Source organism: Neobacillus kokaensis (assembly GCF_014656545.1).
GTDB classification, from domain to species: Bacteria; Bacillota; Bacilli; order Bacillales; family Cytobacillaceae; genus Neobacillus; species Neobacillus kokaensis.
In genome coordinates this window covers 290-115,632 of the sequence record NZ_BNDS01000016.1, presented here as the reverse complement: position 1 = coordinate 115,632, position 115,343 = coordinate 290, and the positions used below count along the sequence as shown (strand labels likewise).

Here is a 115,343-nt window from a genome sequence, read left to right as displayed (position 1 = left end):
TTTGGTAACCCCTACATTCCAATCACGCGGGTAAGTTTCTTTATCTGAAAAAAGTCCACTATACCAGGTTCCAATAAAATGCATACCATAATTGCCTGACATAAATCCGTCCCATGAAAGCTTCTTAGAGGAGAATTCTAACCAGCTAGGTTGAATTTTGTGCTTATTTCCTAAATCACCGAAGAATTTCAATGCCTCTGCAAATTTCGGGTCATCATAGTTAGAAGTACCGTCAGCCTTATAACCGCTAACATCATATTGTCTTGCCAGCATGTATATATAGAAATCGTAGTCTAGCATATAGGAACCATAAATCCCTTTTTCTTTGTTAGTTAATTTTTTTGCTGTTTCAATATATTGATCCCAAGTCCAATCCCCTTTTGGGTAAGGTACACCAGCATCATCGAATATTTTCTTATTGTAAAAGACCGCCCATTTTCCTGCTTGATACGGAAGGACATAAGTCTTTTGGTCGGATGATACAGGCAGATAATCCCCAAATACCTTTTTTGCATCATAATTATCTTTTGCCATGAAGTCGTCTAGAGGCGCCAGCCAGCCATTGGAAGCATACTTCTGTATTAGAATTGGATTAGAAAGACGAATAATATCTGTTTTTTCACCCGCAATTAAATCGACATCGATTTTTTTGTAGATTTCAATCCCATCCCCCGGGACTATATTCCTCTGAACTTCAATACCTGTCTCAGCAGTGAAATCATCATACATTTTCTGTACACTCTTTTCTTCAGCTCGCTTTGCGTCGTCATAAATTGTCACTACTTTTTTACTGCCATCTTTATTAGCGCCTTTCCCATCATCTTTAGGTGTATCTGTTGTTGTATTACTACATGCTGCAGAAAACACTATGAAAACGCTTAAAATTGTAAACAAAAGAAGCTTGGTATTCTTTTTCATAAAATCCCCCTCTTTTTAATTTTATTTTATTTATAATTTATATATTAAAATAAATAGGGCCTTTAAAGAATGCATAATATTTTTTATATTTTATCTTTTTTTATTTTTTAAGACTTAACTCCGTACACTTTTTAATGAAACTAAAAATTATCGTTTTGAACAAAGAAACTGTAAAGCAAGAATATCTATGATTGATCCTTACTTTACAGTTTTGTTATAATCAACTATTCATTTATATTTACTATTTATGATCGATTGCATCGATTTCCTTTCCTTAATGGCGGCTATTGTTAATGACAACCTTTCCTATTTCATACCACCCAGCCTTTGTTTTGTCGTTTTTAATTGCAAGATTTATTTCTGGATTATTTTTATTTTCACTATTCACAATCGCAACAGCCAAATTATAAGTACCATTTTTAACCCCTTCTAAGTCAAGAGCTTCAATATAATCAAAGTTTTTCCCCTTAATCCAATTGGATGGTTCCGGGGAGTGAATAGATTGGTAAACAGGGACACCTGTCTTTTTGTTCAGCAGGGCAAAGGAAACCTTATATTTATGGTTCCAATTAGGAAGATCATTTGGCAGCTTACCTACTGCTGTATTTTTCCAAGAATAATAGATGTTATATTTCTTTCCTGAAGTCATTTTATTTGGATAAGAAACATCGTTTAGTACAAAACGATATCCACCATTGATGGCAAATTTCTGCACTAAATCATAATTATTAGTTACCCATTCTTGTACATCTTCCGGATGTCTTAAATCTAAAGTATTAGCATGTATTTCAATTGCGTCATTAACAACACGGGACAACATATCATGGATGGGTCTCGTATAACCATCACACGCATTTGGCCTGCTAACGAAATTTTGGTAACAGTTTTCGGCAAAGACAGGGACTTTTGGCCAATGTAGGTTGATTTTATCTTTGTCTGCTTGTGGAAACCATTGAATACTACCCAAACTGTCCCTACGAATCATATAACCTTTTGATTGGATAGCCCAGTCTTGTAGAGAATAGTTAAATTGATTACCACCGTACTGCAAACCTAACAAAACCTTTTGGAAATTTGAACTATACAAATTAGTAATCCACTCTAAAGTATCCTTCTGCTTTTCGTAGGTATTTAAATATCCCATATTATGCATTTCACCCCACCAACCAAGCCCTTGTCCATCAATATAATCGACAACTTGGGGATCATCGTATTGTTTACCAAACGCTTTTATAAAATTTTCAAATTTCTTTCGGAAGACCGGATCATTTACATATGGAGTTTTATAATCAGGGTTAGACTGGGCACCATAACCACCTGCCCCTCCATCAAAGACAAATTGTGGTGTAGCTTGCATATGAGAATCTTGGCTGTCAACAAACACTCTAAATGCCAGTTTTAAACCTCTATCAAGTGCCATTTGAATTAATTTTTGGTAGTTTTCATCTTCGTTCCATGCATAATGCCCCTCCGTAGGCTCTAGTCGCGACCAAGGCACTCTTATATATAATATGCTTGCTGGTTCAAGATAGGGGTCTACTTGATTCCAGAATGTTTTTGCGTCCGGAAAGGGGCTACCGAATTCTTCAAGATACACAACCCAGCCCATTGCGGGATTTTTTATGATACTTGTCTCATCCTCTTTTGGTACGACTTTCACATAATTGGATGGTGGAACCCCTGGAACCATAACATTTACTGGAGAAGTGACAGCTTTTGAATGATCACTTTCATTTAAAATTTCTAGTGTGATGGAAACGTTAGTATCCGATTGCTGTGGACGAATCGTACCATCGACTGCGATAACACTTTCATTGTCCGAGGAAAATATAGATACTGAGTAACCATCCGGCACTTTAGGAAGTGCTAAATTCGTTTGGGATCTGCTCGGTTGCTCAATAGTTGTGATAGAACTTGCCACATCTGCTGTAGTCAACAAAATCACACCCCAAACCTTTAATTCCAAAATTGCAAAGCCTGCCCATTTTAAATTAGCACCTTTTACATTTAAGCGAATCTTTTTCGCTTCTACAACAGGGAAAGTAATATCTATAGTTTCCGCCGTTTGCTCATTTTTTTTCCAATCAATGATTACGTCTTGTCTAGCAATCTTCCAAGAGATTCCGTCGAAATATTCAATATTTAATTTTGTAATACCTTGACCAGGTCCATAGTTGGAAAGTAAGGATATTTTGTCTGTTTTTACTGTTTTGAACCCAAAATCAAGTTCTATAAATTGGGGCAGCTGATGGTCAGAGCTTGCCCACCCAAATTGATCATTACCATCAATAATGTTACTAATATCATTTTGTCCTGTTGGTGCGGTTGTGCTTGCTATTGCCTGTAATGCAACATTATGACTAGCATTTATGTCATTACCTTCCTCAGATCCAAAAGCAACTCTTGAAATTGGCGAAATGATTGACACTAACAATACGAAAACGAATAAGAGTGAAATTTTCCTTTTAATAAAGATCCCTCCAGAAGTTCGATTTATGAATACGGTTACATAAAAAGCAGCCTGCTGATATGATTAAAAATATTTCATATTCTAGCCTTCCTCCCATCCATGTATTTGTGAAAGTTTTATATAGATATAGGTTATTAATTCTACATAGTATGGAAGTGACAATTTGTTACTGTAGATTAAAACCTATTTATTAATCTATATAAACTTTCAAGAAAAAATTTTTGTGCATAATCATAATATTAAAAATAGTAAAAATATTGAATGCATAATTTTTTTAGATTTTATCCTTTTTTTAGCTTTTAAGATTTTCTTCCATACACTTTTTAATGAAACTATGTTTTATCCCATTAAGAACAAAAAACTGTAAAACAAGGTATTTCATAATCATTCCTTGCTTTACAGTATTAAAATTATACTTATAATTGTGATTTATATAAAAGCGGTGACTGCCCAGAAACTTTCTTAAATACCCTGCTAAAGTAATGTTCGTTATCATAACCGACATTTCTTCCAACCTCATAGATTTTAAGATCAGTCGTTCGAAGAAGGATTTTCGCTTGATTAATTCTAATATTTGTCAAATATTCAATAAAGTTCTCCCCTGTTTCTTTTTTAAATAAATTGCTAAAGTAGGAAGGAGAAAGATTTAAATAATCTGCTATGCTTTCAAGTGTAAGATCATTTGAATAATTGGTTCGTATAAACCTTTGAGCAGTGATAATCAATCGGGAACATTTCGTTATCTTATTCCGTTCTTTGCTCCAATCTAATTCCAACTGTTCGAACCATGCTATAAAATCGGAATATTTTGTCAACTTATTCAACCGTAGTAATTGATTCTCCATCCAAGAAGGTAAGTTTTCTTCTATTCTGGAAGACAAATGATAGATAATCGTAGAACAATAGACCCTTAGCATATCATAGGATAGTAAGTTAGCATGTAGTATTGATTGTTTTAATTGTTGTAGAATTTTGGTAACGTCCTCATCCTCATATAATTTTATCGCTGTTTCAAGTTGTTTAAATTCTGATGTCAAATCAATTTTATTCGGTGGCTCATATAGTTTGTTAAGCATCTCAAAATGGACCGTTCTACCTTCGTGAAAGGCAGAGCATTGACTTACTATTTGGTTCACCTGTCTATAGGCCTGCTTAACTTCATCGAATCGCTGGACAGACTCACTAACACCTATCGTTATAGAAATATTTAAATATTGATTCAATGCCGTTCTAATTGTATTTGCTACCAGGTCTGCATGATTCATGGCTTCCTCTTTATCAACATTTCCAGCATAGTGAAGTATTACAAACTCCTTTGTCTGAGTAGATACAGCATATGAAAATTTGTATTCACTAATAATTTCATTTAGCATATTAAGGATAGAATGATTCAAAAGATGTGTCTCTTCATCTTTATACCTTTCATATATCTCTAATTCTTCTGTTAGAAACATAAGACACACAATCTGCCCCTCTGGAATCTCGATATTAAGGTCTTTGAGTCTTTGATTATATTCTTGGTGTGACCTAATCCAGCCAAATAATAAATCCCTAAAGAAAGTTTCTTTCAAGAGGGTTAATTCTTTACTCCCTGTTTTTTTTACGGACAAACTTTGCTTATTTAGGGGACGTTCTTGCTCAATTGTTAGAGTAACTTTTTTTAATAGATCCAACAAAAGCTTTGGTGTCAACTCTAATTTGATTAAATAATCGACAGCACCGTTTTTAAGAGCTTCTCTTACATATTCATAATCATCATAGGAACTAAGCACGACAAATTTGGTAGCAATATTTTGTTTACTCGTTTTACGAATCAATTCAATTCCATTCATGACTGGCATTTTAATATCCGTAATGACAATATCAACTTCATTGTCAAACATCCATTCATAAGCCTGTTTCCCATTTTCCATTTCACCTTCAATGACGAATCCATTCTCCTCCCACGGAATTAATGATTTAATCCCTACTCTAGCAAGCATTTCATCATCAACAATCAGTACTTTGTAAATAATACTCACCCCCAGCTAATTCGACTCATCGTTAATATCAATGATTACAGGATAAACGATTTCTATTTTGGTGAAAATATCCTTTTTGCTCTGTATAGTTAATCCATATTTCTCGCCATATGTTAGCTTTAATCTCTCAGCCACATTACCAAGTCCAATTCCACAGGTATTAGAAATATTATTCATTGCTCTGTCTATTTCTTCTTTCGTCATTCCAATCCCATTATCCCAAATTGAAAGGATTATTTGATCATGTTTACGGTGAGCAGATATGACGATTTCCCCATTTGTTTCCTTCGGTTGGATGCCGTGAAATATTGAATTTTCAACGATAGGCTGCAAGATAAATTTAATACAGGCTTCTGATAATACTTCATGCTCCAAATCATATCGAACAGAAAATTTATTATTATAGCGAAGTTTTTGAATATAAATATAATCCCTTAAATTTGAAATTTCTTCCTCAAGTGTAATAAATGGGGCCTCCGATTTAAATATGCCTTTTAAAAGTCTACCTAATACTTCAACAACCTCTTGGATTGAACTAGCCTTTTGGATGATAGCCATCCAACGTATAGTATTTAATGTGTTATATAAAAAGTGTGGATTGATTTGCGCCTGAAGTGCTCGATATTCTGCTATTTTTTTCTTTTCCTGCTCTTTCATATTCGAAATGAAAAGCTCTTGAATTTTATCAATCATGTTATTAAAATGTTGACTCATTAGTCCTATTTCATCTGAGCGTTTAATAGTAGCCCTAGCATGTAAATTACCGTTCTCAACCTTTTTCATTGTATCGGTCAATTGCTTAATAGGTTGTAAAATATTCAATGAGACAAAGTACCAAACACAAGTAGCAAAAAGGAAAGATACAAGAAAGACGACTAGGGTACTCCTGAAGATGTCTTTTTTCCCTTCCATTAGTGAATCATACGCAATCGTTTGTACCGTCCACCAGCCATATTTCTTAATGGGTGTATATGCCAATAAAATTTTCTCGCCATTTTCATTCTTCTCCACAATGTAATGCTCATTGGATTTAGCACGAATGTCGTCCATTTTATTATAAAGTTGGTTCGTTAACTCATTTTCAGAATCAAAGACAACTCGGTCGTTATTGTCAATTACATACAGACGGCTGCCTGCATGTAAGTTAACTTTACCAAGTAAATCAAAAAAATATTTAGGGCTAATCGCAAGATACAAAACTCCTAAATTCTGATAATTAGAATTGCCTTTGATAACCCTGGCTAATCCAATAACATCTTCATCTTGTACCCGATAATCTGCATAATTTTTATGGGAACCTAACCAAACAACTTGCTCATGTGAACTACCTAAACCTTGGAACCACGGTTGTTCTTTAATTTTATTTATTTTTAGAGTACTGACATTATCTCCATAGAGTATATTTCTACCTTTATTACCAAATATCACAAGTGATGATATATAGGCAAATATATTTGTATTAATAGAATAACTATCTAATTCTCGATAGACACGTTTCATATCTAAATGAAAATCGACGTCCCTTGCATAAGTCGTGCCTAGAACCTCTCTTATCACGGGATTAGCAACAAAATACTTTGAAATAAGCTCCCATTGACCAAGTTCTTTTTCAATATTAGTAGAGATAAAGGTTAAGTTTGTTATAAATGACTCACTAACCTTTTGCGCTAACATTTTGGATGAAATATAATAGTTTGTTACACTGATGGCTGTCGTGGGTAATATTAGTACAAGCAGGAAGGATAGAATAATTTTTGTAAGTATACTTTTCCTCACAGATGTCACCTATCTTCAATTATTGTTTGGGGATTCACATATGTTAGAAATATTATGTTTAATGTCCTTTTAAACCCGTTTATTTCACTATTATATTATTTAATTACAAAAATTTCCGCAAATTTAATTAATTTCTATCATTCACGATTCTAAAAAAACAATGCCCAACAAACAATTCGTTTCTCGAAGATGAAATTGTCTCAATTATGGTGAAATATTTTAAAATGTGTAAAAAAGTGGAGTTCAATCAGTATGAATGGATATAATTAAACATAATATTATGCTAATAATGCCTGTAAATAATAATCCGAAGGAGACCAATCCGCGTCTCTCCCGGAGAAGAATGATCACAATATATACTTTCAACCTATAAAAGAAACTCCGCCCCATCAATATAGATTTCGCTTTCAGTAATATGCTCGCATGCTTGGAAGCAAGGAATATTACCAAGTCTGTAACTTTTAAATTCAGTAATCTTAGTCGTGAGGATATCCAATTAGGTGTGAAGCTTTTAAAAAGTAAGCCCGTATTCAAACTACGCATATAAAACAGCAGCATCTCCTGGTACGATCAAGGTATGAATTTAAGCAGGTGCTTTTCATATGCCGCAACAAAAACTAAACATCCTCCCGTTACATTACATACCAAAGCGAAAAAATTCCCGTATCAAATCCAGCAGTGGTTTCCTCGAATCATACTTGCACAATCAAAGCCGGCAATACTGAAATTTCCTTCTTCAACGGCGTAAATGAGCACATCATCCAAACCGTTATGAGGGAGTTGAAAGATTGGTGAAATACGATTTTACAAGTATGAAAAATATTTATATCACAACCTGCCCGGAACATACACTAAGAAAGTTTCGACATAATAAAAGCCGATTGTTTCCTACGCTAAGGAAACACCGGCTTTATTTTATTGAACAAGAGTCATAAGTAAAACAATTTATCGTGTTTGCCCAGTCTTCTCGGACCAATAAAGACCCGTGCCTTGGCTACCTTCTATCCACTTAAACCTAATTTTTTCGCGATAATGACCTTCATGATTTCGTTCGTTCCGCCAAAAATCGGGGCAACGGCAATATCCCGGTAACGGCGGGCGATTTTATATTCTTCCATAAAACCATAACCACCATGAAGCTGAAGGCATTCAGCCGCATTTTTTCTTGCCATATCCGTGATCCAATATTTAGCCATAGATACCTCTGTAATCACATCTTGTCCCTGCATGTATTTGACAACGAGATCATCAATAAAGGTACGACCAATTTGAACTTGAGTGGCAATCTCCGCTAGCTTGAATTGAGTATTTTGGAATTCACTAATCTTCTTTCCAAATGCTTCACGCTCTTTTACATAATCTATAGTCAAACTGAGCATATCCTCAGCAGCTACTTGGGCACCAAGGGCAACCAGGAGTCTTTCCTGCTGAAGCTTGCTCATCAAATATGTGAATCCCTTTCCTTCCTCCCCAAGAAGATTAGAAGCAGGCACTCGTACATCCTCAAAAACCAATTCTGCAGTATCTTGTGCGTCCAACCCTATTTTGTCCAACTTCCGGCCGCGGGAAAATCCGGGCGTACCATCTTCTATAAGGAAGAGACTAACTCCTTTATGCGGTGGGTTAGCATTCGGATTGGTTTTGCAGGCTACCACCACCAAGTCCGATTGAATTCCATTGGAGATAAAGGTTTTTTGACCGTTAATGATATATTCATCTCCATCCTTTACAGCAGTAGTGCGAAGTCCAGCTAGATTTGAACCTGTTCCAGGCTCACTCATGGCAATAGCCGTGAGGATGTCTCCATTGATGCAGCCCGGCAAATATTTATGCTTCTGCTCTTCAGTACCGTATGAGGCAATGTAAGGCGCTACGATCGAGCTATGCAGGTGTCCGCCACCTAATCCATACCCGATTCGTATTGATTCTTCGGCTAGGATGATAGCAAAGCCGAAATCGAGCCCAAGCCCCCCGTAACGTTCATCAACCCACGAGCAAAGAAAACCTTGCTCACCCATCTTCTTCCAAAAAGATCGAGGCACGAGACGGTCTTTCTCCCACTGATCGAAATAAGGAACAGCTTCTTTTTCAAGGAATTTCCGCAATGAATCCCGAAACATCAAGTGTTCTTGAGTAAAAAAGGGACGAGATTTTTTTCGAAAATCCGAAATGGTACTTACTGACATTTTTATTCCCTCCAAATTTATCATTTATAATTTTCATTGTGTATCTAAAAAAGGTATTCCTAGTACTATTAACTTACTGTCTTACCTTCAAGTGGGTATACCAAGGTTCCCGCTTGCTTATCAGGCTTGCAGAACAGCAAGAATAGTGCGCCAAATAATACTAATAATGTGCCAACAAATAAAATCGCATGATCAAATCCAAGCCCAACATTAGATCCAGAGGATTCCACAATAGCTCCAGTCACTATAGGGCCGATAATTCCTGCCAATTGGGCAAATCCTGACCCAACTCCGAGTATTAAACCTCCCCTTTGAGGCAATAAACTAGTAGCAATCGGCGGCCACAGGACGAACATGGCAGACGTCATTGATTTACCGACACACATAACCACTAATACATATATAGGGTGATGAATAATCGTAATAGAATAGAAAAGAAAACCCGCCAGAATCACCCCACCTCCGCCAACAAATACACGGGATCTGCGAAGGTTTTGGCTTTTTTTATATAAACGATCGGAAAACCAAGCAATTAACAATGTTCCAGTTGCAGAAACTATCCCTAGGATTGATGCATAATTACCCATCTCCTTTGGCGACAAATGGATTGATTTGACAAAATATGCAGGGAGAAAGGTTTGAATCCAGGCCAAAAACCAATAAGATGCAAAAACAGCTAGACAAACCAAAATAAAACTTCGAGACAGTAAAACTCGATAAATTTCCGGTCCTTTTATTTTTGGAGCTGACTGCGTTTCGACACGCGCAAAGTTCTCATGCTCAGGTTTCTCCTTTCCTTTCCATATCCATAGAATGAACCAAATCACACCTAAGAGCCCCAAACTACCATAAGTCTCTCTCCAGCCGATTCCCTCAATACCTGCAACTAGTAAAGGAGCTATAACTAACGCGCCGACCGTACCGCCGGAGTTCATAATGGCGATGGCAAAACTACGGCGTTCCGGTGGGAACCACTTGGTTATATGGTTAGCAGCAGTTGCAAAATACGGTCCTTCGAAAGCACCCAACAGCACTCTCATCAAGATGAGCCCAGTTAACCCCTTAACGGCAAACGCTCCAGATTGTATAAACACCCAAGATAATACCAAAATGGCTAGTACCTTTTTTGTTCCGAACCGGTCGGATAATGCGGATCCAAACACACCAGAAACCGCGAAAAGCCAGAAAAAGCTGCTTCCAACCAATCCCCATTGAGTATAGGAAAGATTAAACTCGTTTATAATCGGGACTGCTGCATATCCGGCCACCGACTTATCTGCAAAGTTAAGCAACGTACCAAAAAACAAAAATACAAGTATCATCCAGCGCATAGGAACAATCACTCCTTTTGAATCGGTGTTATAAATAAGATAAATGTTTGGCTGTTCGCTTTCCTACGAGTAAACAATCAAGAGCCGTTACACCTTTTTTTGCAGCCTGTACCAAGACTGGATTTATATCCAATTCTTGCAGCCAATCTTGTTGATCCAGGCAAAATTCCGAAACCTTAACGAGTGTTTCAGCCAATGCTTGGATATCATAAGGCCCTTGACCGCGGATGCCTTTTAATACTGCATATCCTTTTAAAGATCGAATCATCTCCCAGGCATCTTCCATGGTTAACGGAGCTGGCCTGATAACCGTATCGTTTAACACTTCAACAAAGACGCCTCCTGAGCCTAACAGGATACAAGGTCCGAATAATGGATCTTGTATGGAACCAATCATCATCTCAAGTCCCTCTTTCATCATCTTCTCTACAACTACGCCTTCTATTTGAACTTGAGGGTTGTATTTTCCGGCATTGATTAGGATTTCTTCAAAAGAATTTCTCACCTCATCCTCTGACTTTAAATTGACTTTCACAACACCAGCATCGCTTTTATGAACGATTTGCCGGGACAAAACTTTTAAAACAATAGGGTATCCTATTTCTTCAGCAACTTTGACGGCGCTTTCGACATTTTTGACGATACTGCCTGCTGGCACAGAGATTCCATAGTTCTTCAAATGTTGTTTGCTCGTATATTCGTTTGTGATCCCTTCAAAAGCTTCCATTACAATCCGATTCGTTAATCTTTCTGTAACAGTAAAATCTTGTTTTGGCAACAGTCCCTTTCGTCGTTTATAATGCAGCAGATTTTTTAGAGCTCGAATGGAACGGCTTGGAGTAGGCAGCCAACAAACACCTCCGGCAAATAGCGCATCTTTCGTTTGTTCTGAAGCTCCAGCCCAGCAAACAACAAAAGTTTTATTCGTTTGTTGGGCGATTTCCGATAAACCAGGGATTATTTTGGGAGCCAGAAAATCCCCCAACTGGTTGTAAACCACAAGAGCTTCTACTCCATCATCTTCTAATGTCACCCTGATGCTCTCGAAGAGCTTTTCAAGATCCTGCATGATTTGCGCTGTCACATCAATTGGATTTTTCACGGATGCAAAAGCGGGTAAAAGTTCTTTTAGTTTCGAAGTGGTTTCAGGCATCAACTCAGCTAACTCAATTCCATACTGTTCACATTTATCAGCCATTACAATTCCTGCTCCACCCGAAATGGTGACCAAAGCAACGCCACCTCTTTGTGAACTCGTTTTTGCTTTATTAAACAAATTTACTGTATCAATTAATTCTTCTTCATCATCTACTTGAATGACATTCTTTTGTTTAAAAAAACCGGAGTAAATGGATGCATCCCCAGTCAGAGAAGCGGTGTGAGAAATCGCTGCTTCTGCTCCCTTTTCGGACTTTCCAACTTTCATTAATATTAGCGGCTTATCTTGATGTTGACACAGACGGATAGCTTCATTCATTTTTTCCAGATCCCTTGCCCCTTCAATATAACCGCCAATCACCTTGATATCTTCCTGCTTAGCAAAGTATTGAACATAATCAAAAAAATCAACGGTAGCCTCGTTTCCGGATGAAACAAAATACTGATAGCCAGTCCCCATGTCATTTAACATTTTGTAAGAAAGGGTTCCAAAAGCTCCGCTTTGTGTAATAAATGCTATGGGATCCATACGACTAGGTTCAAGTTGTAGAAATGAAGCAATGACGCTCTCTTTTAGATTAAAAAATCCTAAAGAATTAGGTCCGCAAACGGGAATACCCGTTTCTTCAACAAATTTATTTAAACGCTGTTGAAGTTCCTCTCCACTTTCTCCAGCTTCTGAAAAACCTGAGCTGAAAACTACTGCGCTTTTCACTGACCTCTTTGCCAATCTCTCTAAGGTCGGCAGCACCTCACTGGCTCTAATCGAAATAATGGCCAGATCAATATCCTTTGGCAATTCTTCAATTTCCTGAATGCAGGGGTATCCTTCTATTTCTGTGTATTTCGCATTAACAGGGTAAATAGTTCCTTGATACCCCAACTTTCGTAAAAGAAATAACGGTCTAGCGCTTATTTTTCCTACTCCTGCTGATGCACCGATGATAGTAATAGACTTGGGAGAAAACATAGGTTCTAAATTCAGTTTTTTCTTCATATTAATCACCTCTTTGATTATTTCTTCTTCCAAAATCACTACTCCTGCATTCACCATCTTCTTATCTACTTACGGATAAACTCATCAGCTCCCCCTTATTTGTCGTCTTAATAAGGAATAACAGGCAATGTTCCCTATAATTATCCTTTTGCAAGAATAATGCCAATATTAAGAACCATTTAAAAGCCAACATTCAGGGATTGATTTATCATTTCTCATTTCGACAGATTCAAAATTAAATCGTATAGTTCTGCTTCCCTTAGAATTAGTTGAATCATTCTTGAAACATTCAATTCATTATTGAATCGAATTAAACCTACAGGATAACTCGTGGAGGAAATTCACCTTTTTGAAAAAGCAGGGAATTCATGAAAAAAAAGCCTAACCGATTTAATCTTAGTAACAAGAAAATCGATTAGGCTTATCTTTTTAAACCCTAGTATTTAAATTTCTGACAAGGCGGAGGAAGACAAATCATATTTTTTGAGTCTTCTTACGATTGTTGCTTGGCTCGTACCCAGCCTTTCTGCCATTTCATATGTATTCTTGAATTTTTGAACTGCTTGGGATAATATCTCACGTTCAACTTTCTCAATCGCTTCCTTCAATGTTATTTCGTTAGTAACAGCCTTCTGCTCCATATATTCTTCAGGGAGATCCGCCGCCGTGATAAATTTATGAGGTACAGTCATGATTAGCCTTTCTACAAGGTTGGACAGTTCTCTTACATTTCCCGGCCACTTATAGCTGTAGAAAAAATTTTCTAAACTAGTATCGAATTCCTTAGTTATTCCGTATTTTTCATTTACTTTGTTAAGGATTGATTTAACCAGTGGTAATATATCCTCCCTTCTTTCCCGCAAAGGAGGGATAGAGATTGGAAGCACATTTAGGCGATAATACAAATCTTCCCTAAACTCTCCCTTTTCGACCATCTCTTTTAAATTTCGATTCGTTGCTGCTATTAACCTTACGTCAATGCTTTTTGGTCTGGTTCCGCCAATCCGCTGAACCTGTTTATCCTGCAAGACCCGAAGCAATTTAACCTGTAAAACCAAAGGCAGTTCACCCACTTCATCCAAAAACAAAACCCCTTGATCAGCGAGTTCAAACAACCCGGGTTTTCCTCTCCGGTCTGCCCCTGTAAAGGAGCCCGCCTCATAACCGAATAATTCTGATTCCAAAAGATCTTTCGGAATGGCTCCACAATTGATTTTGATGAACTCTCCCTTCGTCCCCCTGTGGCTGGCTTGATAAATATGCCGTGCCAATACATCTTTCCCCACTCCTGTTTCCCCAAGGACTAGTACGGTAGCATCGAAATTAGCAATTCGATTTGCCATCTCATAAACATCTATTAATAATTTGCTTTCCACTATGACATTCGGATCCCACCATGTATTGCTCTTTAATTTTTCTAACTCATCCTTATATCGTTTATTCATTTCCAATGCCTTTTTTAGCTCTTGATAAAGATGGTTTAATTCTGATAAATTCCGAATGTAGGTGACTACCTTCTTGATTTCTCCCAATTCATTTAAAATTGGAACAGCAGTTTTTATGAGTGTGTTGAACTGGTTGGTCGGCGTAGAATGAATCGTCTTTCCTTGGGCAAGCACCTTGGAAGTGATGGTCTCCTTCACAATTCCTTCTAGGAGTAACTGCTTCATATTCTTGCCAATAAGAGATTCCTTCTTCTGACAAAGCCCTCTCTCCACAGTGGCATTTACTTTTAGCGTCACACCATCACAGTCAGTAATGTAAATGCCCTCGGTAGAGTTCTCAAAAACAGCCTCTAGTTCTTTATTCTCAATCTCCAATTTATTTATTTTTTCTTGAAAATAAGTATCTTTAGAGACAATGTATAGCACCGATGTTTGTGTCTGATACTCTACATTATTATACTGTAGTAAATAGGCTTGATCCCCTTTTTTAGCCGAAATAAAAAGATCTCCCCGTGCTTCCCATTGATGAAATAACTCTTTTAAATTCGCTCCAATCGATACTTCGCCAAATAGTTTGAATAATAAAGAATTGTAATTTTCTATTTCATCTTGTTGATTTGTGATAATCATAGGAAAAGGAATAGATTCAAGCCAATTAGGAAAATCCTCCACAGTTCTGCCTCCCTCAATAAACGATTTATAAATGGTTTCACCCAATGAATTATTTTTGACCTTTGTATAGCGATGTATTGATTATTACGAAAAGTCAGATTTTTAAAATTATATCGTTTATTTACCTTTTTAGCAATAACTTGCAAGGTCCTTCTTGATCATCGTGTCGATCAACCAGGGAAAATTTAGAACCACATTTCCAAAAACTAAAAAACATAGGTAAGGGATTAAGGCTATACTAAATCAAAGAGGAAAATTTAGAAGATATCAAATCTATGTAGATAAGATGTGGTATGTGGGAAGTACATTGTCACCCCAGTCCCCCCTTAGCTATTAACCTCATTTTCTACCTTAATCACGATGATTTTCTAAAGGAAATCAATAGGTGAAAACAAAGATCAGAGGGTATCTAGTCTAGATACCCTTTCATCAACATCATTTATGATAAATTCATTAAGACTGATTTGTATCAACTCCCAAAATAATGAATTTTGAAACACATTAATATCTAGCTCTTCATAGATTTCCAGTAAATGGCCGCATAATTTATACCTTTCCTTCTTTTTACTTTCCGCTAATAGTTTCGCTAAAATTTCCGTAGCTTTTATCTGCATTTGAACACGGAAATCTATTGGGCTCATGATTCAACCCTCCTAATATTTAATCTCTCCGTTCTTGACCTTCAAATAGCAACATCTCCCCTTATCCAGGGAGATGTTGTTCCTTTTAGCTAGTTACTAATGCCTTTTTGAATTCTTTCGTCAACATAGGGACAACCTCAAATAAATCCCCGACTATCCCGTAATCAGCCACTTGAAAAATGGGGGCCTCCGGGTCTTTATTAATTGCAACAATAATTTTAGAACTAGACATGCCGGCCAAATGCTGAATGGCCCCCGAGATTCCGCAGGCGATATAGAGGTCAGGTGTGACTACTTTTCCCGTTTGCCCAATTTGTAGGGAGTAATCACAATATTCAGCGTCACAAGCTCCCCGTGAGGCCCCGACCGCTCCACCTAGAACTTCCGCCAGCTCCCTGAGCGGCTGAAATCCTTCTGCACTTTTCACCCCTCTACCTCCGGAAACAATGATTTTAGCCTCACTGAGATCGACCCCGCCTGCTGTTTTTTTCACGATTTCCTTTACAATCTTTCGCAAATCTTGTATTTCTGGTTGAAAGGAAACCAATTCCGTCTGTGCTGGTTTGATGACCTTCTCAAAATTATTTGGACGAAGGGTAGCAAATTCTTTCCCTTTACAGAATGTTTTCTTTTCAAATGCTTTACCCGCATAAATTGGACGAGTAAACACAAGATTGCCCTCATTTGTTTCGACACTCGTACAATCGGAAATCAACCCCATCCCCATTCGGGCGGCAACCCGCGGTGCCACTTCTTTCCCTATGGCTGTATTCCCCATTAGGATGATATCTGCCTGTACTTCTTGAATCAAGCTGGCCAATGCTTGGGTATACGCTTCCGCAGTATAAGTGGATAGAGCCTCGTGATCGGACACATACAGCCGGGCGGCCCCATATCGGCTAATTTCTTCCAAATAGGCGGCTGCACCAGATCCAAATAGGACTGCAGCCACTTCTCCACCATCCGCCACAGATTGAGCAATTGTCAATGCTTCAAATGATACATTTCTCAACTTTCCGTTTTTTGTCTCTGCTACTACAAGTACATTTTTGCTCATCTTTTCAGTCCTCTCCTTTTAAATGACTTTTGCCTTTGTACGAAGCAGCTGAACCAATTCGCTCACCTGGTGATCCATTTCTCCAGTTAGAATTTGTCCTGCCTGCTTTTTAGGGGGCAAATATTGGTCAAGAATTTCCGTTCGGACACTACGTTCCTCATTAGAGATTTCCAGTTCATCGGCTAATACTTTCTCAATCGGCTTTTTTTTTGCCTTCATAATCCCGGGAAGGGAAGGGTACCGTGGTTCATTTAACCCTTGTTGGGCAGTCGCTAGGAAGGGTAGCTCCACTTCGATTGTCTCTAAATCTCCTTCCACATCTCTTTCAGCGGTTGCGTTCCTTCCAACGATCGATAATTTGGTAATGGCGGCTATTTGGGGAATCCCCAGAATTTCGGCTACACGTATGGCTATTTGGCCAGCTCCTGAATCAACCGCCATATACCCGCCTAGAATAAGATCAAAGCCCTGATTCCTGATAGCGGCGGCAATGAGATTCGAAATCACATATTCATCCGCTTCAGACCCATTGTATTCAATCATTAAAGCCTTATCAGCCCCCATTGCTAAGGCTGTTCGAAGGGCGCTTTCCGTCCGGGACGGACCTACGGTAAGTATGGTTACTTCTGCCCCCAATTCCTCTTTTAACTTCATCGCTTCCTCCACAGCATACTCATCATACGGATTGATAATGAATTCGACCCCTTGTTCATTAATCTTGCCGTTCTGGAGGGAAATTTTCTCTTCTGTATCAAACGTCTGCTTTAACAACACCAGGATTTTCATGCTCTTGCCCCTTTCCTATAAAATATTTCACATACTAAACAAGTGCAATTTTCATGCCAAATTAAAATGCTGCAAACTACTTGATATACCTGATTTTAAAGTCTACACCCTGATTCAAAGGAGATTTATTCTTTCTAAGACACCGTTAACCATGGCGATTTACATCATCATTTATTTTTGAATCGAACAATTCAATAATGAATCTTCACTCTATCTCCATTTCCATCTAAAGCCTTCATTGTTAGATGAGATTAATGACTAAATGTTGTTTAGTGAAATAAGGATTTTTCTACGATTTCGGCAATATCCATGGTTTTTACTTGTTCTTCGACCTCTTTTGCCTTCGTCCCATCACTCATCATAGTTAGACAATAGGGACAATTACTGCCAATCATTGTTGGACTAAGTTGAAGCGCTTGCTCGACACGTTCTACATTAATCCGTTTCCCCTGGGTTTCCTCGATCCACATCATACCCCCGCCGGCGCCACAGCACATGGCATCTTCCTTGTTCCGTTCTATCTCCAGGATTTTTACGCCTGGAATAGATGTAAGAATTTTTCGGGGAATATCAAAAATGTTGTTATAGCGGCCTAAATAACAGGAATCATGATAAGCAATCGATTCCTTGACTTCCTTCTTCGGCCGAATGCGGCCTTCTTGTATCCACTTCCAAATCAGTTCCGTATGATGATACACCTCTGCTTCCAAACCAAACTCCGAATATTCATGTTTAAAGGTGTTGTAAGCATGGGGATCGATGGTTACAATTTTCTTCACACCAAGCGCCTGAAAATTCACAATATTCTCCTGACATAATTGTTGGAATAAAAATTCATTTCCCATCCTGCGTGCCGTGTCTCCAGAATTGCGTTCTTCGTTACCGAGTACGGCAAAGCGGATTCCAGCAGCGTTCATAATTTTCACAAAGGATTGCACAATCTTTTGGCTTCTTTTATCAAAGGAACCCATCGATCCTACCCAAAATAGATAGTCAAATTCTTCTACTTCATTTACCGTTGGAACCACAAGATCATCACATTCTTCACGCCATTTAATACGTTCCTTGCGATTAATCCCCCATGGATTGCTCTGCCTCTCAATGTTTTGAAAATAACGGGTTGCCTCGTGAGGCATACTTCCTTCGGTCATAACCAAATAACGCCTCAAATCAATGATTTTATCGACATGTTCGTTCCCTACCGGACATTGGTCTTCACAATTTCGGCAGGTCGTGCAGGCCCATAATTCTTCCTCGGTAATGACATCGCCAATCAAATTAGGCATTTCCAGTGTGGACGCAGTTTCTTGAGCTGCAGCTCCAGGAGATAAGGCAGAAGATCCAATAATAGGGCTAGGCATCCACGGACTACGGGATGTTATCGCCGCTCCTTTTTCTGTCAAATGATCTCTCATTTTAACGATCAATTGCATCGGAGATAACGTCTTACCTGTTACTGAAGCTGGGCACATATTCGTGCATCGTCCACATTCCGCACATGCATAAAAATCGATGAGCTGCCTTTGGGTAAAACTTTCAATTTTTCCGACGCCGTATTCCTCGACCTCCTCATCCTCAAAATCAATCTTTCTCAATTTTCCAACAGGACCGCTCTTTTTGAAAAAGATGTTAAACATAGCGAAAAGCTCATGCGCTTGCTTCGACTGCGGTACGAAAACCATGAATGAAAAGACGGTTATCATATGCACCCACCAAAATATATAGAACAACACAGTTCCTGCCGTTGATCCGATGCTGGAAAACAATAACGCAATAGCACCAGAGAATGGAGCATAGGCCAGGTTCGGTTCATGTTCTAACATAATCTTTTCGAATCCTAATGTAAGCAGGATTGATGAGGTTAGAATACCTAAAGCGATATAGACAAAAGCAGCCTTGCCATCACGCTTTAATTGCAATCTCTTTACCTTTTCCCCATAACGACGATAAAACCCATATACGACAGCTAACAGCATAAGGAATGTAGCCCACTCCTGCAGAAGACTAAAATATTTATGTTCATCCCCTAAAGGAAATTCAAATCCTTTAATAAATCCTTTTATGATAAGTTCAATAAGTCCTACTTGAATGATAAAAAAGGTATAAAATAATACTAAATGCATAAGACCGCTTTTCTTGTCCTTAAACAATTTTCGCTGGCCGAACACATTGATTAGAACTTCCTGAACACGTTTCCAAGTGTCTTCTTTTAAGTTAGATTTCTTTCCTAACTTAATAAATAAAATGCGACTGTATACCAGATTAGTAAATAAATAGACCGCATAGCCCATTACTGTCAGAAAGGCTATAAAATTAATAAATACCAGCATAAATGCCCATCCTTTCCTAACCAAATTTTTATTGATAGGTTCAAATTTAATAAGCAATAAGTTTATCAAGGAAACAAAATGCAGCCGTTCCCAAAAGAATCCTGGCTGCATTTGGCTTTATATTTAGTAAAACTTTAAAATTGCCTTACCTGATGTCAAAGTTTTGCCAGGTTCCCGCTCGACAGAAAGTTCTAAATCGAGAGTACGCTCGTTCTCATTCTTTTTCTTAACCTTTGCCCGACACGTAAGCACATCCCCGGGAAATACCATCCCTGAAAACCGAACCATCAACTGGCTAACAAATCCATTTTTCCCAACCAATTGACCGCAAAGTTGACCCAAAAATCCCATGCTTAGCATTCCATGTGCAATGACGCCAGGTAAACCGACACGTCTGGCTGTTTCATCATCGGTATGAATCAAATTAAAATCCCCCGATGCTCCGGCGTATTTCACTAATTGAACTTTTTCAATCGCTGGTTTAACGAGAGCTTCCAACTCCTGCCCGGTTTCCGCACGCGTCCAGTCTATCCCATTCATTTACTTTCCTCCTGTCAACGTATAATCAGTGTGCTTTTTGCACGATATACCAAGTTACCGGCCAAATCTTCACCGCGTATTTCCTGTACAAGAAATGTCATCTTGCCAGTGTTTCCTTCTTTTTCTAAAACATCAACAACGGTACTGAAACAGCGCAAGACATCTCCGGCAACAATTGATCTTTCATAAATGTATTCCTGCTGCCCATGTAAAACCCGACTTGGATCAAATTTGACCTTGGGATTTGCCACTCGGATCGTAGTTGGAAATGTCGGAGGAGCCACGATACTTCGATGTCCGCATTCCTTTGCGAATGCCTCATCTTTGTATAGGAGATTATCATCACCGATGGCTTCAGCGAAAGTACGGATGGCTCCTTTCTCAATCTCGAATATTTTCGATTCACTTGTGCTTCCGATGATACTTGGATCTATCAGCAACCCTTTTTCCCCCTTCCAGAACATCCTGGTTCTTTTTGGACTTTAACCGACTTCTTCAATTTTCACAGATTTAGCGAGCGCCCCCGTTGACATAAATAATCTGCCCATTCACATAACTAGCATCTTCACTGGCTAAAAAAGCAATGACGTTGGCAATATCCTCCGGTCTCCCTACTCTTCTAAGCGGATTCCCCTCAGCAACTTTTCTTTGCTGTTCCTCGAATTCTAAGCCCATCCGCTCTGAAGTCGCTTTTGTCATTTCCGTTACAATATATCCGGGAGCAACAGAATTAACGTTAATATTGAAAGGGCCCAGTTCCATCGCCAAGCTTCTTGTAAACCCTTGCAAACCCGCCTTTGCTGTAGAATAGTTGGCTTGTCCGCGGTTTCCTAAGGCTGATGTGCTGCTAATATTGATAATCTTTCCATAGCGTTTTTGAACCATAAATTTCTGTACAGCTTTTGCGCATAAAAAGCTACCCTTTAGATGCACATTCATGACCATGTCCCAGTCTTCTACCGACATTTTAAAAAGAAGATTATCACGAGTCACTCCGGCGTTATTCACCAAAATGTCAATCCCTCCAAAATGAGAAGCAACCTTTTCAACCGCTTCATTGACTTGCTCGTTGTCCGAAATGTCACAACTGATTCCAATTGCTTCTTTACCTGTGGACTGGATAGCTTGAACCGTTTCACGACAAAAATCAGAATTCAGATCAAATAGTGCCACCTTTGCCCCGTCCTGCGCCAATCTTTTGGCTGTTTCAGCACCAATCCCTCGGCCTGCACCAGTGACAATAGCAATCCTATCTCCTAAACGACTCATTAGACGACCTCCCTAGAATATTTCCATATGTCTAAAACAATCCGTGTTTTTCTAATGCATTTCCCATTACCTTTCAAGCATCAGAGCAATTCCTTGACCCCCACCGATACAAGCTGTTACGATCCCACGTTTCACACCTCGGCGCTTCATTTCATATGCCAGCTTCATTACCAGCATCCCTCCAGTGGCGGCAATGGGATGCCCATGAGCAATCGCTCCTCCATTGACATTGACCTTCTCCCAATCCAGATGAAGTTCACGTTCACACGCTAACACTTGGCAAGCAAAGGCTTCATTGATTTCAATCAAATCCACATCCTCTAAAGTCAATCTATTTTTATCCAACAGCTTGTTTATGGCTGGGACTGGACCTATCCCCATAATGTTCGGATCCACACCGGCGAGTGCCCAATCCGCAACCCTTGCAATCGGTTCCAACCCTCTTTTTTCTGCTTCCTTTTCTGACATCAAAAGCAGTGCTGAAGCTCCGTCAACGATACCTGATGCGTTACCCGCAGTCACTGATCCGTCTTTCTTAAATGATGGGCGAAGCTGGGCTAACCCTTCAAAGGTCGTTTCTGGTCTGGGGTGTTCATCTTCAGAGAATAGAGTAGTTTCCCCTTTTTTCCCTGTAATAGGTACAGGAACAATCTGTTCCTTATAAAACCCTTGTTCCACTGCTCGTTTCATGTTTTGCTGGCTTCTTAAGGCAAACGCATCCTGTTCCTCCCTGCTGATGTTATAGCGTTCAGCAAGATTTTCGGCGGTAATCCCCATCGGGGGATCTCCGAGATGTTCCGGTGATAACGGCCTCTTCGATATAAACTTAGGTGGAACCCGATCAAAAGCTTGATTCGGAGGTTCCATTAGATAAGGCGCCCTGGTCAAGCTTTCCGTTCCCCCGGCAACTAGAATTCTCCCACTTCCGGCACTGATAGCATCAGCAGCTAACGCTACACTATTAATCCCTGATCCACATTGCCGGTCAATCGTAATTCCTGGTAACGATATCGGTAATTCAGCCTGTAATAAAGATAATCGTGCGATATTCCCTCCACCCGCATTACAGTTTCCAAATATGACATCATCTACTTCCTCACCGGCAATTTGGGCTCGTTGAAGTACTTCCTTGATAACGAGTCCTCCATAAATAGATGGATGGATATCTTTTAACGCCCCGCGAAATTTTGCAAATGGGGTTCTTGCCACAGAGACGATAACCGCTTTGTTCATCCATTTTTCCCTCCTTAGAATTTTTCTTTGATATAAGATAATAGAAGCAATTTTCCTTTCATTCATCTTTTAATGCAAAAATTATGCCAAAAGTTTAATGAGGATCAAATACAGAGAAATACGGATTTATTCATTAGCCTTAAATTTTAAAGATTCAAAACTAAATCATTCATTTCTTTTTTCACTTGATTCAGTTGAATCATTTCTGAAATGGTCAATTCACTATTGAATTAAACTCTATTAAGAATTATCATTTTATATTTAAAGTTCTTTATCTCTCAAAATTGTGTTAATTTTATAAAAGACTATGAGTAAAATTTTCATCTAAATCACTCGGAAGAATGGTTAATCGAGCGTGCTTCCATTTATGGAGTTAAAGTGTATCCTGCCTTTATCTATTTCATAAAAAATCATTCTGCTGAGGCAATAATTAAACTTGGATTCAGTAATCTTAGTCGTGAGGATATCCAATTAGGTGTGAAGCTTTTAAAAAATGCCTAGACATAAAAAAACACCCCGTTGTCGTTAGTTAAGACTAACGATTGCGGGGTGTCCATTTGATTACGCTTTTGCTTCAATCTTTGAAAACTATGAGAATACTACAACTTTACGTGCGATAGATTCTGTTAAACGAGATGCTACTTTGGGAACAGCCCATTTAATAATTGGTGCTAACACCGCACCCGATAATCCGCCTGCAAGAACTTCCACTCTACAAGTCATTATTGTCTTCCCATTAGCACCTTCTGCAGTAAACTGACCGCTTCCTGTAAAATTATCTGATAAACCTTTTAGTTCAAACTTAATATTTGAAGGCTCATTCCATTCGGTAATATCAACCTGCGCTTGTATTGTTTTTTTAATCCCTTTTACATTACCTTCAAATGTCCAAATTGATTGCCTGTCATTAATAATTTTATGTTCTTTATAGGCTGGTACTGTCGTTGCCCATTTTTCAAGATCACTGACGTATTCCCATACTGCTTGTACATCTACTGGAATTTCTACTGTATGCGTTCCCGTTGCCATTATGATACCCACTTTCACTATGTATGAATTGTAAATTTATATTTCTCCACAAATATAATTATTACATAAAAGACATAAATTTACATCACTAATTATCCTAGCTATTTCGATGCCCTTCTGAAACTCATCTGCCTTATTCCCGATTGCGGAAGACTGTTCTAATTGAAAACCAATTAAATTTGTAAAAGTGAAGTATAACAATTTTTCCCCACAATACATGATAACGGCAGCATTTGTTTTATCAAAAGGGTGATTCTGCGGCAATTATTTTTCTATCCATGATATAATAGTTTGGTAGTTTTTTAGCTTTTTGGAGGTTTCATCATGAAAGTTAACAAAGGAATTTTATTTATACTATTAGGTGCTGGATGTTTTGGGTTTACCCCGATATTTGCCAAATTGGGGTTTAGCTTCGGCTACTCACTTGGCCAAATTAATATCGTTCAAATGATGATTTCCTCATTTTTATTATGGTCTTTTACACTAATTAAACGCTCGAGCTTTAAAGGGCTTAATCGGAAGAATGTTCCTCAAATTATGATAACCGGTTGTTTTATCGGATTAACAAGTATTTTTTATTATGGTGCAATGCAATATCTGCCTGCCTCATTGGCCATCATTTTAATGTTTCAATTCGTTTGGATTGGAATTATGTTAGAATGGATTTTCAGCAAAATAAAACCTGCGCCCGTAACCATATTGTCCATCATATTAATTTTGATCGGGGTCTTTTTTGCATCCAATATAGTAAATGGCAACATACAGGGACTGCCTTTTAAAGGTTTCCTATTTGGTATTCTCTCCGCATTCACTTATGCAGGATTTATTTTTTTCAGCGGAAAGGTCGCTGTAAATGTTGACCCATGGACTCGAACTTCTTTAATGTCAACTGGGTCAACCATCTTAGTTCTTGTCCTATTCATGCGTGACATTCCAACTGTGCTGCCATTGGAGCCAAACTTATTAACGGCTGCCGTTGGTGTTTCGCTATTTGGAGCAGTCCTTCCCCCGCTATTTTTCGCAGTGGGCGCACCATTAGTTTCAGGCGGCATTGCCAATATATTAACATCCATTGAATTACCAATCGCCATCCTATCAGCCAGCCTGATTTTGTCAGAAGCGGTAACGCCGCTTCAGTGGTTAGGCACGGCAATTATACTAGCAGCGATTGCGTTAAATGAACTCGGCAGTAGTCTTTTTAGAATTAGGAAGCATATTAACGGGTAGAGTTTTGGGATGCTTTTATTAAAATGATTTTGTATTAAAGTTTTACTTAAGTGAAAAAAACTAGCATTGGGAGAAAGACCCTAATGCTAGTTTTATACTTAAAAACCTCATTTACTATGGTACGGTTCACCGTGCTGCTTCGATTTTAGTATTGCTTAAGCGCTTCAATCATTAGCTTCCAAAAACCTTCGACATCCAGTTCTAAGCCAAACTTGGCATTAACTTTTCTGCCAGTGACCCCATGCAGGTCAACTAACGTGGTTCCTGCCGTAAATTCTCCTTTTGTTTCAACTGTAATATTTACCTCTTTCAGCTTAAACAATTCTGGAGCAACACAATATGCTACAGTTAACACATCGTGTACTGGGGCGCCATCAAAATCAAACATTTCTTTATAGGTTGATGCAAAAAACACTAATAATTCACCAACAATTTTAGCCACTTTGTTGTCAATTTTATTTACCTGATTGATCACTTCTTTTGTCGCCAGGGCTTGATGAGTAATATCTAGTCCCATAACTACTAAAGGAATGCCGCTATCAAATACTTTCTTTGCCGCTTCCGGGTCAGCCCAAATATTAAATTCAGCAGTTGGAGTCCAGTTGCCAATTGTTCCGCCGCCCATAAGGACAATCTCTTGAATGTTATCCTTTATTTCTGGTGCTTTTGTTAAAGCTAAAGCAATATTTGTTAAAGGTCCAGTTGGAAGAAGCGTAATAGGCTCATTTGATTCTTTTACAAGTCGAATAATGGTATCAGAACCGTGTTCCGCACTCCAGCTGCGGGATGGTTCCGGCAGCTCCGGACCATCCAAACCTGATTCTCCATGAATACCAGGTGCTGTTTCACGTAAGCGGATCAATGGCTCACTAGCACCTTTTGAAACTACCACTTCTTTTAATGAAACTAAGTCGCAAATCTTTAATGCATTCATCGTCGTTTTTTCAATTTCTGCATTTCCAGAAACCGTTGTTATTGCTAGAATTTCCAAATCCCGGCGTGCAGCAGCTAAAATAATGGCAATGGCGTCATCATGTCCTGGATCACAATCCATAATAATCTTTCTAGCAGTCATCATTTCCCACTCCTCTATTAAACTACATTACGATCCCTATAATTGTCCCTGAAATAACAGAAGCAAGTGTTGCACCTAACAAAAGCTTTAAAGCTACTTTTGAAACATAACCACCTTGTTTTTCACTGATGGATTTAATTGAACCTGAAACAATACCAACTGTACCAAAGTTCGCAAAACTAACTAAATAAACGGATACAATGGCAATTGTTTTATCAGAAAGATGATTTGCGACATCGCCAAAACTTAACATGGCAACAAATTCATTCGTAACAAGTTTTGTCGCCATAATACCACCAGCCCTTACAGCTTCTGCCCATGGAATACCCATTAAGAAAGCGATTGGCGCAAAAATATAACCGATAACTGTTTGGAAAGAAACATGGAATACACCTAAAAAAATGACATTAATCAATTCCATTAAGGAAATAAATCCTAATAGCATAGCAGCAACGATGATCGCAATTTTAAAACCATCCATTACGCTATCGCCAATCATTTGGAAGAAAGGAACTCTTTCATTCTTCTCAATCTGTATTAAATCCTCATTTTCGTCTAAATCATATGGATTAATAATATTAGCAACGATAAGTGCACTAAAAATATTCAATACAACAGCTGTTACAACAAATTTGGGCTCTAACATTTTCATATAAGATCCAACCATCGCCATACTGACGGCACTCATTGCTGAAGTACAGATGGTATATAATCTATTAGGAGATAAAAGCGGAATTTGTTTGATAATCGTTAAGAACACTTCTGGTTGTCCAAGTGCGGCTGTAGAAACAGCAAAATAACTTTCCAGTTTACCCATTCCTGTAATCTTACTTAATATTAGGCCTATATATTTGATTATGAATGGCAATACTTTTATATAATTTAAGATTCCTATTAACACAGACATAAAAACAAGAGGCATTAACACACCAAGGAAAAATGAAAATTCACCTTTATTCAACATTCCGCCAAATACAAATTGAATTCCTGAATCAGCTAGCTTCATTAATTTTTCAAAAAATACACCAACCTCTGTAATAGCAATTAAACCAAGACTAGTATTCATCATGAAGTAAACTAAAATAATTTGCACAGCAAGCATGATTAGAATACGTTTATATTTAATTTGTTTTCTATTATTACTAACTAAAACACCTATACCAAAAACAAATAAAACGCCTGTTATTAAGAAAATAAAATTCATATGCAGCCTCTCCCTTTATTTGGTGGCGCTTTCAAATATCTGAAAAAAACAACTTCTATAAAGTATGGTTGAATTGAAAATATCTACATAGTACCCTTTATAGAAGTTGAATTTGTCTTATCGCGAATCCAGTTTAGTATTATTTTGTTTTATTATTGAAGCTAACTGCCAGCTGGGTTCCTACTTTAGCATTGTGTTTTACTAATTCAATGTTGGCTTCAAGGCTTTTACCGCCAGTTAATTCTTTAATTTTTCCTAATAGGAATGGTGTACTGTCCTTACCAATAATGTGATTTTCCTCTGCTTCCTTGATTGCTTGGTCAATAATTCCATTAATATATTCTTCATCCATTGCGTGCTCTTCAGGAATCGGATTAGCGATTACTGCTCCACCCTTAAGGTTTAATTCCCATTTCGTTTTTAATGTTTCAGCAATTGTATCGATGGAATAAGTAGAGGTATTTAATTTATGTTCACTTTTTCTTGTATAAAATGCTGGCAAGACCTCAGTTTCATATCCAATCACAGGAACTCCTTTTGTTTCAAGGTATTCTAGTGTAAGAGCTAAATCTAGGATCGATTTTGCACCTGCACAAACTACTGCTACATCCGTTTGCGCCAATTCCTCTAGGTCAGCTGAAATATCCATTGTTGTTTCAGCGCCTTTATGAACGCCGCCAATACCACCGGTTACAAAGATTTTGATGTCTGCTAAATCAGCACAAATCATTGTGGATGCAACAGTCGTAGCCCCAAGTTTTTTCGTTGCAATAATGTGGGCCAAGTCACGTCTTGATACTTTTGCCACATCCGAACTTTTACCAAATAACTCTAATTCTTCATCTGTTAATCCAATTTTAATTTTTCCATCAATGATGGCTATTGTTGCTGGAACAGCACCGTTGTCACGAACAATTTGTTCTACTTCACGAGCCATTTGTACATTTTGCGGATAAGGCATCCCATGAGAGATAATTGTAGATTCTAATGCAACGATTGCTTTTCCTTCAGCTTTTGCTTGTTGGACCTCTGCAGATAACTCGATATATTGTTTCATTTTATAAATTCCTCCATATCAATCATAAATTGTTTTTGTGATAGTTCTTGTCTAACTGTATACTTTGACATAATGGTCTTATGCGCATTAACCAAACCAGATTTAATAATATAATCTATGTCTTTCTTTTGCAGCCAGGAATAAATAACACCTGAACAGAATGAATCTCCCGCACCTGTCACATCAGCAACCATTGGTGTTTCGATAGCTGGAAAATGTTGAATCTCGCCATTTTCAACACCTGACATTACACCTTTGGATCCATTCGTCACAATCACATTTTTTACTCCTAACTCTAACCATTTCTTAACCGAATTCTCCCAATCTTTCCTATCATTTATTTTCATATTCATAAAAGTTTCGGTTTCATCTTTATTTACGATAAGCCAGGTCACTGCACTCAAAGTTTTTGGAAGCCTGGTCATTTTCGGAGACGATACAGGGATAATGACTAATGGAATACTATATTTAGATGTAAAAGAACAAATATAATCAATCGTTTCACTTGGACAATTCAAATCTACTACTATACATTTAGCTCTTTTAAGTAAATTGCTTTTTTTTATCATTAATTCCGGAGTAATATTTTCATAAACATCCATATCTGCTAATGCCAGTGATAAATCTCCATTTTTATCCAAAACTGCTGTATAGGATCCTGTTGATGAATTCTCAAATTGTGTAACATGCTCTAAATTCATAAAAGGTGAAGATAAATTGTAAATCTCTTCCCAAGCGGAATCCTGACCGCTTGCTGAAATTAAAACAACTTCCTCGCCAAGTCTTCCTAAGTTTTCAGCAATATTTCTTGCAACCCCACCAACTGAGCTGGAAGAGATTACTGGATTTGAAGTTTCATTGGTTATTTCATATTTCGCATAATATTTTCTATCTACATTAGCTCCCCCTATGCAAATAATAGGGTTCGTTTCATTTAAGACATAAGCCTTGCCCATAACATACTCTTTCTTAATTAGTTCAGAAATAATATTGGCAATTGACGATTTTGAAATCCCTACAATTTCTGACAGCTCTTGTTGGGAAATAAATGGATTTTCCTTAATCTTGCTTAAGATTAATTCTTCATTTTCATTCATACCATTTGTCATGTATACACCTCACTTTCAACAAACGTTTGTTTATTAAATAAACGTTTGTTTAATTAATTTCAGTATACGCTTTCATATCGTATTGTCAATAGATATTAATAAAAAATATTCTTTTAATTAGTATTCTCAATTAATAGCAATCTATTTAGATACCGAAAATGCGCATAGCGAATGTTAAAAGACAGAGAACTGAGTAAGCCTCAACTAATGTGTTTTTTAATTTCACGAAACATATAAGATTTATTTTTTATTTTTTGTTTTGCTGCTCTATTTTTTCTCATCAATAAATTACCAGTTAATATTGTTGGTAGACTTATACCTAGGAGGATGATAACGATCCCAGCAATTTGTATCGTTGTAACAGTTTCACTTAGTAATATAACCGACACCATCACCGCAATCGGCAATTCAATAGCACTTAAAATGGATGTCATGCCTAATCCAACTTTAGGAACAGCAATAGTGAATAAAAACACAGGAATAATCATGCCAAATAACCCTAATGCCAAACCATACAACCAAAGTCCTTCGTTAAACAAAGTACCATTCCAAATAATTTCTGGAGATTGAAATAAAGCAGACATCATAAACGCAAAGAAAGAAACAAACACTAAACGGCCAGAGGTGTTCATACTTGCAGCTGCTCGACCATTTACGAATAAAAATAGTGAATAACAAAGGGCTGCCGCTAACCCCCATATCCACCCTTGTAGAGGTATTTTAGTTATATCAACGTCAATCAACCCAGCTGCTGGAATGGTTCCCAAAACCAAGAATAGTAAAGAAATGAATTCAATCCGAGTAGGAAGCTGGCGCTTTGATATACAGGAAATCAACATACCGATCCATGTAAATTGAAATAGAAGAACAACTGCCAAAGAGGCTGGTAAATAGTTCAAAGAATGACCATATACAATATTTGTAAACCCCGTTAAAACACCTGCAAAAATCAGCATTTTAACACCTTTAAAGCTTATTTTTGCTCTGTTTGTCAGGAAAAAAATACCGACAGCGATGCAAAAACCGATAAAAAATTGACTTGTAACAGCTTCCGAGGCTGAAAAACCCCTGCCCATTGCCAGTTTTATAATGGTTGAAACTACACCATAACTGCTCGCTGCTATAATCACCAAGAGAGGGTACAGATATTTCTTCATATTCTAGTTCCTCCAATTTATTTTTTTCTAAGGTAAAAAATCATAACCTGGAACATAAAACAAAGATTGACTTTTTTGCAATTTATATTTTGCGTTATAATGGATTGACTATATTATTTAGACAATCTATAAGATAACTTTTCAAAATTATAGTATATAATTAAACATATATCAAACATTTGTTTATATGGAAAACTTTTGTTCAAAAGAAATGGGGTTGTTTCATGGATAAAGAGAATCAAATTTTACATTACATAAAAATGAATCCTTTCATTTCGCAGCAAGAATTATCAAATAAAGTCGGACTTTCTCGTCCTGCGGTTGCTAATTATATTGCTAACTTGACGAAGCGCGGTCAAATTAAAGGGCGAGGCTATATTCTCCGAGAAAAGTCGGCCATCGTTTGTATAGGAGGAGCAAACGCAGACCGAAAAGCTCGAACAAACCAAAAAGTGGTCCTATATTCTTCCAATCCAGTAAATATTACTGAAGCCTGCGGGGGTGTAGCACGCAACTTTGCAGAAAACTTAAGCCAGTTAGGGCTTAGCACTTCTCTTATGACATGTGTCGGAGATGATAAAGAAGGACAATGGATATTGAAGGAAACGAAAAGCCAAGGCGTGGATGTCAGCCAAGTATGGGTTTTACCAACAGAAAGGACAGGAACCTTTACGACCTTGCTGGATATTACTGGTGAAAGCATTGTCTCAATGGCCGACATGAATATATACGAAAAATTAACCATTTCCATGTTCGAGGAAAAATGGTCCTATATTACTACTGCAACTGCTGTTTTTTTAGACACCAATATTCCTGAGGAATGTATCAGTTATATTATTAAACGCTGCAGCGATGAAAAAATCCCTATTTACATTGATCCTGTATCCTCAGTCAAGGCAGGAAAACTTCCTATTCGTCTTGACGGTGTAGAGCTGCTAGTTCCTAATCGGAAAGAAGCAGAGATACTTGCTGACACAGTAATCGACTCTATCCAGGATTGTCAATCAGCCTGTGAAAAAATTAGACAGCGGGGCGTTCAAAACGTTATTATTACGCTTGGGGATCAGGGGGCTTATTATTTTTCTTCTGAAGAATCAGGACATCTGCCACCATTCAAAACGGATGTTGTTGATGTCACAGGATCTGGTGAGGCTTTTGCTTCATGTGCGATATATGGAATCATGAACGGAGAATCACTGGTTAGTGCTTGTAAGCTAGGACTTGCTGGTGCCGCACTTACCCTTCAGACTGAGAAATCTATATCATCTTTTTTAAAACCTGAAAAACTTCATGAAATAGTAAAGGAATTTTCATGACAGATGCCTCTGCACCATGCGAAATGTATCAGAAATCGTCTGAACTTTATTATTAGCAACAAAAAAGCTAGCTCTGAGTAATATAACTCGGCTAGCTTTTATTATTGTTTATAATATCTTGAAGTTTGATTAAATTATTTCCTATCAAAAGATACTAATCATTTAATCCCTTTCCATCGAGAATTTGCTGCATGTATTTTTCAACCCTTGACACTCGCGTTTTGGATTGTTTAGGTTGAGAAAAATAAAGTATGTATGCTCTTTGCCGTCCCGGTGTCAACGCTTCAAAAGCAGTTTTCAAGGCAGGGTTCACATCTAATTTATGTTTAAATTCATCAGGAATTATGTATTCTGTATGCTTTTTAAAATTCACTTCCAAACCGGCTTTTTCCACTTCAATGGCTTCATGAATATAGGCCTTCAAGATGGTTTCCATTTCAGAAATTTCTTGAACAGTGGTGAACCGAATTTGGCGGGCCGCCTGTACATTCTCCGTTTGCTGGATTAGAATCCCGTGGGTATCCTTTAACAAGGCACCTTTTTGAAACAGAAGCGCACAATATTCTTTAAAACCATGAATTATAACGATGTTTTTATTCTCAAACGTGTAACAAGGATGCATCCATTTAAATTCTTCGGTTAGTTCCTCACAATCAAGAACGATATCTCTCAGTTTCTCAAATTCTTCTTTCCACTTTTTAGCTTTACCTAAAAATCCATCAACCTTAGGATTCAGTCTACCAGTTGTCATCAAAGACACCCCTCTTCAATTTTTTTGTTAAAGCTGCCGGTTAAGGATAATCATTCTCAAATTCTCCAATTGATTTATAATAAGATATTAATTGATGCCGCGTCCAGGAGACTAACGGAAATTAGTGCCTGACACCTTGTGTTCGTCCCATTTTAGCGTGGATCTGCAAGGATTCCTTTGTCATATAACTTTTCTTTTACCATATACCCCATATTACTCACTTCTTCCAACTAGAGGATATAAAGGGTATCTCTATTGATGTTTACATTCTTCTAACGCATAATATCTACGTTCCTCAAGGCTTTTAATTGATAATTGAATCATATAGGATGAACTGTAATGCAGCTTCTTTTTAAAGATATTTAGAAAAACTATTCAATACGGCACAGTTTTTCAATAAAGTCCCATTCAATCTCCCCGTCTAGTTCATAACTTAATTTCTCCATAAGAAGAAATTCCTGCTGCTCAATTCCAGCATCATAACCTGCTTTGGAAAAATACATATTTTTAAAATTAGCAAACCAATAGTACTCGCTATATAGTATATCTTCGTATGTAAATGAAGAGTTAGTGACAATATCTAGGGCATATTGTTGTAAAAACAAACAATATTTTAATATTGCTGATAAGCCTTCATCTTCTATAATGATTGAGTTAGATTCATCTAATTTTGAACGCATTATTTCAATTAATTTTTCAATTTCTTGCTGGTTGATAATATGCATAGCAGAATCTCCTTCCCATACTACAAGTTCAAATGATTAATGTTTTTGCCAACCTCTTTCAATATCAGATAACTCGGTCCATTCGGGCTGCAACCCATATTGATTCATAAAATCATCGAATCTCTTACAGTTTTCTTCATTAATTTCTTCGCCATCTAGCCAAATCGTGTCGCATTCATCGCAAATATAAATAATGCGACCTAGCGCTTTGATTTCAGCTTTACAAATAACTCCTTGGCCGTCGCAAAAAGGACAAAATATCATCTTAATACCTCTTTATTTTCGGTTATCCAGATTTCAATGATCTTTTTTAACTCAGTGGTTTCAATCATACATGATTCCTGCATTCCGTCTGTAATAAAGTTATTCGTTACTTTGGTAAAATCACTACTAATCATCAAGGCGCAAACATTCCCGCCGATGCATTCTCCGTTGCTTTCTCCACTTAATACCTTGTTAATGAAATCAATGAATATTGGCTCTCTGAAGGATTCCATGTCATAAATTAAAAGTTCAACTGCCGAAATCTCATCAGGTAATTTAATTCTTTTATATCCACTATTGGGAACTTCTACAACAGAATATTTATATTTCAATTCGTCTTTCATTCCTTTCAAGATTGATCAGTGATTTTTATATATACTAACTATAAAATCGATTTAAGAAATCCCGCCGATCCTTCATTAACAGATAAATAATCTGAGAACTGCATTCCAAATGCTTTTCGAAGTACTCATAATTTATCATTGATTTATTTTGCATGAAATCAATAATTGTAGAATCATAGCCGAATTCATAAACCTCTAATTCACTCTTTCCAAATTTTCAACTACATTCTTGACATAATCATGCCTTAAAATAAGCATATCCTTTCGTATGGTTGATTGCTTTAAGATAAAACTCCGTAAGTCTTTCCAATGGCTGCTATTGGCTTCCACCTATATTAATAGGAAAGACAATCTCTTATCAGATCTATGATTTTGTCACAACAGTCCATTATTTCGTTTGCAACTTTATCACTGTAATAATCACTGGAAGACAACATTGCTGGGTAAACATCAATGAACAAGTCTACTGCTTTTTTATGAATCTTCTCCTGTCCTTTCCATTCAGCGGCCAAGTCGGCTAGAACTTTGTAAACTTGATTTGCCTTTTCTTTATCCAGTCCATCTCCCATGCGGAGGGATTTTAATAACCCATCATCATTAAGTAAAAGCCCTTCAAGCAGCTCTAAGTTATTTTTCATTGCATCAATTCACCCTATTTATTTATTTTTATAGCATGGAGGGATGAATCCTTGTATTTTCGCGAAATTACATTTTTCAAACCGTTCGGTTAACTAGAAGCTTTCTACTTGCACGTATTTACCTTTCTTTATCATGTTCGCGTAACTAGCAGCTACCTTCAGTAATTTGTGTTCTTGCTGCTATCCAAAATTCCAACATACATATCTAATAAACCTTTTTTGAAATCAAAATCTCTTGGATATAACGCTAATTCCCAAAAATTCACAAAAACTTCAAATTTCTATCATTATTCGACATGAAGTAAGCGCTATAATATCCATATCACATCCACGATTCCCCACTTTATAACTTCTCTTTTTTTTCCAAAATAAATTCGAAAGTGAGTTGGTTTATTTTTATGTCAAACAGAATGAAAATCAAAGATATTCGCAGGAAAAATGGTCCGGAAATAAGTATACGAATGCACCATTTTGCCAATCCCCAGGAACGCCAGCAAATGTTGATGGATTTGGCCATTAGCTCTGAGTTTGAAATGAGATATCGCGGTCTCCTTGAATATTATGGAAAGGACTTTATTGCCTATAAGAAAGAAAAACCTTCTGACAAGATCCGCAATGAATTTCTCCGTGTGATTTCAAAATATATGACCCACTATCTAGAAGATGATTGTCCACCCTCTTGGAAACAATGTCAGCAGCCATTTTGGGAAGATCTTATTTATTCCTTCTATCCAGATCACATCAAAATTTCACCAGAAGAAAAAGACGTTGATACCTTCCTCTACGAATTAAAAAAATTTGTCCGCTGGCTTGATAAGCGTGTTGGAACCTCTTGGTATAAGGCTGTTGAGCAATACACGCTGGAAGCTTTCCCTGACCTGAAAATCTGCGAACGTATCATCAATAGACTTACATTAAACGACTTTCCCCGAATTCATCATAAAGACTGGAATCTTGAACAAGATTTAGATAGATTCGAGGAAAATTTTAACCAATGTACGGAAAGAGCAGATGGCATATTTAAAGTAACCACCATAATTGGGAATACCGTTGTTGTCAGTGAAATGAATTCTAATTGTACTTATTACATTAAAGGTCTGCCCACTGAATTAATTATGCCAGGCATTAAAATGAACGGTACAATTGGCAAAAAAAGCGGTGAGGTAGCATGGGGCTGGTATCTTACAACTAGTATTTACCCGCCTAGAGGAAGAAAACTAGATTATCCATTCTCCATAATGCATGAGGCGCTAACGACTCTTGATGGAGTTCATTTTTCAAAAAAATAGTTTCCTTCAAAAAGAGTAGGATTTTTTAAACCTTAATACCTTTGGTTTTGTAAAAACTAATCTTTCAATCGAAAGGAATGAATGTTTTTCATGAATCCAGCAGAAATACAAATATGTGTATTTCTGCTTTTTTTACATGACAATGTTTATCGAGAAATCACTTTTTTAAAAAGCGCCCTAAATTGCTCCCGGTCTTCCTGTGTAAAAGGCTTTGGTCCCTTGGTCCGCTTGCCGCTTTTCCGGGCCATTGCACTTAAATAACGTGTTTGTAATAATTGGTCAATGTTTTCATTAGTATAGGTAAATCCTTTATGATGAAGCACTATACATCCTTTTGCCAAACCTAGTGATGCCAGGCCATAATCCTGCGTCACAATCACATCTCCCGATTCCGCTAACTTCATGATTCGGTAATCCGCAGCATCTGCCCCGGAATCCACGTAAATTGTCTCCACTCCTGCAGGCTGCTCCGCACTTGAAAAATGAGAAAAACTTGTTACCAAAGTGACAGGGATATCCGCACGTAAAGCTTCAGAAATAATAATGTCTTTTACCGGGCAAGCATCTGCATCAACATAAATTTTCATCTTTTTCTCCTAAAAGTTAAGTTCAAGATTAACACAAATCGATAAGGTTTTTTATTTTCGTCAAAACAGGGCCTTTTCCTCGCTCAAGAAAGCTCCTTCTTTAAAAACCGTGTTGATATTACTATACCCGATAATCCAAATAAATCCAATTCTCTGCTTTCATAAGCGAAAACCACTTTCCTATAATAGGAAAATAATATATTAGTAAAATTATCTTGCAATTCTTCGTTTATTCTAATAAAATAAACTCTATCAAAATACTTTATCTTGCTAAACAAATAAAGAACTAAAGACATATGAGGGGGATACAGCCTTGAAAAAAGTCATTTCACTACTATTGATGGCTGCACTTGTTATACTGGCTACCGCATGCGGCACGCAGCCTAAATTACCGGATACATCTAAAAATACAAAGACCGCCAATGCTGCCGGCGGCAATACCTTAGCCCAAATTAAAGAAAAAGGTGAAATTACCATTGGCTTAGATGATACACTCCCGCCGATGGAGTATCGGAATGATAAAAATGAGTTAGTTGGATTTGATATCGATTTTGCCGCTGCCATCTCGAAGGAGCTTGGCGTTAAAGTAAAATTTGTTCCGTCCGCGTGGGATGGTATCATTCCAGGCTTAGATGCGAAACGATTTGACATTATTCTATCTTCCATGAATGTAACAGATGAACGAAAGAAAAAAGTTGATTTTGTTGAATATTTTGGTGTTGGACAAATTTTAGCGGTAAAAACCGGTAATCCTTTAAAAATCCAAACAATCGATGACTTAAAAGGAAAAGTGGTTGGCGTCCAATTAGGTTCCACAGGTGAAACTGCTGCGAATTCTATCAATGGAGTTAAAGAAATAAAAAAATATGATTTAACTACTGATGTATTTAATGATATGGGACTTGGACGTGTAGAGGCCGCTGTTGTAGGAGAAATGATTGGTCGATATTATATGACCACCAAGCCTGGACAGTTTGAAGTAGTTGGTAAGGCATTCAACGTACAGCCAATGGGTATTGCTGTTAGAAAAGGCGATACGGAACTTCGTGATGCCATTGAAAAAGCTGTAAGAACGGTTGAAGACAATGGAACATTAAGCAAGATTAGTAAAAAATGGTTTGGATCGGATATTACGAAACAATAAAAATGACGGATAAAGCGGACTCCCGTTTTATCCGTTTTATTTTCGGGAAGGAGCGATAGCAATGAGCGAGTTTTTATCATTTGCGACCACATATTTACCCTATCTATTACAAGGTGCACTAGTTACAATAGAAATTGCTGTTATTGGAATCATTTTTGGAAGTATTTTGGGTTTATTAGTCGGACTTGGACGAATTTCTAAGAATCCTCTACTATCCCAGATTAGCCGGTTTTATATTTGGGTTATTCGCGGCACCCCCCTATTGCTGCAATTATTTGTGATTCACTTTGCCATTCCGTCTGTATTCAGCGCCCTTACGCTGCCGCCGTTCGTTTCAGCCTGCATTGCCCTTTCGATCAATGCAGCTGCCTATATTGCGGAAATTGCCAGAGGTGCCATTCAATCCATTGATAAAGGACAAATGGAAGCGGCCAGATCACTTGGGTTAAGCTCAAGCCAAGCCATGAGACGTGTTATTATCCCTCAGGCTTTCCGCCGAATGCTGCCGCCTTTAGGGAACGAATTTATTGCTTTAATTAAAGAATCTTCTCTAGTTTCGACGATTGCCTTATATGATTTGCTTCGCACAGGCCAGCAAATCATCAGCAGCACGTACCGTTACATGGAGGTCTTTCTATTAGTCGGCTTAATCTACTTACTATTAACGACTATCATGTCCTTTATTGTCGGGAAAATTGAGAGAAAAGTAGGTGCGTATGAATGATTACTTGCAAAGATGTAGTGAAGACATTCGGGAAATTGGAAGTATTAAAAGGCATCGATTTGGACGTTGCTCCTGGTGAAGTTGTCGTTATCATCGGACCAAGCGGCTCGGGGAAAAGTACGTTTCTTCGCTGCATGAATCACCTAGAAGCAGCAGATAGCGGAACAATCACAATTAATGGTAAACTAGTAGAGACAAAGGAATCTTCATTAAATAAACTGCGCCAGGATATCGGCATGGTGTTTCAGCAATTCAATTTATTTCCTCATATGACGGTGATGGAAAATATTATCGAAGCACCCGTTTTACTGAAAAAAATGACGAAAGATCAAGCAAAGAAAAAAGGCTTAGAGCTGCTAAAAAAAGTGGGACTTGAAGAAAAAGCAAATGAATATCCTAACCGCCTTTCCGGGGGACAAAAGCAGCGTGTGGCGATCGCCAGAGCTTTAGCGATGGAACCAAAAATTATGCTGTTTGATGAACCGACATCTGCCCTTGATCCCGAATTAGTAGGTGAAGTACTCACTGTTATGAAACAATTGGCTAAAGAAGGAATGACCATGGTCGTCGTAACACACGAAATGGGGTTTGCCAAGGAAGTTGCCGATCGCGTCATTTTTATGGATGGAGGCTATATTATTGAACAAGGGTCTCCAAAAATGATTTTTGAAACACCACAGCATGAAAGAACGAAGGAATTTTTAGGACATTTAAAATAGGAGACGAGTCATAATGAATGAAGTGTTAAATCAAGAACTTTCTGCCATCCTAGATGAAAAAATAGAGCGCCTATTCCCGCGGTTAGTGGAAATTCGCAGAGAGCTTCATATGTTTCCTGAGATTAGCAATATGGAATTTGAAACGACCAAACGCATAAATGGATGGTTAAAAGAATTTGGCATCACTCAAATCCCAACCACCTTAAAAACAGGAACGGCAGCTGAAATTGCCGGAAAAGAACAAGGACCAACGATTGCTTTGCGCGCTGATATTGATGCACTGCCAATTCAAGAAGCATCTAATCTCCCTTTCCGTTCTAAAATCGATGGGGTCAGTCATATGTGCGGTCACGATGTCCACACAACGATTGCCTTAGGCGCTGGGATTATCCTGCAAGAGCTGCGTGACATCCTGCCAGGGAATGTCCGGGTTTTATTCCAGCCTGCAGAAGAAACCGAAGGCGGTGCCGTTTCCGTTATTGAACAGGGATTATTAGAAGGGGTAAAATCGATCATCGGTCTGCATAACTCACCTGATATTCCAACGGGAACAATGGGGATAAAAGAAGGATTCTTTATGGCTAGTGTGGATGATTTTACGCTTACGATTAAAGGAAAAGGCGGACATGCTGCATTACCAGAAAGAACAATCGATCCTATTATGATCGGCAGTGCAGTTGTCAGCCAGCTGCAAACGATCGTCAGCCGTACCGTTCCAGCTAAAGAATCTGCTGTTGTCAGCATTGGTGCCTTTCAAGCAGGGGCTACCAATAATGTCATCCCTGATACAGCCATTTTGAAAGGGACTGTTCGGACCTCTAATGAAGAAGTAAGGCAGAACATCTATGAAGCGTTTAAAAAAATCGTCACTAATACAGTAACAGCACACGGCGGAGAGGTTGAAATTGATTACAAATTTTTACTCCCGGCGGTCGTGAATGATGCAAAAGTGACAGAAATTGTTCGCTCCGTTGCCGAATCAATTATCGGTGAAGAAAACACGCTTCTCACTGATTCAACCATGGGCGGCGAGGATTTCTCCTACTATCAAAAAGAAGTACCTGGCTGCTATGTATGGCTTGGTTCAAGAAATGAAGAAAAAGGTATCATCCATGGCTTACACCACCCAGAATTTATGGTCGACGAAGAAGCCATCAAAATCGGTGTAAAATGGATGATTCAATCTGCTTTTCAATTATTGCAGTAACAAGGAGTCTGACATCCTTGTCCGAGAACACTGAAAACGACTATGTTAAAAAAAGAAGCTAACTCCTCTACCTAAAGGTTAGCTTCTTTTGTTACTATCCTTATCTATCATTAAACAATCTTTTTATCATCTGTTGATAAAGTCGTTTCTTTAACAGGCTCATCTTCCTCAGATAGAACCCCTTTAGCCGAATGCTTAAATTCCTTCAATGTTTGGCCGACAGCACGTCCAAGTTCTGGGAGTTTCTTAGGTCCAAAAATGATCAGCGCAAGAACTAAAACGATAATTAGACCGGGAATTCCAATGTTTGAAAGCATCTTTTTTCGCTCCTTTCTAGTTAAAACTTTTCAGCTTTTTACAGGGTGTACACTCTTCATCCTGGTCGCGCAAAGTTTTAAAGGTTTGATTACACGACTGACAAACCTTCTCATAAATGGGATGATTGATTTCTTCCAAGCTTACAATCTGATCTTTCAGCGTAATTGCCTTTTCAGGGCAAATATCGGCACAAAGGCCGCAAGCTGAACAACCTTGCAAGGATAGTGAAAAATTTCCTTCTTGAATAGCAAAACACTTAGTAGCACATAATCTTTCGCAAACAGTACATAACGTACATTTTTCAATATCCACTGAAAGTTCGGTAAACTGATAACCCGTATAATACTTCTGCAGTTCAAACACATTATGATTAAAACGCCACTTTGACGGAGTAACCTGTTTCATGATCGACTTGCTTTCATTTTTCCATAGGGAGAAAAGCGCTCTTCTTGAATAATATTCTTCTTGCCCGATAGACTTAATTGATAGGGTAAAGGGACGTTCATCAAGTTCCCTCAGCATGGTGTTTGCTTCTTCAATTGGCTTCTTCCACAATTGCATGCTAGCTTCATCTTTCCCGATTATGGAGGTAATCCCTTTTTTATAATAAATAAGCAATTCCTTGGACGTTGGGATATGCTGCCCCGAAATCACGAGTTGATTTTGGCTGATTTCCCTCTCCGGAAGGATCCCGGCAATGGCGTGAACAGGGCAGGCAACGATACACTTTCCGCATTGCACACAATTGCTTTGATTTAATACAGGCTGTCCATTTACGAAAGAAATCGCATTTTCCTCACAAGCGGTTAGACATTTTTCACAAGTTGAATAATGGCTCTGATGACGGGTACAGGAAGATTCTATCTCGAATTCATAGTCTAAGCTTTCTACCCACTTGCTAAATAAGCCCATCAAAGCCACCTCTTTTTACTGCTATATTTTTTTAAAATTCGCTTTCACTTCATCCAACTTGCTCATTGCTGGCCATAAACTCTTCTAACAGTTCCCGGTCCCAAAGGAGAATTCCCCATGCAAGCTCAATTAATCCTCCATAAAAACCTGTACTCCCATGGAGCTTTACCTGTTCACAAAACTCGTTAATCCAAGAAAGTAAGTGTTCATCTATTAAAAAAAGCTGCTCTTTTACTAGTGAAACTTGTTTGCTCTCCTCAAGTCCGATTAATTGACTACTTAATACGGAAAGCAGCATGAGCTCTATACCGATATGGTCCTCGGGCTGTTTATTTTTTCTTTTACTCTCTAAGCCATTTTGGTACAGCGTTTCTTTCATTGCAAACGCCGTCCTGCCAAAGAAAAGTCGTTCTCCATTCCGATAGAATGATTCACAAGGAGGTGCTTTAGGATGACCAGGCCCAAGAAAAAGGCTTGTATATTCTACCATTACATTTTCAATTGCTTTTTCTTCAGAAAGCTCTTCTAAGCTCGCCGAACATAATATCAACTGTTCTAATCCCGATTTTATCTGATCATTAGCCGCATCCAGCGGAAAGTTTCTCCAGAACTTTTGCGTGAACACTGTATTATCCCCCTGTATAGGGTCTAGCAAACTATTAGCCAAAAAGCCATATAATGATGCTCTGAGATTCCATATCTCGCTCCATGAATTGGTCATAACGATTCCCCCTATCATTACACTGCTGTTGGACTCTCAAAGGATTGGTTTTGATTGGTGCGTTTTGTTTCTTGTGCCTTCTCTATAAGAATCTTTCGAGAAAGTACAATAAATAACAGGGTACCAAAGGCAATCATTCCTACTACAATCATTAATTCGATAAGAGTTGGCGCATATTGACCATGCAGCAGCCAAAAATGCGGAACAACATTCGGATTTTCACCTGGAAGATATTTACCAAGCGTAATGCCGGGAGCCCCTTCCACATGCGGGTAAATAAACGACGTAAACAATAACCATACCCGTTTAAAAAAGACTCCTATGACAATTAACACAGATGAAAAGATGATGAGGCCTGTTTTCTCTCTATTTTTTCTAAATAGGAGAATCGCAAGCGGTATAACAAATCCTAAAATTACCTCTCCCCAGAAGAATGGCGCCATCGATCCTTTCAGCATCTCATCTAGGACAAGCATGACAGATTCTTCTTGCGGATAAAGCATCGTTAATATTTCTGAGAAGACAAAGTATGCATCAACTGCTACACACGTTACCAAGAGACCAGCTAAACTCGTAATGAGCTTTTTATCGACTGTAAAAAGTTTATATTTGATCAAAAGGACAAGAACAATGATTAACAGCGCAAGTCCTGAGTCTAAAGCAGACGCTACGAACAGAGGAGCCATTAGGGCACTATGCCATCCTTCACGAGCGATTTGCAATCCAAAAATCCAAGCTGTAACAGAGTGAACGAGAATTGCCACTGGCAGTGCAATACTTGACATGACTTTTAGCTTCTTTTGATCCGAGCTTGGCCGGGTCATTAAATAAAGGTAGGTGACATTTATAGTTAGATAAAGCGTAATGACACAAACATCCCACATTAATGGCGACTTAAACTGGGAGTGCAGTATGAGATTTAAGACGCGTTCAGGACTCCCTATATCTACCATGATAAAAATTCCGGCCACCATGATACATACGGTGGATAGAATCGTGGCAGGCTTAGCCACTACTTTAAAAGCAGGAATATTAAACACGGTTGCCGAAGAAGAAACAATCAAGCCGCCTGCCGATAAACCAACAAAGAACATAAACATCGTAATATATAAACCCCAGGAAACGGCGTTATTCATCCCCGTTACACCCAGCCCATTGACGAGCTGATAGCCTAAAGCCCCAAATCCCATTAGGGAAAGTAAGCCTAAAGCTCCCATCCAGCAATAGATGTTTGCCTTATTTTTCATCGATCAGTTCCCTCCATTCATGACAAGCCCAAATAATAGACTTGCGGCTTCGTCCCTTTTTCTTTCAATAATGTTTCGCCATTTTTCTCGCGAATTAAACGGGATACTTCACTGTTCGGGTCATCCAAATCTCCAAACGTTCTGGCTTCTGCCGGACAGCAAACGACACACATTGGATCTAATCCTTCATCCGTTCTCTCTTTACACATCGAGCATTTTTCAACAACCCCAACCTTACGGACAGGCACCTTGCTGTCTCCATAGTTAAAGCCTGGATGGCGTACGGCCTCCGTCCAATTGAAAACACGTACATTATATGGGCAGGCTGCCATACAATACCGGCAGCCGATACAGCGGTCATAGTCAATTAATACTCTTCCATCCTCTGCTTTGTAAGTGGCACCAACTGGGCAAACCTTTACACATGGAGCATTTTCACAATGCTGACAGGAGACTGGGATATACTTCTTCTTAACATGCGGATAAATCCCGCTGACACCATCCATCTCTTCTGAACCTTCCGTAAGGACCCGGTTCCACAGCATTCCCATTGGCACATTATTTTGCATTTTACATGCATTCGCGCAGGTTTGGCAGCCTACGCAGCGATTTAAGTCGATAACCATTCCTAGCTTTGTCATACCACCATCTCCTAAACTTTCTTCACTTCAACTAACGTATCATTATAAGGAATGACAGGACCATACCTAAGCTTATACTGACGAGGATTTAGGACATCATTTGTGACATTTTGCAGGTTCCCGGCAGCCATATGCTTTGACCACCAGCCTTCATGAAGCCTGATTTGTCCTGGCCTGTATGCTTCTGTCAGCAGGCAGCGTGCCTTGAATGTTCCGCGATCATTAAATACCTCGACCAAATCGCCATTTTGTAAACCGCGGCTGCTCGCATCAAGCGGATTCATTTCCAGCCTTGGCTCAGGCTGATACTGATTAATCCACTTTGCATTAGTAAATTGCGAATGTACCCGATACTTTGTATGTGCTGAACTAAATTGCAGCGGATATTTTTTAAATAACGGGTTATTTGGAGATGCCTCTCCCGGCTCTTCAAACGTTGGAAGCGCTTGGTGATCCTCTGCTAATTTTTCATGATAAAGTTCCAGTTTCGTAGATGGTGTCGGATAAATCTGGTCCATATACCCACGGTAAGGTTCGTCAGGTACCTGTAAACGCATTATGCAATTATTTTCTTTAAGGGTGTTCAAATTAATTCCTTTTAGCCTCGGATCTGGCGAATTCAGGCGTGCCTTTTGGTACTCCTCCGGGGTTTTAGGTAAGTATTGATCCAGCCCCAGTTTAGCCGCCAATTCTTTTTCAATTCGAAAATCTGATTTACTTTCATGTAAAGGTTCAATAACTTTTTGTGATAGAAGAACATGGGATCGATTTATTTGCATGTTGACAATATCATATTCACTTTCAAAGGCCGTACATGCTGGGAGGACGATATCTGAATAATCGACACTCGGATTATGGAACGGGTCGATGGTTACTATGAAATCTAATTGTTTAATCCATTTTTCCGTTTTATGCAGGTTCGCAAAATGCTGCTGCAGGGTATTGCCTAGGTTAATCACAGCTTTAACTGAGTTTGGTTTTTCGCGCATATCCGGAGTCGTCATTTCCAGCGGTGTTGCTTTAAACTGTGAAGGCAGCTCCCATGAACTTAGCTGGGCACTCCAAGAAGTACCATGATATAAGGCAACACCGACTCCTCCGCCAACTCGGCCGATATTTCCGGTTAATGCTCCGAGTATTCCGCCTGAATGCCCAGTGATGTCGGCATTCGCCCATTTATCGCCACCTCCAAATCCCCAGCCGAGAACTGCTGGACCACGTGTTGCATAATCTCTTGTTAATTCGAATATGATATCTTCTCCGATTTCTGATTTCTCTGCAGCCCATTTAAGTGTATACTGCTTCTGATTTTCCTTTAGAGCTGTAAATACAGTCTTTACTTTTACTCCATCGACAGTAAACTCACCTTCTAATTTTGCTTTTACACCAGGAGCATTAAAAGGCTTTAACGAATTACTGTTTTCATCCCAAACTAAGTAAGGGTTTGTGGTTGATCCCTCGTGAGTATCATTTTGCTTGAGTAACTTTTGATTATCTGCTCTAATCAGAAATGGTGATGATGTATTTTTAACTAAGTAATCGTGCTGATACCATTGATTATCAAGGATGACACTAATCATTCCAAGAAGTAAAGCACCATCCGTACCCGGTTTGATTCTGATCCACTGGTCAGACTTTGACGCCGTTGTCGAACAGTTGGGGTCAATTGTAATAATTTTTGCCCCGGCATCCTTTGCTTTAAAAAAGAATTTAGAATCAGTCAGTGTTGTCTCTAATATATTGCAGCCTAAAAGAATGATCGTGCTGGAATTCACCCAATCGGAAGTTTCATTTTGGACATACCCATACGCTTTCGAGCCGATACATTCTTCTAAACCATTTGCTAAACCAATATCAATACCGCTTTCAATGGCAAACTGTGCTCCTAATAAGGATGGCAGGAATGGATACGTATATTCAATCCCCGATGAACAGCTAAATAATATGGATTTCCCTCCGTATTTCCGTTTTAACTCTTTTAACTTATCGGCGATTGTTGTAAGGGCCTCATTCCAAGAAATCGGAACAAATTTACCTTCCCCTCTTTCGCCAACCCGCTTTAACGGTGTTTGCAGCCGATCTGGACTATAAATTCGTTCTATCTCGCTTAAGCCTTTTAAACAAACCGTTGAAAACCGCTTATCCGTCCAGGTGTTCGGTTGAATCATGGAAAGCTTGCCGTCCCGTACTGTACATTTAAACGCACAGCGGCCGCCACAGTTTGTGGTGTGATACGTGAACGCGATTTTTTCCTGAGATTTTCCTTTTGCACTAACAGGTTGAAACCATTTATTACTTGAAAATAGAGAGCCGGACAAGCCCATAGATGCTGTTCCAACTGCACCAGCCTTAATAAAATCTCTTCTAGATATCTTCATAATGACTCTCCTTTCACTAGTTTTTCTTATTAATAAGTTGGGTGAGTAATCTATAAGAATACCTCAACTGTTATCTACAGCTTCATTTTACTGCTCACAACCTGTAATGAGGAGTGTAGACTTCTCCATACTTAAGCAGCCCTAATTGTTCACTTTTAACAGTCCTTTTTCCAAAATTTATGAGCAAAAGTGAAAAACTTTTGAACGGTAAGAGTGATTATTACTTAATAACGAAAGAAAAAGCAGCCTTTAAAACTTAGAAGCTGCTTTCTAATATGTTAAAGAGACATGGAGAAATGAATTTTCACTGCTGTCATCAAGTTCATAAATTCTTCCGGCTTTTGGAGATCGACACCCGTAAGATTTTCAATTTTCTTCAGCCGATTCCTTAAGGTATTAGGGTGGACAAACAGCGCTTCGGATACGTCAGTTATAATACCTTGATGCTGAATAAATGCTTTCAGTGTTTTCACATATTCTGTTCCATTTTCCTCGTCACTCTCAATAAGTGATGACAAATATTCTTTACTATAATCATAGAGGATCTCGCGGTGAACATGGGTTAGCAGGTAGAGCAGGCCCAGGTCACTCATATGAAAAATCCGTTTTTTCTCAAACCAAACCTGCCCAAATTGTAATGCTATTTTCGCTTCTTGATAGCTTTTATTCAGATTAATAGAATCTTGGTACCATTTCCCTATCCCAATCCAGAATTGGCAGTCAGGCCATTTGCTTGTTAGCCCCTTCTCTATTTGTCCGGCAATTTCAAGAGCAGCTCCCTTTCTTTCACTTTGGCTTCTTGGTAAACTATCCTCTAATAACATGACAATCTGGTCTTGAAATGGAAAAATAATGATGTTCTCATTTAATTCTTGTTTTTCTGTCTCTATATGAACGATCATTTCATCCAGCCACTCCATATTCTCCATGACATCATTAGATGGGTGGACGTTTATGACAAATAAGTGGTGCGGCTTTTCCAAGTTCCACCCCCACACTTTTCCTTGCGTAACCATGACCTTTTTGGATTCAAACTTATGATAGAGAAGATCGTATAAAAAGTGCTCCTTAAATCTTTCCTGCTGTTCCCGAAACATTTCTTCTGTTTGAAAAAAAAGGGCCGTCAATCCAATTAATTTATCAATCATCTTTTTCTGCCAATCCACTAAATGGACTGATGCGATCAACGTTAGACTAATTTGCCCTGCAATATTAATCGGGTATGCTTCAAACGAATGCGCTTCATCATTGACAGAACGAGCTTGTAGAGCGTTATTCCTGAATTTTTTATATAATTTAAGAAAGCAAAGAGCTTTTTGCAATTCTGCCTCTGGACCAACCTGCCAAAGAAGTTCATCATGTTCGTTTAAGTATAGAAATGGCGTTTCTAAAGCCAAAGATAAACCAGCAGCTATATTCATAAACCCCTTATTCATAAATCCATTTAACTCCATACTTATCTGACAAAATGAATAATGAGGATTATTCTTTTGCTGAAATATTGTCAATGCAGAAGCATTCTCTACTTGTATAATAGGTACCCGGCATTGTTGAAAAAGGGACAAGGCTTCATCAAGTATTGGTATAGTCGTATGAATACCTATAATGATGCCCATTAAATGATGATCTTGTATCAATTGGTGGGCACGTTCTTTTTGGTTTAACTTTAAACACTCTTCACTTGATTGGATTACTAATAAGGTTGGACTTTCAAACCTCTTATCTTCAATAGAGGTTGCAATGTTGTCATAATAGACCTGATTCTTTGGCAACGAAGTTAAAAAGGTCAGCTGATACAATGGTATACAATATAGTAAATCTTGTAATGAAACCTTCATTCTGCGATCATCCTTCTCTAAAAAAAGTGTACCCTTGTTGTTTTTTTAAAATATTGATAGAAGGCTTGGTGTATCCTGCAATTGGTAACTCTGCACTTTTCAAACTATTAGATTCAATTTCATTTGTATCCAGCATCATTATGCTGAGAGCACCTGTCGTACAGTTTTCCACACAAATGGGCCTCAAGCCCTGATCAATTCTTTCTACGCAGAAATTACATTTATCTACTCTATTTGTTTTAGGATTAAACTTAGGAGCGTGAAAAGGGCAAGCATTAATACAAAGCTTGCAGCCTTTGCAGCGGCTTGGTTCATGAATAACAATACCATCCCCGCGTTTTTGAAAATTATTCTCCGGACATATATAGACACAAACAGGATTTAGACAATGATTACACGACATCGAAACATGGAGGCGCTGCTTTTCATCAGATTCTGATTCATACGTGAACACATTTCTACGATGGATGCCCATTAAACCGTAATGGTCATTACATGCCATCTCACAGGTTTTACAATTAATACATCGATTAAGATCGATGGAAAATACGATATGAGCGGTCATCGTGTCATTTCCTCCTTGATTTAGATTCCTTTTTTAGACACAATTCCAATCTATTTATAGTTTAAAATATATCTAAAGGATTAATTGACACCTATTCTACTATTCGATGAACTTTTACCGACAATTTTGTGTCCACTAATCATCATGAAGATTATTTCGAGGTGAGCAAACATGAATAAACAGGCAACGAGGATTTATAAGAATGTTTGTCCTAGAAACTGTCCCAGCTCGTGCACAATGAATACCTATGTAGAAAATGCGTCCCTCGCTCATATAACAGGAGATCCTGCTCACCCTTATACAAAGGGGAAACTATGTGCAAAAGGATTTTCTTATATCGAAAAAAATAGTCATCGAGACCGATTAAAGTTTCCTTACTATCAAAAAGTGAAGGGATCAGGTAAATTTAGACCAATCACTTGGGAAAAAGCCTTCGATCTAATTATTAGTGAAATGATAAACATTCATAGACGCTATGGAAGCTTCCTCCCGCTTTCTTTATATAAAGGGACCGGAAATATAGGCGTACATCATTTTGTAACGGATGAGTTTTTTTCAAGTCTAGGGGAAACGACTAGAATCATAGCATCACCATCCTTCTCAGCTAGTTTTAAAGCAATTGACTATGATCTCGGTGCCGTTAAAATGTCTGATCCAGCCTCGATAATGGATTCCTCTATGGTGATCATCTGGGGAGCCAATCCGGCGGCAACCAATATTCACCTTATTCCATTTATCATTGAGGCAAAGATAAAAGGTGCAAAAATTGTCGTCATCGATCCAGTTTATACCCAAACAGCCGAACTGGCTGATTTATATATTCAACTGCGGCCAAGTACGGATGGAGCATTAGCCACTGTGTTAACGAAAGGCTTATTCGAGAAAAATGCTGTTGATAAGGATTTTTTAACCCCTCATTCCTATGGAGTTGATGCGTTTTTCAAGATGATTGATGGAATAAATGTAAGAGAATATTTACTAAAATGCAGTGTTCCTCACGAAGCCATTGATTTATTGTTGAAATGGCTGACGGAAGCCGAAGCCGTTTCTTACGTAATTGGGGATGGACTTTCAAAGCACTCTAATGGTGGTCAAGCCATTCGCGCCATTGAAGCTTTAGCTGTTGTCCGCGGTGATATTGGAAAAACAGGCGGGGGTATCTTTTTTAGAGGAAATGATTCACTGCTATTTAATAATCAAGACTTTAACAGGTTAAATGGGAGCAACCGGCTTGTCCATACGAGTCAGCTGCAAGAATCATTACCGATTGACATGATGTGGATTTCATGTGCAAATCCTTTAACCCAAGAACCTAATTCGAAATATATGGAGCAGGTTATGAAGGATATTCCTTTTGTTGTAACTGTGGATCATTTTTTGACACCTACAGCCCAAATGTCCAATCTCGTTTTACCGACCACCACCCATTTTGAAGAAATGGACGTTGTAATGAGTTGGTGGCATAACGAATTAGCCTTGAATGAAAAGGCAATTTCACCTTATTATGAAAGCAAAAGTGAATGGAGTATGATGAAAGAACTGGCGTTAAGGCTTCAACAGCTTTCCCCTGAACTATGTTCATTTCCAATCCATTATTCAGAAGAGGAATATTTAAATGCACAATTTAACGATAAGGTATTTAGCCGTTATTCGGTTCAGTCTGTTTCTGATTTGAGAGGAAGTTCCACTGTAGCTGCCAATCTTCCAAAAACGGCTTGGGACGACAGGCAATTTGATACGAAAACAGGAAAGTTTCAGTTCTATTCAGAAGCAGCAAAGCAAGCGAATCAACAACCGATGGGGATCTTTACTGAAGTGAAAATGCCGACAAACGATTATCCATTCTGGCTGATGACCCCTCACCATCCATATGCCATTAATTCTCAATTTCATTTTTTACATCTATCTGGTGAAGAAGAGGCCATAGTAGAAATAAATCCAAAAGCAGCAAAGGAATTAAATATTTTTAATGGGGAAATCGTCACTGTTTTCAATGAACAATCTTCGATAGAGATTAAAGCCGTATATAGTCATCAAGTTCCAAAAGATATTGTCATTATTTATCAAAGGTGGTACCCCCACTCCCAAGTCACCATTAACTATTTGGTGCCTGCAGGGCCAAAAGGTATAGCGTTAGAACCGGCATTGTATGACACGTTTGTAAATATCAAAAAATTATAGCGTCTAGTATATATACAATTTGACATCCAATTAAAATATGGACCTAAATCCCATTCAAAAGACTGCTGATTGCTCAGCAGTCTTGTTTGAATTTATTTTTTATATACAACATCTCCACCTAATACTGTAGAGAGCACTTGAATGTCTTTCAATAGTTCTTCTGGGCATTCCATAGGATCTCTGTCAACTACCAGAAAGTCAGCTAATTTTCCTGCCTCCAATGATCCTTTGATTTTCTCTTCGAAACTTCCTTCTGCAGCCCAGATTGTAAATGCTTTTAGAGCTTCCTCTCTTGTCATACTCTCTTCAGAATACCAGCCTCCGTCAGGTTCCCCATCACGGTCCATACGTGTAACAGCTGCATATAATCCATGAAAAGGATTGACCAATTCAACCGGAGCATCTGAACCTCCAACAATATGTGAGCCAGCATCAATTACCTTTCGCCACGCATAGGAATATTTTATTCTTTCAGGTCCAACTCGATCCTCCGCCATATTTTTATCGGAAGTCGCATGAACAGGCTGCATGGATGGAAGGATACCAAGCTCGGCAATACGTTGAATTTCGCTCGCGTTAGCAACTTGGAAATGTTCGATTCTCCAGCGGTGATCCTTCAGCGGTTCTTCCTTCAATACTCTCTCGTAAGTGTTAATGACTTGTTCAATCGCACCATCCCCGATAGCATGAGCAGCCACCTGCCAGCCATACTTACGAGCTTCTTTAACAAGTCTATATAACTCTTCATCTGTGAATCTATAATTCCCTTTATGTCCTGGTCGATCACTATAATCCTCCAAAAGTGCTGCACTTCGGGAACCTAGAGAACCATCACCGACAAGTTTAAGGGATCTAACTGTTAATCGGTCACCGAATAAACCGATTTCGGGTCCATGTTTGTAATAATGTTCAAGGCTTTCACCTGTTGCTCCACCTACACCATTGGCCACCATTACATTTAATCTAACTTTTAGATCTCCTTGCTTATAGAGGTTCTTCATGCTGTTTATATCAATTAGATGTGAACCAGCATCTGTAGCGCTTGTAATCCCATTTTTAAATAGTTCTTCCTGAGCTTTTAATAAACCTTCCTCTACGCGCTCCGTACTATAAGGTGGAATCTTTGAAGTAACTGGTGTACCGGCCGTATCTATCAGAACGCCGGTTGGTTCACCGTTGGAATCTCGTATAATCTCACCACCTTGAGGGTCGGGAGTTTCTTTCGTTATTCCACCAATTACTAATGCCTGCGAGTTTACCCAAATTGAGTGTGCATCTACTCTGGTAAGCACGACGGGATTGTCAGGTGCAACAGCGTCAAGCTCCTCTTTGGTTGGAAATTTCTTATCGGGCCAAAGTTCATGGTTCCAGCCAAATCCCAAAATCCACTCTCCTGGCTTTAATCGATTGGCTTCTTCTTTTACCAAATTCAAGATCTCTTCCTTTGGTTTATTAAAGCCGTCAATTTTAAGTAAATTTATGCCTATTCTAGGAAAATGCAAATGACCATCATTTAATCCCGGAATGACGGTTTTCCCCTCTAAATCAACTACCTTCGTGTTTGCACCTATGTATTTCTTAGCTTGCCCTTTATTCCCTACATAGATAAGTTTTTGTCCTTTGATTGCCATTGCTTTTGCTTTTGAGAACTTTTTATCTACTGTATAAATATTGCCGTTTAAATATACAGTATCAGCCATTTCTTCCTTTTCTTTAAAATTAGAAGCAAATGTAGTACCAGACACCATGCTAAAAAGTAAGAACAAAGTAAATATAACACTCAGTTTTTTCAATTTCCTTCCTCCTCTATCATTATTATATAGCCACCTTACTAATGACTTTTTTTATCATAGATTGTAATATATGGTGATGTCAACAAAGTTGCATGAATAATCTAAATATTCATCAATTTATTTTGCGGTCATATAGAAAGACAAAATTTAACGGACAATAATAGTTATTGTCCGTTAAATTTATCCTTTTTATTGTAAAAGCCATATTTTATATGGTAAAATTCCTTATTTTCTTAAAAACCTAACAATCATTGATTACTAGGAAACGAAAATTCAGTCTTATTTACGATATCCTTTGTATCGTTCCATCTCTCGGAAATGGTTTTCGTTTTTGTAAAGAAGCGGACGGTGTCGGGACCGAACATTTGGCCTTCTCCAAATCTAGAGTTTTTCCATCCTCCAAAGTTATGGTAGCCGACCGGGATTGGAATCGGAACATTTACTCCAACCATCCCCACTTCAATTTGTTCCGTAAATCTTCTTGCTGCTGCTCCATTTTCTGTGAAGATTGTTACTCCATTTCCATATTCATGATCATTAATTAGTTGAATTGCTTCATCTAAACTGTTAACACCGACGACAATTCGTGCTGGGCCGAACACTTCATCTTGATATATTTTCATTTCAGTCGTTACACCGGTTAAGAGCGTAGCTCCTAGATAATATCCTTTTTCTTTCTCGTTTATTTCCGGGTGGCGCCCATCCACACATAGTTGTGCACCTTCACTCAGACTTTCGTTAATATAACGAATCACAGTTTCTTTTGATTCTTGTGAAATGACGGCACCAAAATCGGCGTCCGCATCGTCATATGCCCCCACCTTTAGTTCTTCAACACGAGTTTTTAATTTTTCTACAAAGGCTTCTGCTGTTCCTTTACCAACTGGCATTGCCACTGAAATAGCCATACAGCGCTGGGAAGCGGAGCCATAGGCTGCACCGAGGAATGCAGTTACCGCTTGATCTAGATCGGCATCCGGCATGATTACCATATGATTCTTCCCACCGCCAAAAGCAGCCACCCGCTTATTATGACGAGTTCCCTCGTGGTATACATATTCCGCCACTCTCGTAGACCCTACAAATGAAATAGCATGTACTTTTGGATTAGCAAGAAGGGTATCCACTGCTTCCTTATCACCATTAATGACTGTCCATATACCATCAGGCAAACCTGCTTTTTTCCATAATTCCGAGATAAATAGCGCTGAATTTGGAACACGCTCAGACGGTTTTAAAATGACCGCATTACCACAAGCAACGGCCATCATCGTCATAGCAAGAGGGACCATGACTGGAAAATTAAACGGCGATATCGCTGCCACTACTCCTAAAGGCTGTTTGATAGAATACGAGTTAATCTTGCCGCCGACGTTTATGGAATATTCCCCCTTTAACAGGTGTGGGGCGTTTAACGCAAAATCAACAGCTTCAATGCCTCTTAACACTTCTCCTTTTGCATCTGAAATAGTTTTGCCGTTTTCTAAACCGATTATGTTCGCTAAACAGTCGGTTTTCTCAACTAATAGATTTCTAAAATTAAAGATGACCTCTACCCTTTTGGCAACAGAGGTATTTTTCCATGCAGGAAATGCTTTTTGTGCAATTTCCACCGCTTCATTTACCTCTTCTCTAGAGGCTAACGGACAAAGGGCTGTTACTTCACCAGTTGATGGATTATAAACCTTCCCAAAACGTTCGCTTTTTCCTGCTATCATCTCTCCGCCAATAAAATGAGTTAAAGTTTGAGTCGCTGTTTCTTGATTTGTAATAGTCATTTTCCTTCCTCCTTATGATTGTGTTACTGCTTTATGATTATTTAGTTCCTTTACCATTAAATAAACTGAAGACATATCCATAGGACCATATCCATTTTCTACTGCCTTTGTATAAAGCTCGATTAACTGATCACCTATTGGCAATGATCCGCCGCTTTCAAGAGCCATTTGTTTAGCGAGCTTTAAATCCTTTAATAATAGATTTGTAGAGAATCCACCTTCATAGTTATTGTGTGCCATAAAGCTTTTATAGTTTCTTTCATAAATCCTGCTTTGACCAAAGCTGACACTTAGAACATCATAGATCGTATCCGGGTTTACCCCTAATTGCTCTCCAAGGGCCACTCCCTCTGCAACAGCCTGTGTATAAAAACCAATCATTAAATTATTTAATAGTTTAATAACCGTTCCAACCCCTGGGCTTTCTCCTAAATGGAAAAGATTTTCCCCCAGAATATTCAATACCGGAAGAGATTCTTCATATACTCTTTTTTCGCCGCCAACCATGATCGTAAGAGTACCGTTTACAGCTCCGGAAACGCTTCCACTTACAGGCGCCCCAAGATAATCAATTCCTTTTTCACGGGCTTTCTCATATACCCTTTCATTCAACTGAGGCGATATCGTACTGAAATCAATAATTGTTAGGGAGGAATGACCATTTTCAATGATTCCATTTTCACTTAAGTAAACATTTTCAACTACTCGTGGTGTAGGAAGGCTAGTTAAAACTATATCCACCTGTTTAGCTAACATCTCGGCTGGAATTCCCGTTTTTCCTCCTGCCTGACGAAATTGCTCTTCAGCACCTGGATTTGTATCAACACCATAAACGCTATATCCCGAATTTACTAGATTGATTGCCATCGGAAGCCCCATATTACCTAATCCAATAAAGGCAATTGTTTTTATCTGCGACATCTTTTTCCCTCCATTTATTTAATAAAAGATTGTATATAAAATGACCGCGATTACTAAAGCAATCATCGGTAAAACCACACTTAGGATAAAAATTGGCTTATAGGACTGCTGGTGTGTTTCATTACATACCGCTCGAATTGTCGTCACCACATAACCGTTATGCGGCAATGAATCCAAACCGCCAGAAGCAAGTGATGAAATGCGGTGCATGGCCCCAGGGTCCAAACCTTGTGCATTGTAAAGCGGTGCAAGAATAGGGAGGGCAATCCCAAGGCCGCCAGAGGCCGAACCGGTAACTCCTGCAATAATCGTTACAGCGGCAGCTAAGCCTGCATATGCCATTCCCGGCATACTAACAAGAGAATCTACAATCGCCTGAAACGCCGGTGCCTCTTTTGCTACAGAACCAAAGCCAACTACGGCACAAATATTAGCAGTTGCAACAATAGCGTTTTCACTGCCTTTTCCAAAAATTGTCCCATAGTTACGAGAATACTTGTTCATCAAAACTAAGGCGGCGATAACCCCTAAAAATAAGGCAAATAATGCTGCACCTGTTGGGGACATAAACTTTGAAGCAATATTTAAAGTCGCCACGACGACAACTAAAGGCAATATCGCCAGGAAGATATTCGGTAAATTCTTTTTAACTTCGCCTGCCTCAATCGCTGCTGCTGTTTCTGCTAATGCTGAGCCTGCCGCGTGAGAGCCGGGCAGTTTAAATACTTCTCCATTTCTTACTGCCTTGGTTACCATATACTTCAACCAAAAGCCTCCGAGAACCATGATAAAGATACCGATTAAGTAACCAATTAAGCCCCCAGCTGTTGGCTGAGTATGGAAAAATTCCATTGGAATAAGGTTTTGAACCTCGGGTGACCCAGGTGACGTCATTGTAAACGAAATTGACCCAAACACGATGGCTCCAGGAATGAATCGATGCGGTAAATTTGCTACTCGAAATAGAGAAACAGCAATTGGATAAACAGAGAAGCCAACAATAGCAATACTGACTCCACCATAGGTCATCAGCGCACAGGCAGCAACAACAGCAAATACAGCTCGCTTTGCACCAATTTTATGCTTTACCCACTCTGCAATCGCGTCTGCAGCTTTTGTTTCCTCCATCACCTTTCCAAAGATAGCCCCCAACAAATACACGAGAAACCAAGAAGAAAAGTAACCAACAAATCCGCTCATATAACTCCCGGTAAGCGCTTTCTCCAAAGGCAAACCACTTGTTAAGGCAAGAACAACAGAGCATACCAACGCAGCGATAATAATATTCACTCCACGCATCGTAAAAATGATTAATAAAATAAGACCGGCAAAAAACCCAACAAAACTTGTTAGCATTAGGCACCCCCTATTATTTTCCTTGCTATATATCAATGCAAATATTGTGCCAACTTGTATTTATTCGGAAATATTGGATAGTTTAGAAAATTAAAATAAAAAACTGTATAAACAAATAGACAGTTTGTCTATCTGTTTATACAGTTTGTCTGCCCCTTATACAGTTGTCTATTAATTAGATATCCTTATTCTTAAATTCCTGTAATTTGTTATACAATGTTGCCCTGCATATTCCCAAGCGTTGTGCTGCCTTTGTCTTATTTCCATTTTCTTCACGTATAACACGAAGGTACAGCTCTTTTTCTTTCTTCATTTCTGCTTGTTTTATGTTTTCCAAAGGGCTGAGTTCCCTCATTTTATCGATGTCTGACAAGGACTCCTGTGTTTCCATCTGTGGAAGGGAGAGGTTCCATTCTAGGATATAACTCTTAAAATCATTATAATGAATAACAGGTCCATCGACTAATGCAATCAATCTTTCTAAAGCATTCACCAATTCCCTAATATTTCCCTTCCATTCATAATTCATCATGGCGGAAACAGTTTCTTTACTAATATCTTTTATGGGAATACGATGTTTTTGACAAATTGTCTTCATATAATGTCCAATTAATAGAGGAATGTCTTCTTTTCTTTCCCTTAATGGCGGAATATAAATTGGAATAACATTCAAACGGTAATAAAGATCCTCTCTAAATTTATTCTGTTTTACCATTTCTTGCAGCGGTCGATTTGTTGCCGCAATTAAGCGAAAATCAACGGATATCGGCTTTGTCCCGCCTACGGGTTCCACTTCTCGTTCTTGAAGTACCCTTAGTATTTTAGCCTGCATCTCCAAAGGCATATCTCCGATCTCATCTAAAAAAATCGTTCCTTTATGCGCTAAAAGAAATTTCCCTGGCTTTCCTTTTCTTCTCGATCCCGTAAAGGCTCCTTCTTCGTAGCCAAACAACTCAGATTCCAGCAGATGTTCTGGAATGGATGAACAGTTCACACTGATAAAAGGTCCCTCTTGGTAGCTGCTCATGGAATGAATTGCTTTAGTGAAAATTTCCTTTCCTACACCGCTTTCCCCCGTTATCAAAATGGTGGCTGGTGATTTTGCAGCTCGGCGTGCCAAATATTTTGAATGGATAATGCTTTTACTTTCCCCAATAATATGGTTAAAAGTAATCCGCTCATCCTTTGACTTTGGCTGTACAATATGTAGATGTTTTAGATCGTTTTTATTAAGTAGATCCTGAATTTTATCAAAAATACGATATAATTCTGAGACCCCGCGAAATACTAGAATCCCAATGCCACCGATAATTTTATTATTTTTCCAAATAGGAATACGATGAGCAACCACTTCTTGACCTTTTAAGAATTGCACTTGATTATGTTCCGGAATACCGGTTTGAAGAACAATATGTAATCGAGTACCTTCAATGACATTGATGATATGCTGCCCAATAGCCCATTCCCGATCAATTCCAAGATAACTGCAATACGCCTTGTTAATCATCTTCACATAACCATTTTCATCTACCACTACAATACCTTCATAGATATTATCATAGCTGATATGAAACCATTCTACGGTATTTTCAAGCTGTTTCAGTTTCTGGTAGGTTTGGGAGAAGCCCTCGAGCACATCGCTTTGGGTTAGCATCCCTATTAAAATATTTTCATGATTTACAACTGGAACGCTCGCCTTTTTCAATGGAGAAATGTCAGAAAGAATTTCATGAAAGCCAATCGGCTCCACCGTGCTGTCATAATATAATTCAACTGTTTCTTCTAGCGGAGTACCTTGGATAACAGCCTCCATTACCATAGCTGTTGATAATTCCCCTAAATAATGCCGATCATGGTCCACAACGGAAACTTCATTTAGTTTGGTTGTTATAAAAAATTCCGCCGCCTCCTTCAAGGTGGTGGAATAAAGTAAAGCATCAAAGTCAGTCTTCATCCTGCGGCCTATTTCCAGCTCTTCCTGTTGAAAAAGCTCATCATGGTCAACCAAATGATCTCTCACTATTTCCACTCCTACATATGAATAATAATCAGATTAGTATATTACTAATTTCGACACATGTTAGTCATATTCCTATATGTAGTGGTATTCCTGAAATTTAATATCCATTCACAAAATTGATGATTGTTGCCATTTCGTCATCTGTAAGGTTACGATTTTCGTATTTCTCATATTCATCTATTATTTTCTGTTTATTACCTTTATACGTTTCTGTATATTTTGCAATGGTTCTAAGCATAGTAACTTCCTGATTAAATTCCTCTTTTGAAATCGGCTTCCAATGGGAAAGGATGTATGTATCTGCATCAAATGCTTCTAGTCTATCTAGAAGCTGAAGTGTTTCGTTGATTGTATAGTTTTCTTTTTCGGAGAATATATCGGGATAAATGCAGTCTCCTAGAAATAGGATCTTCTCTTCTGGTATATACACAATGACGGAGTCAGCAGCGTGATCCCCTCCAACGTGCTGTACGATGCAGGTTACTCCTCCAAGGTCTATTTCCACTTGTTTTTCAAAGGTTACATCAGGCAAGACAATCTTGATATCTCGATGTTCAGTAAATTCCTTTTGAATCGCGTTCGCGCAAAATTCAATCTCTGTTCCTGCTTTTACTCTGGCATCTAATGCTGCATCTGACCACGAAAGAGGAAGCAATTTTTCCATTTCCTTTTTCGTTTTGTTAGAAGCAATCGATACTGTCTTAGTTAAAGCCGCAAGTCCAAAGATATGATCCCAATGCCAGTGAGTCAGTACAACGATATCAGGATTGGGGACTTGGCTTTTTGAAAGTTCTTCTAAAAAATATTTGGCGTGTTGTTCTGAGTTGCCGGCGTCAATCATTAATGTCTTATCATTACCAACAACCATTCCAAGTATGGGCCGGTCGGTTTCCGATACTGGCGTCATATACCAAAAGCGCCCTCCAATATTCTCAATTAATTGCATGGATGAATCCTCCTAATTATCATGCCTACTTAATAGCAAACATTATACATTCAGCTTTTACTGTTCAAACCATCATCTATTTTACCATTTTTAGGAGGTTTTTTACTTTTTCAAATAAGTAATAATAAATACTAAATGATTTAACTACAGGGAGATTTTTATATGAATATTGCCATTATGGGAGCAGGACTCTCAGGGTTAGCATGTGCCATTACACTTGAAAAAGCTGGAATACGACCTGCCATATTTGAAAAACGCAGCCAAGTGGGAGACAGGTTTGTGAACGGTGAAGCATTACTTTCGATATTTACTCATCCGGATCGGGATAATATTGCCACGTTTTCAGACCAATATGGGATTTATCTAAGTCCCACGTCACACATTCAAAGAATGGAACTCTTTTCAAAAAATAAAAAGGCAGTCATAGAAGGCCATCTTGGGTTCTCAAACATTCGAGGAAGAGAACAGGATTCTTTTGAAGCTCAACTAGAGCGTCAAACCAAATCAACCATTAAGTTTCACTCAGAAGAAACGTATGAGCAATTGCTAAGCGATTATACTCATGTCGTCCTTGCTGCAGGTGATGGTGCTTATTCAAAAAGCATGAAAAACTTTAGAGAAGATTTTACGGTATCTATAAAAGGAGTCACAATTAGCGGGAAATTTGATAGGTATACAGTTATGTCTTGGTTAGATTATGACCTTGCTCCTTTTGGATACGGATTTCTAATCCCCTACTCCGAAAAAGAAGCGAATCTCTCTATCGCCATTCCTGATATTCCTAAAAATGCCCATGTTCACATTTCTGATTTGTGGGACGTCTTTTACCAAAAGGTTCGTTCTCAGCTTGTTCAAAATTTGCCCATAACCGATCAGTTTCAAATTACTCAATATCCTATTGGAATTTGTAACTCCCCACGCATTGGAAATACGTATTTTGTAGGGAATTGTTATGGAAGTATGATGCCTTTCATGGGATTTGGACAATATGCAGCTATTTTGAGTGGAGTGTATGCTGCCTATGATCTTTGCGGTATGGGGAATTATGAAGAGCTAATGAAGCCGCTTCGCCAAAGTTATGAAAATTCTCTCGTTTTACGAAAAGCAATGGAGCAATTATCCAATGAAGGATTAGATCGAATTATCCATTCCCTTCAAGGAGATTGGGCTGATAAATTGTTTCAATCCCATAGGATTAATCCATTAAAAATTGCGAGTTATTTACTCCGGCCCTATATAAAGTTGAAAAACGAGTAATTTCATAATGATAAATACGGATTCATCCCTCTTACGTTTCTTAAGTCGACTTCCTTTTGACAGGTTTTTTCTATAACTGAGATGTCAACATGGTATCTTTCAGTATTTTGTGTTCAAACGCTGGATAAAGATGTAGGGAATTTATTTTCTTGCCCGGATGAAAGGCGGCTTTCTTTTTCACATAGGCGGCTTCTATGGGACAAGTTTCTTTGATTTTAGCGCTGCTTTGTCCCATAGGCGGCTTCTATGGGACAGTTTCTTTGATTTGTCCGCTCGTTTTGTCCCATAGGCAGTTTCTATGGGACAGTTTCTTTGATTTGGCCGCTCGTTTTGTCCCATAGGCCGTTGCTATGGGACGTTTCTTTGATTTATCCGCTCGTCTTGTCCCATAGGCCGTTGCTATGGAACAGTTTCTTTGGTTTGTCCGCTCGTTTTGTCCCATAGGCCGTTGCTATGGGACAGTTTCTTTGGTTTGTCCGCTCGTTTTGTCCCATAGGCCGTTGCTATGGGACAGTTTTTTGATTTCACAACTAAATTTTGGCCTTCATCACACCCATGAAAACCATTTTTCTTGGGGCACAACCCAGTTTTGGTCTTCATTACACCTTTGAAGACCATTTTTCTTGGGGCACAACCAAATTTTGGCCTTCATCACACAAATGAAGACCATTTTTCTTGGGGCACAACCAAGTTTTGGTCTTCATCACACCCATGAAGACCATTTTTCTTGGGGCACAACCCAGTTTTGGTCTTCATCACACCTATGAAGACCATTTTTCTTGTTTAACCACTAAGTTTTGGCCTTCATATCTCTAATGATTTCCCACTTTTACCGTTTTTCAAGACGGGCATTTTCTAAAGCTTTTACATCAATTTTCTTCATCTTGAAGAGCGCTTCCATCACTCTTAGGTTTTCCTCTCGTGAACCTTTATACATAACCTCATTCATGTTATCCGGCGCAATCTGCCATGAAAATCCGAATTGATCCTTTACCCAGCCGCATTGTTCTGCGTCAGGCTTGGCAGAAAGCTTGTCCCAAAAGTAATCAATCTCCTTCTGGTCCTTACAGTTTACAATTAATGAAAATGCTTCATTAAAATTGAAGTCTACATCATATGCATTGTCCATGGCTGAAAGGTGCATGCCACAAAGTTTGAAATCAGCATAATTCACCTTTGCTTTTGATGAAATAGCTTCTCCTGCTCCATATCGGCTGATAAATCCCATTTCTGAATCCTTAAATATGTCTTTGTAGTAATTTACCGCTTCTTCAGCCTTCCCACATGATTCTCCCGAGAAAAGCAAGTTTGGTGTAATTTTTTGGACAGTTTGAGCATTATCTGTTAGCATTAGCTGCCATGACAAACCAAATCGATCCTGTACCCAGCCATACCATTTACTGAAAGGATATTCCCCTAATGGCATTATTTCAGTACCGCCTTCTAGCAAGGCTTTCCATTTGGTATTCACTTCTTCGACAGATTCACAAGCAACCATCAAGGATGCAGATGGGTTAAAGTTAAAGTAAGGACCTGCACTTATTGCCATGAATTCTAGTCCAGCCAATTTAAAGCTGACCAATTCGGAATCTCCAGAAGGAGTGTTTTCAATAACTGTTTCATTTAATAGTGTTGAGTTCTCAAATAAGCTGATATAAAACAATGCGGCTTCTTTCGCTTCTTTGTCATACCATAAATGCGGAACTATTTTTTGCATAAGAACCTCCTAAAATCTTTACTACTTCTTCCTGATATTAATATACTCGAGAATCCAAATAAATCCAATTATAGCGCAAGGTGTCAGGAACCAATTCGGCACTTTCATGATTTATTAAAATTAACGCTCCAAGCTAGCCATTTATCAATTCCCCTGATCCATGAACTGTTTTTTAAAAAAATTAATAGTTTATTAACAATTCTTTACACTCCCTTAATTAACATAATAAAGGTAGTTACCTATAATCATAGTTAAGAAACTCAAAAGGGGGAAAAAAATAGCAGTTAGATTTGCCTTTTATGCAGCTGCAATACTTAATAACAGCTTTTTAATTACAGCTAACAAAAGAAAAGAAAACAGAAGCCATATATGAGGAGGAATTTTAAATGCTTCAAAATATTGGGGTTCCGGGTTTAATCCTTATTCTTGTAATCGCCTTAATCATTTTCGGTCCTTCGAAATTACCGGAATTAGGAAGAGCCGTAGGCTCAACATTAAAGGAATTCAAAAAATCAACAAGAGATTTAGTTTCCGATGAAGAGCCGGCAAAAACACAACCTAAAAAAGAAGAAAAAGCTATTTAATTCGTATCATTTTTAGGAAGATGTAAGAGGCTTGCATCTTCTTTTTTATAAGGAGGGAAGCCCCATGAAAAACCATGATATGGACCTGATTGGTCATTTTGAAGAATTACGCAAACGTCTCATTCTCATATTAGGAACCTTTATCCTGCTCTTCATTTTGTCCTTTATCTATGTACAAGACATTTATCACTGGCTAGTAAAGGATTTACAGGTGAAGCTGGCCATATTAGGACCGAGCGATATTTTATGGGTCTATATGATCCTAGCAAGTGTTGCCGCTATTGCAGGAACTATCCCAATGGCCGCCTATCAAACTTGGCTGTTTGTCCGTCCAGGATTGAAAGAATCGGAACGTAGAGTAACACTGGCATATATCCCAGCACTATTCATTTTATTTATAATCGGGATTTGTTTCGGTTATTTTGTCATTTTTCCTACGGTATTTCAATTTCTCCTATCTATGTCGGAGGATATGTTTATGGCCTTTTTTACAACAGAAAAGTACTTTACGTTTTTAATTCATATGACGCTGCCATTTGGATTTTTATTCGAGCTTCCTGTGATCATCATGTTCCTAACAAGTGTCGGAGTACTGAACCCGTATCGATTACAAAAAATTCGAAAATACGCTTATTTTGTCCTAATTTTAATTGCAATTTTCATCACCCCACCGGATTTTCTATCAGACATATTGGTAGTCATCCCTTTGATTTTCCTATATGAATGCAGCGTCGGATTATCAAAGATCGTTTATCGGCGAAAACAACAATTGAATCTAGCTGCGTAAAAATTAACAAAAGTCTTAGTCAATTTGCTAAGACTTCTTTTTATGAAACAATCAATTATCTTTACCTTAAGAGCAAACAATCAAATAAAACAAAAGTCTAAAAGAAAAGATGTAAACCAGACACCAGCGGTTTACATCCTTTTATAGATTCGTATAAAGTTTATATCTTCACTCCGTGGCGCTCAAATGCAGCCGCCTCTAAAACGGACATACCTTGTTCCTCGGCAGCCTTAGCCATTTTATCCGAAACTTGTGGTGCAAGATTCTCAGGAGCAGCATAGGACATTTCCCTTGCTCGCGCAGAGTTTCTTCGTTGGAACGGTCCCCAAACGGCAAAGGTTTGGCCTGGTTCTTGAATATTGACAAATAGCGTGTTTCCATCAGGCGAGAATGTCGGTCCTGCCAGTTCAGATCCACTTTGACGGTTGGCGGCAAAAGGATAGACTTTGCCTTCAGGGGTAATTCCCATAAGTCGATCTTGGCCTGAACCATCTTCTGCAAACCAAAGGTCACCCCATGGAGTCATACAGATATTATCTGGATATTCCATTTCTCGTGCATCATTCCCCTCATAGAAAAGCTCTAATGTATTAGTGTGAGGAATATAACGGTATACGCGTCCAAGCTTTTTCTCACCGGCGGAGGTGTCGTCGAACCAGAATACTCCCTCTTGGAAGAACGCCCCCTCTAGTCTACTGAACTCAATGCAACCTTGTGCCTTGGCATCTTCGCGACACAAATGAGGATCTAGTTCCTTCCAAACAATCTCAAATTTTTGTCCTGTTTTAAAGGTGCTTGCTGCTGGACGTTGTACCGCTTCAATAGCCGCTGCATAAAGCTTTCCGCCTTTTTGTAACGCACCCGGCTTTTGGTTGGTGTCATTTGGAATAAAACGGTAAAAGTAACTTGGGCTTGCATCCTCAGTTAAATATACATATCCTGTCGCTGGGTCAATCGCGCAGGCCTCATGGGAAAAGCGCCCCATTTCCTTGATTGGAGTTCTGGACATTTCGTTCTCCGGCTGTGTTGGATCCACTTCGAACACATATCCGTGTGTCGCGGAACGTGTTTCTTCACAAGTCAGCCAAGTCCCCCAAGGTGTCGCACCACCAGCACAATTTCGGATTGTACCTGAAGAGGTTACATATTCTTTGATGACTTCTCGATTTGGACCTACAACTAGAGCTGTTGTACCACCTTGAGCTGCCGCATCATAAGGATTGCTTCCAAGTGCTGCGCCTGCCCCCAATTCATGGTTACGTACAAGAATGGTTGTATTGTTAGGTCCCTCGAAAGCTGCCATCCCATCAAAGGCTCCCGGGATTTTTGCCCCGTTTGACATCTGATTGCCCTCTACGGAGATAATTTTGTAACGGAATCCTTTTGGAAGATCAAGAATTCCATTCGGGTCTGGAACCAAAGGACCATACTCACCAAAACCGCTGGTCGGATTACTAGTAGTATCCGCAAATGCTTTTGAACCGACTGCTAACACTCCAGTTGTTCCAAGCGTAAGTGCAAGTGTGCTCATTCCACCTGCTTTTAAGAAATCCCGTCTATTCATGCCATTTTTACTTTCCATAATGTAAATCTTCCTCCTCTTAATGCTTTTCCTATCTATTGATAGTTTAACTGGCAAACATTAAGGATTAATGGAAATTCTGTATGGATTAGGTAAATAAGTTTAAAGAATTGTAAAAATACTTTAAATAAAAAAATAATAGTGGCCATTGGTATTTGCTTCTTCAGCAATTTCTACAAGATTTCTATATTGTGTACTTTTATCTTTCCTTAACAACAACTTCATAGTGTCTTAATATGTATAGTTTACAATAGCATTGTATCAATCATTTCTCCTAAAGGAAGGGATTTCAATGTTTTTAAAAAATTTAGCGATGAAAAAACTTGTTACAATTGTCTATGATAAAAATGGCATCGTACAAACCATGAAAGGACGCGTCTATTGCCTTAACTTGCGCGAACAGATCCTTTCACTGAAAGATGAACAACAAAAGATATCTTCTATCAGTTTATCCAGTATTAGAGAAGTTTACTAACTTTCTAATACTGTTTTTTTATGGAATCGCAGAATTAAATCTAACATCAAAACCGTTCAGCATTAGCGGAACGGTCAACATTTATTGTTAGGCTCTATTTTTTTAAAAAAAGATTATTGTTTTTTTTGATTCGCCGATAAATATCCGGGAATCGCCGATAAATAGCCAGATTCGCCGATATCCTTCTAAAATCCGCAGATAAACACCCGGAGCCGCCGATACCCTTTAAAAATTCACCAGTAAATGCCTTCAGCTACCTCTTTCTCTTCAGCCTTTCGACAATGAGAGCACCTTGCTCATAATATTTTACGATTTGTTCAACCAATTTTTCTTTGCTCTCAGTCAAGGACTGCAGATCCAACTCGAGTTCCAGGCTATTAAACATATGTTCACCATTTGGTTTGGAGTATTCATACGCTGTTTGCAAACCGACTAATTCATCCCAGTCCAATGCATGAACTTCCGTCGTTACCTGCTGGTATTCATCCTCAAGCAGATGGAAGCCGACAGTATAGGTAAGCGGCCATGAACCGTAATTGAGCAATGTCCCTATATGTACTCGAGGTTGGTCATGACCTGCAAAGGACATGGCCACCCAGCCAATAATAGGGGCCTCACCATATTCTTTCTCAAACTTTGCAATCACATCCGGCAACCGTGCTAACTGATACTTATAGCTAACTCCCTCATATCGTGAAGAAAGTCTTAGTTTCGCCTCTTCCCCTACCGAAACAAACAATTCTTTAGCAAAGCTCTGAAATTCCTTAATGGACTCCACATGGGATTGGATCTGTTCCACATTAACTGTTTGCACTAAGGTCATAAAAATAACTCCCCGTATTAATTTTTTTATTAAAATCGGAATTTCCTTTATAAGAAATTTAAAAAAATCGCAAATCTTTAAGTTTAAAAGATTTGCGATTTTTTTGATCAATTATGTTAAATGCCGGCTATTAATCTTCCGTACTTTCTTCACTAATAACAGCTTCAATATCAATTTCCATTAACATTTCTGGCATCGCAAAGCCACTGACAATTAAACCAGTGCTGCAAGGATAGACATCTTTAAAGTGTTTAGCCAAGACCGGATAAACCTTACTGCGGTCTTCTCTTTTAAGTATATAAACTGTCATTTTACAAATATCTTTAACGGAGCCGCCAGCTTCTTCAAGCAGCTGCTTCACACACTTACATGCTTGCTCTGTTTGTGCTGCAACATCCCCGATTCCATGGAAGTTGCCTTCTAAATCAAAACCTGTTTGGCCTCTTAAAAAGATACGGTTTCCAGCACGTACGGCCATGCTCAATTCGTTTTTAATATGATGCTCGGGCTTTCCTAGATTGGAAGGATAATATTGATCCGTCTTGAATTTTCTAATTCTCTTAATTGGTGGTCCCTTTTTAATATCTTCTTGTACTGTCATCGTAATTGAATCCTCCTATATCCTTTTTTTAGCCAATTAAGGAATATATCCTTAATTGTTCCCTAAATAAAATATACTACCGACCTTCTAAAAAGTCAATATAGTTCTAACACTTTTAATTTTCAGAAAACAAAAGATGCTCGAATGCATAAGAATTCTATAAATCCATCATTGCAATCGGCATCTTTTTTAATTCCCTGCGTTTATTTCACCACTTTAAGTGGTTGGTCAACAAATTCATCCATCTCTTGAGCCTGCTTACTGTTTTTTGATCGGATCATATAAGCCACTAGAATGGCCCCGAAGCTTACCAGGCTAAGATAGACTTGCGATCGTGTCCCTGGTATCCATATCATCGCTGCAATCACTCCGAACATCCAGAGGATCGTTACGTAAGAGAGGTAAGGAAAGAGCCACATTTTTAGCTTTAATTTCTCAGGTGATTCCTTTTCCAGTCGGCGCCGTAAACGAACTTGAGCAAAAGCGAGGATTAAATAGTAGAATAGCATGGTTGCTCCTGCTGAATTAATCAAAAACAGAAAAACTGTTTCAGGAAAAAAGTAGTTTAAAACAACACCTACGTAACCAAAGGCTGTCCCTGCCAATATTGCCCTTACCGGAACGCCTCTCTTATTAAGTTTTACGAGAAATTTAGGTGCGTCTCCTTGCTTTGTTAATGTAAACAAGCTTCTAGAGGTAATGTACAAACAAGAATTAAGCGAGCTGAGTACGGCTGTAAGAACAACAACTTCCATTATGAAAGGGGCGAAAGGAAGACCTAATTGTTTAAGTGCAATAGCAAACGGACTTTGAATGGCAACTCCGGCAAATTCAAAATTCCAAGGAACAATGGCTACAATAATGAAGACAGAGACAACATAAAAGAGAAAGATGCGATACATCACTTGATTAGTGGCTTTTGCTGCATATTTAGCAGGCTGGTCAGACTCAGCAGCCGCAATGGTAGCAATTTCTGCGCCGCCCATCGAGAAAAGCACGGTAACGCTTCCAATTAGAGCCGCAACCATTCCATTTGGAAAAAATCCGCCAGTTGAATATAGATTTGAAAAACCAGGAGATGCTTCTCCAGGCCAAAAGCCTAAAAGATAAATAGCCCCAAATGCAATAAAGAAGATGATGGCAAATATTTTGATTGAAGCGAACCAAAATTCAGTTTCGGCGAAGGACTTTACAGAATACAGGTTAGTTAAAGTAAGTATCACTAATAATACCAGGCATAAAACCCAAGGAGGTATATTCGGAAAATAATTTACTAGAATACCAGCTCCTGCAACTGCCTCGATTGCCGCAACGATCACCCACATATACCAATACAGCCAGCCAACACTAAAACCAGCCCAGTTGCCTAAACCCGCACGAGCATATTCAGAGATAGAACCTGCTGTCGGATGCGCTACTGCCATTTCACCAATCATACGCATAACCAAAAACATGAGTGTACCAGACAAAATATAACTAATCACTGCTGCTGGTCCGGTTGAATTAATAACGGCTCCACTTCCTACGAAAAGCCCAGCGCCTATAATCCCGCCTAGCGCGATCATAGTTACGTGCCGATTTTTCAGTGTGTTTTGCAATTGCCCCTCTGAAGAGGGTTCTTGCTGCCTATGAGTGTTCCCCATATTTCCACCTTCTTTATATTGTTTTATATGTAAAATAAATGGAATATATCCTTAAATATTCCTTAAAAGAATGATACAGTCCGAGAAAAAAATTGTCAATTGTATTTTTAGAACATTTTAAATAATTTTACTATTATAGTTGTTTAGCAATTTGATTAATCACTAAATAAAAACAGGGTGCCGGTTTCTTGAAAACGAAAGCACCCTTTATCGAAAATGGATACAGATACTATGTTTCTTGATTTCCTTGATAGACTAGTGGTTTTTGAGACAATTCTCGATCAATATTGATGATTCCCTGCAGAATTAAGTTCCCGGCCTTTTCAATATCTTCAGGCAGACTTAATTCTTCAGGACAATGGCTTTTTCCATCAATGCTCTTTACGAACACCATGGCAGACTTTGTGATCTTAGCCATATGTGCCGCATCATGGACCGCCATGCTTGGTAATATCATATAAGGTTCTCTCATCTGCTTAGCTGTCTTTTGTAAAAGATGGACAATCTCCTTATCCAGCATAACTGGTTTTTGATCCAGGAAGGTTTGCTGCTCTACCTTTACCTGTCTTCTCCCAGCGATTTCATTCCAAGCCTTTTGAACAGCGGCTATGGTCTGTTGAATTTTCTCCTCTGTTTCGCCCCTGACTTCAAAGATAAAATCGACCTGCCCCGGAACAATATTAGCAGCGTTCGGTGAAACATTTAATTTACCGACTGTTCCTACCACACCGCTATTAGACTGCTTGCATTGACGCTCCACTGCCAGGACCATTTCCGCTGCTGCTGTTAAGGCATCCTGCCTGTGTTCCATCATAGTGGTACCCGAGTGATTCGACTGCCCGATTACCCGCACGTTGCTGCGGTAAGCACCTACAACCTTGTCGATCACTGCAACGGCAATATCCGCACTTTCTAAGCGCTGCCCCTGCTCAATGTGCAATTCAATAAACGCACGTTTCTTTTTCCACATTTCCTGCATCAAAGGAAAATGCTCCAAGCCCCCGCCCGCCTTTGTTAATTCCGCATTTAGGCTTCTTCCTGTGGAATCACATGCATGCTCCAGCATGCCGGCAGTTAACCGGCCGACAAACGACCGGCTGCCAAATGTAGATAAATTGAAATCATTCGACTCTTCTGCTGTAAAGGAAACAATTTCTAGATCATGATCAAGTGTTACATTATGTTCAAGGAGTGTTTTAATAATTTCTTTTGCCATCAAAGTACCTAGCGGGCCATCGAATTTGCCGCCATTTGGAACGGAATCCAAATGAGACCCAATGACAAGGCTTCCTTCTCTTTTCCCCGTCCCTTTGAGCCTTCCCCAAATATTAGCTGCCCCATCAATCGTAACCTCTAAACCCATGGCTTCTATTTCTTTAATAAAGCGCTCCCGTACTTCATAATCAGCAGGGGAAAAACTTGGTCTTGTGACCCCCCCATGAGCGCTTTTTCCATAATCGGCATAGGCTTCAATGTCTGCCATTAATCGTTGAATGTTTACTTGCATGATGAATGTTCACCTCAAATCGCCTTAAATATGTAGAGTCCTATAAAACCTGCTGTTTATTCGTCTCCTTTGACTCCATAAGCAGGCGCTAGTTCCGGTTCGATCGCTCTCGTTTTATAATCGTTTGCCTGCGGGCCGTAAATTTCCCATAATTTTTTCAAATCCCCAAGTGGATTATCACTGTAATCCACACGCAAATCCACAAACGCAAAGGATACGTCTGGATGATAGACTAATAAACCAATGGAACGTTCTTGGTCGAGTTCTCCACCCATGTTAAAACCACACTCGATGGCCGCAATCAAGCGTTCAGGCAATGATAGATCGCTTAGTTCAAGGAAACGCTGCCCCATCGCTGTTGGAATGGCAGGATCACTTAACAGGTTGCCGATGCTTGCTACATCTTGAGCGTAAAATTCGCCATTTGTACCGAGCGCTCTTTCTCCTGTAAACACACTTGATCTGCCATCTCTATCGACAACAGCCAGCTGTCTGAATTCTGGATAATCAGAAGCTGCTTTCATTGTCCGAATAGCTGATTCTGCATCATACCCTTGCTCCAATGTACCAATTCCAATATCCGCAAGGCGTGGATCGGTTACGTTCTGAGTAAGAATTGCTCCTACATCAGATTTAACCCAAGGACATCTTGCTCCAACTGAAGGACTGCTGGAAGTAACGATTGCTCCTAGAGCCCCTGTTTTAGCACAGCGGCCTGCTACTGAAAATGTCATTTGAAATTTCCTCCTTAGAATAAATAAGGAGCGACAATCATAATGGCTGCTGCTCCTGTCATTAAATTTTTTTCTTATACCTTTAAAGTAAAGGAACCTGCTGCTACGAAGGAAGTAAAATATTCCTCTCCCAGTAGTCTTTGGGCTTGGGTGTAGTTGCCTTCCTTTAACAGCTGCCGTATCCGTGTTGAAGATATCATATCACCATGTTCGCAGGTTAATGGCTCTACCACTTCTACTGTAAAATAACGTCGTAACACTTCGATTGTGCCTTTACGATTTTTTCCAAATAGGAAGTTTGGACCTTCCCAAATTTCAACGGGATTCATTTCTTGTAGTTCGGCAATGAAATCCGGCACTTCCTGTTTCATAAACGCTTCATTAAATGGACCGACAATCACATGGTCAGCTCCAATCATTTTAAGACGCTGCAGCTTTTCTTCCACAGACATTAACAGCCTGCAGCCTGTAAAGAATATTTTCGGGGGAGGATCAAAGGTATATACTACAAAAGGAACTCCAAGCTTTTCGGCTCGTTCTTTTGCTTTTAATAATAATGCCTGATGACCCCTATGAATACCGTCGAGAGCACCGATCGTAAGAACAGATGCAGAAAGCTTTAAAGTACCTGGTATATGAATTTCCAATGAAACCTTCCCCTTTCTATTTTAAAAAATTACACAGTTACTGCTGATTTTTTTGGTTGCAGATCTGCCGCTTTACGAACTAATTCGCGCTGCTTTTCGGCATCAAAATTATTAAAGACAGCCATTTGCTGCGCGAATGGAGGGCTCTGCGCAAACAATTCAAAGGTTGTAAGATGTCCTGCATAGGAAGAGTTTAAAAGATCTCTTGCAAAGTATAATAATTTTCCTCGCTCTTCAGGAGTCCACTGACCTACAGAATAGTACTTATCCATATATTGTTGAATCGCCGGATCAGCCATTGTATCAGAGTCTGGTGAAACCGCTAATTGGCCGCCAACAAGTTCTCTTGTTAAATGAGCCATTGCCGGGAAGTTTTCTAGCGCGAATACACGGCCAGTATAAAGCAGCGATTGATTTGGCATCATTAAACCGCTGGCACTTACTTCTGCTTCCGCAACAGCTGCTGTTAAATGCGCATTAATTCCTTCTCTATAGTTGATTAGCTGTGAAATTTTCTCCTTTACTGCCTGAAGCTGTGTAAGACCGGTCTGCTCAACATTCAATAAAGCTGTTCCAAGTAAATAATCCGCTCTGCGCAATAGTCTAAGCGTATAGTTGAAAGCAGAATAGCGGTGTACTGTCGCACGAATATAGGCCGCAGATTCTAATGAACGATGGAATAACACGTTTTCCCATGGAATTAACACATTGTCAAAAACAAGCAACGTATCAATCTCCTGGAATTTTGTTGAAATTGGATAATCCGTTTTATTGTTTGTTGTACCTAGAGAGCTGCGGCAAATGTGCTTTAATCCTGGCGCTCCCATATCTGCGATGAATCCGCAGGCAAACGGCGCCATGCTGTCAGCTCCAGCTGCCCAGTCTAAAATAGTCGGTTTTACGAAGGCTTGGTTCGCATAGGCTGCAGCGGTTTCAAACTTAGCACCTGTCACCACAATCCCTTTATCATTTTCCTCGACAACATGAAGCAATGTTCCGCCATCTTTGCCGCTGAATAATTTGCTGCGGTCACCTTTTGGATCTGTGTTCGCGGAAACGTGGAAAATGTCTTCTCTTGCAATCCGATCAATATGATAATCAATATTTCTAGCATAGGTAGGATCAATTTCATTTAATCGATCCTTCGCATCGTATAGCGACCACATTTCACCGATTGTTTCATCACCCACTCGGTACACAACACCGCCAAGATCATCTAGTACCGTTTCTACGTGAGTCCGGATAGCTTTTAAATCTTCTTTCGTTGTTGGCGGTTTATAAGCGCGGGAAACAACTTCACCATCATCCAACGTGGTTGTTAATATATCCTTATATTGTGGTTCAAAAGCCATGTCATACATTCTTGATTTCACATCGATAATTGGTTTAAATGCGGGATGCTCCGTAATATTTGTGACTCTTTCTCCGTCGATATAAACTTCGCGTCCGTCATTCAATGATTCACGATATTCCTTACCTGTCCTTAATGCCATAACTGCTTCCTCCTTTTAAACTTTTATTCTTTATTTTTATCGAAATGGCTTAAACTGGCTGTTGATTTCCACACCAGGCACTTCGCTTTCCGCGGGCGGTCCGTGGAGCATTCCGCAGGAGTCTTCCGCCTTCCGCTCCAATCAACAGGGGGATAAAATCAACAAAGTCCTTTAATACAACCTATCGAAAAGGCTTTCAAAAATAGCTTTCTATCAATTACCGTGAAATCTGCTTAAACTGGCCAAATTTCCCTCTGAAATACACTAAAGGGTCGTTTTCTGCTGCGTCAGCCTTTTGAACCTCCGCAAGAAATACAGAATGAGTGCCGCCTGTTACTTCTTCCACGACGCGGCATTCAATTTGAGCAAGAGTGTCGTTCAATACTGGGTTGCCAAGCTCACCATAAGACATATTGACATCCTTGAACTTATCCGTATTCGCTCTAGCAAACTGCAGCGCAAGGTCACTCTGGCCATCGGCAAGGATATTTACCGTAAATGAACCTGCTTTTGAAATTGCATGACACGTACCAGTACTCTTATTGGCACAAACTAGAAGCATAGGGGGATCAAGAGAAACAGAACTCACTGCACTGGCAGTTATGCCATAATCCACTTCATTTTCTCTAACCGTTATTATGGATACTCCGCTGGCGAAATGGCCAATTACATTTCTGAATTCCTCGGAACTCACTGCTTGATTAGGTTTGTTTTCTTGAGAAGACACGTTACTCATCTCATTTTCCTCCTTTTCCAATAAGGGAATTATTCTCTATATATTCCTTAATTAAAACTATACAAACTTCTTTTTAAAAAGTCAACAAATTTTCTAAAAATTCTATTTTGTTAGAAAAGATTAAAAACGGTAATAAAGACCTCGTCATTAACGAACTGATCAAAAAACGGCTGTCTCAACCAAAGAGGAACCTGGTTAAGACGGCCGCTTAATCAAAATATCTTATACTTAACACCATCATTCTGAATTCAATTGAATACTAGCTAAAAAATCTAAGCCCACTCGGTATATTTTCCGCGGTCTCCCTCTGGTAGTAGGAGCTTCTTCTCCTACCTCTTCCGCAATCCCAACCTTTGTTAAATCCGTAAGAATCCGCCGGGCATTTCTTTGTGTCATTTTTAACCATTCTGCTATTTCCGAAGCTGTTACCGTGTTCTTGCCTAATCTTTTTTGCACAGACATGATTTTATTAAACGTAGTAATCGAGACTCCGCTTTCCTTCAGCTTCTCCCCCATCTCTTTGTTTTCATTTCTAAACCCATAAGAGATGCTTTCTTTTTCGGTTAATGGGCCTTTTACTACCCCATTATTTTCTACCGAAAAAGCACAGTATGTACCATGATTTTGTGCATGATGTAAAGCTAGACGCGCATTTTCCTCTGCGGCTAAAGAAGTATCCCCATATCCGATTCCAATATTGGAAGGTAAATCCGTAATTAGAGCCAGCTTTTCTAAAAGATGAATACTTTGTTCCCCATCTTCCTGTAAAGAGCCTCTTGTAGAAAAAATCATATATGTTCCGATCCCTAATGAGATAAACGATCCAGATATTGATTCACAGAAAGATAATATAGCCGATTGCAGCTCTAAATTTAACCGATGCAGGTCATACGACAAAACATGCGGGCTTTCAATTTTTTCTGTACTTTCCGTTTTGATTAACATAACAGCAATCTGCGAATATTTTAAATGCACCGTCTGCCAATACTGGAGTGCCGCATCTATGGTCAATCTAATATTGGCACGTGTTGGAGTAATTCGGTAAACAGGCACTCCCTTAGCACGAAGCTTTTCATACACATCACTTAAGCAGGTGATACAAACAGAAACTTTACCTTTTTTAAATAGGTTTAAATGATAATCATGGATCTCTTGAATTGGCGTAAATCCTAAATATTTATACCAGTGAATGTGTTCTGATGAAATCTTCAAATCTCCATATGTCTCAAAAATATCATGTTCTTCAAGCAAATCAATGCTTGCTTTATTTATATCCAATTTATCTTTATAACTAATTTGCATTAATGCTTTCATTAAACTGGAATCATTTAGGATAAGATAAAAAAATGGCTGCTTTGATGTGCTTTTTTTTGCCAATGTATAAGGTGTCATACCCGAAAAAATCCAAAGGTCCACTAGATCTTGATTTTCTTCCACAATATTTGTTGTTTCTTCTGCGTGCTGATAGATAAACGGAAAAAGTTCTATTTGATCCTTATAATCGTTTGCCACTTCACTCATTTTCTGTACAGAATCCTTTGGACCTACAATACCGACTCTTGTTCTCAACTACACCCCTCCAACTAACTAAGATCCCCTTACCTAGAAATGAAACTTACCATTTATATTTGTAATACAGTTTATTAACGTTTTAACGGCAATTGGCATTACTTTTTCATCAATGTCGAATTTCTCATTATGATGGCCGGCAGCAAGCGGTGTTCCAAAAACCACATAAGCTGCTTGGCCTCCCTTTTCCTGTACACGGGACATCATATAGGTTGCATCCTCCGAGCCGCCTGATTGAAAAACTCCTTTAATCGTATGTATTTCCGTTACAGACCGTGCTTGATTGCGAAGAAAAGACAACAGTTCTGTGCTTGGCTTAACAGTCTTAGCTTCACCTGTCAATTTTATACTAGAGGTAACATCGTACATATCACTTGCGGATTGAATGATGGTAAACGCTCGTTTGCACATATATTCATTTACCTCCGTCGTTTCCCCGCGAGTCTCCACTTTAAGAAAAGCCTTATTGGGTATAATGTTCCTCCCGCTTCCAGCCTGAAAGACACCAACATTAATACGGGAGCTTCCCTGACTGTGAGAGGATATAGCGTGCATATTTAACGTTGCCGTTGCTGCAGCAAGGAGGGCATTATTTCCTTCTTCGGGATTAGCACCCGCGTGAGCGGCTTTCCCTGTGAAGGTCACATCAAATTTTGTCGTTGCCAAAAAACCAAGGTCGCTGCAAATAAACTCGCCAAGCTCAGCGCCAAGCCCAATATGCATGGCAATAAAGATGTCAACATCATCGACAACCCCAGCATTGACCATCGACTTAGCCCCGCGCACCCCTTCTTCTGAAGGTTGAAAAATGAGTTTATAACAGCCGTTTAGTTGATCTTTCATGTTAGACAAGACGGATGCAGCCCCAAGGCCAATAGCTGTATGAGCATCATGCCCGCATGCGTGCATCATGTTTTCATTTAAAGAGAAGAATCCTTCTTGCAATGGCCGATGGCTACCATCTGATGATTCTTGAATGTCTAATGCATCCATGTCGAAACGTAACCCGATTGTTGGTCCAGGCCGGCCTGTGTTTAAAACACCAACCACTCCCGTAAAGCCTCCAGCCATTTGGTCAATCCATTCCTGGTGCCCGCCCTGGCTTAAGGCTCTTTGCTTATGCTGTTCTAAGGCCGCTTCGTCTGGAACGCCCATCCGTGACTGCTCATCGACAACTTCCCGTCCCACGCTGACATCGTAACCCCAAGAAGAGAGCTTAGATGCCACAATAGAAGCCGTACGGAATTCAACCCATCCAGACTCTGCATATGTATGAAAGTCCCGACGCCATTCGATTAGCGATTGACTAATTTCTTCTGTCAACTCTGAAATCTGATTCATCATGTTTATTCCTCCTTGAATCCTTCCGCTTTCTTCTGAAGTACAGCAGCAAACATCTTTAATGAGTTGATTCCGAATATATACCTAAAATAGAACTTAAAAGTGTTTTAGCTAATTATGTTTCCCAGAACCTTCAATATCAGCCTCAATCCGGCTCATGAACTCTTCTGCCGCGCTATATCCTTGCTGGCGTAAATACCAGTTATTCGCTGCTGCCTCGATTAATCCCCCGACATCTCGTCCAGGCTGAAGCTGGATTTCAAGAGATGGGACCTTCACTCCCATATAATCTATATAATGAGGTTTTTGATCCAATTCATTATTCAAATCATCTTTCTGCCACTTAGTTAAATGAATATCCAGGGCAATCCGCGATTCCTCTTGAAATGCTCTGCGGCCGTATAAGCGAACGACATTCAGCAGCCCAATACTGCGAAGAGCTAAGAATTCTTTGGTTTTTTCATCGTGAGTACCAAGAATCGTTTGCGGACTCAGCTTCTTTAAGACAACGACATCATCTGCAACCAGCCGGTGCCCGCGGCGAATTAACGTGTGTGCTGTCTCGCTTTTTCCAACCCCCGAGTTACCGCGAAGTAAGATTCCAATACCGGATACATTCACACAAACTCCATGCACCGTCATTTCTGGTGCTAATTCCTTCACCAAATACGCATCCAATTTGATCATAAACTCCGAAGTTGTCTCCGGCTGATTGGTCATTAACAGAGGAATCCCCTTTTCAATGCAATGCTGTTTTAAATAGGTAAGCCCTTCATCTCCTGCCGTTACAATAAAACATGGCGGGTGGTAGTGGACAATATTCCCGATTCGAAATTTACGTTCCTCTTCACTTAATTTATGTAAATAGGTAATTTCCTTTTTTCCTAGTATTTGAACTCGTTCGGTTGGAAAAAAATCAAAATGCCCCACAAATTCCAGGCCTGGACGATGTACACGTGATTGTGTAATTTTTTTCTGCAGTTGATCGCCGCCAGCCAATACTTTTAATGAAAACTTCCGAACTAAGTTTTCAACTGTTATTTTTTTCACCTAATTCTCACCGCCCTAATAGCTTTTTATTTGAATTATACTGAAAAGTTATAAAATAATCATCCCTTTTGAAACCGATTTCCTAAAAAGTGGAATCAACTAACTGTTCTGATTATATGTTCGCTTCCTAAAACTGTAAGATTTTATTTCTTTCATATATTTGGGCAGCAGGATATAATATCAATTATATTTCATTTGTGTTAAAATTATTTCAAGGAAATTGTAAAATCTAGTAAAATACTAGTGATAATTTAATAATAATAAGGTAAACTATTCAGTGGTTTTGGTTCAAAAACACTAGATAAAGTCACGGGACGTTGATACATAGTTTATTTGGTTAATGCGGGGGGAAGGTTTATGAGTAACACGGCAAATGCATTAGTTGAAGAGGTTGATATAACACGGCGGGGAGACTCAAAAAAGCGGTCTAAAAACAGGAAGTTTATAACAGTTGGTGTTATTATTATTGCACTCATAATTGGAGGTATCAGTTATTTTCAGGCAACCCGGTTCAATTCGCAGATTACCATTAATGACACTAACGTCGGCGGCCTGACTGCTGATCAAGCAATTAAAAAATTAAAAACTGCTGAACTAGCAAACAGAGTCTATGTCGGGAAGCAGCTTATTTTAGATGAAGAAGATACACAAATGGGATTTACAGATAAAGACTTACCGGAAGTGAAGAAATTATTAAAAAGCCAGTGGACATTTTTTCCTTCCTTTAAAGCAAAAAATTTCTGGCTTATCCCTGAAGAGGCGGATCAATACCGCAGCCATACGATGAAAAAGCTTGTTGAGAAAAAACTCCTATCTTTGAATAAAAGCCTTAAAGCTCCCGTAGATGCCAAAGCGAAGCTGGAGGAGGGCAAAATTGTTATCACTAAAAGCGAAAACGGGGAACAGTATGATGTCGCCAGCCTGATGAAGGATTACCAAAAGCAGGAATATAAAAGCGATATCCACCTGAAAGCATTATTTTTAAAGCCTATAAAAGAAGACAGCTCCATTGTAAAAAACGAAGAGAAAAAGCTTCAAGAACTGCTGCAGCAGACGATTGTTTATAAGGTCCAAAATAAAGAGTATTCTTTAAAAGCCCATGAGTTAATTCAAGATGCCTCTGTTTCCAAGAATATGGAGGTTTCCATTGACCCAAGCGGGATTAAGGACAAGATTGCTGAAATAAATGATGCTCAGTCAACATTAGATAAAAACTTTACCTTTAAAACCCATTCTGGAAGAGTCATCTCAGTTAAAGGACAGGGCTACGGCTGGGCAATAGACGTTGATAAAGAAGCAACGCTGCTTCAAAGTGCTTTTGAAGAAGGGACAAAATCAGTTTCTGCTTCAAATATATACGGCCATGGCTGGAGTAATGAAGGCATCGGTTATGATAACATATCGAATAATGGCATTGGCAGCACCTATGCGGAAGTGTCCATTGCCGAACAGCGAATTTGGATTTACAAAAATGGAAAATTGGCCGTCACCACCAATGTAGTGACCGGCAAACATATCACGGGGGAAGATACCTCAAAGGGTGTGTGGTATATCCTTTATAAACGACAGCAGTACACACTTAAAGGAACGGCAGTTGGCAAAGGCGATTATGCCGTCAAGGTTAATTACTGGGCTCCATTCACCAACAGCGGACAAGGATTTCACGATGCCAGCTGGCGGAGCAACTGGGGAAGCAATGCCTACTTAACAGCAGGCTCAGGCGGCTGCGTCAATACTCCATCCAACATCATGAGTGTGGTATATAATACCCTTAGCACTTACGACCCGGTTGTTATTTATTAATGACATACAAAAAGGCAAGAGGTCCGTCCTCTTGCCTTTTTGCTTGAATTACATTAACTGCATTGTGGTAATGCATGTTGGGTCTTTTTCAAAAGTAGAGATTTCTTGCTCGACCTTTTTTCCTTCATGCTCAATCTTGATCTGATATGATTTGTCCCGCGGCAGCCATAAATCGATAAAGCCGTTAGCTGGAGTTTTAACCATTTCATCTCTTATGACATTACCATCCTCGTCTTCGATGTATAACTTAAATTCTTTATTTGCTAGTTCACCTTGACAACCTGTCAAGCTATGGTTCATTCAAGGATGGGTTTCGTTGATGTAAGGAGCAATAGAAACAAAAAACTCCTTTTCCGGCAGGTCATATGCCGTCTCGCTTCCATTACTGGCAGTTACAATAAGCTGCTGCAAGGTAATCGAAGCATTTTGAGCTTTTTTATCGCCTGCACTGTAGTCCTGGACCATTTCCTTAACATTACCTGCATTCTTTTCCGTTACAGGCTGGCTTTCTTCCTTACCTGTACCGCTGCAAGCAGCTAGCATAATGGCGGCAAAAAAAGTAACCATTATGAGTTTAGCTTTCATTCGATTCACTCCTTGTTTCTTTCCTTCTATACATTGTACCTTTTTTCTTTATTACGCGTCCACTTCCCCTATATTTGACACAAATTCTACAAATTTGGGTCTCTAATGAAAAATCCCTTAATCAAGAGTAGGGATTCAAGGGATTTTTCATTGCTATTTTATCGTGCGTTTTAAAAATGCCTTTGTGCGTTCATGGGTTGGATTGTTGAAAATTTGCTCGGGGCTTCCATCTTCCACAATTACACCTTTATCCATAAATACCACACGATCTGATACCTCTCTTGCAAATTCCATTTCGTGTGTAACAATTAACATGGTCAGACCTGTTTCAGCCAGTTCCTTCATGACCTTCAACACTTCTCCTACCATTTCAGGGTCAAGAGCCGATGTCGGTTCATCAAACAGCATCACATCCGGCTCCATTGAAAGGGCTCTTGCAATAGCAACCCGCTGTTTTTGACCGCCTGATAACTGTTTCGACTTGGCATTCACATATTGATCCATACCAACGACTTTTAAAAACTTTTTCGCTACAGTTTCTGCTTCTTCTTTCGAGCGCTTTAATACTTTTACCTGTCCTACCACACAGTTACTTAAAACATTGTGGTTATTAAATAAATTAAACTGCTGAAAAACCATACCAAGTTTTGTACGATAAGCGTGAATATCGTGTTTATGGTCTAAAATATTTTCTCCATGGTAGATAATTTGGCCGCCGCTTGGTTTTTCTAATAGATTGATACAACGAAGAAGAGTAGATTTCCCCGACCCTGAAGAACCAATGATACAAACAACTTCTCCTTTTTTCACTGAGAAATCAATGTCCTTCAATACCTCATGTGAACCGTAGGATTTGCTTAAATGCTGTATATCAATTACTTTTTCCATGTATGCCTCTCCTTCGTATTTACAAAGCTTTCGTTCCCGTCATGCTGTAGTTTTCCGGTCCATCTAGTTTTCTCTCAAAATAACGCAGGATTAATGTTACGCTAAACGTCATAACGAAATATAGAACACATGCAACAAAGAATGGTTCAAAATATTTGAAGCTGATGCCGGCCACTGTTTTGGTCTGGAAATATAATTCCGTTACACCAATGACGTTCAGTACGGACGTATCCTTAATATTAATAATAAATTGATTGCCAGTTGCTGGTAAAATATTGCGAATGACTTGCGGCAGGACAACATTCAGCATCGTCTGCATATGATTCATTCCAATTGCCTGTGCTGCTTCAAACTGCCCCCTGTCGATAGAAATAACCCCCCCGCGGACAATTTCCGCCATGTAAGCTCCCGTATTAATGGAGACAATCACAAGGGCCGCTACTGTTACGTTCATATCGATGCCAAAGGCTAATGCAGAACCATAAAAAATAACCATTGCCTGGACAATCATCGGTGTGCCGCGGAAAAATTCTATATAGATTGAAAGAATTAAATTTACTAATTTTAAGAAAATCCGTTTTGACTTATTTTCAGGCACCGGTATTGTCCGAATGACCCCTGCCAATAAACCTATAATAGCTCCAACTATCGTACCAATGATTGACACAAAGAGTGTCATTCCTGCCCCGCGAAGAAACATGGGCCAGTTGTTAGCAATCATGGTTAATATATACTCTAAGCTCATCCTTCTCCCCCTAAATTGAAAAAAATCGGCTGCAAAAGATGCAGCCGGTATTTACTTCATTATTCTGCAGCTGGTTGGTTCTTAACCGCAGTATCCATAATACTTTGACGTTCTTCCTCGGAGATACCTGCTAGAATTTCATTGATTTTCGCTGTTAAATCGCTGCCTTTTTTAAGGCCGACAGCTACGGCTGTATCAGCTGGATCTGCTTTAAATCCATCCTTAAATTCGATCATGGCAAAATTCTTGTTAGCTGCAGATGCACTGATTCCTTCAGGACGTTCAGACACATACCCGTCAATGATGCCAGATTCAAGCGCCACACGCATAGCCGGGAAATTGTCCATTGCCGGGAGTTTCTTAACCCCTTTAATTTGGTCGATTACCGCATAGTGAGATGTATTTAACTGTCCTGTTACTTTTGCCCCTTTGAAGTCTTGAATCGAAGTTGCACCTTCATATGGCCCGCCTTTTTTTACCATCATGATAAAATGGGATGTGTAATAGTTATCCGAAAAGTCAATAGTTTGCTTACGCTCATCTGTCGGGGACATACCGGCAATAATGGCATCCAATTTACCTGAAGTTAATGCTGGTACAAGGCCGTCCCATTCTGTTTTGACAATCACTAATTCTTTTCCTAAACCTTCAGCAATCTTCTTCGCAATTTCAACATCGTATCCGCCCGCATATTCAGCATTGCCTTGAATTTTAACCGCACCGTTAGAATCATCCACTTGGGTCCAGTTAAATGGTGCATATCCAGCTTCCATTCCTACCCTAAAGACTTCTTTTTCTTTTTTCGCTGATTCATTTGTTTTTTCCGACTTGTCACTTGTACCACATGCTGCAAGCAGAAGCATCATGGCGAAAGAAAGCACAAGTACTAATGGAAATTTTTTTCTCATAATCAATTTCTCCTTTTCCTTTGTAGTTTAATAGATTTTATAACCTAAGTCGGCAGATTATTCTATAAGTTGGACTATTTCATCTATTTTGATTATTTATAAAACAAAAAGAGACCTAAGATAAACCTAGGTCTCGTGTACATTTCTGCCCTAAAGTCCTCTTCTTCTCCCAAATGAGATAGCACCCCTCAATAAACCGGGAATTGTTTATTGAGACAGTCCTGCAGTTCTTCACTGCAGACCCAGCCAGTAATCCTGAGATAATTACAAGCTTCGGCGATATTTCCTTCTCCCTAGAATCATAGCTTCTCAAACTCCCCAAGGGACTGTTAAATAACGCGCCTCTACCTCACTAGTAAAAGTGAGGTCCTATTAAATTTTATATATTATATCGTATAACATGTTCGTGATACTGTCAAGCAGCCTTCGCCGAAGTTTGTAAAGAATTGTCGAAATCACGGGTATTATTTACTATATCAGCAGTGAGGCAATAATAAGCTTAAGCTGCTGCCTAATCTCAACTTTCCCTTCATTTTCTGGACAGAACTTTATCTTACTGAGTGCTATTTTGTCCTAGGTTTCACTTTGTTGGTAACCACAAGGATTTCAAGAAATATCCATTGCTCAAATCTGTTTTAATTTTTATAAATATAGTAGTATGTAACCAAAGCAAATTACATTTAGTTCCTACAAAAGCTAAAAGCACAGAAAGGAAATAAACGAATCCCATGAAATGTATTTCGATTGATTTAGACGGTACGTTATTAAACTCGCAGCAAGACATATCGGAAGAAAATTTAAAAGTCTTAAACGAATTGCAGGATCAAGGTCACTGCATTATTTTAAACACTGGCCGTGCTTTTGCGGATGTGATTAAATATCAAGCCATACAACAATTAGACGTTCCGATTTTTTGTATCAATGGCTCTGTCTTATATTCCAAAACTCGAGAGGTGTTATATGAAGCAACGATCCCTGTCTCTATTTATAAAGAAATCCTTTCGATTTTAAAAGAATTGGGCGCAGGCATACTTGTTTATACCAATTACGGCGGTTTCCCTTCGACTTTACCGCCATTGCACGGTAAAAGTAAAGAAGAGCTTAATGCCTTTTTCCGCGGTTACAATTATGATGAAATACTAGAACAAGACAACCTGAAAATTTTCAAAATCATCGCCTTGGTTTCGGAGGACGAATGTGAAAAAATTGAGCCGGTAAAAATGGCATTAGCCAATATGTTTGACATTACCAAGGCTTCTTCCTTTCCGAATAATCTAGAGATCACATCAAGCGATGCCCATAAAGGGAAGGCTATTTTGCGATATCAACAAATGATGAATCTTTCCTTTGATGAAATTATTGCAATCGGTGACGGCGGAAATGACCTCGCTCAATTCGAAGTCGCAACGACATCGATCGCGATGGGTAATGCCCCTCTGTCTATTCAACAACAGGCAGATATAATCACAAAGACCAATGATGAAGATGGCTTTGCCTACGCAATGCGTGATTTGCTGAAATTAACACCACCTGCAAAAGATGCTGTGCTTTCGCCCCAATGATTAATAGCAGCATTCCTAGAGCAATAGCAGTGGAAGAACAAGAATCCATTAATTCCTTGATAAGCTGTGGTAACCATCGGCAAACCTAACTTTACAATAGAAACTTTTAATTCTTTTGCGATTGAAAAAATAATTGGAACTAATAATACAATGGTAACTTCAAGAAATAATGCAATACCTACAATGGATTCCTAATAATAATACGACAATGAATGAGACAAGGTATAACACTCCTAAAAGTTCCATTTAGTGGCAGGCGATTGAAGCCTTGTGTATAATTAAAAACTAGATTCATAGAAGGAATTTGGAGTTGACCAGTATGAAACAACAACTGGGTTTTTCACATTTCATGACAAATAAATATTGGGTTATTATTATTGCCGTGTTTTGCTCCATTTTATGGGGGAGCGCTTTTCCTGTATTAAAAGTAAGTTATGAAGAGCTAGGTATGGCGGGAGATGATTTATCTGCCAAAATTGTTTTTGCCGGTATGCGTTTCATGCTGTCAGCTCTGCTGCTGCTGTTGATCGTATTTTTTATTGATCGCAAGGCACTAAAAATAAGCTGGCGACAACTGCCTGCCATTATTGGTTTAGGACTACTATCAACAAGTTTATCTTATTTCTTTTTTTATAACGGATTGGCTCATACATCAGGAATGAAAGCGGCTATTCTAAATTCAAGCGGAGTGTTTTTCGTTGTTTTTCTAGCGCATTTTGTTTACTCGAATGACCGGCTTGACGGGCGCAAGTTATTCGGTTTTTTTACCGGATTCGGAGGTATTGTCCTGGCAAACTGGGGCCAGGATGCTTCACTAACTTTCACCTTTACCGGGGAAGGGTTTATGCTGTTATCGGGATTGGCAGGTGCTTTTGGAACCTTTTTATCTAAACGCTTGGCCGCTAAGATACATCCTTTCGCCTTGACAGGATGGCAAATGCTTATCGGTTCACTCCTCATGCTGATCGTTGGGATACCAAACGTTGCCCCCAATGCGATGACATTTACAACAAATGCTTGGCTGCTCCTTTTCTATGCAGTTTTTTTATCCGCGGCAGCCTTTGCTTTGTGGACTTCGCTGTTAAAGTACAATAAGGCTGGAGAAGTTTCACTTTATAAGTTTGTAGTACCTGTTTCCGGAACCATTCTATCAGCCATATTCCTGCCTGGTGAACATTTATCGATGAACACAGTCGGCGCACTCCTCCTTGTCGCCGCCGGCATAACAGCTGTGAATAAAAAAAGAAATAAAGCCCCGATAATGATCAAACGACAAACGAAGCAGGAAGTTTATAAATAAATGGTACCTGACACTGCATTGGTGTCAGGCACCATTACTCTTGCAACTTTAATACTGATTTCATAGTTTATTCATAAATTGTTCATTTTTAGGAGGTAAGATGAGTACATGAAACGGATATGATCTTTTTCATAGTCTTTCAACCCCCTATATATTTTTTTCTTCCGGCCTAGAGCCGGATTTTTTGTTTGGGCAATGGAATGATTCCACAAATATGGACAGGCACCATCCTACATAAAAAATCCTAATTGACTTTACTGCTAAGCTTCGTCAACTGCCTTGACCAAAAAAACCTCAGAGAAGAAGTCTTTTTTTATCAGCGGCATCGTTATCCCAACCTTCATTAACTCATCACCGAAATAAGCCTGATCGCCATTATTTATTCGGTATTTTACCAAAGGATGTAACCCGGATAACTTAAGACGAAACAAGCGCGGGTTCGGTGTTGAAAGAACTTTATAGTAAAAAACAACCGCTAGGTTCTGCGTTGGTGCCACATACATCCAGGCAGTGTCCATTCCTTCAAATGGGCTTATCAGCCTGAACAAATCCCCGAAACAAACGAGCTTCTGGATTTGGTGATAATACTGAATTCCCCTCCTAATTTCCTTCCTTTCCTTCTCACCAAGCTTATCGACTTTCATTTCAAATCCTAAATTTGCCGCCATGGCGACAGCTAATCTCATTTGTAATGGAGTGATCCTTCCTACTTGCTGATTTGGCACATCAGAAACATGGGCTCCCATCGTAATCGCTGGGTAAACAAGGCTTGTTCCATATTGAATTTTTAACCTTTCCACTGCATCTGTATCATCACTCGTCCAGGTTTGCGGCATGTAATACAGCATCCCAGGATCAAAGCGCCCGCCACCACCCGAACAGCTTTCAAACAAAATCTCAGGAAACCGGTCTGTCAATATTTCAAGAATTCGGTACAAGCCAAGCATATAGCGATGGGCGGTTTCCTTTTGCCTTTCGGGAGGCAGCGCGGCAGAACCGACCTCCGTCATATTTCGGTTCATGTCCCATTTCACATAGGTAATCGGCGCACTGCGGAAGAGCGTTGTGAGGGTTTCGATCAACCAATCGCAAACATCTTCCCGGCTTAAATCAAGCACAAGCTGATGACGCGATAGCGTCCTATTTCGACCTGGGACATGCAGGCACCAATCTGGGTGGCTGCGATATAAATTGCTGTCTGGCGAAACCATTTCCGGCTCTACCCAGAGTCCAAACTGCATCCCCTTTGCTTGAACATATTCAGCTAATCCCTTTAAACCATGGGGCAGCTTTTTCCGATTTACCATCCAATCCCCCAGCGAGCTTTTTGCATTGCTGCGGTGTCCGAACCAGCCGTCATCAAGAACAAACAGCTCAATTCCCAAGTTAGCTGCAGTATCCGCAAGGTGTTTTAATTTTTCCTCAGTAAAATTGAACCGCGTTGCCTCCCAGTTATTGAAAAGAACGGGTCGGACCTTATCACGGTATTTACCGCGGCACAGTCTAGTTCGCAATAATCGATGAAACGTTCTTGACATGCCGCCGAGTCCTTCTTTAGAAAAAACCATAAGAGCTTCTGGCGCTTGAAATGTTTCCCCTGGCTTTAAGATCCAGATAAAATCAAACGGGTTAATTCCAATTGCTAGTCTAGTAGTTTCATATGGATCTACTTCAATAGCTGCTTGGAAATTTCCGCTATACACTAAACTAACCCCATAAACATCACCATACTCTTCGCTTGCATTCTTAGAGAGCAATGCTAGAAAGGGATTATGCTGGTGGCTGCTTGCACCTCTGGCAGAAGAAATCAGTTGAGTTCCGCGGATTAGCGGCTGTCGTTCGATATGGCGCTCCCTTGCCCATGTTCCATGAAGATGCAGTAAATCCCAATTAGTGTGGTGAAAATCGACGGACATACTCATACATTTATGTATTTTCACTTGATGAGAACCACGATGTTCAAAGGAAGCAGATCTGGTGATGACATCAAGGTCCCGATAAATAGTATAAAAGAGATTTAGCCCTACCCCAAGCTGGTAATCCACCATGGTGATGACTAATGTATCCGCCTCATCCTCGTCTTCAACATAGGCAGACGGCAGTCCATCTAAACGAGGCTTTCCTTGAAAAATTTCATGAGAATCATAAACAAATTCAGTAATTGTTGAGCCGTCCCTGGTTCGGAGCTGATATGCTGGTGACCTGAAATCCCCGTTTCCAAATGCCGGATACTCCTGCGGCAGAGTATCTAAAGAAAATTGTGTATCCTTTGGTTCGTTGGTTGGAGAAAAAGCCCGGCTCTTGCAGGTAAGGATTGAAGCTGGCTGGAGCGTCTGAACCCGGCTTCCCCAATACAAATGGGCAGGATATTTTCCATGGACGATTTGAATGACATAACTTATCCCTCTGTTATATAAATGAAAAATCCTATCCTGTTTATTCCACTCTATCGGTATAATAATCCACTCCCAACAACGTTTTTTACTCCTATAATATTTCGTTTAATAATTAAACAGCACTAAAAGATATTAATTTCAATTCTCTGAGAAAATAAAAAAAGGAAGCTGGTCATAAGCAGCTTTCCTTTTTTATTGAACGTATTTACCCTTTTTTAACAAATTCCGATTTTAACTTCATTGCGCCAAATCCGTCAATTTTGCAGTCGATATCATGGTCCCCATCAATCAAACGGATGTTTTTAACTTTGGTGCCTTGTTTTAAAACGGATGAACTCCCTTTTACTTTAAGATCTTTGATAACTGTTACGGTATCACCATCATTTAAGACATTTCCATTTACGTCTTTGAATACCTTTTCATCTTCCCTATTTTCCGATGCTTGTCCAAAAGCCCATTCATGACTGCATTCTGGACAAATCAAAAGGCCTCGATCCTCATAGGTGTATTCTGAATTACATTTTGGGCAATTCGGCAATTGACTCATTAATCTTCCCCCGCTTGTTAATTCTTTTTGCAATGAACCCACAAAAAGACAACTTAAAAAGTTGTTTATTTAATAACTTTATTCATTGTGAATCTTTATCCATTTCTGGTTATTATAAGCCAAATTGCACAAATAGTAAAAAGAATGACCTTTAATGTAAATGCCTGAGTCCTGGTGCGTTAATGCTTTAGCACATCAAGGGTCAAGCACCAATACTCTCGTAGACAGGCTCTACGTGACCCAAATTGCTAAAAAAAACTAACCGTTCGGGGGCACGTAGACCAAAACCAGTCTCTGAAACGTCACTATTAAAAACAGTACCTCCACCAATGCTATATAACCGGATAATACGGCTCATACCTTGGATTCGCATAATATGGCGGACGCGGGCCAATTAGCGGTATTTTCACAGGCTGCTGATTAGAATTATAGACAACCTCCTCCTTTTCCTTTGAATCGTTTACTAACAATAACTTTGCTTCACGGCTCAATTGATAATAATACTGCACAGCAAAAACCTCCTAGAACTTCTTTTTTTACACTATTCCACTTCCCCCAGCATTGAGCCCGTACACAAGCAGTATGACAGGCACTTGACCTGCCCAGATTACATACAGTAACGGGAATATGTTTTTTAAAGGAGGCTCACCATGACTAATGATCATCACCAGACGCCGCCGAATCAGGATTACCCGATGTACCCCCACTATGGAAAAATAACCCGTTATGAAGATATTCCCATCACGGTTCCGGAACAGCGTCAGCTTCGCCAGCCGGGCGTTGAAAAATTAATGGTACCGCGGCCAATTATCGAGAATCCAAATTATCAAGGAAGCGGAAAACTGAAAGGAAAAGTCTCGCTGATTACCGGAGGAGACAGCGGCATGGGGGCAGCAGCCGCGATTGCTTTTGCGAAAGAAGGCGCTGATGTTGCCATTGCCTATTTAGATGAGCATGAGGATGCCAATCGAACCAAAACGCGGATTGAAGAACTGGGGCAGCGGTGTTTATTATTACCGGGGGATCTTAGAGAAAAACAGCAGTGTATCCATATTGTCGAAAAAACGATTCAAACATTCGGCAAACTTGATGTACTTTGCAACCATGTCGGAATCCAATTTCAGCAAGCAAGCCTGCTGGATATTACCGATGAGCAATTTGACGATACTTTTAAAGTAAACATCTACTCCCATTTTTACACCACCCGTGCTGCACTCCCGTACTTAAAAGCCGGCAGTTCCATCATCAACACCGCTTCTGTGGTCGCCTATTATGGTCATAAACAATTGCTGGATTACACAGCGACGAAAGCAGCAAATGTTGGATTTACCAGGGCTTTGGCACATAATCTTATTGACAAAGGCATCAGGGTAAATGCCATTGCTCCCGGACGCATATGGACTCCACTGATTCCATCAAGCTTCTCTGCCGACCAAGTTGCCCTCGCAGGCAATCCGATGAAACGGCAAGGACAGCCATTTGAAGTCGCCCCGACTTTTGTCTACCTTGCCTCCGACGACTCTCGCTTCGTTACCGGACAAATACTTCACGTAAACGGCGGCCAGATCATGTCGTCTTAGGAAGCGGAACCCCCTGCTTCCTTAGTCTTTTATTAATATATCAATCGTCTTACAAGCTACACAAAAAGTCGCTAATGAGTATACTGCCGCTTGTAAGCCAAAAATAAAAATGGCACTTCCAAAAATAACAACATTAAATAAAAGGACATATTGGCCAATAGTAAATCTTGTACGTCTACTAAATAGAATCGCCATAACCTCTGTCCCATCCAGGCAGCCGCCAAAGCGAATGATAATGCCTACACCCAATCCTAAACAAATTCCGCCAAAAATAATGACAAAGACTGGATTATTAGTGATGGCAGGTATAGGTTCGAGTAAATTCGTTCCTATTGTTAGAACAAATATAGCGAAAAAGCTTAAGGCGAAAAATCGTTTCCCCAGGAAGGCATAACCGATAAAGAAAAATGGAATATTTAATAACAACAATAGCAGGCCTATTTGAAGACCGGTAATATGGGATAGAATAATACCAATTCCGATGACCCCGCCGTCAATTACATAATTTTTGATTAAAAATAATTGCAATGAAATAGCTACTAGCAGGGCGCCCAAACAAATGAAACATCCCCTCCTATAAAATGACATATAGCTTGACCGACGATTATCTATGTAGTAGATTAATTTTTTTCTAAACATAAGGTCCCCTTTTCCCCATGCCACCATAGTATTAATAAAATATATTCTCCTAAAAATGGAAACATTCGCTGCCGAAAAAAAAAGAGTGCCTTCTCACTGACCTAAGTAAAAGGTCATTAAGAAAAACACTCTTTTTGAAATTATTAATACCCCGATGCACCGACCGGAACAATTCCATTGTAATCTGTCCAATACCCTGCCAGCGGATACGCCGGGATGTCATTCCAGTGGTCCGGGTCAACCTCGTGAATTTCCCCTGTGACATAACCATAGATTAGAGATTTCAAAGCTAGATAATTTTGCTTTGTTAAATAGCCATTTGATTTTTGTCCGAGACTTCCTTCACTTGTATTTCCTTTTGTCTCGAAAAATACGGCTGGATGGCTGTGGTTATCAGGATTTAGCCCTTTATAGTTCAGGCCCATCATCATGGCTGATACAACACCGCCTTTAATATCGATATCGTATCCAACTTGTTTTGCCGAATCAACAATTTGATAGCGGTCGATATGTGTGTATCCATACCCCTTCATATTGTCATATACGTAAGCAAGCATTTGCCGCGTTACATCGTTATAGTTTTTATAAGACGGCAATGTCGGACCATCAGGAGCAAGCGAAATTCCTAAGGAGAAGGATGTCGCTTCGTTAGTTCCGTACACCTGTTTCAGTCCTTGATGATGCAGGTCAATGGCAAAGTCCGGCTTCAAATCAGCCCAATATTTGTAAACCACCAGCGATTCCTTTCCGGCAAAGCCATCAAGGGTCCAATCCCGGTTCAAATCAAGCAGTTTGCCGGTTGACATAATTTTCGTTCCGCGGGTATTCATTTCCGCTCCATCTGGATTGTACATTGGAATAAAATAGAGGGTAGCCTCAGTTAATACTTTTTGGACCTCTTTATTATTGCTGCTGGCATATGTTTTTAAAAGTTCAAGCGCGGCCTCTGTCGTTAATTTTTCATTTCCATGTATTTGAGCCTGAATCCAAACTTTTTCAGGACCATTTCCGACTTTCGCGACATAAATGCTTCTTCCTGCTTCTGATTTACCATACTTGTCCAGAGTAAAGACTTCTACCTTCCCTTTGCTGGAATGCTCAATATCACCAAGAATCTTTACCACATCCGCAAATGATAGAGTTGAACTGATATTGGTTTGGCCATTTGTGGAAGGGCCGCCTGGGTTGGTTGCAGCAAAAGCAAAGGATGAAAACACTAGAAGCATCATTGCTGTTAATAGACTTATTTTCTTAAAAACTGATAAACTCATTTTCCAGACCTCTCTCTATATATTATTTTACCCCCTCTATAATAGAAACCTCCTCCCTTTTATTATGGGGTCTCTATCCATAGTAGGAAAAAAGAGTAAAAAACAATAGAGAGAAAAGTCCCAATTATTACATAATTCCCTCTTGAAGCACGGAGATGGTTCTCGTGTTCATAGTGAACAGTGCTGACACCGTTCACTATTCCTTATAAGGTACAGATAACTCTTTAATCTTATCAATCCAAGCTTTGAAGCTTCCGAATTCATTTGGCTTGAACTCGAAGTTGTTTTTTATTAAATTTACAACTTCGCTTTCTTGACCATGAAAAACGCCATCTGCATAGATTAGCTGGAAAAGTTCAGCTAAGACAATATTTTTAGAACGTTCACTTTTGAAACTCGTTAGAATTTCATCAATGGACAGACCTTTTTCCTTATAATCCTCAAGCTCCATTTCCTTTTTATATCTGCTCAAAACAGAGGTTTCAAAAACGGATACACTTCCATCAATTTTAGCAATAAAAGCAGCCAATTCTAAAAAGGCTTCTCTCTCGTCCTGCTGAAGTTCAGCTAGAAACATAAATACATACAACTCCTTGTACACTTTGTACTATCTTATACGAAATAGAACAAATTTAGTTTCAAAGGAACAACTCAGGGAAGAGACGGATCCTCTGGTGCCTGACACCAATTGTTAAAATTGCATGCAGTGTCAGGCACACACACATCTATAAAAGATCGCGAATGCACATCGCAGTGCGAACAGGCTCCAGAAAAAGTTGACTGAATACAATAGCATCATCATTCCATTTTAAAATGTGGCCTTCTGGCTATGGAAGGATTAAAATCCATTGGGAGGTTAAACTGTTGCAACATCAATTCCCGTTACAAACTGTGAGTCCAATGCATGGGTATCAGGAGTATATCCCTTATAACCCAAGGCTTTATTACTACCCGTATCATTACCATCCTTATTATCAGCCATATTACTATCCGGGACCAGGCGGGTATTATCCGCATCCTTGGTATGATGATAACAATAACAATGGTAATGGTTTCGACTACGATTATGATTATGATTATGACTTTAATCACGATTAAATTGCAACGGCACCTTCCTAAAGAAGGTGCCGCTATTTTTGTATAAAATCAGCAAAACCAGATAGCATTGACGCTGAGAAAATATGGGCGATGTGCTGATGATGGAAAAAGTATTGTCTGGTGATTTCGCTGAAAGTATAAAGAAATACCAGGCACCACCCATAATAGACTAATCTACAAACCAATAGGAAAATTATTAAAAAGATGAAGAAAAGCAAGGGTCCCCCAGTTCTCTCCTGCTTCATTTGTCCCCTAGTTTAAACTATCCCATTTGCACGTTTTTCCAAATATAAGAATATAACTATTTTACCAAACATATATATTGGTATTCATATTTTTTTATAGAAAGGAGCTTCTACTATGGATATCTGTATTTCCTGTGGAATGGAGTTATCGATTATGGAGAGAACGCGGGCTGAATGCTGGGATTGCAGGGATACGACAACAGAAGCTTATGAGGAGGACGACTAAATCACTGTTGCCTTTTCATAACAAGTAATCCCCAGTCACTATCCCTTTTGCTGTTACCCCTGCAAAATTAATTTGTTACCTTCAACTTATTTCAAAACAATTTTATAACTTCTCTTTCCAAAGCTTCATCGGATTAATCTGCACTTCTGTCAATGGCATTTGGACCATAGGAAGGGCCCTTTCCGGCTTTTCCTTTTTTAGATCCTCATAGATTGCTTTTGATTTCCCCAATCCTGCTTCAGCGGCATCCTCTACAGAAGCACAATAATAGACCTTGTTAATCCCTGCAAAGTACATCGCAGTTAAGCACATGGCGCAAGGTTCGCCGCTCGCATATACGACACAGCCGGACAAATCATTTGTCTGCAATTGTTCCTGTGCTCGGCGGATTGCCAATAATTCCGCATGTCCACTAATATCAAACGCTTTATGCAGTTCATTCACACCCTCTGATAGAATCGCATCTTCCTTCACAAGCACTGCCCCAAATGGCTGGCCGCCTTCCCGAACATTCTCGACCGCAAGCTCAACCGCTCTCTTCATAAATTTGTCCATTTCATTCACCCTTTCCAAAAAAGCAATGATGCTGCTCCCTGTATTATTTCATTATGGATGGTTCATACATAGTTTACAACCTATGTGACTACAGACTGAAAAAGTTTACAGGTTTCGTTCACGTAAAAAGGTTCTACGCGACCATAGAGGCTAGAGGCAGAAAAATTCACCGTTGCGACCTAACCAAGATTATTATTCCTGAAATGTGGATTCCGTTACAATAGGGCGATATGAAGATTCACAAAAAAAGAGACACCTAGCCTCTAAAAAGCTAATAGTGTCTCTTTTTCAATTTAATTCCCCACCTGCCATGGGCGATTGGCTGTTGCTTGCTTTCTCCTCGCTTGTTTGGGCCCTAATTCTCCTCGTGTCATCCGGCGCGGCTCCATTCCTCTTTCAATTCGGGTCCGGACTTCTTTTGAATAGGAAAAAAGATTCGGAGCAAAATAGATTCTGCCTGATTCACACTGACAATCAGGGCAGGCTGCTTGCTCCCGATTTCCATCCATCGACTTAAAGAATAAAGTAAATTCGCCGCAGTTAGGACAATGAAATGTATAACTAGGCATGTAATCCTTCCCCTGCTATTTATTTCTTCGGCAGAATATCCTTATCAAAAATTTGTGTCGGAATCGCTATTGTGCAGCAGGCATTAGGAATGTCCACAATACCATTAATTCTTCCTTCAACCGGTGCCGTACCCAAAATCATGTAGGCCTGCTCGCCCGTATATCCAAGTGTTTTTAAATATTCAATCGCATTCAAACATGCTCTTCGATAAGCAAGATTCGCATCTAAATAATGCTGCTTTCCATTACGTTCATCTACAGAAATGCCTTCAAACACTAGATAATCTGAATAATGAGGATCAACAGGACCCGGCTTAAAGACAGGATTTTCAGTTATTTTATATTTTTCCATACCGCCTTTAATAACATCAACCTTCAAGTCAATCCAGCCCGCCATTTCAATTCCCCCGCAGAAGGTGATTTCACCATCTCCTTGTGAGAAATGAAGATCGCCGACAGAAAGCTTGGCACCTTTTACAAATACCGGAAAGTAGATTCGGGATCCCTTTGATAGATTCTTAATGTCACAGTTGCCCCCGTTTTCCCTTGGGGGTACGGTTCTAGCACCTTCCTTGGCGACACGGTCGAACTCCGCCCCTTTAAGTGTTCCTAATACGGCCGCCTCAGGGTTTGGAGTGGTAGCTAGTTCCGGGACCCTATTTGGATCTGTTTCTCTTAGTGCTTTTTCTCTTTCATTCCACTTTTGCAACAGTTCCATAGAAGGAGCCACACCTATGAGCCCCGGATGCATAATACCTGCGAATTTCACCCCGGGTACATGTCTAGATGTAGTATAGATCCCTTCAAAATCCCAAATTGACTTAGCGGCTTCTGGAAACTCGTCTACTAAGAAGCTTCCGCCATTTTCACGCGCAAAAATCCCATTAAATCCCCATTCATCCCCTTGAAAAGCACCAATATCTAAAATATCAACAACTAATAGATCTCCAGGCTCCACACCATTTACATAAACAGGACCGCTTAGCACATGAACGCGTGCTAAGTTCACATCCCTAATATCATTCGGATTATCGTCATTTTTTATTTGCCCGTCTGTCCAATCCTTACATTCCAACCGAAATGAAGTTCCTGGGTCAACAGAAAAAGCCGCAGGAATATCCGGATGCCACCGATTATGACCAGGATGAAGCTGCTCCTCCATCGGTTTACTTAAATCAATCTTGAACATAGTTTTTGGCATTGAATTTCCCCCTCATTTTTTAAAAATACATGAAGTAAAATATGTATGCGCTTCCATTATATTACTGAAATCCAACGATATTAGTTAAATTAATAGATTAGACAAAAAACTATACTAAATAGTAAATTTTTGTTTTATTTGGATACAAACGCTTCTCTTTTAAACTCGAGCTATTGTATTTCCCCCATAAAAACGGTAGTCTCTTCTATATAATATGAAAGAATGAGGTGCAGCTATGAAACAAGAAATTCAATTTGTTCCCAGAACAGAGCTAAAGGCCAAGCCAGACCAAACTTCACTAGGATTCGGGAAGTATTACTGCGACTATATGTTCTCGATGGATTACAATGTTGAAAACGGGTGGCATGATCCGAAAATTGTTCCCTATGAGCCATTTATGATGGAACCAGCCGCGATGGTTTTTCATTACGGACAAGCCATTTTTGAAGGATTAAAGGCGTATAAGACAGGTGATGGAACGATTCAATTGTTCCGCCCGGAGAAAAACATGAAACGGTTAAACGATTCCTGCGACCGGCTTTGTATTCCGCAAATTGATGAGGAATTCTTATTAGAAGCGATTAAGCAATTAGTCATCGTGGAGAAAGATTGGATACCTCAAGGCGAAGGCACATCACTCTATATTCGTCCGTTTATTTTTTCAACAGAACCCTATCTTGGAGTGCGGCCTTCCCACCAATATAAATTACTCGTCATCCTGTCTCCATCAGGAGCCTATTATGGAGACCAATTAAGTCCTGTAAGAATCTATGTTGAAGAGCAGTATGTCCGCGCGGTTATTGGCGGCGTCGGTCATGTAAAAACTGCCGGAAATTATGCCGCAAGCATGAAGGCTCAGGAAATTGCAGAGGAAAACGGCTATGCACAAATTCTTTGGCTTGATGCCAAAGAAAATAAATATGTGGAAGAAGTCGGCAGCATGAATATTTTCTTTAAAATAAACGGTGAAGTCATAACGCCTCAATTAAACGGCAGTATCTTACCTGGAGTAACCCGTGACTCGGTAATTCAATTATTACAACATTGGAATGTGCCGGTTCGTGAAACAAGAATTTCGATTGAGGAGATTTTCGCAGCGCATGAACGAGGTGAATTGGAAGAAGTATTTGGCGCTGGAACTGCAGCCGTTATCTCACCAGTTGGCGAATTAACTTGGAATAGCGATTCGATTGTCATTAACGAGAAACATATCGGAGAAGTATCCCAGCGCCTGTATGACGCCATCACAGGCATCCAGCTCGGAACCTTGGAGGATCCATTTGGTTGGACATTAAAGGTTGACAGCGTTAAAGCAAAATAAGGGAAGCACTATAGAGGGGGAAAGCCCGCTCCTCCCCCTCCAATATACTGCATAGTCTCAGTCTTTCACTCTTCTTTTTAAAATCCCCCATATAACCAATACTCCTAACAACACTTTTTAACGATAATGGAAATCTCTTAAACAATTTAAGAATAGCCATCCTTCCAAAGAATAATAAAAGAAATTCCGGTAAAACATAAAATATATCTACCGCCCCTGAGGAGTTCGTTTTATGAAAAAACATTTGTTTAAAAATGAACAGTCCTTTGACATGGATGAATCTTCGCTCGAATCCCGTATTAACTTCCTTAAGGAGTCAATGGGTAATACCGAAGACTTATTCATGCTCCCTATTTCATTTAGAGATAGAAAAGGAACCATCATTTATTTATCCACGATAGCAGATTCGGAAAAGATTCAAGAAGGGGTTTTATTCCCTTTGATTAAATATCAGGATTTCAACCTTCATGATATTCCTTTTACAGCGGAAAATAATAATAGAGTGGACCTTCAAGAGGCTGTAAATGCCTTGTTACAGGGAAAGGCCATTGTCAGTATGGAAGGCTGGGACGACATTTTTTCCTTTAATACCGCTAAAGACCTATCCCGGAGTCCAAATGAACCAGATAATGAAAAAACGGTTAGAGGCTCCCACTTAGGCTATGTTGAGAATCTAACAACCAATATAGGCTATATTAGACGGGGGATTTCAAGCAGACATCTTCAAATCCGTTATTTCCAAACCGGTCAATACACCAATACCCAGACAGCAATGGTCTATATCGAAGGAATTGTAAACCCGAGTCTAGTAGAAAAACTAACAAACAGACTTCAAGCCGTTACAACAGATATGACCTTTAGCCCAGGTTATTTAGAAGAGTTAATTGAGGATTCGCCCTTATCACCATTCCCTCATATTCTTTACACGGAAAGGCCGGACCGAACCATTGCCCAATTAATGGAGGGAAGAATTGCGTTATTGACTGAAGGAAGTTCAGATGCGATTATCCTACCGGTATCATTTTTTTCTTTTTTCCAAGCGACGGATGACTATAACAGCCGAATCATAATCGGATCTGTTTTTCGTTTATTACGGGTGGTGAGTTTTCTCTTAACTCTATTATTACCTGGTTTATATATTGCCATCATTGCATTTCATTTCGAGATTATTCCCACCGATATATTAGTTGTTGTTAAAAACTCGGTTGACAATATCCCTTATCCTCCATTTATCGAGGCGATGATTATGGCGTTTACCATCGAATTAATCCGTGAGGCTGGAATTCGTCTGCCGACGCCAATTGGTCAGACGATTGGTATTGTCGGCGGTTTAATTATTGGAGATGCTATTATTTCTGCGGGATTGGTTTCAAACATAATGGTGATTGTCATAGCGATGACTGCCATTTCATCTTTTACGATTGCCTCTTATGAATTAAGTAACACCGTAAGGATTCTAACCTTTCCCATTATGGTTCTGGCCGCAAGCTTTGGATTTGTAGGCATCATATTTTCTTTGATGTTTATCGTTGGTCACCTTTGTAAACTGGAATCACTTGGGACACCTTATTTCTCCCCAGTTGCTCCATTCGATGTACAAGGGATGAAAGATGCTATCCTGCGCTTCCCTATTTGGCTGTTAAAATTCCGGCCGCGTGATTTACTAGTGAAAAATAGAAGACGACTATATCGACCAAGAAGATGGGAAGAAAATGAAGAATAATAACCAAATGACGAAGCTTCAGTTAATCACCTTTATCATACAGACACAAATAGGGGTAGCATTTCTATCTCTTCCCTTTGACATTCACAAATTCGCCAAAGGGGACAGCTGGATTTCACTGCTGATCACTGGCGTTGTCATGCAAGTGCTGGTCTTTTTTTATTTTATATTAAGTAACCGGTTCCCAAAGCAGGATTTATTTCAAATCCTGCAATCCCTGTTAGGCAGATTTGTCGGAAAATGCTTGACCCTTTTTTATTTTGCCTATTTCCTGCTAACCGGTTCCACCATTCTCATTTTATTCGTCTATATCATAAAAAAATGGATGCTGCCCTACACGCCGTACTGGGTAATCCTTATGTTGATGTGTGCGGTCGGAATATATATTGCCATTGAAAATCTAACGGTGATTGCCAGATTTTATTTTATTGCGACGATTGTGTTATTGGTCTTTATATTTGTCACACCTATGGCCATCAAGGACGGAAACATTCATTACATCATGCCAATCGGTCATTCAGGCATATGGAAGATTTTAAACGGAGCGACACATGCTACCTTGGCATGGCAAGGATTAGAGTTATTCCTAATTGTCTCCCCGTTTGTAACAGCTAGCAGTAAAGAGAAACTGAAGGCTGTGACTTTAGCCAACATATTGGTCACATTACTATACACCTTTCTTACCTTTGTTTGTTTAATCTATTTTAGCGGCGATGAAATAATGTTGATGCCGCAGCCTGTTCTGTATTTATTAAAATCATTTTCTTTCACTATCATTGAACGGCCTGATATCGTGATCATTTCCTTGTGGATCATCCTAGTGGGAACTTCCTTTATCAGCTACCTATACGGTGCATCATTGGCAGCTTCCTTTGTCATCAAAAAATGGAAGAGACAGCCCTTTGTTTATTTAACCGCATTATTCTGCTTTGCTTTTGCCCTGTTTTTTAATGGGGAACAGGAAATTGAGAAATTAACAAAATTTACAACAAATATTGGTTTCATCTTCTTATTGGCTATGCCAGTGTTTCTCTTACTCATTTCGTTGTTGTTTAAAAAACAGCAGAGGGGTAATTTAAATGCGAAAAACTATTAAAAGGCTGATTGTTAGCAGCGTTATTCCCATTTTCTTAACTGGCTGTTGGGATCAGCGGCTGTTGAAGGAACAAAAATTAATCAGCTTAGTCGGCTATGATATGAATTCTAATGGCGAGGTGATCGCCAGTATGGCTTACCCGGTTCGAAAAGGCGGGGTAACGACAGGCACTCAATCCGCCTCCTCTCAAAGTACGATTTTAACGACACATGGAAAAACAGCTCTAGATTCACTTATGCATGCGGACCTAAAGATTTCCGAACGGATTGATATTTCAAAAGCTCAAGTTATCCTTTTCGGTGAAAAAATCGCTAAAGTGGGACTATATCAAGTCATTGACCATATTTACCGAAACCCGAAAGGAGCGCTTGGCGCGAAAGTCGCCATCGTTGAAGGTTCTACAGCAGAGGCGGTGAACTTAAAACAGGAAGAAGCAGAAATAATTGGACGATACTATGATGAATTTTTAAAGAGCGGGCGGGCCACTGGTTTTTATACAAATTATAACGTTCAATCGGTTTGTCCTTTATTGCTTAAACATACAAAGGATCCGCTTCTGCCGCTGCTCCAAATTCAACCAACACAAAACCGTGCAGTGACTGTCGGGATGGCCATGTTTAATAATGAGAAAATGACCGGAAAGCTAAATATTGATGAATCAAAAATGTTTATCCTGCTAGACGGATCCAAGAAGCAAAAGGTTTCTCTGTTGGTAAGAACCAATAATCATTATAAAAACAGACAAAAAAATTATGTGGTCATTGAGGTTCTCGGCACGAAGCCAAAAACAAAGCTGCATGTGAAAAATAAATCGATTACAGCAGATTTGTCCCTAAAACTTTATTACCGGATCACCGAATATCCGAAAAACCATCTAACCACACCTATGCTCTTGGACGAACTGAATAAAGCAATAAAGGAAAATCTAACACAGCTGGCACAACAAACCATTACCAAAATGCAAGAAGCCAACTGCGACGGCTTCGGCATCGAAGAACAAATTAAAGTCCATCATCACAAGCTTTGGGAAAAACAATACAAAAACACTGCCCTAAAAAACATCACCATCAAACCACGCCTGCAACTTGAACTAACCAATTCTGGAATCATAGATTGATGAAGTATTGGGACAATTCGAAAGCACGGAAAAACTGATAGGAAAAAGTATATGAATTAATAGTGGTTGTTGTTTTTAGGGAATTCATAAATGTTTATTGTAGCCCCGGTCTTTTTGCATGCTTCAATGGGCACTTCTTCGGCGATTTTACTCGTTCTCGCGTTCATTGGACGCTTCAAGGTGCACTACTTCCGGGATTTCTCTTGCTCTCGCGTTCATTGGATGCTTCAATGGGCACTTCTTCGGCGATTTCTCTTGTTCGCCCGTTCATTGGATACTTCAATGGGCACTTCTTTGTGGATTTCTCTTGCTCTCGCGTTCATTGGACGCTTCAATGGGCACTTCTTCGGCGATTTCTCTTGCTCTCGCGTTCATTGAACGCTTCAATGGGCACTTCTTCCGGGATTTCTCTTGCTCTCGCGTTCATTGGACGCTTCAATGGGCACTTCTTCCGGGATTTTACTTGTTCTCGCGTTCATTGGACGCTTCAATGGGCACTTCTTCGGCGATTTCTCTTGCTATAGCGTTCATTGGACGCTTCAATGGGCACTTCTTCGGCGATTTCTCTTGCTCCCGCGTTCATTGGATGCTTCAATGGGTACTTCTTCGGCGGCTTCTCTTGCTCCCGCGTTCATTGGATGCTTCAATGGGTACTTCTTCGGCGGCTTCTCTTGCTCTCGCGTTCATTGGATGCTTCAATGTGCACTTTTTCGAGGATTTCTCTTGCTCTCGCGTTCATTGGACGCTTCAATGGGCACTTTTTCGGCGATTTCTCTTGCTCTCGCGTTCATTGGATGCTTCAATGGGCTCTTCTTCGGCGATTTCTCTTGCTCTTGCGTTCATTGGACTCTTCAAGGTAGACTTCATCGGGCACTTTCCAGATGCTGTGGCATTCCACAACAAAAAAGAAATGGTGCCTGACACCAATAAAGGTGTCAGGCACCACTTTTTTTCCTAATACTTTTGAAATACCAATGACACATTGTGGCCGCCAAATCCTAGTGAGTTGGATAGAACCACCTGTACGTCCTTCCTCTTTGCCACGTTCGGGACGTAATCTAAGTCCAGCTGTTCATCTGGTGTTTCATAGTTAATGGTTGGCGGGATGATTCCTTCTTTCATTGCTAACACGGAGAAAATTGCCTCAATGGCACCAGTTGCTCCTAATAAATGTCCTGTCATCGATTTCGTAGAGCTGACTGATAGCTTATAAGCATGCTCCCCGAAGACTTCTTTAATAGCCAAGGTTTCATACAAATCATTGTAATAAGTAGAAGTACCATGTGCATTAATATAGTCCACTTGTTCCGGAGCAATGCCGGCATCCTCTATTGCCAGTTTCATAGCACGCTGGGCACCTTCACCTTCTGGAGCAGGCGTTGTAATATGATGGGCATCACCTGTCGCACCATAGCCAATCAGCTCTCCATAGATCTTCGCTCCCCTGCCTAATGCGTGTTCAAGCTCTTCTAATACCACGATTCCAGCACCTTCACCAATGACAAATCCATCACGATTTTTATCAAAAGGACGGCTTGCGGTGTTCGGGTCGGGATTTTTCGAAAGAGCCGTCATATTGGAAAATCCAGCGACAGTCATCTCGGTAATGGTTGCCTCCGTTCCGCCAGCGATGATCATATCGGCGTCCCCTTTTTGAATGACCCGGAAAGCATCGCCAATGGAGTTAGCGCCGGATGCACATGCCGTAACTGAACAATTGTTGATTCCTTTCGCCCCAATCTCAATCGAAACCTGCCCCGCTGCCATGTCCGGAATAAGCATTGGAATCGTAAATGGGTTGACCCTGCGCTGTCCTTTTTCAATAAATTTCTTATGCTGCTCCTCAAACTCGGCTAATCCGCCAATTCCCGAACCAATCCAAACACCGACCCGTTCCGGCTGAACATCCTTACCGATTTCAACGCCCGCATCCTTGACAGCCATTTTACTTGCAGCCACAGCAAATTGACTGTAACGCCCCATTCTTCTGGATTCCTTTTTATCCATGAATTCTTCAGGTGCAAATCCCTTAACTTCTGCAGCGATTTTGATATCTACTTTATCTGCATCATAAATGGTTGCGGGTCCTATCCCTGATACACCGTTTTTTATGTTATCCCATGTTGATTGCGCATCATTCCCCAAAGGCGTTACAGCCCCTATTCCTGTAATCACAACTCTTTTTCCCATATGAGCTCTCTCCTACTCATTTTTTATTATCTATCATATAATCCTTTTTTCTATTTTAACTAATTCAGAGAGGTTGGACAAATTAATTCATGACCTGGTTATAATAGGAGGTTTAAATTTTTTTAAGAAACTGTCGCCTGATACCAAAAAATTGACATTTCTACAGCACTCCACTAAAATGAATGATAGTCATTCATTTATTTTGTAAAAGGCGGGTTAAATAGGATGGGAAAAAGCTCTGATGGAAAATATGATATAATCCTGCATGCTGCGATTGATGTTATTTCTGAAAAAGGTCTTGATAAGACCTCCATTTCCGATATCGTGAAAAAAGCTGGGGTTGCGCAAGGAACCTTTTATTTATATTTCTCATCAAAAAATGCCTTAATACCAGCGATTGCAGATAATCTTCTTACGATTACTTTTGAAAGTGTGAAGGAAAAGATACAGGGAAAAGAAACATTTTGGAGCATTTTAGAGGTTATGATTGATGAAACATTTAGAATAACAAAAGAATATAAAAACATTATTATCCTCTGTTATTCCGGGCTAGCCATCGATCACTCAATGGAAAAATGGGAAGCTATTTATCAGCCATATTATGATTGGCTAGAGAATATTATAAAAAAAGCGATACAGCAAAACGAAATAATCAGTGACATTAATCTAAAATGGACCGCCAAAACAATTATAAACCTCGTCGAGAATGCGTCTGAACGCTTTTATATCAGCCAGGTCCAGGATGATACCATTGAAGTATATAAGATAGAGGTATTTAACTTTATCAAAAGATCGTTAATTACCCCATCATAAAGTATTGGATTTCATCCAATATTTTATTTAGTTATAAAATGACTGATAGTCATTCATTACTATTAAAAAATAAAACAACAAGAGGTGCGTATGGATGGTTTGGGGTCTTTTAGTATTAGCTGGAATTGAAGAAGTCATTGCAACCATTGCAATGAAATACGTAAATGGAACAAAAAAGAAACTGCCGTTAGTGGTCATGACGGTAGGATTTATATTTTCCTTTTACTGCCTGGCAAGTGCCATGCAAGTTCTTACTGCCGGGGTTGCTTATGCAGTTTGGACGGGTATTGGCAGTATTGGAATCACATTAGTGGGTACCTTTTGGTTTAAAGAAAAGCTTCATCTTTCTCAAATAATATCACTTTTACTTATATTATTAGGGGTCATTGGATTAAAGATGACAGCCTAATTTGAATCATCATGATCGAGAGGTGTGTAAAAATGGATTGGGTTTTGGTTTTTATTGCAGGAATATTAGAAGTGGCATGGGCATCAAGTCTGAAACATGCAGATTCACTTTTAGATTGGCTCATCACCATTATTTTGATCATTATCAGTTTCATTTTACTTATTCGTTCTTATAAAACGATTCCCGTTGCAGCAGCTTACACTGTATTTGTAGGCATTGGAACGGTGGGCACTTTTTTGACAGGCATCTTTCTGGGCGAGTCATTTTCTTTTGACCAAATATTTTTTCTAATGATTTTATTAGCAGGAATCATTGGCATGAAGACCTTTACTAAAAAAGAATCTCAGGATCCGATTACTGAACTTGGTCGTGATAACGTCGAAGCTTGACTTTACAAACAGTGCTTGGCCACTGTTTGTAAAGTCCACTTAGCCCATATGGGTTAATTATATAAGCTTAGTATAAATCCTGATCAACTGCTGTTGCTCTTCTTCAGTTAATCTTTCAAGTAATTGCGTCCGCAGCTTTTTCCCTTCCTCTTGTGCCTTTTTTAAAAGATCACGCCCTTTGTCCCTTATCTCCAAATAAAGAACTCTTTTATCATTTTCATCTGATACACGAACGGCCAGCTCCCTTTTAATTAGTTTTTCAGTTAAATGGGTAATCGATGGCGGCGCTAACCCTAAGGCTTTTGCGATATCTGATGGCCTGCTTTTGCCGTGGTCACGTAAATGAGCCAGCACCAAAATATGTGTGATACCAATATTTTCATTAAACATTTGATTCCACTCGACTATTAATCGATTGTTCATCTTATCCATCAAATGGATGAGTTCAAAAATAGATGGATTTTCCATGGTACCCCTCTTTCTAATTAGGTTCTATTATTAATCATATAAGAAAGACCCCTTTTATGAAAAGAGGTCTTTCACTTTATTATTATTGCGCAGAATAACCGCCATCAATGACCAGCTCGGCTCCAGTGATAAAAGAAGATTCATCTGATGCTAAAAATAAAGCAGCATTAGCGATATCGTCTGGGCGTCCAAGGCGTTGCAGCGGAGTAGCCGCCACCATATGATTAACTAAATCCTTAGATGTCTCCAGGTTTTTCGTCATCGGTGTTTCAATGATTCCAGGGAACAAGGCATTAACACGAATGCCTAAACGGCCATATTGTGTTGCAGCCGCTTTTGAAATGGCACGAACTGCACCCTTAGATGCTGAGTAATGGTTAAAGCCCATTCCAATTTGTGCAGTGAATGAGGAAATATTAACAATTGCCCCTTGCTTTTGCTCTTTCATATACGGAATAACATGCTTTATTCCTAGAAATGGTCCAAAACTATTAACTGTCATCATTTTTTGCCAATCATCAATATGAATGTCTTCTACTGATTTTTCCGAGGAAATTCCAGCATTGTTTACGAGAATATCGATTCTTCCAAAGCGTTCTTTAACCTCTTGTAACAATTGCTGCCAATCCTCTTCAGAAGCAACATTCAGCTTCATGCCGTAAACATTTTCCTTCTGGCTGGCTTTTTCGAGAGCTGCTTCATTTATATCTGCAGCGATAACAATGGCCCCTTCTTTACTAAATAAATCGACCATGTTTTCTCCAATACCAGATGCACCGCCGGTAATAATCGCTACTTTATTTAATAATCTTTCCATTCTATTCAGCTCCTTTTATTCCTTCGTAATAAAGGTCACCTTATTTATTTACAACTACCACTAGGTATTTAGACGTCTAAATAAATATTAGTAAATAACTCTCATTTTGTCAAGATGAGGGTCCCTGACACCAAAAAGAAGCAAGGGGACAGTTTCTCTTACTTCTTTCATATTGCGAAATATTAAATTAACTAAGCATGGAATACAAACTACTCCATTCCTCCGTCTAGTAATAGCTTGTATTCTTCCGGAGTATCTATATCCGGTATTATCTTTCTGTTCATCTCAGTGTAATATACATGCTTTTCAAATTTTTTTATAACTGATTTTCCGCCTTCGTCCCCATTGATACTTAATAAATGAGGAAACAGGTTTCTTTTAAATAAGACAGGATGCCCTTTAATGCCTTGATATTTAGCTTGAATAATAGAAAAGTTCGATTGACTATGATAAGCATTAATAATCTTATCGATTTCTTTCGATGACATTAATGGCTGGTCCCCCAATAAAAAGATAGCAGCTTGCACAGAATCTGGTAATGACTGTAATCCAAGTTTAACCGAGGAGGACATTCCCTCGTTTGAACGATCGTTAACTATAACTTTACTGATTCCTTCAATTTGTGCCTCCCTAGCCAGTTTTTCTACATGTGAATTTACTACTACAATAATTCCATCTAACTGTGTTTTTACGCATTCATCAAGCGTATGTCGAATAAGCGTCTTCCCTTTATAGGGCAAAAGTAATTTGGGTTCCCCCATTCGTTTTGAAAAACCAGCAGCTAAAACAATGGCCCATACTTGACTATTTATATTTCTAATAATTGCTCTTCCTTCCTATTTGAGAATTAATCATTCTTGTGTATGTTTCATATATATTTTACAAGTAGTCTCCCCAATTTAATAAGAATGTCATGTATTATTATCCCATAATTCAGATTTATCAAACAAGGCAAATCGGTACTGCCTGACACCAACCTTTAGGTATAAAAATGTCCCGGTACCTAGTAAAATGGTAAATAGGGAAAGCAATAAAAAAGGAGAGAATGGTTTGAAGTTTATTGAGAAGTTCTTTGAAGGGATCGATAAAACATGGCGTGCGTTTAAAGAGTTTTTTGGGACGCTGTTTGTATTCATTGGTTTTCCAATTACTACGTATGCTTCGTTCTATAGTGCGGGCGAATTTATGAATGACGGAGAAAAGCTAAAAGGAATCGGTTTGTATATTTTTGCAGTTATTATTGCTTTAATAACAATCGGGGCTATTTACGTTACAATTTCAGAATGGATTGAGAAAGTAAAAAAGCGAAACAAAAAAAGTTCGTAAACACAAAAGACCGTTACCTATTGATAGGTTTAACGGTCTTTTTAGATTCATGATTATCGTGTCAGGCACTCTTTTCACGCTGCCGCTTCTCCCAATTAGCCTTTAATTCAGGGGTTGCTTTGGGTATGACGTGGTTATTAATTACAAGGTTAATTGCATTATCAGAAACTAGGTTAAACGTATTAAATTTTATGATTTTATTTTGAGTGGTGCGGACATGTAAAATCTTGAAAGAAAGTCCCCCCAAATACATGTCTTTTATTTCATTTATCGCTACGCTGTTTTTTCTTCCTTTTATATAACCATTTTCAATCGTGAATAATACCTTTCCCCTTAAAAGTGCGGAGAGAACCTGTAGTAATTTTGTCAAAAAAAACAGCGTACAAGGAATACCAATTAGAATTCCAAAAAAACCTCTTACCATACTAGAATGAGGTACTACCATGAAAAGGATAAACAGACCAGTCAAAGTCATAATAAACATGCCAGAACCTATGCAGCCGGCTGCCATATTCGTATATACAACTTCTACCTTATTATCTTTTACTTTAATAATGTGATCCATAATTAGTCATTTCCTTTTCTTTATTCAAAAAAACATCCTTCTCTAAAAGGCTCTTAATTGTCATCTCATCACAAGGTTTAATGATAAAATTCTCGCCCTGCTTTTCAACCATCCAATTGTTTTCCAGCCTATTGGTAAACATCCATACATTTTTTGCTAACGGCTCTTTTGTATCGGTAAATTCGAGTAATAAAAGCGTATTTAGGAAACCATCAGTCTCTTTTAAAATTTGATAAAATCTCTTTTTCTCCTCACTAAGCAGCCTTAGATCAAATTGTTTTTTATTATCATTCAAGGCCGAAAGCAGTTCCTCGAATTCCTCTTGGGTAATTGATATGGTTGTATTGTCAGCCTCTTCTCCTTTTCCAATTCGATAGAAGTCTGAAATCATACAGCTAACTTCCTCACTTGTAACAGTGGTAAACATATGCACTTGTTCATCAAAGTGAAGGGTATGCTTAATAATTCTCCCTTCTCCAAAATGAAAGGAATATGTCTCCTCTGACTGTTCCGCAGAATGGCGAGATAGTTTAATAGATTGTTCTGAGTAATTTAATATTGCAATTATTTTTGCTAGATTGTCTGTTAAAGTAAATTTGTGATTTTTATAATCTAATAAATTTTTTGCTAAAAGAGAGCGACAGCTAATTTGCAGCAGCAAATCCATTTTTTCATCATCTAAATCTCCAAAATAAACTTGTTTCAGGGCATTTCCTTGTTCAAAGAAGCCCTCACTATAAAAACTATAAATTAATTCTTCAATTGATAGGGAAATTTGTTCCATCATATCCTCCTAGTGACCAAAACCAAAAAACTTTTTCGAGCCGTTTAAAAGGTTCGAAGCATGACTTTTTACACTTTCAAACCCATCTTTAACCTTATTCACTCCAGAGGCGATTCCCTCTGTTACATTATAAATACTGTCCTTAAAGTGCAGGGCTGTTTTATTCACAAATTCTGGTGTTTTTTCTGTAACCCAATCACCAACGAGGCTTCCAACGAAACCACCAGCGCTGGCGCCAATAACCGTCCCGACTGGACCGGCTAAACTTCCAATTGCACCGCCTATTACTGCTCCTCCAACAGATGTTGCAGTAACAACCCCAGTTTTATAGACAGCAGAGCCCACGACCTTTGCATTTTCCTCTTTTAATTTCTCGATATTTCCTCCATAGATGGAATAGTTTTCAGTAATTTTAATGCCAGCTCCAACTGTCTCAACACCAGCAGTAATAAGAGCAGCTGTTAACATGTTGGCTTTGCCTACTTTTAAGGCAGATTTAAGAACTTGGCCTGATTGATTTTTTACTGCATTAAGACCGTCCTTTAACGAGGCTGCATCCAACCAATCATGCTTTAATTTGCTGACACTATTGCTCAGATTTACGATATCTTTTGGAAAAAGTCCGGAGAACCTTTTATAAATCAATTCTGCCAATGATTTATCTTTAAACTTAAACAAGGTTTTATAATTAACCATCAAACGGGCTAAAAAGTTGAACCTGGAGCCTTCTACCTTTTGAATCAATTTACCAACTGGAATTTTCCTATTTTTATATAGTACTTCTTCTGCTACTTCAAATTTGCGCAGCACCCCATCGATATCATTAAATTTAAAGCCAAGCAGGTGCATAATCCCCGCACCGCCCATATACTGCAATCCGTGTAAAACGTCTCCTAACCGGCCGACAGTGTCGTTGTAAAGTTCATATGTATCACTTGCCAGACGATTATTTAACGCTTCATACACCGGATTAAGTTTGTCCGTAAGCGTATCAAATTTCTTATCCAAACTTTTCTCCGCTGCCTGGTACTGTTCGGCTGAAGCTGTGGCAAATGATTTCAACCGCTTCATCTGCGCCGCTGTATCATCTAGTTCAGCGCAGGCTTTCGCTAATCGATACCCTAGATTCTTACGGTTTAGTATTTTGGGATCAACGCTATAGCGCAATCCGACCGCGTTGTTTTGGACACTTAGCAACCGGGCTATATTTTGATCCAAACCAGCTATTGAGCTCTTGACGGTATCAGGATGAATAATGATTTTCGAGGCCATGGATGAACACCACCTTATGTCTTTTATAAAAATTCACGCGTTTTTCCGTGAAAATGAAAGTTTTTTCCACAATATACTAATTATAGAGGAAGATAAGAGTCGAAGAAATATTCTCTTTTTCCTATATATAGGTGTGATTCTTTATTGTTAGTAGGACAAATTTACTAGATTTTTGTTTTGCGCTAAACATTCCGTATTAATACCATTTTAACCAAATATGACCTAAAACAGGAAAAACGGACCATATCTTTTAGGAGTTTCTCTCTATGTACATGCCCTCCATTTACTTGTATATTCAACTTGTAATAAAGTTTTTGAAGATTATTACAACTAAATCTATTTGGGGGTTTTTAGATGAAAAAGAAGGTACTTGCTTTATCATTAACTGGTTTAATGGCTCTTGGCGGAATTGCAAGCGCTCCCATTTCAGTTGGCGCAGTAGGAGAAGGTCCAAACTATGGCGGCAATGAGTCCATTCAGACTTCCATCCTTCATACATACGATTCTATGGTTGATTTCCTAAAAACTCAGGATGCAAAACAAACCGCAATGCAGTTAGAAGTTATCGGTAAAACATTGAAAGGCCGGGAAATCTACCTCGCCAAATATGTTTCTAACCCAAACAATCCTACCATCCTCTTCTTGACTCAGCAGCATGGAAACGAACAATTGACTACAGAAGGTGCTTTAGAATTTATTAAACATTTAGGAACAGGTAAAATGAAAGGCGTCCTCGACAACGTCAATATCCTTGTAATACCAATGCTTAATGCAGACGGAGCCATGGGGGATGTCGATTTCTCATTAGATGATTATGTTGCTGACGGCGGCAGACATTTAACTCGTTACAATGCTGACGGTGCTGATTTAAATCGTGACCATGTGGATAAAAAATATCCTGAAACACAAGCATTGCATAACAATGTACTTAAAAAATACAAGATTGATTATATGATTGACCTGCATCATCAAGGAACACAAAGTGAGCGTGACGGAAAATATGTTTCCGGTTCCCTTCTTTATCCAACAAATAAAAATGTAAAACCAGAAGTGCTGGAGCGCTCAAAAAAATTAGGCGCTATTGTGTTCAATGCTGTTGACTCTACAGGCTGGGGACATCTTGGCAAATACGATGGCGGTAACGGTGAAAATATCGGGCGAAATGGTGCTGCTGTCCAATATGATATTTCTACATTACTTTTCGAAATGCGCGGCATGTCTGACCATTACTATGAATCTTATGCCATTGGACAAAAAAGTAATGGCTATTTGATTAAACAAACCATTACTACTCTAGATGCTTCAGTAAGAGCCATTGCCGATGGTTCAATTAAAACCGTGGATACTAGCTTCTGGGATACACTTCCAGTCCAAAATACTCGTCCTTCCGGGGAAGAAACTGAATAACACTCCCTCAGTTGGCTGCCAGCAGCGTTCTTTTACAACGATGCGGCAGCCAATTTTTTTCAAAAAAAATGATTGACTAATAGAGTTGGTTTCAGCTACTATTGCTTTATACTTAATTGCATAAAAGCAAAAAAGCGTTGAACTATTAAAGTAGCTGATACAAACCTTGAAATGAGAGATCTGTTGGTCGGTGCAAAACAGACAAGCTGTATGGTGAATTACACATAGGGAGCTGACAGTCCGGTTTCGGCCGTTATCTAAAACAAGCGAGCAGCAATTTGTCTGCTAACTAGGGTGGTACCGCGGAGCTTTCCGTCCCTTTTTTGGGATGGAAAGCTCTTTTTTTTATATTCATTTTTCATTAAAGGGGTAGGTATGCATGAAAAAGGAAATTTCTATCGGGATGTCGCTGATTCCAATTGTTGCACTAATTGGAGCAGCCGCCCTTTCTATTTTTATTTGGAAGGCAGGGATGCATGTCCCGTTAATGATTGGCGTAATCGCCGCAGCCATCATTTCCATTATTGCCGGATGGAGCTGGGATGAAGTCCAGCGAATGATGGTTAAAGGTGTGGAAAGAGCATTACCAGCTGTGTTTATTTTATTAATTATCGGCATGATTGTCGGCACATGGATTGCCAGCGGTGTCATCCCAACGATGATCTATTACGGTCTTTCGATTATCACCCCTGCTCTGTTTGTACCGATTGTGGCACTAGTAACAGGGATTGTCTCGATTACTTTGGGAAGTTCGTTTACTTCTATTGCGACAATTGGTCTTGCGTTTATGGTAATTGGAGAAGGGCTTGGGTTCTCCCCTGGACTTGTTGCCGGGGCTGTCATTTCAGGAGCTTATTTTGGCGATAAATTATCCCCGCTTTCTGATACAACGAATATTGCACCGGCAATGGCTGAAACGGATTTATTCAGCCATGTAAAGCATATGCTGTGGGATACCATACCGGCGTTTTTAATTTCCATTGCGTTGTATTGGATTGTTAGTTCCTCCGCTGCCGCAAATGGCGGTACTGATATTAAAGCAATTGAGGCAATCAAAACTGGTTTAAATGATGTATTCGTTATTCATCCATTATTATTACTAATGCCAATATTGACGATTATTTTAATGATCAAAAAAACACCAGCCATCCCAGCATTGATGGGCGTAAGTATCTTAGGCGGTGTACTAGCGGTTCTTGTTCAAGGGACATCCGTGACCTCTATCGTTCAAATCATGACAAGCGGCTATCACGTTGAATCCGGAGTCAAAGCGTTAGATTCCTTGCTAAACCGCGGCGGGCTCATGTCCATGCTCGGAACAATTGGTTTACTAATCCTGGCAACAGCTCTTGGCGGTATTTTAGAAGAAACGGGCTCCTTTGAAGTTTTAACGAAAAAGATGATGTCGAAGGTCCATTCTACTGGTACTTTGATTAGTTCAACCATTCTTTCAACCTTTGTTGTTGCCTTTGCAAGCGGTGCCCAGTTTTTGGCGATTATTCTACCAGCAAGAACGTTTGTAAAAACCTATAAGGAAATGGGAATTGATACGAAAAATCTTTCTCGGTGTGTGGAAGCAGCAGGAACAGTTGGGATTAATCTTGTTCCGTGGGGGGTACCTGCCGTATTTGCCGCTGGAATACTTGGTGTGAGTCCAGGCGAATTCATTCCATATGCCTTCTTTGCCTTCCTTGTGCCGCTCATGAATATTTTATTTGGCTTCACAGGGTGGACGATTACGAAGAAACAATATAAAGTTGAAGACAATCCAACGAATGACAAAGGCAGGGCTGTGATATGAGTGAAGTTATCTTAAGCGTATTAGGAACGGCTCAAGATGCCGGCCTTCCTCATCCAAATTGTTTTTGTAAAAATTGTACAGAGGCCCTCCGCAATCCGAAGTTTCGGCGGCTTGCAGCTTCATTAGCGATTGTCCATCCCAATGAGAAAGCTTGGCATTTAATTGATGCCAGTCCTGATTTGAAGGAACAAATGGCTAGACTGCAAATGAAGTACGGTATGGAGGGGCGGCTGATGGAAAGCATTTTTCTAACACACGCTCATTTAGGGCATTATCCAGGATTGTTGTTTTTAGGACGCGAAGCGATTGGTGCAAGCCGAATTCCAGTGATGGCCGGGACGAAAATGAAGCATTTATTAGAAGATCAGGCCCCTTGGAGTCAATTGACGAAGCTTGGCAATATTAATCTTCAAGAGATTTATGATGGGGAGATAGTGGAGATTGCTCCTTCCGTTACGATTACGCCCATTGATGTACCGCACCGAAATGAATTTTCGGAGACGTTTGCTTTTTGGATTGAAGGTCCGAATAAGAAGGTGCTTTATGTTCCTGATATTGACCGGTGGCATGAATGGGATAAAGATCTTTGGAAGGTTTGCAAGGAAGCGGATATCTGCTTACTGGACGGTACGTTCCATTCAGAGAAGGACCTTGAAAGGATTGGCCGGGATTACCGGGAAATTCCCCATCCACTTATGACAGAAACGATGGACCGCCTTCAGGATTTAGCCGAAGAAACCGAGATTTATTTTACCCATTTAAATCATTCCAATCCAGCGATTGATCTGGATCTGGAGGTTCGGCTGGAAATTGCGGCTAGAGGTTTTCATATTGCGGAGGAAGAGATGGAATTTAGGTTATAAGTTAAGGAGCCGCTGCATAGAGGGTAGGTTAATGCCCCTTTGCAGCGGCTTTTTATAATGTAATGGATTAAGGACCAATTGGTCTTGGAAACCAAGCTTCTTAAAGACCAATTCACTCTTAAATATCAACATACTGTCCCATACAAACCGCATATGGGACAAATCTAGCGCTCTAACCAAACGTACTGTCCCATACAAACCTCCTATGGGACAAATCTTGTGCTTTAATCAAACATACTGTCCCATACAAAACGCCTATGGGACAAATCTAGTGCTCTAACCAAACATACTGTCCCATACAAACCGC

The 115,343-nt window shown here is 39.3% G+C and carries 103 protein-coding genes, 1 pseudogene, 1 riboswitch and 1 other annotated feature (1 of these 106 cut by a window edge); of the genes and pseudogenes, 28 read left to right on the top strand and 76 right to left on the bottom strand.

Going from position 1 to position 115,343, the window contains the following annotated elements; all coding sequences use genetic code 11:
• From IE222_RS17370 to IE222_RS17290, 17 genes are all read right to left on the bottom strand, one after another.
• On the bottom strand, positions 1-918 hold the 5' portion of the coding sequence (locus tag IE222_RS17370) for an ABC transporter substrate-binding protein (protein WP_191274951.1). It extends 429 nt beyond the left edge of the window; 918 of the gene's 1,347 nt are visible here — the first part of the coding sequence; its start codon is at positions 916-918; its stop codon lies beyond the left edge, outside the window.
• Between the two features lie 274 nt (positions 919-1,192).
• Positions 1,193-3,346: a DUF4832 domain-containing protein gene (locus IE222_RS17365; protein WP_191274949.1), complete on the bottom strand. Its 2,154-nt coding sequence runs from the start codon at positions 3,344-3,346 to the stop codon at positions 1,193-1,195.
• Between the two features lie 458 nt (positions 3,347-3,804).
• Positions 3,805-5,409 (bottom strand): response regulator, encoded by a 1,605-nt coding sequence (locus IE222_RS17360; RefSeq protein WP_191274948.1) that lies wholly within the window; start codon positions 5,407-5,409, stop codon positions 3,805-3,807.
• A 6-nt stretch (positions 5,410-5,415) separates the two neighbouring features.
• Complete coding sequence (locus IE222_RS17355; RefSeq protein WP_223282771.1) at positions 5,416-7,185, bottom strand: cache domain-containing sensor histidine kinase; 1,770 nt, start codon at positions 7,183-7,185, stop codon at positions 5,416-5,418.
• A gap of 1,001 nt (positions 7,186-8,186) precedes the next feature.
• Positions 8,187-9,371 carry an acyl-CoA dehydrogenase family protein gene (locus IE222_RS17350; RefSeq protein WP_191274944.1) on the bottom strand — a complete coding sequence of 395 codons (1,185 nt, stop codon included), beginning with the start codon at positions 9,369-9,371 and terminating at the stop codon, positions 8,187-8,189.
• 68 nt (positions 9,372-9,439) lie between these two features.
• Positions 9,440-10,702, bottom strand: a complete 1,263-nt coding sequence (locus IE222_RS17345) for an MFS transporter (RefSeq protein WP_191274942.1) — start codon at positions 10,700-10,702, stop codon at positions 9,440-9,442.
• 28 nt (positions 10,703-10,730) lie between these two features.
• Positions 10,731-12,890 (bottom strand): acetate--CoA ligase family protein, encoded by a 2,160-nt coding sequence (locus tag IE222_RS17340; protein WP_223282770.1) that lies wholly within the window; start codon positions 12,888-12,890, stop codon positions 10,731-10,733.
• Between the two features lie 410 nt (positions 12,891-13,300).
• Entirely contained in the window at positions 13,301-14,974 is a 1,674-nt protein-coding gene (locus IE222_RS17335; RefSeq protein ID WP_223282769.1) for a sigma-54 interaction domain-containing protein, read from the bottom strand.
• Between the two features lie 398 nt (positions 14,975-15,372).
• Positions 15,373-15,615, bottom strand: a complete 243-nt coding sequence (locus tag IE222_RS17330; protein ID WP_191274941.1) for a hypothetical protein — start codon at positions 15,613-15,615, stop codon at positions 15,373-15,375.
• 85 nt (positions 15,616-15,700) lie between these two features.
• A complete protein-coding gene (locus tag IE222_RS17325) occupies positions 15,701-16,672 on the bottom strand; it encodes an electron transfer flavoprotein subunit alpha/FixB family protein (RefSeq protein ID WP_191274939.1) in 972 nt (323 codons plus the stop codon).
• A gap of 18 nt (positions 16,673-16,690) precedes the next feature.
• Positions 16,691-17,458 carry an electron transfer flavoprotein subunit beta/FixA family protein gene (locus tag IE222_RS17320; RefSeq protein ID WP_191274937.1) on the bottom strand — a complete coding sequence of 256 codons (768 nt, stop codon included), beginning with the start codon at positions 17,456-17,458 and terminating at the stop codon, positions 16,691-16,693.
• Positions 17,459-17,727: 269 nt separating this feature from the next.
• Positions 17,728-19,788: a (Fe-S)-binding protein gene (locus IE222_RS17315; protein ID WP_191274935.1), complete on the bottom strand. Its 2,061-nt coding sequence runs from the start codon at positions 19,786-19,788 to the stop codon at positions 17,728-17,730.
• 123 nt (positions 19,789-19,911) lie between these two features.
• On the bottom strand, positions 19,912-20,328 hold the full coding sequence (locus tag IE222_RS17310) for a MaoC/PaaZ C-terminal domain-containing protein (protein ID WP_191274934.1): 417 nt from the start codon (positions 20,326-20,328) through the stop codon (positions 19,912-19,914).
• Between the two features lie 14 nt (positions 20,329-20,342).
• Positions 20,343-20,768 carry an FAS1-like dehydratase domain-containing protein gene (locus IE222_RS17305; protein WP_191274933.1) on the bottom strand — a complete coding sequence of 142 codons (426 nt, stop codon included), beginning with the start codon at positions 20,766-20,768 and terminating at the stop codon, positions 20,343-20,345.
• Positions 20,769-20,838: 70 nt separating this feature from the next.
• Positions 20,839-21,597, bottom strand: a complete 759-nt coding sequence (locus tag IE222_RS17300; protein WP_191274932.1) for a beta-ketoacyl-ACP reductase — start codon at positions 21,595-21,597, stop codon at positions 20,839-20,841.
• 66 nt (positions 21,598-21,663) lie between these two features.
• The gene (locus IE222_RS17295; RefSeq protein ID WP_191274931.1) at positions 21,664-22,830 is read right to left on the bottom strand and encodes a thiolase family protein; all 1,167 of its coding nucleotides are present in this window, start codon (positions 22,828-22,830) and stop codon (positions 21,664-21,666) included.
• A 588-nt stretch (positions 22,831-23,418) separates the two neighbouring features.
• Entirely contained in the window at positions 23,419-23,859 is a 441-nt protein-coding gene (locus tag IE222_RS17290; RefSeq protein WP_191274930.1) for an SRPBCC family protein, read from the bottom strand.
• 324 nt (positions 23,860-24,183) lie between these two features.
• On the opposite strand from IE222_RS17290, the gene IE222_RS17285 reads away from it, so the two are divergent.
• Positions 24,184-25,086: an EamA family transporter gene (locus tag IE222_RS17285; RefSeq protein WP_191274929.1), complete on the top strand. Its 903-nt coding sequence runs from the start codon at positions 24,184-24,186 to the stop codon at positions 25,084-25,086.
• A gap of 145 nt (positions 25,087-25,231) precedes the next feature.
• Here the strand turns inward: IE222_RS17285 and IE222_RS17280 are convergent, their stop codons facing one another.
• The 5 genes from IE222_RS17280 to IE222_RS17260 form a co-directional block, all read right to left on the bottom strand.
• Complete coding sequence (locus IE222_RS17280; protein ID WP_191274928.1) at positions 25,232-26,161, bottom strand: nucleoside hydrolase; 930 nt, start codon at positions 26,159-26,161, stop codon at positions 25,232-25,234.
• Between the two features lie 22 nt (positions 26,162-26,183).
• A complete protein-coding gene (locus IE222_RS17275) occupies positions 26,184-27,365 on the bottom strand; it encodes a NupC/NupG family nucleoside CNT transporter (protein ID WP_191274927.1) in 1,182 nt (393 codons plus the stop codon).
• A gap of 139 nt (positions 27,366-27,504) precedes the next feature.
• Positions 27,505-28,422 (bottom strand): pseudouridine-5'-phosphate glycosidase, encoded by a 918-nt coding sequence (locus IE222_RS17270; RefSeq protein WP_191274925.1) that lies wholly within the window; start codon positions 28,420-28,422, stop codon positions 27,505-27,507.
• Complete coding sequence (locus IE222_RS17265; RefSeq protein WP_191274958.1) at positions 28,419-29,519, bottom strand: carbohydrate kinase; 1,101 nt, start codon at positions 29,517-29,519, stop codon at positions 28,419-28,421. Before IE222_RS17265 ends, IE222_RS17270 begins: the two co-directional genes overlap by 4 nt.
• 212 nt (positions 29,520-29,731) lie before the next feature.
• Complete coding sequence (locus IE222_RS17260) at positions 29,732-30,688, bottom strand: EamA family transporter (protein ID WP_191274923.1); 957 nt, start codon at positions 30,686-30,688, stop codon at positions 29,732-29,734.
• A 224-nt stretch (positions 30,689-30,912) separates the two neighbouring features.
• On the opposite strand from IE222_RS17260, the gene IE222_RS17255 reads away from it, so the two are divergent.
• Positions 30,913-32,004, top strand: coding sequence for a carbohydrate kinase (locus tag IE222_RS17255; RefSeq protein WP_191274921.1), 1,092 nt, complete (start codon positions 30,913-30,915; stop codon positions 32,002-32,004).
• 154 nt (positions 32,005-32,158) lie between these two features.
• On the opposite strand, the gene IE222_RS17250 is transcribed toward IE222_RS17255, so the two are convergent.
• From IE222_RS17250 to IE222_RS17230, 5 genes are all read right to left on the bottom strand, one after another.
• Positions 32,159-32,755 carry a YdeI/OmpD-associated family protein gene (locus IE222_RS17250; RefSeq protein WP_191274919.1) on the bottom strand — a complete coding sequence of 199 codons (597 nt, stop codon included), beginning with the start codon at positions 32,753-32,755 and terminating at the stop codon, positions 32,159-32,161.
• Positions 32,756-33,126: 371 nt separating this feature from the next.
• Positions 33,127-33,480 (bottom strand): hypothetical protein, encoded by a 354-nt coding sequence (locus IE222_RS17245; protein ID WP_191274917.1) that lies wholly within the window; start codon positions 33,478-33,480, stop codon positions 33,127-33,129.
• A 36-nt stretch (positions 33,481-33,516) separates the two neighbouring features.
• On the bottom strand, positions 33,517-33,744 hold the full coding sequence (locus IE222_RS17240) for a hypothetical protein (protein WP_191274915.1): 228 nt from the start codon (positions 33,742-33,744) through the stop codon (positions 33,517-33,519).
• On the bottom strand, positions 33,741-34,076 hold the full coding sequence (locus tag IE222_RS17235; protein WP_223282768.1) for a hypothetical protein: 336 nt from the start codon (positions 34,074-34,076) through the stop codon (positions 33,741-33,743). Before IE222_RS17235 ends, IE222_RS17240 begins: the two co-directional genes overlap by 4 nt.
• 347 nt (positions 34,077-34,423) lie before the next feature.
• On the bottom strand, positions 34,424-34,726 hold the full coding sequence (locus tag IE222_RS17230) for a hypothetical protein (protein ID WP_191274911.1): 303 nt from the start codon (positions 34,724-34,726) through the stop codon (positions 34,424-34,426).
• A gap of 398 nt (positions 34,727-35,124) precedes the next feature.
• Here IE222_RS17230 and IE222_RS17225 point away from each other — a divergent pair, with 398 nt between their 5' ends.
• Positions 35,125-36,015, top strand: coding sequence for a hypothetical protein (locus IE222_RS17225; RefSeq protein ID WP_223282767.1), 891 nt, complete (start codon positions 35,125-35,127; stop codon positions 36,013-36,015).
• 146 nt (positions 36,016-36,161) lie between these two features.
• On the opposite strand, the gene IE222_RS17220 is transcribed toward IE222_RS17225, so the two are convergent.
• Positions 36,162-36,602 carry a YaiI/YqxD family protein gene (locus IE222_RS17220; protein WP_191274907.1) on the bottom strand — a complete coding sequence of 147 codons (441 nt, stop codon included), beginning with the start codon at positions 36,600-36,602 and terminating at the stop codon, positions 36,162-36,164.
• Between the two features lie 313 nt (positions 36,603-36,915).
• Here IE222_RS17220 and IE222_RS17215 point away from each other — a divergent pair, with 313 nt between their 5' ends.
• The 4 genes from IE222_RS17215 to IE222_RS17200 all read left to right on the top strand — a co-directional run bounded on the left by IE222_RS17215 (position 36,916) and on the right by IE222_RS17200 (position 40,396).
• Entirely contained in the window at positions 36,916-37,746 is an 831-nt protein-coding gene (locus tag IE222_RS17215; RefSeq protein WP_191274905.1) for a transporter substrate-binding domain-containing protein, read from the top strand.
• A 61-nt stretch (positions 37,747-37,807) separates the two neighbouring features.
• Positions 37,808-38,470, top strand: a complete 663-nt coding sequence (locus IE222_RS17210; protein WP_191274904.1) for an amino acid ABC transporter permease — start codon at positions 37,808-37,810, stop codon at positions 38,468-38,470.
• Positions 38,467-39,189 carry an amino acid ABC transporter ATP-binding protein gene (locus tag IE222_RS17205; protein ID WP_191274902.1) on the top strand — a complete coding sequence of 241 codons (723 nt, stop codon included), beginning with the start codon at positions 38,467-38,469 and terminating at the stop codon, positions 39,187-39,189. The genes IE222_RS17210 and IE222_RS17205 overlap by 4 nt, the downstream gene beginning before the upstream one ends.
• A gap of 13 nt (positions 39,190-39,202) precedes the next feature.
• Positions 39,203-40,396, top strand: coding sequence for a M20 metallopeptidase family protein (locus tag IE222_RS17200; RefSeq protein WP_191274900.1), 1,194 nt, complete (start codon positions 39,203-39,205; stop codon positions 40,394-40,396).
• Between the two features lie 110 nt (positions 40,397-40,506).
• Here IE222_RS17200 and IE222_RS17195 read toward each other — a convergent pair whose 3' ends face one another.
• The 8 genes from IE222_RS17195 to IE222_RS17160 form a co-directional block, all read right to left on the bottom strand.
• Positions 40,507-40,713, bottom strand: a complete 207-nt coding sequence (locus IE222_RS17195; RefSeq protein ID WP_191274898.1) for a twin-arginine translocase TatA/TatE family subunit — start codon at positions 40,711-40,713, stop codon at positions 40,507-40,509.
• A gap of 16 nt (positions 40,714-40,729) precedes the next feature.
• On the bottom strand, positions 40,730-41,626 hold the full coding sequence (locus IE222_RS17190; RefSeq protein ID WP_191274896.1) for a 4Fe-4S dicluster domain-containing protein: 897 nt from the start codon (positions 41,624-41,626) through the stop codon (positions 40,730-40,732).
• A gap of 49 nt (positions 41,627-41,675) precedes the next feature.
• A complete protein-coding gene (locus IE222_RS17185; RefSeq protein ID WP_191274894.1) occupies positions 41,676-42,347 on the bottom strand; it encodes a TorD/DmsD family molecular chaperone in 672 nt (223 codons plus the stop codon).
• A gap of 17 nt (positions 42,348-42,364) precedes the next feature.
• Complete coding sequence (gene nrfD, locus IE222_RS17180; protein WP_223282766.1) at positions 42,365-43,594, bottom strand: NrfD/PsrC family molybdoenzyme membrane anchor subunit; 1,230 nt, start codon at positions 43,592-43,594, stop codon at positions 42,365-42,367.
• Positions 43,595-43,611: 17 nt separating this feature from the next.
• The gene (gene dsrO, locus IE222_RS17175) at positions 43,612-44,235 is read right to left on the bottom strand and encodes a sulfate reduction electron transfer complex DsrMKJOP subunit DsrO (protein WP_191274892.1); all 624 of its coding nucleotides are present in this window, start codon (positions 44,233-44,235) and stop codon (positions 43,612-43,614) included.
• Between the two features lie 11 nt (positions 44,236-44,246).
• Positions 44,247-46,613: a molybdopterin-dependent oxidoreductase gene (locus tag IE222_RS17170; protein WP_191274890.1), complete on the bottom strand. Its 2,367-nt coding sequence runs from the start codon at positions 46,611-46,613 to the stop codon at positions 44,247-44,249.
• A 278-nt stretch (positions 46,614-46,891) separates the two neighbouring features.
• Complete coding sequence (locus IE222_RS17165) at positions 46,892-48,451, bottom strand: PucR family transcriptional regulator (RefSeq protein ID WP_191274888.1); 1,560 nt, start codon at positions 48,449-48,451, stop codon at positions 46,892-46,894.
• A 7-nt stretch (positions 48,452-48,458) separates the two neighbouring features.
• Positions 48,459-49,016 (bottom strand): 4Fe-4S dicluster domain-containing protein, encoded by a 558-nt coding sequence (locus IE222_RS17160; protein WP_191274886.1) that lies wholly within the window; start codon positions 49,014-49,016, stop codon positions 48,459-48,461.
• A 171-nt stretch (positions 49,017-49,187) separates the two neighbouring features.
• Between IE222_RS17160 and IE222_RS17155 the strand changes: the two genes are divergently transcribed.
• Positions 49,188-51,197, top strand: a complete 2,010-nt coding sequence (locus IE222_RS17155) for a molybdopterin-containing oxidoreductase family protein (protein ID WP_191274884.1) — start codon at positions 49,188-49,190, stop codon at positions 51,195-51,197.
• A gap of 92 nt (positions 51,198-51,289) precedes the next feature.
• Here the strand turns inward: IE222_RS17155 and IE222_RS17150 are convergent, their stop codons facing one another.
• From IE222_RS17150 to IE222_RS17125, 6 genes are all read right to left on the bottom strand, one after another.
• The gene (locus tag IE222_RS17150) at positions 51,290-52,990 is read right to left on the bottom strand and encodes an amidohydrolase (RefSeq protein WP_191274881.1); all 1,701 of its coding nucleotides are present in this window, start codon (positions 52,988-52,990) and stop codon (positions 51,290-51,292) included.
• Positions 52,991-53,238: 248 nt separating this feature from the next.
• Positions 53,239-54,768, bottom strand: coding sequence for a CoA-acylating methylmalonate-semialdehyde dehydrogenase (locus tag IE222_RS17145; protein WP_191274879.1), 1,530 nt, complete (start codon positions 54,766-54,768; stop codon positions 53,239-53,241).
• 12 nt (positions 54,769-54,780) lie between these two features.
• The gene (locus IE222_RS17140; protein WP_191274955.1) at positions 54,781-55,680 is read right to left on the bottom strand and encodes an NAD(P)-dependent oxidoreductase; all 900 of its coding nucleotides are present in this window, start codon (positions 55,678-55,680) and stop codon (positions 54,781-54,783) included.
• A gap of 27 nt (positions 55,681-55,707) precedes the next feature.
• Entirely contained in the window at positions 55,708-57,045 is a 1,338-nt protein-coding gene (locus IE222_RS17135) for a GntP family permease (RefSeq protein ID WP_191274877.1), read from the bottom strand.
• A 175-nt stretch (positions 57,046-57,220) separates the two neighbouring features.
• A complete protein-coding gene (locus tag IE222_RS17130; RefSeq protein ID WP_223282765.1) occupies positions 57,221-59,065 on the bottom strand; it encodes a sigma-54-dependent Fis family transcriptional regulator in 1,845 nt (614 codons plus the stop codon).
• 97 nt (positions 59,066-59,162) lie between these two features.
• On the bottom strand, positions 59,163-60,011 hold the full coding sequence (locus IE222_RS17125; RefSeq protein WP_191274875.1) for an MBL fold metallo-hydrolase: 849 nt from the start codon (positions 60,009-60,011) through the stop codon (positions 59,163-59,165).
• Positions 60,012-60,173: 162 nt separating this feature from the next.
• Here IE222_RS17125 and IE222_RS17120 point away from each other — a divergent pair, with 162 nt between their 5' ends.
• A complete protein-coding gene (locus IE222_RS17120; protein WP_191274873.1) occupies positions 60,174-61,268 on the top strand; it encodes an NAD(P)/FAD-dependent oxidoreductase in 1,095 nt (364 codons plus the stop codon).
• Positions 61,269-62,097: 829 nt separating this feature from the next.
• Here the strand turns inward: IE222_RS17120 and IE222_RS17115 are convergent.
• Complete coding sequence (locus IE222_RS17115; RefSeq protein ID WP_191274871.1) at positions 62,098-62,985, bottom strand: VOC family protein; 888 nt, start codon at positions 62,983-62,985, stop codon at positions 62,098-62,100.
• Between the two features lie 386 nt (positions 62,986-63,371).
• Here IE222_RS17115 and IE222_RS17110 point away from each other — a divergent pair, with 386 nt between their 5' ends.
• Positions 63,372-63,569 (top strand): twin-arginine translocase TatA/TatE family subunit, encoded by a 198-nt coding sequence (locus IE222_RS17110; protein WP_191274869.1) that lies wholly within the window; start codon positions 63,372-63,374, stop codon positions 63,567-63,569.
• A 64-nt stretch (positions 63,570-63,633) separates the two neighbouring features.
• Complete coding sequence (gene tatC, locus IE222_RS17105) at positions 63,634-64,356, top strand: twin-arginine translocase subunit TatC (RefSeq protein WP_191274867.1); 723 nt, start codon at positions 63,634-63,636, stop codon at positions 64,354-64,356.
• Positions 64,357-64,516: 160 nt separating this feature from the next.
• Here the strand turns inward: tatC and IE222_RS17100 are convergent, their stop codons facing one another.
• The 12 genes from IE222_RS17100 to hprK form a co-directional block, all read right to left on the bottom strand.
• A complete protein-coding gene (locus IE222_RS17100) occupies positions 64,517-65,938 on the bottom strand; it encodes an alkaline phosphatase PhoX (protein WP_191274865.1) in 1,422 nt (473 codons plus the stop codon).
• Between the two features lie 728 nt (positions 65,939-66,666).
• A complete protein-coding gene (locus tag IE222_RS17095; protein WP_191274863.1) occupies positions 66,667-67,236 on the bottom strand; it encodes a hypothetical protein in 570 nt (189 codons plus the stop codon).
• A 130-nt stretch (positions 67,237-67,366) separates the two neighbouring features.
• A complete protein-coding gene (locus IE222_RS17090; RefSeq protein WP_191274861.1) occupies positions 67,367-67,837 on the bottom strand; it encodes a RidA family protein in 471 nt (156 codons plus the stop codon).
• A 203-nt stretch (positions 67,838-68,040) separates the two neighbouring features.
• A complete protein-coding gene (locus tag IE222_RS17085; protein ID WP_191274859.1) occupies positions 68,041-69,480 on the bottom strand; it encodes an amino acid permease in 1,440 nt (479 codons plus the stop codon).
• 229 nt (positions 69,481-69,709) lie between these two features.
• Complete coding sequence (locus IE222_RS17080) at positions 69,710-70,987, bottom strand: Zn-dependent hydrolase (RefSeq protein WP_191274858.1); 1,278 nt, start codon at positions 70,985-70,987, stop codon at positions 69,710-69,712.
• A gap of 56 nt (positions 70,988-71,043) precedes the next feature.
• Complete coding sequence (locus IE222_RS17075; RefSeq protein WP_191274856.1) at positions 71,044-71,721, bottom strand: DUF1028 domain-containing protein; 678 nt, start codon at positions 71,719-71,721, stop codon at positions 71,044-71,046.
• Positions 71,722-71,795: 74 nt separating this feature from the next.
• Entirely contained in the window at positions 71,796-72,368 is a 573-nt protein-coding gene (locus IE222_RS17070) for an FAD synthetase (RefSeq protein ID WP_191274854.1), read from the bottom strand.
• A gap of 29 nt (positions 72,369-72,397) precedes the next feature.
• Entirely contained in the window at positions 72,398-73,861 is a 1,464-nt protein-coding gene (locus IE222_RS17065) for a 4-hydroxyphenylacetate 3-hydroxylase family protein (RefSeq protein ID WP_191274852.1), read from the bottom strand.
• A 217-nt stretch (positions 73,862-74,078) separates the two neighbouring features.
• Positions 74,079-74,597, bottom strand: coding sequence for a flavin reductase family protein (locus tag IE222_RS17060; protein WP_191274850.1), 519 nt, complete (start codon positions 74,595-74,597; stop codon positions 74,079-74,081).
• Positions 74,598-74,834: 237 nt separating this feature from the next.
• Complete coding sequence (locus IE222_RS17055; protein ID WP_191274848.1) at positions 74,835-76,166, bottom strand: helix-turn-helix domain-containing protein; 1,332 nt, start codon at positions 76,164-76,166, stop codon at positions 74,835-74,837.
• 33 nt (positions 76,167-76,199) lie between these two features.
• Positions 76,200-77,510, bottom strand: coding sequence for an amidohydrolase (locus IE222_RS17050; RefSeq protein WP_191274846.1), 1,311 nt, complete (start codon positions 77,508-77,510; stop codon positions 76,200-76,202).
• Between the two features lie 108 nt (positions 77,511-77,618).
• Entirely contained in the window at positions 77,619-78,557 is a 939-nt protein-coding gene (gene hprK / locus IE222_RS17045; protein WP_191274844.1) for an HPr(Ser) kinase/phosphatase, read from the bottom strand.
• Positions 78,558-78,914: 357 nt separating this feature from the next.
• Between hprK and IE222_RS17040 the strand changes: the two genes are divergently transcribed.
• On the top strand, positions 78,915-80,360 hold the full coding sequence (locus tag IE222_RS17040) for a L,D-transpeptidase family protein (RefSeq protein ID WP_191274842.1): 1,446 nt from the start codon (positions 78,915-78,917) through the stop codon (positions 80,358-80,360).
• 48 nt (positions 80,361-80,408) lie between these two features.
• On the opposite strand, the gene IE222_RS17035 is transcribed toward IE222_RS17040, so the two are convergent.
• The 4 genes from IE222_RS17035 to IE222_RS17020 form a co-directional block, all read right to left on the bottom strand.
• Entirely contained in the window at positions 80,409-80,945 is a 537-nt protein-coding gene (locus IE222_RS17035) for a CueP family metal-binding protein (RefSeq protein ID WP_191274840.1), read from the bottom strand.
• A 153-nt stretch (positions 80,946-81,098) separates the two neighbouring features.
• On the bottom strand, positions 81,099-81,833 hold the full coding sequence (locus tag IE222_RS17030; protein WP_191274839.1) for an amino acid ABC transporter ATP-binding protein: 735 nt from the start codon (positions 81,831-81,833) through the stop codon (positions 81,099-81,101).
• Between the two features lie 19 nt (positions 81,834-81,852).
• A complete protein-coding gene (locus tag IE222_RS17025; protein WP_191274836.1) occupies positions 81,853-82,578 on the bottom strand; it encodes an amino acid ABC transporter permease in 726 nt (241 codons plus the stop codon).
• A gap of 59 nt (positions 82,579-82,637) precedes the next feature.
• Complete coding sequence (locus IE222_RS17020; protein ID WP_191274834.1) at positions 82,638-83,486, bottom strand: transporter substrate-binding domain-containing protein; 849 nt, start codon at positions 83,484-83,486, stop codon at positions 82,638-82,640.
• 171 nt (positions 83,487-83,657) lie between these two features.
• Positions 83,658-83,841, bottom strand: a riboswitch (Lysine riboswitch).
• Between the two features lie 373 nt (positions 83,842-84,214).
• On the opposite strand from IE222_RS17020, the gene IE222_RS17015 reads away from it, so the two are divergent.
• A complete protein-coding gene (locus tag IE222_RS17015) occupies positions 84,215-85,048 on the top strand; it encodes an HAD family hydrolase (RefSeq protein WP_191274832.1) in 834 nt (277 codons plus the stop codon).
• 38 nt (positions 85,049-85,086) lie between these two features.
• Here IE222_RS17015 and IE222_RS17010 read toward each other — a convergent pair.
• Positions 85,087-85,233: pseudogene (locus IE222_RS17010) on the bottom strand (GntT/GntP/DsdX family permease); the annotation flags it as partial.
• 134 nt (positions 85,234-85,367) lie between these two features.
• Between IE222_RS17010 and IE222_RS17005 the strand changes: the two are divergent.
• Positions 85,368-86,348, top strand: a complete 981-nt coding sequence (locus tag IE222_RS17005; protein ID WP_191274830.1) for a DMT family transporter — start codon at positions 85,368-85,370, stop codon at positions 86,346-86,348.
• Between the two features lie 260 nt (positions 86,349-86,608).
• On the opposite strand, the gene IE222_RS17000 is transcribed toward IE222_RS17005, so the two are convergent.
• The 3 genes from IE222_RS17000 to IE222_RS16990 all read right to left on the bottom strand — a co-directional run bounded on the left by IE222_RS17000 (position 86,609) and on the right by IE222_RS16990 (position 89,800).
• Complete coding sequence (locus tag IE222_RS17000; protein ID WP_191274953.1) at positions 86,609-88,804, bottom strand: alpha-galactosidase; 2,196 nt, start codon at positions 88,802-88,804, stop codon at positions 86,609-86,611.
• A gap of 145 nt (positions 88,805-88,949) precedes the next feature.
• Complete coding sequence (locus IE222_RS16995; protein WP_191274952.1) at positions 88,950-89,291, bottom strand: zinc ribbon domain-containing protein YjdM; 342 nt, start codon at positions 89,289-89,291, stop codon at positions 88,950-88,952.
• Between the two features lie 332 nt (positions 89,292-89,623).
• Positions 89,624-89,800: a hypothetical protein gene (locus IE222_RS16990; RefSeq protein WP_191274828.1), complete on the bottom strand. Its 177-nt coding sequence runs from the start codon at positions 89,798-89,800 to the stop codon at positions 89,624-89,626.
• Positions 89,801-89,986: 186 nt separating this feature from the next.
• Between IE222_RS16990 and IE222_RS16985 the strand changes: the two genes are divergently transcribed.
• Positions 89,987-90,871, top strand: a complete 885-nt coding sequence (locus IE222_RS16985; protein WP_308435611.1) for an SDR family oxidoreductase — start codon at positions 89,987-89,989, stop codon at positions 90,869-90,871.
• A 21-nt stretch (positions 90,872-90,892) separates the two neighbouring features.
• Here IE222_RS16985 and IE222_RS16980 read toward each other — a convergent pair whose 3' ends face one another.
• From IE222_RS16980 to IE222_RS16970, 3 genes are all read right to left on the bottom strand, one after another.
• Positions 90,893-91,510, bottom strand: a complete 618-nt coding sequence (locus tag IE222_RS16980; RefSeq protein WP_191274824.1) for a YitT family protein — start codon at positions 91,508-91,510, stop codon at positions 90,893-90,895.
• Between the two features lie 143 nt (positions 91,511-91,653).
• Positions 91,654-92,781 (bottom strand): M14 family zinc carboxypeptidase, encoded by a 1,128-nt coding sequence (locus IE222_RS16975; RefSeq protein ID WP_191274822.1) that lies wholly within the window; start codon positions 92,779-92,781, stop codon positions 91,654-91,656.
• Between the two features lie 196 nt (positions 92,782-92,977).
• A complete protein-coding gene (locus IE222_RS16970; protein ID WP_191274820.1) occupies positions 92,978-93,358 on the bottom strand; it encodes a TerB family tellurite resistance protein in 381 nt (126 codons plus the stop codon).
• Between the two features lie 287 nt (positions 93,359-93,645).
• Between IE222_RS16970 and IE222_RS16965 the strand changes: the two genes are divergently transcribed.
• Positions 93,646-93,879, top strand: coding sequence for a hypothetical protein (locus tag IE222_RS16965; protein WP_191274818.1), 234 nt, complete (start codon positions 93,646-93,648; stop codon positions 93,877-93,879).
• A gap of 573 nt (positions 93,880-94,452) precedes the next feature.
• Here IE222_RS16965 and IE222_RS16960 read toward each other — a convergent pair.
• The 3 genes from IE222_RS16960 to fmdA all read right to left on the bottom strand — a co-directional run bounded on the left by IE222_RS16960 (position 94,453) and on the right by fmdA (position 96,675).
• A complete protein-coding gene (locus IE222_RS16960) occupies positions 94,453-94,905 on the bottom strand; it encodes a nucleoside deaminase (RefSeq protein WP_191274816.1) in 453 nt (150 codons plus the stop codon).
• Positions 94,906-95,198: 293 nt separating this feature from the next.
• Positions 95,199-95,474: an FmdB family zinc ribbon protein gene (locus tag IE222_RS16955; protein ID WP_191274814.1), complete on the bottom strand. Its 276-nt coding sequence runs from the start codon at positions 95,472-95,474 to the stop codon at positions 95,199-95,201.
• 19 nt (positions 95,475-95,493) lie between these two features.
• Complete coding sequence (fmdA, locus tag IE222_RS16950; protein ID WP_191274812.1) at positions 95,494-96,675, bottom strand: formamidase; 1,182 nt, start codon at positions 96,673-96,675, stop codon at positions 95,494-95,496.
• Between the two features lie 235 nt (positions 96,676-96,910).
• Here fmdA and IE222_RS16945 point away from each other — a divergent pair, with 235 nt between their 5' ends.
• From IE222_RS16945 to IE222_RS16925, 5 genes are all read left to right on the top strand, one after another.
• A complete protein-coding gene (locus IE222_RS16945) occupies positions 96,911-97,996 on the top strand; it encodes a branched-chain amino acid aminotransferase (protein ID WP_191274810.1) in 1,086 nt (361 codons plus the stop codon).
• 232 nt (positions 97,997-98,228) lie between these two features.
• Positions 98,229-99,719, top strand: coding sequence for a spore germination protein (locus IE222_RS16940; protein WP_191274808.1), 1,491 nt, complete (start codon positions 98,229-98,231; stop codon positions 99,717-99,719).
• Positions 99,709-100,815 carry a GerAB/ArcD/ProY family transporter gene (locus tag IE222_RS16935; RefSeq protein WP_191274806.1) on the top strand — a complete coding sequence of 369 codons (1,107 nt, stop codon included), beginning with the start codon at positions 99,709-99,711 and terminating at the stop codon, positions 100,813-100,815. The genes IE222_RS16940 and IE222_RS16935 overlap by 11 nt, the downstream gene beginning before the upstream one ends.
• Positions 100,799-101,932 carry a Ger(x)C family spore germination protein gene (locus IE222_RS16930; RefSeq protein ID WP_191274804.1) on the top strand — a complete coding sequence of 378 codons (1,134 nt, stop codon included), beginning with the start codon at positions 100,799-100,801 and terminating at the stop codon, positions 101,930-101,932. The genes IE222_RS16935 and IE222_RS16930 overlap by 17 nt, the downstream gene beginning before the upstream one ends.
• Positions 101,933-102,266: 334 nt before the next feature.
• A complete protein-coding gene (locus tag IE222_RS16925; protein ID WP_223282763.1) occupies positions 102,267-102,890 on the top strand; it encodes a hypothetical protein in 624 nt (207 codons plus the stop codon).
• On the opposite strand, the gene fabF is transcribed toward IE222_RS16925, so the two are convergent.
• The gene (gene fabF / locus IE222_RS16920; RefSeq protein ID WP_191274801.1) at positions 102,887-104,122 is read right to left on the bottom strand and encodes a beta-ketoacyl-ACP synthase II; all 1,236 of its coding nucleotides are present in this window, start codon (positions 104,120-104,122) and stop codon (positions 102,887-102,889) included. The two genes, IE222_RS16925 and fabF, sit on opposite strands and share 4 nt — an antisense overlap.
• A 225-nt stretch (positions 104,123-104,347) precedes the next feature.
• Between fabF and IE222_RS16915 the strand changes: the two genes are divergently transcribed.
• The 3 genes from IE222_RS16915 (at position 104,348) to IE222_RS16905 (ending at position 105,733) form a co-directional block, all read left to right on the top strand.
• A complete protein-coding gene (locus tag IE222_RS16915) occupies positions 104,348-104,935 on the top strand; it encodes a TetR/AcrR family transcriptional regulator (RefSeq protein ID WP_191274799.1) in 588 nt (195 codons plus the stop codon).
• Positions 104,936-105,029: 94 nt separating this feature from the next.
• Complete coding sequence (locus IE222_RS16910) at positions 105,030-105,344, top strand: DMT family transporter (protein WP_191274797.1); 315 nt, start codon at positions 105,030-105,032, stop codon at positions 105,342-105,344.
• A gap of 32 nt (positions 105,345-105,376) precedes the next feature.
• Positions 105,377-105,733, top strand: coding sequence for a DMT family transporter (locus IE222_RS16905; RefSeq protein WP_191274795.1), 357 nt, complete (start codon positions 105,377-105,379; stop codon positions 105,731-105,733).
• A 57-nt stretch (positions 105,734-105,790) separates the two neighbouring features.
• Here the strand turns inward: IE222_RS16905 and IE222_RS16900 are convergent, their stop codons facing one another.
• The 3 genes from IE222_RS16900 to IE222_RS16890 form a co-directional block, all read right to left on the bottom strand.
• Positions 105,791-106,201 carry a MarR family winged helix-turn-helix transcriptional regulator gene (locus IE222_RS16900; protein ID WP_191274793.1) on the bottom strand — a complete coding sequence of 137 codons (411 nt, stop codon included), beginning with the start codon at positions 106,199-106,201 and terminating at the stop codon, positions 105,791-105,793.
• An 82-nt stretch (positions 106,202-106,283) separates the two neighbouring features.
• Entirely contained in the window at positions 106,284-107,018 is a 735-nt protein-coding gene (locus IE222_RS16895; protein ID WP_191274792.1) for an SDR family NAD(P)-dependent oxidoreductase, read from the bottom strand.
• Positions 107,019-107,227: 209 nt separating this feature from the next.
• The gene (locus IE222_RS16890; protein WP_223282772.1) at positions 107,228-107,809 is read right to left on the bottom strand and encodes a nucleotidyltransferase family protein; all 582 of its coding nucleotides are present in this window, start codon (positions 107,807-107,809) and stop codon (positions 107,228-107,230) included.
• 259 nt (positions 107,810-108,068) lie between these two features.
• Between IE222_RS16890 and IE222_RS16885 the strand changes: the two genes are divergently transcribed.
• Positions 108,069-108,344, top strand: a complete 276-nt coding sequence (locus tag IE222_RS16885; protein ID WP_191274788.1) for a hypothetical protein — start codon at positions 108,069-108,071, stop codon at positions 108,342-108,344.
• Positions 108,345-108,405: 61 nt separating this feature from the next.
• Here the strand turns inward: IE222_RS16885 and IE222_RS16880 are convergent, their stop codons facing one another.
• From IE222_RS16880 to IE222_RS16870, 3 genes are read right to left on the bottom strand one after another with little or no spacing between them, the layout of a single operon-like run.
• On the bottom strand, positions 108,406-108,909 hold the full coding sequence (locus IE222_RS16880; RefSeq protein ID WP_191274786.1) for a DUF5381 family protein: 504 nt from the start codon (positions 108,907-108,909) through the stop codon (positions 108,406-108,408).
• Positions 108,893-109,693: a YfjC family protein gene (locus tag IE222_RS16875; protein ID WP_191274784.1), complete on the bottom strand. Its 801-nt coding sequence runs from the start codon at positions 109,691-109,693 to the stop codon at positions 108,893-108,895. The genes IE222_RS16880 and IE222_RS16875 overlap by 17 nt, the downstream gene beginning before the upstream one ends.
• 9 nt (positions 109,694-109,702) lie before the next feature.
• Positions 109,703-110,965 (bottom strand): YfjB-related protein, encoded by a 1,263-nt coding sequence (locus IE222_RS16870; RefSeq protein WP_191274782.1) that lies wholly within the window; start codon positions 110,963-110,965, stop codon positions 109,703-109,705.
• Between the two features lie 354 nt (positions 110,966-111,319).
• On the opposite strand from IE222_RS16870, the gene IE222_RS16865 reads away from it, so the two are divergent.
• The 3 genes from IE222_RS16865 (at position 111,320) to IE222_RS16855 (ending at position 115,036) form a co-directional block, all read left to right on the top strand.
• Positions 111,320-112,372 carry a M14 family zinc carboxypeptidase gene (locus IE222_RS16865; RefSeq protein ID WP_191274780.1) on the top strand — a complete coding sequence of 351 codons (1,053 nt, stop codon included), beginning with the start codon at positions 111,320-111,322 and terminating at the stop codon, positions 112,370-112,372.
• Positions 112,373-112,500: 128 nt separating this feature from the next.
• Positions 112,501-112,695 (top strand) — a binding site (T-box leader).
• A 56-nt stretch (positions 112,696-112,751) separates the two neighbouring features.
• Positions 112,752-114,173 carry a Na+/H+ antiporter NhaC gene (gene nhaC, locus IE222_RS16860; RefSeq protein WP_191274778.1) on the top strand — a complete coding sequence of 474 codons (1,422 nt, stop codon included), beginning with the start codon at positions 112,752-112,754 and terminating at the stop codon, positions 114,171-114,173.
• Positions 114,170-115,036, top strand: a complete 867-nt coding sequence (locus IE222_RS16855) for an MBL fold metallo-hydrolase (RefSeq protein ID WP_191274776.1) — start codon at positions 114,170-114,172, stop codon at positions 115,034-115,036. The genes nhaC and IE222_RS16855 overlap by 4 nt, the downstream gene beginning before the upstream one ends.
• Positions 115,037-115,343: the final 307 nt, after the last annotated feature.

Bases quoted from the DNA above. Each gene is read 5' to 3' on its own strand.
- IE222_RS17315 (WP_191274935.1), bottom strand. From the start codon at position 19,788: ATGCTGGTATTTATTAATTTTATAGCCTTTCTGACAGTAATGGGCTAT.
- fmdA (WP_191274812.1), bottom strand. From the start codon at position 96,675: ATGCCAAAAACTATGTTCAAGATTGATTTAAGTAAACCGATGGAGGAG.
- IE222_RS16865 (WP_191274780.1), top strand. From the start codon at position 111,320: ATGAAAAAGAAGGTACTTGCTTTATCATTAACTGGTTTAATGGCTCTT.
- nhaC (WP_191274778.1), top strand. From the start codon at position 112,752: ATGAAAAAGGAAATTTCTATCGGGATGTCGCTGATTCCAATTGTTGCA.
- IE222_RS17210 (WP_191274904.1), top strand. From the start codon at position 37,808: ATGAGCGAGTTTTTATCATTTGCGACCACATATTTACCCTATCTATTA.
- IE222_RS17190 (WP_191274896.1), bottom strand. From the start codon at position 41,626: ATGGGCTTATTTAGCAAGTGGGTAGAAAGCTTAGACTATGAATTCGAG.
- IE222_RS16905 (WP_191274795.1), top strand. From the start codon at position 105,377: ATGGATTGGGTTTTGGTTTTTATTGCAGGAATATTAGAAGTGGCATGG.
- IE222_RS17200 (WP_191274900.1), top strand. From the start codon at position 39,203: ATGAATGAAGTGTTAAATCAAGAACTTTCTGCCATCCTAGATGAAAAA.
- IE222_RS16915 (WP_191274799.1), top strand. From the start codon at position 104,348: ATGGGAAAAAGCTCTGATGGAAAATATGATATAATCCTGCATGCTGCG.
- IE222_RS17005 (WP_191274830.1), top strand. From the start codon at position 85,368: ATGAAACAACAACTGGGTTTTTCACATTTCATGACAAATAAATATTGG.
- IE222_RS16855 (WP_191274776.1), top strand. From the start codon at position 114,170: ATGAGTGAAGTTATCTTAAGCGTATTAGGAACGGCTCAAGATGCCGGC.
- IE222_RS17025 (WP_191274836.1), bottom strand. From the start codon at position 82,578: ATGAGCTTAGAGTATATATTAACCATGATTGCTAACAACTGGCCCATG.
- IE222_RS17155 (WP_191274884.1), top strand. From the start codon at position 49,188: ATGAATAAACAGGCAACGAGGATTTATAAGAATGTTTGTCCTAGAAAC.
- IE222_RS17290 (WP_191274930.1), bottom strand. From the start codon at position 23,859: ATGGCAACGGGAACGCATACAGTAGAAATTCCAGTAGATGTACAAGCA.
- IE222_RS16945 (WP_191274810.1), top strand. From the start codon at position 96,911: ATGAAACAAGAAATTCAATTTGTTCCCAGAACAGAGCTAAAGGCCAAG.
- IE222_RS17080 (WP_191274858.1), bottom strand. From the start codon at position 70,987: ATGCAAGTAAACATTCAACGATTAATGGCAGACATTGAAGCCTATGCC.
- IE222_RS17195 (WP_191274898.1), bottom strand. From the start codon at position 40,713: ATGCTTTCAAACATTGGAATTCCCGGTCTAATTATCGTTTTAGTTCTT.
- IE222_RS16975 (WP_191274822.1), bottom strand. From the start codon at position 92,781: ATGAGTTTATCAGTTTTTAAGAAAATAAGTCTATTAACAGCAATGATG.
- IE222_RS17165 (WP_191274888.1), bottom strand. From the start codon at position 48,451: ATGAAGGTTTCATTACAAGATTTACTATATTGTATACCATTGTATCAG.
- IE222_RS17310 (WP_191274934.1), bottom strand. From the start codon at position 20,328: ATGAATGGGATAGACTGGACGCGTGCGGAAACCGGGCAGGAGTTGGAA.
- IE222_RS16900 (WP_191274793.1), bottom strand. From the start codon at position 106,201: ATGGAAAATCCATCTATTTTTGAACTCATCCATTTGATGGATAAGATG.
- IE222_RS17125 (WP_191274875.1), bottom strand. From the start codon at position 60,011: ATGCAATTAATTGAGAATATTGGAGGGCGCTTTTGGTATATGACGCCA.
- IE222_RS16875 (WP_191274784.1), bottom strand. From the start codon at position 109,693: ATGGAACAAATTTCCCTATCAATTGAAGAATTAATTTATAGTTTTTAT.
- fabF (WP_191274801.1), bottom strand. From the start codon at position 104,122: ATGGGAAAAAGAGTTGTGATTACAGGAATAGGGGCTGTAACGCCTTTG.
- IE222_RS17170 (WP_191274890.1), bottom strand. From the start codon at position 46,613: ATGAAGATATCTAGAAGAGATTTTATTAAGGCTGGTGCAGTTGGAACA.
- IE222_RS17040 (WP_191274842.1), top strand. From the start codon at position 78,915: ATGAGTAACACGGCAAATGCATTAGTTGAAGAGGTTGATATAACACGG.
- IE222_RS17065 (WP_191274852.1), bottom strand. From the start codon at position 73,861: ATGGCATTAAGGACAGGTAAGGAATATCGTGAATCATTGAATGACGGA.
- IE222_RS17250 (WP_191274919.1), bottom strand. From the start codon at position 32,755: ATGACAACTGGTAGACTGAATCCTAAGGTTGATGGATTTTTAGGTAAA.
- IE222_RS16960 (WP_191274816.1), bottom strand. From the start codon at position 94,905: ATGGACAAATTTATGAAGAGAGCGGTTGAGCTTGCGGTCGAGAATGTT.
- IE222_RS17090 (WP_191274861.1), bottom strand. From the start codon at position 67,837: ATGACAGTACAAGAAGATATTAAAAAGGGACCACCAATTAAGAGAATT.
- IE222_RS17085 (WP_191274859.1), bottom strand. From the start codon at position 69,480: ATGGGGAACACTCATAGGCAGCAAGAACCCTCTTCAGAGGGGCAATTG.
- IE222_RS17320 (WP_191274937.1), bottom strand. From the start codon at position 17,458: ATGAAAATCCTGGTGTTGTTAAAGCAGACGTTTGATACAGAAGAGAAA.
- IE222_RS17135 (WP_191274877.1), bottom strand. From the start codon at position 57,045: ATGCTAACAAGTTTTGTTGGGTTTTTTGCCGGTCTTATTTTATTAATC.
- IE222_RS16970 (WP_191274820.1), bottom strand. From the start codon at position 93,358: ATGTTTCTAGCTGAACTTCAGCAGGACGAGAGAGAAGCCTTTTTAGAA.
- IE222_RS17295 (WP_191274931.1), bottom strand. From the start codon at position 22,830: ATGAACAAAGCGGTTATCGTCTCTGTGGCAAGAACCCCATTTGCAAAA.
- IE222_RS16985 (WP_308435611.1), top strand. From the start codon at position 89,987: ATGTACCCCCACTATGGAAAAATAACCCGTTATGAAGATATTCCCATC.
- tatC (WP_191274867.1), top strand. From the start codon at position 63,634: ATGAAAAACCATGATATGGACCTGATTGGTCATTTTGAAGAATTACGC.
- IE222_RS17280 (WP_191274928.1), bottom strand. From the start codon at position 26,161: ATGACTGCTAGAAAGATTATTATGGATTGTGATCCAGGACATGATGAC.
- IE222_RS17095 (WP_191274863.1), bottom strand. From the start codon at position 67,236: ATGACCTTAGTGCAAACAGTTAATGTGGAACAGATCCAATCCCATGTG.
- IE222_RS17185 (WP_191274894.1), bottom strand. From the start codon at position 42,347: ATGACCAATTCATGGAGCGAGATATGGAATCTCAGAGCATCATTATAT.
- IE222_RS17030 (WP_191274839.1), bottom strand. From the start codon at position 81,833: ATGGAAAAAGTAATTGATATACAGCATTTAAGCAAATCCTACGGTTCA.
- IE222_RS17075 (WP_191274856.1), bottom strand. From the start codon at position 71,721: ATGACATTTTCAGTAGCAGGCCGCTGTGCTAAAACAGGGGCTCTAGGA.
- IE222_RS16995 (WP_191274952.1), bottom strand. From the start codon at position 89,291: ATGAGTCAATTGCCGAATTGCCCAAAATGTAATTCAGAATACACCTAT.
- IE222_RS17115 (WP_191274871.1), bottom strand. From the start codon at position 62,985: ATGCAAAAAATAGTTCCGCATTTATGGTATGACAAAGAAGCGAAAGAA.
- nrfD (WP_223282766.1), bottom strand. From the start codon at position 43,594: ATGAAAAATAAGGCAAACATCTATTGCTGGATGGGAGCTTTAGGCTTA.
- IE222_RS17270 (WP_191274925.1), bottom strand. From the start codon at position 28,422: ATGAAACAATATATCGAGTTATCTGCAGAGGTCCAACAAGCAAAAGCT.
- IE222_RS16980 (WP_191274824.1), bottom strand. From the start codon at position 91,510: ATGTTTAGAAAAAAATTAATCTACTACATAGATAATCGTCGGTCAAGC.
- IE222_RS16895 (WP_191274792.1), bottom strand. From the start codon at position 107,018: ATGGAAAGATTATTAAATAAAGTAGCGATTATTACCGGCGGTGCATCT.
- IE222_RS17325 (WP_191274939.1), bottom strand. From the start codon at position 16,672: ATGAGCAAAAATGTACTTGTAGTAGCAGAGACAAAAAACGGAAAGTTG.
- IE222_RS16870 (WP_191274782.1), bottom strand. From the start codon at position 110,965: ATGGCCTCGAAAATCATTATTCATCCTGATACCGTCAAGAGCTCAATA.
- IE222_RS17285 (WP_191274929.1), top strand. From the start codon at position 24,184: ATGAAAGTTAACAAAGGAATTTTATTTATACTATTAGGTGCTGGATGT.
- IE222_RS17350 (WP_191274944.1), bottom strand. From the start codon at position 9,371: ATGTCAGTAAGTACCATTTCGGATTTTCGAAAAAAATCTCGTCCCTTT.
- IE222_RS17230 (WP_191274911.1), bottom strand. From the start codon at position 34,726: ATGAAAAATAACTTAGAGCTGCTTGAAGGGCTTTTACTTAATGATGAT.
- IE222_RS16930 (WP_191274804.1), top strand. From the start codon at position 100,799: ATGCGAAAAACTATTAAAAGGCTGATTGTTAGCAGCGTTATTCCCATT.
- IE222_RS17255 (WP_191274921.1), top strand. From the start codon at position 30,913: ATGGATAAAGAGAATCAAATTTTACATTACATAAAAATGAATCCTTTC.
- IE222_RS16925 (WP_223282763.1), top strand. From the start codon at position 102,267: ATGGGCACTTCTTCGGCGATTTCTCTTGCTCTCGCGTTCATTGAACGC.
- IE222_RS17020 (WP_191274834.1), bottom strand. From the start codon at position 83,486: ATGAGAAAAAAATTTCCATTAGTACTTGTGCTTTCTTTCGCCATGATG.
- IE222_RS17265 (WP_191274958.1), bottom strand. From the start codon at position 29,519: ATGAATGAAAATGAAGAATTAATCTTAAGCAAGATTAAGGAAAATCCA.
- IE222_RS17260 (WP_191274923.1), bottom strand. From the start codon at position 30,688: ATGAAGAAATATCTGTACCCTCTCTTGGTGATTATAGCAGCGAGCAGT.
- IE222_RS16935 (WP_191274806.1), top strand. From the start codon at position 99,709: ATGAAGAATAATAACCAAATGACGAAGCTTCAGTTAATCACCTTTATC.
- IE222_RS17220 (WP_191274907.1), bottom strand. From the start codon at position 36,602: ATGAAAATTTATGTTGATGCAGATGCTTGCCCGGTAAAAGACATTATT.
- IE222_RS17345 (WP_191274942.1), bottom strand. From the start codon at position 10,702: ATGCGCTGGATGATACTTGTATTTTTGTTTTTTGGTACGTTGCTTAAC.
- IE222_RS17205 (WP_191274902.1), top strand. From the start codon at position 38,467: ATGATTACTTGCAAAGATGTAGTGAAGACATTCGGGAAATTGGAAGTA.
- IE222_RS17330 (WP_191274941.1), bottom strand. From the start codon at position 15,615: ATGAGCCCAATAGATTTCCGTGTTCAAATGCAGATAAAAGCTACGGAA.
- IE222_RS17275 (WP_191274927.1), bottom strand. From the start codon at position 27,365: ATGAATTTTATTTTCTTAATAACAGGCGTTTTATTTGTTTTTGGTATA.
- IE222_RS17120 (WP_191274873.1), top strand. From the start codon at position 60,174: ATGAATATTGCCATTATGGGAGCAGGACTCTCAGGGTTAGCATGTGCC.
- IE222_RS17060 (WP_191274850.1), bottom strand. From the start codon at position 74,597: ATGAGTAACGTGTCTTCTCAAGAAAACAAACCTAATCAAGCAGTGAGT.
- IE222_RS17300 (WP_191274932.1), bottom strand. From the start codon at position 21,597: ATGAGTCGTTTAGGAGATAGGATTGCTATTGTCACTGGTGCAGGCCGA.
- IE222_RS17145 (WP_191274879.1), bottom strand. From the start codon at position 54,768: ATGACTATTACAAATCAAGAAACAGCGACTCAAACTTTAACTCATTTT.
- IE222_RS17225 (WP_223282767.1), top strand. From the start codon at position 35,125: ATGTCAAACAGAATGAAAATCAAAGATATTCGCAGGAAAAATGGTCCG.
- IE222_RS17160 (WP_191274886.1), bottom strand. From the start codon at position 49,016: ATGACCGCTCATATCGTATTTTCCATCGATCTTAATCGATGTATTAAT.
- IE222_RS16955 (WP_191274814.1), bottom strand. From the start codon at position 95,474: ATGCCTAGTTATACATTTCATTGTCCTAACTGCGGCGAATTTACTTTA.
- dsrO (WP_191274892.1), bottom strand. From the start codon at position 44,235: ATGACAAAGCTAGGAATGGTTATCGACTTAAATCGCTGCGTAGGCTGC.
- IE222_RS17050 (WP_191274846.1), bottom strand. From the start codon at position 77,510: ATGATGAATCAGATTTCAGAGTTGACAGAAGAAATTAGTCAATCGCTA.
- IE222_RS17245 (WP_191274917.1), bottom strand. From the start codon at position 33,480: ATGCATATTATCAACCAGCAAGAAATTGAAAAATTAATTGAAATAATG.
- IE222_RS17015 (WP_191274832.1), top strand. From the start codon at position 84,215: ATGAAATGTATTTCGATTGATTTAGACGGTACGTTATTAAACTCGCAG.
- IE222_RS16940 (WP_191274808.1), top strand. From the start codon at position 98,229: ATGAAAAAACATTTGTTTAAAAATGAACAGTCCTTTGACATGGATGAA.
- IE222_RS16880 (WP_191274786.1), bottom strand. From the start codon at position 108,909: ATGGATCACATTATTAAAGTAAAAGATAATAAGGTAGAAGTTGTATAT.
- IE222_RS17240 (WP_191274915.1), bottom strand. From the start codon at position 33,744: ATGATATTTTGTCCTTTTTGCGACGGCCAAGGAGTTATTTGTAAAGCT.
- IE222_RS16910 (WP_191274797.1), top strand. From the start codon at position 105,030: ATGGTTTGGGGTCTTTTAGTATTAGCTGGAATTGAAGAAGTCATTGCA.
- IE222_RS17110 (WP_191274869.1), top strand. From the start codon at position 63,372: ATGCTTCAAAATATTGGGGTTCCGGGTTTAATCCTTATTCTTGTAATC.
- IE222_RS17100 (WP_191274865.1), bottom strand. From the start codon at position 65,938: ATGGAAAGTAAAAATGGCATGAATAGACGGGATTTCTTAAAAGCAGGT.